The organism is Labrenzia sp. THAF82 (assembly GCF_009363435.1).
GTDB lineage: Bacteria > Pseudomonadota > Alphaproteobacteria > Rhizobiales > Stappiaceae > Roseibium > Roseibium porphyridii.
The window spans coordinates 3,560,738-3,676,080 of record NZ_CP045354.1 but is presented as its reverse complement, the minus strand read 5'-3'; the positions used below and the strand labels follow the sequence as shown (position 1 = coordinate 3,676,080).

Genomic DNA, 115,343 nt, shown 5'->3' with positions numbered 1-115,343 from the left:
AGTCTCCATTCTGTCAGTTAGGCTTGTGGAGAAACAGCGCGCTCAGCGTGAGGCGGAACGAGAAGCGGAAACCGCCTAATCTTCGTTCCCGACATCCAGACCTTTCCGACGGAATGAATGTACAACGACCGTCGTTCGGAAAGTGAAGATGTTTGATATCAAGTGGATCAGGGAAAACGCAGACGCATTCGACAAGGCTTTGGCAAAACGGGGTTACGAGGCCTCCTCCGCCAAGCTGATCGCGCTGGATGATTCCCGCCGTTCCCATATCACGAAGCTTCAGGAAGCCCAGGAACGACGCAACGCCGCGTCGAAGGAGATCGGTAAGGCCAAAGGCTCTGGTGATGAAGCCAGGGCCCAAGAGCTGATCGACGAAGTGGCGCAGATCAAAGCGTTCATTCAGTCTGGTGAAGAAGAAGAGCGGACACTTGTCGGCAATCTGGAAGCTGCCATGGCGGTTATTCCAAATCTGCCGTATGAAGATGTGCCTGTTGGTTCAGACGAGAACGAAAACGTTCTTCTGAAAACCCATGGTGAGCGCCCAACCTTTACCTTCAACGAAGCGCCGAAAGAGCATTACGAACTTGGCGAGGCTCTCGGCGATATGGATTTCGCGAGGGCTGCGAAACTCTCTGGCTCTCGCTTTGTGGTGTTAAAGGGACAGATTGCGCGGCTGGAGCGGGCTCTCGGTCAATTCATGATCGATCTGCACACACAAGAAAACGGCTACATGGAAGTGTCCCCGCCGCTCCTCGTCAATGCAGACCCTCTCTATGGAACCGGCCAGCTTCCGAAGTTTGAAGAAGATCTCTTCAAGTCGACCACGGATCACTATCTGATCCCGACAGCAGAGGTGCCGCTTACGAACCTTGTTGCAGGTGAGATCCTGAGCGATGAACAGCTGCCTTTACGTGTTACCGCGCTCACCTATTGCTTCCGCTCGGAAGCCGGTTCGGCAGGACGCGATACAAGAGGCATGCTCAGGCAGCACCAGTTCCTGAAATGTGAACTGGTATCTGTCACCCGGCCTGAAGAGTCTCTGGATGAGCTGGACAGGATGCTTGGCTGTGCAGAACTGATTTTGCAAAAACTCGGTCTGCACTACCGCGTCATGACCTTGTGTACGGGAGACATGGGCTTCGGTGCCCGGAAAACCTACGATATCGAGGTTTGGCTTCCGGGCCAGGATGCCTATCGTGAAATCTCTTCCTGTTCGGTCTGTGGGGACTTTCAGGCGCGCCGTATGAACGCAAGGTATCGCCCAGCCGATTCCAAACAGCCTCTTCATGTCCATACACTGAACGGGTCAGGAATTGCTGTCGGGCGCGCGCTGATTGCGGTGCTTGAAAACTACCAGAACGGCGACGGTTCCATCACGGTTCCTGAAGTGTTGCGTCCTTATATGGGAGGCCTTGAGAAGCTCGGCTAACGGCGGGCATGCACCGGAGCGCCAGGCCCCGGTGCATGAAGGCTTCATTTCTGGTCGGCATTCGTGAGGTGCCGCCGGAAGAGGTTGGCCGCCGTCAAATCAGACAATAATGGAGTAGGGCGAAAATGCGGATTTTGATCACCAACGATGACGGTATTCTGTCGGAAGGCCTGACGTCGCTTGAACGGATTGCCAGGTCCTTGTCCGACGATGTCTGGGTGATCGCGCCGGAAACAGATCAAAGCGGCGTTGCCCATTCGCTTACGCTCAATGATCCGCTGCGGCTTCGCCAACTTGATGATCGTCGCTTTGCGCTCAAAGGAACGCCGACTGATTGTGTGATAATGGGCGTTCGTCAGGTTCTGCCGGAAGCACCGGACCTTGTGCTTTCCGGTATCAACAGGGGGCAGAACCTTGCCGAGGACGTGACCTACTCAGGAACTGTTGCAGGCGCAATGGAAGCTGCCATCTTGGGCATTCGCTCAATTGCCGTTTCGCAGGCTTATGATTGGGGCTTTGCTTCCCAAATTTCTTATGCACCGGCGGAAGCCCATGCGCCGGCTTTGTTCAGAAGGCTGATCGATTTTGATCTACCGCCATATTCGCTCCTCAACGTCAATTTTCCGTCTTGCGACGCGGAAGCGGTCAAGGGTGTAAAGGTGACCGTACAAGGACATCATGAACAGAGCGGGCTTTCGATAGATGCGCGTACAGATACACGCGGTGCGCCATACTACTGGTTACGGTTTCAGGACAGGGGCAACTCGGTTCTTGATAATTCGGACCTGCAGGCAATTGCAGATGGATATGTTTCCGTTTCACCGTTACGCATAGATCTGACAGCCCACGACTTGGTGAGTCGCCTGGCTGGAGCACTTCAATAATCCCGTATCGGGGAGCAATGCATGGCCGGACATCCGACCGGCGGAGAAGCAACGTCAGGATCCAAAGCACTCCCGGACGAGTCAGAGGCTCGCGCGGCGCTGGTTCTCGCTTTGAGACGGCGTGGGATCGGAGCCACAAACGTACTTGCTGCAATAGAAAGAGTGCCGCGCCGTTTGTTTCTCTCAGCACGGCATCACGGACTTGCCTACGAAGATGCAGCGTTGCCAATAGAATGTGGTCAGACCGTTTCCGCACCTTCATTGGTTGCCTTGACCATGCAGGCTCTCGACCTTTCAAACGAGCATGCGGTCCTGGAAATTGGTACTGGCTCTGGATATCAGGCTGCGATCCTGGCACATCTGGTTGGCCGGGTTGAGACTCTGGATCGCTTTTCAACGCTGACCGACCTTGCAACACGCCGCTTCGCGGCCTTGAAACTTGCAAACGTCAATGCGCGTCAGGAAGACGGTTTTGAAGGGCTTCAGAAACAGGGACCTTTTGATCGCATTGTGGTCAATGCTGCAATCGAAGCCGTGCCGGATCCCTGGATACAGCAGTTAAAACCTGGCGGTCTTTTGATTGCGCCTGTCGGTCAGGCAAAGCAGCCTCAGCCTTTGATCAGGTTCCAGAAGACAGACAATGTCATGACGGCTGAGACACTCACCACAGTTCGCACAGTGATGTTGCAGCGTGGCTTGGCCAAGAAGCTGTAAGAGTATGGAATCAGATGGTCTCCAGGCCATTCCAAGTTGCGATTCTTGGAACAGCTTTTGCCTCAAATTTACTATGGCAAAGCAATCTGAGTTTTTCCGAACTGTTCGAAATACTGAGAAAACAGCGTTTTTCGCGACCTTTCCGCCCGGTCTTTAGCCTTTATAAACCTTACTGCCGTCTACTCTTAACCATAACAGTCATTGTTAGCGGTCAGAGTTTAGGCGATGAAAAAGCGGATGCGTACCCTCCGCGGGGATCTTTTGAGCAAGGTAGCGACGGTATCACTCCTTGCTGCCGTATTGGCGGGATGTTCCGGCGCGGTTGAACGATTTGGTGAACCTCCGTTTTATACCGGAAACACACAAAATCAGCGGAACATTCTGAACGGTGGCCAAAAGCAACCGACCTATCAGGATATCGTCAATGGTCCGGGAGGGACGAGTGCAGGTCTGCCGCAGTCAAATACTGCTCCTGCGACCACCGGTTCCATTCCTCAGAGAACATCGCAGATCAGCTCGGCACCTTTGCCCGCGCCTGCGCAATCTGGATCCCAGCCAATCAAGCCAGCACCCATCGCGGTGAAGCCAGCTCCTGAAATTTCGAGCGCTCCCGTGGTCTCTGCCGCGGCGGGGCAGGCGAAAAGCTGGAAAGGCTGGACATCAACTGGTGGTACCAGGGTCCAGGTCCGTCAGGGTGACAGTGTGCAATCCATGGCACGCCGATTTGGTGTTCCGGAAAAAGCTATAATGTCTGTCAACGGGATCAGCGATCCGAACCAGGTGCGTCCCGGACAAAGCATTATCATTCCGACGTATGTCTATTCTGAGCGTAATGGGTCGAGCAGCGTAAGCGCTGACAAGGTGCGATTGCCTAAGGCTGGCTCAAATGAACGCGTTGTTACCGGGTCCGTACCAACTGCAGTTGCTGGGATGCCCAAGCCGGATCGAAAGCCCTTCAGTCAACCGACATTTGCTGACATCAGCCGGGGTGAGACCGTTGTCGAGGAAGTTGAAATCCTTCGTGTAAGCACTTTGCCCAAAAAGAAACCCTCGGGCTTTGGTCAGTCGCTTACGACAGCTTCGATCAAGAGCAATACTGCCGATGGCGTACCTTCGCCAAGACGTCAACCTGGCTCTGGTGCAGTAACGCCAACGCCCGTTGCGGCAGCGCCTTCCGGTACAGTTGACAAGAACAGCTTGCCGGCGCCAGCATTGACCGACGAGGCGAGGCCGACGGCTCCGATCAAGACACCAACCCAGGTTGCCAGTGTTCGTCCAGACGCAAACGTTTCTTCTGAGAAGTTTCGCTGGCCGGTGCGCGGTCGGATAATTTCCGACTTCGGCAGCAAACCAGGTGGTGGCAAAAACGAGGGCGTAAACCTCGCGGTTCCGGAAGGCACGCCGGTGAAAGCAGCAGATGGCGGTACCGTTATCTATTCAGGCAACGAACTCAAAGGATACGGCAATCTCGTGCTCGTAAGGCACGATGAGGGCTGGGTCTCTGCGTACGCTCACAACAGCGAATTGAAGGTTAAGCGTGGCGATACTGTCCGTCGTGGCGATGTTGTCGGTCTTGCCGGCAAGACCGGTTCGGTCAACCAACCGCAAGTTCATTTTGAATTGCGCAAAGGCAACAAGCCCGTCGACCCGCTCAATCACCTGCCACGCAGATAGTTTTCGACTACGGAAAAAGAAAGCCCGGTCAATTGGCCGGGCTTTTTTGTCAGCTAAGCGGCTTTCCGAGCCGTCCGGCTAGGTCTTGTATGAACTGATATGCGACGCGACCGGAGCGGCTACCACGCGTGGTTGCCCATTCTAGAGCCTCTGAACGCAATCGATCCTCATCGATTTGCAGTCCAAAGTGGGTCGCATAGCCACGCACCATGTCCAAATAGTCGTCCTGGCTGCATTTGTGAAAACCAAGCCAAAGACCGAACCTGTCCGAGAGCGATACTTTTTCTTCGACGGCTTCGGCCGGATTGATAGCTGTAGATCGTTCGTTTTCGATCATGTCACGTGGGAGCAGATGCCGGCGATTGGACGTGGCGTAGAAAATCACGTTGTCTGGCCGGCCTTCAATCCCGCCTTCCAGAACGGCTTTCAGCGATTTGTAGGACGTGTCGTCATTGTCGAAACTCAGATCGTCGCAAAAGACTATGAACCTGAGCGAGGACTTCCGGATCTCAGTCATAAGTTTGGGAAGCGATTCAATATCTTCTCGATGAATTTCTATCAGTTTCAAAGATGACGAACCGTTTTCAGCGTTGACCGACGCATGCGCAGCCTTGACCAGCGAAGATTTTCCCATGCCCCGTGCACCCCAAAGCAATGCATTGTTGGCCGGCAGCCCTTTCGCGAAGCGTTTAGTATTTTCCAGCAGCAGGTCACGGACATGTGAAACGGCGCAAAGAAGTGCGATATCGACTCGATTGACCTTCTTCACAGCTTGCAGCTCGCCTGGTTCGGGAACCCAGACAAACGCATCGGCGGAGTTCCAATCTGGTCGGCTGGCTTTTGCCGGGACTGCTCTGGCAACGAGCTCGATAAGGGAATCGAGTTTGTCATTAAGTGCAGCGATGTCGTTTTGCGTGCTCATTCTTCTTGCAAGCCCTGTCAAAAAGGCCCATGTGAGGCCCTGAAAGTACCTGCGGTTGGAGTAACACGCAGACTGAAACGCGAAAACGCCAGTTATTCCCATACCGGTACGCTGGAAACTGCTTGGAAAGCTTGAAAAGAAGCGCGCCGCCGTTATAGTCCGCGCCACCAGAATGAGAGCGTTTTTGCTTTGGGGTCAGGGTTTTCCCAAGCAATGAATAGCGCCACCTTAGGAGAATTGAATGTTCATCACCCCAGCCTATGCGCAGACCGCCGGAGCAGGTGGAATGGAATCCCTTCTTTACGGTCCGATTCCAATGATGGTCGCGCTGTTTGCGATCATGTATTTTCTGATTATTCGCCCACAACGGCAACGTATGAAACAGCACCAGGAATTGGTTTCGAACCTGCGTCGTGGCGACACGGTCGTTACTTCCGGTGGTTTGATCGGCAAGGTGGCAAAGGTCGTTGATGATGGCGAAATTCAGCTGGAACTGTCTGAAGGTGTGAAAGTGCGCGTTGTTCGCGGCATGGTTCAGGAAGTCCGCTCAAAGACTGAGCCTGTCAAAGACAACGGCTAAGAGCCCGTTCCGCCGTTCAGATATTATTGCCGGGCCGGTCTGATGTCGGCCCGGGCGCTATTAAGGCTTGACTATGCTCTATTTCGCTCGCTGGAAAATCGCGCTGATCGTGATTGTGGTTGCTGCAGGCATCCTGACCACGCTGCCGAATTTCTTTTCCCAAAAACAGCTTGAAAGCTGGCCAGATTTCCTGCCTAAGAGCCAGATGGTTCTGGGGCTTGATCTTCGAGGGGGCGCGTATCTCCTCTATGAAGTCGATCAGCAGGATTACATCCAAAAGCGCATGAAGGCGCTTGTCAGCGATATCCGGGCAACGTTGCGGGAAAATCCCAGAATTGGCTACACCGGACTTGGTGTGCAAGGGGAGACGGCCCAGGTTCGTATTCGCGACCTGACCCGGCTCGGCGAGGCGGAAGAGCGGCTTGAACCGCTGGTCAACCCGCTCGTATCCAACCTGTTCGGCGGTCAACCGGTCAATGAATTTGCGATGGCGGTTTCTGACGACGGCCTTGTTCGGTTCACTTACACCGAACAAGGGCTGGAAGATCGACTGACCAACATTGTTCAACAGTCGATTGAGGTCATTCGACGCCGCGTTGATGAACTGGGAACGACCGAACCCAGCATCCAGAGACAAGGCGCAGACCGAATTCTGGTCGAAGCGCCTGGCGAAGATGATCCGGAACGCCTGAAAGACGTGATCGGAACGACTGCGCAGCTGACGTTCCACATGGTCGACACTTCCATGTCCGGTGATCAGGCGCTTCAGAACCGCCCTCCGGTTGGAACTATTGTGCTGATGTCGGTGGACGATCCGCCGATACCGTATTTGCTGGAAGAAGTGCCACTTCTCGCTGGTGAGGATCTGGTCGATGCGCAGGTCAGCTTTGACCAACGCAACAACGAACCCGTGGTCAACTTCCGGTTCAACCAATCCGGTGCGCGCGAATTTGCCCGTATTTCGACGCAGAATGTGAACAGGGCGTTCGCAATCGTGCTCGACAACGAAGTCATCTCAGCACCGGTCATTCGAGAGCCGATCACCGGAGGTTCTGGACAGATTTCCGGCAACTTTACCGTCGATAGCGCCAACAACCTCGCAGTTCTGCTGCGTGCGGGTGCACTTCCGGCTCAGTTGACAGTCATCGAGGAACGCTCGATTGGTCCAGGACTTGGTGCAGATTCAGTTGAAGCTGGCCGGATCGCCTCGATCATCGCAGGCGCTGCCGTGATCATCTTCATGATCTTGGCGTATGGCCGGTTCGGCGTAATCGCCGACCTCGCTCTGACGGCCAATATATTCCTGATTTTCGGTGCGCTCACATTTCTTCAGGCAACGCTGACCCTTCCGGGTATTGCAGGGATCGTATTGACAATCGGTATGGCGGTGGATGCCAACGTGCTGATTTTTGAGCGAATACGAGAGGAATCAAGAGCTGGGCGATCCGTCATATCAGCCATTGATGCCGGTTACAGTCGGGCTCTGGGCACAATTCTTGACGCCAACATCACCACACTTATCGCAGCTGTCATCCTGTTCCAGCTTGGGTCGGGACCAGTACGCGGTTTCGCGGTGACGCTTGCGATCGGGATTTTCACGACTGTCTTCTCAGCCTTCACCTTCAGTCGGCTATTGGTGGCTCTTTGGATCCGCCAGCGTCGTCCGTCGAAATTGCCGATCTGAGCCGGGAGAAATATCATGTTGCTGAGACTTGTTCCGGACAACACCAACATCAAGTTCATGTGGCTGCGGAAAGCCAGTTTCCCGCTGTCTATTGTCCTCGTCATCGCCTCGCTGGCAGGATTTTTCCTCGTCGGTATGAACTACGGCATCGACTTCAAGGGCGGAACGATCATCGAGATCAAGACCGATGGTCCGGCTGATATCGGTGCCATTCGTTCCGAATTGGGTGAACTCAATCTGGGTGACGTCCAGGTCCAGGAGTTCGGTGCATCCGACGACATCCTGATCCGTGTCGAGGAACAGCCTGGCGGAGAACTGGCGCAGCAATCGGTCGTCCAGCGCATCCGTACCATTTTTGAAGACGACAATGTCGACTTCCGCCGTGTGGAAGTTGTGGGTCCGCGCGTTTCCGGTGAACTGGCGCAGGCGGGCGCGATCGCGGTGATCGCTTCCTTGCTGGCCATCATGTTCTATATCTGGTTCCGCTTCGAATGGCATTTCGCCATAGGTGCAATCCTGACAACTGCCAATGACGTGGTTATTACCATTGGCTTATTCGTGCTGCTTCAGCTGGATTTCTCGTTGTCGAGTATCGCGGCTGTTCTAACCATTATTGGCTATTCGCTCAACGATACCGTTGTGGTCTATGACCGGATTCGTGAAAATCTTCGAAAATACAAGAAGCGTCCGTTGGCCGATATTCTTGATCAGTCCATCAACGAAACATTGTCGAGGACGACCATGACGTCCGTGACGACTCTTTTGGCACTGATTTCACTTTATGTCTTTGGCGGTGAGGTCATCCAATCCTTCACGCTTGCCATGATTTTCGGCATTGTTATCGGCACCTATTCGTCCATCTTCCTGGCAGCACCATTCCTGATCCTGCTGAACCTGCGACCAGACGCAATGTCGTCAAAGGATGATGATGGCAAGAAGGGATCGGATGCCGAGGCGACTGCATAGGGCTGGTTGGTAGTGGAAATCCGGGACGCCCATTTTCCGGGGCGAGCGCCGCTGGATGCCTATGGCGAAGGCGGCTTTCGTTTTGCCGAGATGTCTCATCGCGGATCGCTGCTGTGCGTCCCTAGCGGGATTTACGGCTGGGATGTCAGCGCGCCCGAGAAATTCTCTCAAAATGCGTTTGAGAAGGTTTTCCAGGAACAGGAGGACATTGAGGTCTTGCTGATCGGTACGGGGACAGAGCTGCGCCCCTTGCCGCAAGATCTCAAGACTTTGTTTCGCGAGGCAGGTATTCTGGCGGACCCAATGTCGACCGGTGCAGCCGTACGCACATTCAATGTTCTTTTGTCGGAAGACAGGGCTGTTGCCGCGGCCCTTCTGGCGGTGGACTGACAACCGAACCGGACCATATGTGCAGATATGACCACTGACTTTGATCACGCGGCCGATATTGCACGCCAATTCGACAAGGATCGTTATTTAAGCGCTCTTCTAGCGCCCGAGAAGTTCCGCCCGGGTCTCATGGCGCTTTATGCCTACAGTGCCGAACTTGCTCGAATTCGTGAATTGGTATCTGAACCATTGCCGGGGGAAGTTCGGCTGCAATGGTGGCGCGATCTTCTTGAAGGCACAGAACATGGGGCGGCCGCCTCTAATCCGGTTGCGAATGCTCTACTGGAAACGATTGCTCAGTTTCAATTGCCCAGGCAAAGTCTGATCGCCATGACCGAGGCGCGAATATTCGACCTCTACAACGATCCGATGCCATCTCTGAATGATCTAGAAGGATACGCAGGCGAGACCGCCTCTGGTCTCATTCAATTGGCGTGTTTGGTCCTCAACGACGGCAAGGATCCTGGCACAGCGACGGCAGCGGGTCATGCCGGGGTTGCTTACGCTTTGACCGGCTTGATGCGAGCATTGCCCTGGCACGCGGCCCGACAGCAAATGTATCTGCCGAAGGACTTGCAGGAACGCCACAATCTGGATCCGGCAACTGTTTTCAAAGGTGAGACAACACCTCAACTGCTCGCGGTTTTAACCGAACTTCGTGCCCATGTGCGTCATCATCTCGAGCGGGTGAGGGCAGCATCCGGAAATGTGCCTGGCACCTGCGCTGCGGCTTTCCTTCCACTTGTGTTGGTCGAGCCCTTTTTGCAGAAATTGGAGGCAACCGGTTTTGACCCGCTTAAGCAAAGCGCAGACTTGTCGCAATTGAAGCGTCAATGGGTCATGTGGCGCGCCAGACGAAACGTATTTGGAAGGCTTTAAAAAGCTGGGCTGGTCATTGCAAGAAGCCTATTCGGCTGCAGTTTGTTTCAGATCCAAACTCGATTTCCAGGCAAGAAAGTCGACTTTTGCGCGGTCGGTCAGGGCCCGTTTTTTCGCCCTTGTCTTGTCTTTTCCTTTCAGGCGCTTGCCATCCTCATCCTTTGTGGGCGTTTCGATAGGAGGAAAGAGACCAAAATTGACATTCATTGGCTGAAATGAACCAGGTTTTCCAGCGCCATCCTCTCGGCTTATATGACCACCTGTAATGTGGCCGAGCAGAGCGCCCATTGCTGTGGTGTCAGGCGGGGTGAGAATGTCTTGGCCGCGCGTCTCTCGAACTGCAAACAATCCGGCCATACAGCCGACGCTTGCCGATTCAACATAGCCTTCACAGCCTGTTATCTGGCCGGCAAACCGCATGCGCGGATCAGCTTTGAGGCGTAGGGATTTGTCCAGAACCTTCGGCGAGTTCAAAAAGGTATTGCGATGCAGGCCGCCCAGTCGGGCAAACTGTGCATTTTCAAGGCCGGGTATCATTTTGAAAATATCAGCCTGTGCGCCGTATTTAAGTTTGGTCTGGAATCCGACCATGTTGTAGAGCGTGCCTAGGGCGTTATCCTGCCTCAGCTGAACCACGGCATAAGCTTTGACATCAGGATTGTGGGCGTTGGTCAGCCCCATTGGTTTCATGGGGCCGTGTCGAAGTGTTTCGCGGCCACGCGCAGCCATTACCTCGATTGGAAGGCAGCCGTCGAAATAGGGTGTGTTGGCTTCCCACTCCTTGAAATCGGCCGTATCCCCGGCAATCAGGGCATCAATGAACGCTTCGTACTGGTCCTTGTCCAATGGGCAGTTGAGATAGTCTTTGCCCGTGCCGCCCGGCCCAACCTTATCGTATCGCGATTGGAACCAGGCTTTGGAAAGATCAACGGAATCAAAGTGAACGATAGGTGCAATGGCGTCGAAAAACGCCAGGGCGTCTTCGCCGCTCAGGTCCAGCACTGAATGCGACAGAGCTGGGGAGGTGAGTGGCCCAGTAGCAACAATCACCTTGTCCCAGTCTTGAGGCGGAAGACCTGCAATTTCGGCGCGGTCGATTGTAATTCTTGGGTGATCTTCGAGCGCTTTTGTCACCGCGATTGAAAAACCCTCGCGATCGACTGCCAGTGCGCTGCCTGCAGGCACTTGATTGGCATCCGCCGAGGCCATGATCAGCGAACCGAGTTGACGAAGTTCATGATGTATCAGGCCAACGGCGTTCTGTTCATTGTCGTCGGACCGGAAAGAGTTGGAGCAGACGAGTTCAGCCAAGCCATCCGTCTGGTGCGCGTCTGTTTTTCTGACCGGGCGCATCTCGTGCAGTATGACGTCAATTCCGGCCTGGGCGATCTGCCAAGCGGCTTCCGAGCCGGCAAGGCCACCGCCGATTACATGAATGGGGTTCATTGGTCTTCCCTGGGAGCAATGCCGACAATGAGAGGTTTATTCACGCCACGCGCCGGTTCGAACACTGAGTTAGTGATTATCTACATTCAATGCCAACTGCAATCGTTTCCCAACAACCCCCTGGATCTGTGCAAAGCTGGAATTTGGCGGATATCTGCCAGGTGGATCTTCGATTTGCGACTGGCGAGAGGCTATATACAATCTTATCTTGCCTCGAACTCGTCTATTTTCTCGCCGAACACTTCTGAGAGTGGGCGTGCGAAAGCTGGCAGATCCATGCAGCCAGCACGTACCGTACAAAAAAACAGGAGTTCAATGTCTTCCGGCATTTCAACACCACTTGATTTAAGATGCAGTCCACAAACCACTATTCTATTTGCAACTGAGAGATCTATTGCTTCTGCAATTCCAGGATCAAGGTATTGATCACTCCAAGTGTCCCATCGCAGTTTTCCGTCAAACGCAGTATTGAGATGGTGAAAACATAGAATGCTGATGTCTGTCAGAAACGAGTAGATGATATTGCGCCCGTCAAAGGACGCAACCCAATCTGATTTGCTCACCTTACTGAGATGCCTGGGAGCATGAGCGACGGAAACAGGCACCAGAACCTGCTCGATCAAGACACCTATATCATCCAGTTTTTGGAAAAAGTCGCGCCATCCGAGATTTGATACTTCAATGCCATGGTCATTCAAAAATGCGGTTGCAATTTCTAAGCGCTCATCATGAACTTGGTACAGATGTTTTATGTTGGCCTCGACTTGCTCGATACTCAACTTGCCAGGGTCGCCGGGAAAAGGCCGATTAAATGATGGGTAGGAAGAAAAAGTCTCTGGTGGTTCGTTCCGGCTCCCAAAGACACTGAACATCTGCATCGAACCTTTCAATGGGGACCAGCTAAACCTATGGACCGTAATAGACTTTCTGCCGAAGCCCGCCTTGTCCGCATGGCTGAAACTAGTGCCGAATGCATCAGGCGTGCAAGTGAATAAGTCCGCTGAGGCTGGCTAGCCGTTCTTTGAGATTGGATGGCCCAAGCTCCATCGCAAAGGCTTGAGCTCTTCACTTTTTTCAGGCCATAGGACTCAAATGTCGGGTCTGACGAGAACAGGAGGAAAGGTTGTATAGCGGTTCTTGTCACTGCGGTCGGGTCGCGTTTCTGGTCGATTTAACAATCGATCACGCACGGCAATGCGATTGTACAATATGCAGCAAACGAGGGCTACTGACGTTCAGGGTGTCCAACGATGCGCTTCAACTGAAATGCGACTTGGCGGACCTGTTCCAATATCGTTGGGGAACAAGAACTGCTGTTGACTATTTCTGCCCAATTTGCGGTGTTTTGCCGTTCCGGCGACCCAGCCAGCTGACGCTTGAGGAAAGAGCAGCTGGTCTGGACCCATTCGACGGTTGGTCCATAAATATCAGATGCATCGATGAAATTGATCTCGACGCGTTGCCGAAGCACCGGATCTTTGGCAGCCGTCTGCAAATTTGAGCAAGTTTCGGGAGTTGCAAGCTTCTTGGAACAGTTGACCCATGACCGGTCGTTGAGAATTGAGCAAGAAGGCGTCTGGGACGTTTTTCGAAAGAACGCTCTCTGAAATCCGGACACAAAAAAACGCCTGCCGATGGGAGGAGGATCCGGCAGGCGTTTTTTTTGATCCTACGCGTTTGGCGTAGGTCTGCAGTCAGGAACTTGGGAGGAGGATAGCTCCAGACTGCATATTCTTATTTCGCGGACATACGTGCGTAGTGGCTGATGTCTGCGCGAGCAATACCCAGGTCGTTCAGTTCCCGGTTGCTCAGGTTGGACAGCTCGTCATATGTCTGACGGAAGCGTTTCCAGTTGTTGTATTTGCGAACAACGTTATCGATCATTTTTTAGGCCTTTCGCTATATCTGTGGCCATGGCACCGCGGATCGGCGTCTGGCCCGTTCATCTCTTACGTTTTTGAAGATAGTGATATTGTGCACTGCGAGGTAGAGGGAAAATCGCGTGACTGATATGCATTTTTTGCAGATCAACTCGCTCTTAAACCATTTGAATTCCAAGCGCACACCCTTTTGACGCATAGCTTTGGCTGCGCTCTTTCGCAGTTGCGAAGGAGCAGGATGTGGGAATGTAGACAGGGGAAAGAAACAGACCGCTAGACAAACGAACGCCCGCCAGCGGGAGGAGGTGCTGGCGGGCGTCGTTTCGACGTGACAGGGCTGGGAGGAGGATGCCCTGCGTGTCACACGTCCGTTGGCTGGGAGGAGGATGCCTCGGGACGCGATTCTAAACTGTGTTAGCCGTAGTGACGGCGAGCGACGAATTTAATATCGCTCCGGCTGATGCCGAGGTCGGTGAGTTCGCGATTGGAAAGACGAGACAGCTCATCGACCGCACGGCGGTAGCTCACCCAGTTGCTGTACTTCTGTCGCACAGTATCAAACATCTTCTTGTTCCTTATTCGGCGAGTGGCCTCAACCGCTCGCTCCGTTGTTGATCCATGATATAATTCACCGAGTGAAATAAAAGAAGTGCCATCTCTGCATGACAGGCATGCGTTTGATGCAATGCAAAAAATTTCGCTCAGTGAAATCAGTGTGATTAAAAAAACACACTGCAAATCAACAAATTAATAGATAGGGTGCAGTGCACATATTTCAAGAGTGTGTCACGCCAATCCGCTGTTAAGGCGTTATTCGGCTGCGTCAGAAGTTTGCTGCGGACGTCGTTGCAACAATTCGCGCAAAAACTGACCGGTGTAGCTTTGTTCAGCTTCTGCCACGTCCTCGGGGCGCCCTGTCGCCACAATTGTGCCACCGCCGTCTCCGCCTTCCGGACCAAGATCTATGATCCAGTCCGCCGTCTTGATGACTTCCAGATTGTGTTCGATTACGAGAACCGTGTTCCCCTGGTCGACCAGCTCATGCAAAACGTCCAGCAGTTTGGCTACATCATGGAAATGCAGACCGGTTGTCGGCTCGTCCAAAATATACAGCGTGCGGCCCGTGGAGCGTTTTGAGAGTTCCTTCGCGAGCTTGACCCGCTGCGCTTCGCCTCCCGAGAGCGTTGTTGCCTGCTGACCAACCTTGATATAGCCTAGCCCGACCCTTGCGAGCGTCTCCATCTTGTCCCGAACTGCAGGGACCGCTGCAAAGAACTCTGCCGCCTCTTCAACGGTCATATCAAGCACATCGGCGATGGATTTGCCTTTGAATTCAACTTCCAGCGTCTCGCGGTTGTAACGTCTGCCTTGGCAAACGTCACAGGTGACATAGACATCTGGCAGGAAATGCATCTCAATCTTTATGACGCCATCGCCCTGACAGGCTTCACAGCGACCGCCCTTGACGTTGAACGAAAACCTCCCGGGTTGATAGCCACGTGCTTTTGCTTCGGGCATGCCGGCAAACCATTCCCGTATGGGCGTGAATGCGCCGGTATAGGTGGCCGGATTCGATCTAGGCGTTCGTCCGATTGGGGACTGATCGATATCGATCACCTTGTCCAGCACCTCAAGCCCTTCGATCCGGTCATGCGGAGCAGGGTTGTCGCGAGCACCATTCAGTCGACGTGCCGCAGCCTTATATAAGGTGTCTATCAGGAAGGTCGATTTTCCACCGCCGGAGACACCCGTGACGCAGGTGAACGTACTGAGCGGCACGTCTACATTGACGTCTTTCAGATTGTTTCCGCGCGCGCCTTTGACCGAAAGTTGCCGCTTCTTGTTTATCTTGCGTCGTCCATCCGCCCTGGAAATCATGCGTGCGCCAGACAAATACTCACCGGTGAGGGACTTCGGGTTCGCCATGACTTCGGCAGGGGTGCCTTTCGCAACCACTTGACCACCATGAACACCAGCACCTGGACCGACATCGACAACATAGTCCGCCGTAAGGACAGCGTCTTCATCGTGTTCAACCACGATGACAGTGTTGCCGAGGTCGCGCAGATGCTTCAGCGTTTCCAGCAGTCTTGCATTGTCTCGCTGATGAAGGCCAATTGAGGGTTCGTCCAGTACATAAAGAACACCCGTAAGCCCAGAGCCGATTTGCGAAGCCAGCCGGATACGCTGGCTCTCGCCACCGGAAAGGGTCCCGGAAGCACGTGAAAGTGTCAGATACTCCAACCCGACATCATTCAGAAATTTCAGTCTCTCGCGGATTTCCTTCAAGATCCGACCAGCGATTTCGCTTTGTTTTTCATTCAGTTGCGCAGGAAGCTCTTCAAACCAGTCACTTGCAAGTCGAATAGAATTCTCGGTTATCTCACCGATATGTTTTCCGGCAATCTTGACCGCCAATGCTTCTGGTTTCAGGCGAAAACCACTGCATGCCGGGCATGCATGGTCTGATTGAAACCGGCTGAGCTCTTCGCGTACCCATGTGCTCTCGGTTTCGCGCCAACGTCGTTCGATGTTTCCGATTACGCCTTCGAACGTCTTTTCAGTCCGATAGCTTCTCACACCATCGTCATAGACAAATTCGATCGCGTCTTTTCCTGTCCCATGCAGTATGGCGTCCTGCACCTCAGATGGGAGGTCTTTCCAGGGAGTTGCCATCGAAACTTTGAAGTGTCCGCAAAGAGCCTCAAGCGTCTGGGTGTAATAAGGCGATGTCGATCCCGTCTTTGCCCAGGGCAAGACAGCGCCCTCTCGCAGCGAGAGGGAATGATCAGGGACAACCAGGTCTTCCTCGAACGCCAGTGTGGTGCCAAGCCCGTCACACGTCGGGCAGGCGCCGAACGGATTGTTAAAGGAAAAGAGCCGCGGCTCTATCTCCGGAATAGTGAAACCGGATACCGGGCAGGCAAATTTTTCAGAAAAAATCAGTCTTTTCGGATCGCCGTTTTCTTCAACCTGATCGGCAAATTCCGCGATTGCGATGCCATCGGCGAGTTTCAGTGCGGTCTCCAGAGAGTCGGCAAGTCTGCCCGCGATATCATCGCGTACGACTATACGGTCCACGACAACATCGATGTCATGCTTGAATTTCTTGTCGAGCGCCGGAGCATCCGCAATTTCGTAGAAGGTGCCGTCAATCTTGACGCGCTGGAAGCCCTTTTTCATCAGCTCGGCCAGCTCTTTACGATACTTGCCCTTTCTGCCGCGCACCATCGGTGCAAGCAGATAAAGCCTTGCGCCTTCGTCAAGATCCATGACCCTGTCGACCATCTGGCTCACAGTTTGACTTTCGATGGGCAGTCCGGTCGCCGGCGAATAGGGAACACCAACCCGTGCGAACAACAGGCGCATGTAGTCGTAAATTTCAGTGACCGTGCCTACGGTTGAGCGCGGGTTACGGCTCGTTGTCTTTTGCTCGATTGAAATGGCAGGCGAAAGACCGTCAATTTGATCCACGTCAGGCTTCTGCATCATTTCCAGGAACTGACGTGCGTAAGCGGAGAGACTTTCAACGTAGCGCCGCTGCCCTTCGGCATATATCGTATCGAACGCAAGCGACGACTTGCCCGATCCCGATAGTCCGGTCATGACGATCAGCCGGTCGCGAGGCAAGTCCAGGTCCACGCCTTTGAGGTTGTGCTCACGGGCACCCCTGACACTGATCACCTTGGTCGGATCATTTTTCCAGCTGTTGTCCGACTTGGGTGTCTTGGGCTTGGTCATTCTTGTGTTTCCTGAAGGCCTGCACAGGCAATCGTATCGGCATGAGCAGGGAACTTTGATATCGGTGTGGCAAGTCTTTCCTGCCCGGATATAACAGTTTCCACCGGCGCTTCCAGTGGTCCAAATTCATGTTGCTGGAAGACTGGCATCTTTCCTTGGTGTTCGATTGAATCGGTTTTACAGAAATGATAAGAACAAAACAAGTACACGAGATATGCCACGTCAGTAAGCTTGCTCTGATAGGGTCTAAATGCAGGCGCCTGCAAATGTATCTTCCTGACAGCCTTTGGAGCAATCGTTGGGCTGCAGTGCTCCGTGCGCTCTGGTTGTCTGCTTTGAGATCGCTCCACGGTGCTGAGGCTGGCAAGAAAGATTGCGCTTATGCCTCGTTAGCCAGGGCTGGCCTGTGGAAAATGAGCGCTTGTGCGGGAAAAAGCGGGCGAAGCTGTTGGCAGGCCGTTAGGGTTCTGGTTCAAGCCGCGAAGCCGGTGGCACGGTTGGACATCGACATGTTTGCCGAGGAGTGAACTGTCTTGTGATGTCAAACCGCAGAATGAAAAACAGGAGAGCAGAATGGCGGGCAGCGTCAATAAGGTAATTTTGGTTGGAAATCTGGGGGCAGACCCGGAAATCCGTCGGACTCAGGACGGTCGGCCGATTGCCAATCTGCGGATCGCGACGTCGGAATCCTGGAGAGACCGCAACAGCGGTGAGCGTCGGGAAAAAACCGAATGGCACCGGGTTGTCATCTTCAACGAAGGTCTGTGCAAGGTGGCTGAGCAATATCTGCGCAAAGGATCCAAGATCTATCTTGAAGGTCAATTGCAGACCCGCAAGTGGCAGGATCAGTCAGGTCAGGACCGCTATTCGACCGAAGTTGTGCTGCAAGGTTTCAACTCCAACCTTACTATGCTCGATGGGCGCGGTGAGGGCGGTGGCCAACCAGGTGGATTGCCAGACTACGGAAACGACCAGGGCGGCGGTTTCGGCGGAGGCTCCGGTAGTGGCGGAGGCTATGGCGGTGGCCAGAGCGGCGGCGGTTTCGGAGGTCCTTCGAGCGGTGGCGGTGGTGCCGGCCCGATGGACGATGAGATTCCATTCTAATCAAACGATAAAGGCACGAGAGGCCCTGTTTTAACAGGGGCCTCGTGTGTCATTTGGTCATCCGCCGACATGCGGATCATACGGTGTGCTCGGGTCGTCGACACCGTCATAATATTCCTCCGAAGTACCCAGGCCGCAATGATAGACGGCTTCTTCCGCACGGGTGTCTCCACCTGTGATCGGAGCACCATTATGATGTGCCAGCTCATGAATAATGGTCGCCAAAACCATCCAGCGTCCCATGTTGAATGCACGGTCGCCAATGGCGATTTCACCGGTTGGTACATGGATCTCTCCATGCAGTGGAGAAATGGTCGGGCCATAGTTAACCCAGATCGAACTGTCGTTGATCATAGCTGACAAGCTGCGCCCCTTGGGCAGGGTGCGGAAATAGGCATTGCAGGACGGATTGTTCTTGACCATCCGAAACAACTTGTTCCTTGCCCATTTGCATTTCGAATATTTCGAAGAATCGAAACTTGTATATTTCCAGATTGGCGAGGAATGGTCGCCGACATTGAACTGGAACGGCATTTTGCCTTCTCCTTTTGGCTCACGTTTTCGTGAGCTCTTATAGGAGCGCAGCGTTGTGCATATCGTGATGGCCATCACGCCCTGGCCGAATACTGCGAATGACGCACTCAGAAAGTGAATGCATTTTCAATTGCATCTTCTGGTGGGTGAAATCGAGGCAATAACGTCACACTGAATTGAATTCAAAATCTGTGCACGACGCCCGCTCTTAACCATCTTCAGAAGCTTGATATAGTATCAACGAATTGAATTGGAATGATTTGCCCAGGCAGTGCGGCGATAAAAGCCCTGCTTTCGCCTGGTGAATACACCAAACGCGACACAATTTCCCGGCAGAACGAACCGGGTGGCGTTTTTTCCTTGGCAGGGAATGAGAACATCCGGTCACCGTGGGCGCGCTGCCGGACCAAATTGACTTTAGTTTTCGGGTTGGAACAATGCGAACAGACACATCAGCGAATTGCAAGCAGGTTGGTGCCAAAGGCAAGACCGCCGTCAAGAGCCGCGCAGGAACCTTTTTCGGCACATCCTTGAAAACCGGCCTTATGGCTTCGGTGCTTGCGACAGGCTTTGCCATTGCACCTGTGGAACCGGCATCCGCCCAGAATTTCTTTCAGCGCCTCTTCAATCCGGAGCATCAGCGACGCGAGCAGGAACGGCTTCGCCAGGAAGAGCTCAAAAGGAAGGTTTCGAAGGTGCGGGTCTCCGCTCCGCGCTATTTGAATTATCGACCCGATGATTGGAAGCAGCTGCCGCTCGGAGAATTGTCTGAAAAGAAAACCGCAGAAATTCAGCCTGCGGCCCAGAGTGTCGAAGCCGGTGACCCGGCAACCCTGGACGCAGAACCGGCCGCTGTTGTTCCTGTTGTACTTACCGCCTTTGATGAAGCGCGCCCCGCTTTGAAAGACATGACCCTGATGGGACTTCCAGAGGTTGGGGAAGCTCTTGTCGCATTTTATCGCGAACATCCCGATTTTGCCTGGACTGAGGACGGTCAACCGACAGCCAAGGCAAAGCAGCTCCGTGACGCACTCGAAAAGGCCGGTGACTTCGCCCTCAATCCGGCAGACTATTTTGTACCGCTTCCAGAATCCTCAGGTGCGGAAGAGACCAATCAAGATGCTGCGACAATGCAGTTCGAGATGGCGCTCAGCGCTGCCGCACTGACCTATGTTCTGGATGCCAAGCGTGGCCGCGTCGACCCCAACCGGATTTCGCAATACCACGATCTGCCTCGCCATGATGTTGATCTGGTTGCTGCGCTTGAAAATCTGAAATCTGCAACGAATATTGCTGAAACCCTTCAATCAAACCAGCCGCAGAATTCCCATTTCAAAGAGTTGACTGCTGAACTTGAGCGTTTGAAGGCTGAAGACGAAGCAACCGATCAGATCGTGATAGCGCCCGGGACTTTCCTGAAGGCAGGCAAGTCCAGTCCGGAGATGAAAAACATCGTTGCTGCTATCCAAAAGAATGGATCGGTTGAGTTGAGGACTGCCCACTCCGGAACGCTGGAAGCGTATGAAGGTGACGATCTCTATTCACCTGAACTGGTCGAGTTGGTCAAAGCCTTTCAAAAGGAAAACAAACTGACGCCAGACGGTATTGTCGGCAAGAACTCGATCAAGGCCATGGTCGGAGAAACCAATGCTGCAAAGATTGCCAAGGTTGAACTGGCAATGGAGCGCAGCCGCTGGATGCCGGAAGAACTTGGCGAGCGGAAAGTCTTCATCAACCAGCCGGCATTTACCGCAACATACAGCGCCCCAGGGGAAGATCCCCTGTCGATGCGTGTCGTGGTTGGCAAAAAGTCCAACCAGACCAATTTCTTCTACGACAAGATCGAAATCGTGGAATACAACCCGTACTGGGGTGTGCCGTATTCGATTATCGTCAACGAGATGTTGCCCAAACTGGCAAAGGACCCGAGCTATCTGGATCGTGCGGGATACGAAGTGACAACGGCTGGAGGGCGGAAAGTATCGTCTTCGTCCGTCAATTGGTATGCCGTCGCTTCAAAACAACAGACGATCAATGTCCGCCAATATCCAGGTCGTTCGAATGCGCTTGGAGAGGTGAAGATACTTTTCCCGAACAGGCACCATATCTACATGCACGACACTCCCTCAAAGAGTCTTTTCAACAAAGACGTGAGGGCGTTCAGCCACGGCTGTATTCGTCTCCATGACCCAAAGGCCATGGCGGCGGCGGTGCTGGGGAAATCGAAAGATTATGTCAGCTCACGTATTTCGGCTGGACAGAACGAACAGGAGAAAGTGACCGGAGACCTCCCTGTTTACGTTTCCTACTTTACTGCCTGGCCAGAACTTGACGGTACAATCGCCTATTACACCGATATTTATGACCGCGATCGACACCTATTGAAGGCGCTTGAAAAGACCGAAGCGGTTAGGGCGAAAGCACGCGCGTCCTAAGCACAGACACAATGCAAAAAACAAAGGCCGCCGGATAACAATCCGGCGGCCTTTTTAGTTAACACAGGATCTGCGAGTGTCAGGATTAACCTTTGAGGCAATCCGACAAGGAATTCGCTAGGCTTTGCAGCAGGTTCGGGTAAAGGTCCGGTCCATTTTCAAGGCCGGTGCCGAGAGGGTCAAGCGTGCCTTTTTGAGCACTGCTGCCTTCCATAACAACATCAACGAGCTTGGCATCGAATTGCGGCTCCTGGAAAACGCAAGTCACCTCCAGATCGCGTATTCGACCCTGGATATCAGCGACCCGATCAGCACTGGACAGCGCTTCAGGTGAGATCGTGATCGAACCACTCGCTTCGATGTCAAAATGATGTTCGAAATGATGATAGGCATCGTGGAATACGATGAACTTCTTGCCTTCAACCGGGTGGAGTTGTTCTTCGATTTTGCCTTCAAGTGCTTCGATTTTCGCCTGGAATGCAGTCGCATTCTCACGATACTTTTCAGCGTTTGTCGGGTCTACCTCAGCAAGCTTTTCTGCCATCGCGCCAGCAATTGCGATTCCATTGTCTGGATTTAACCAGATATGCGGGTCGCCAGCATGGTCCGAGTGGTCATGCCCAGCATGTTCTTCATGCTTGTCGTGATCATGGTCGTCATGGTCCGCATGGCCTTCATCGTGGTCATGCTCTTCTTCCGCGTGAGCATGTTCCTCATGATCGCCATGTTTCTCCTTGTCATGATCGTCATGGGCATGTTCGTCATGGCTGTCGCCGTGCTTGTGCTCATCTTCAGCATGCGCGTGTTCTTCATGCTTATCGTGATCATGGTCATCATGAGCATGTTCGTCATGATGTTCTTCTTCATGCTCTTCATGGGAAGCTTCTTCAGCTCCATGATCGTGCCCATGCCCATGGTCATGATCATGTGAATCGAAGTCTTTGCCTTCCCGAATGCCAAGGTGACTAACATCTTTAACATCCATGAAACTCAGAACTTCGGCGTCACTCGCCATCGAACTAATGGGCTTTTCCAATGACGGCGTTAGTTGCGGGCCAACCCAAAAGACGACATCTGCGCCTTCCAGAAGAGAAGCCTGAGATGGTTTCAGCGCAAAACCATGAGGTGAAGCCGCGCCATCGATCAAGATGTGCGGTGTTCCAACACCATCCATAACGGCGGCCGCGATAGAGTGGATCGGCTTGATGGTGGTGACGACGTTCGGGCTTTCAGCAAACGCAGTGGAACTAAGCAACGCACTTGCAGCGACGCTCGCAAGCGCGGTCGCAACGAATGTCTTGCGGCCTCGAGCCGTAGCACCTTTGGTATCGGATTTGTCAATCATGCGGGGAGTACTCGATTTGATGTAACAATGTAACGCGTAATTTTATAACGTTTGTGTATTGGCTTCGCAAGTGATCTAGATCCGAGAGTCTTGCAAGACTACTGGAGAAGACTTGGATTGAATTCGTCAGGCGGTTAAGGTCGAAAAAAACAAACGGATCAAACGTTTCATGCAGGAAAGTTCCGCATTTCGAGCCGAGAGGTTCCTGAAATCCTATCCACCGAAAGCCGCTCAGTTGATCGTCACGATTTATGGCGACATCGTAGAACCTCGTGGTGGCGTATTGTGGATGGGTGACCTGATCAGTTTGTGCAGCGGTTTTGGCGTCAATGAATCTCTTGTCCGCACAGCCGTTTCACGTCTCGTTTCAAAAGGTCAGTTGTCCGGTGAACGCGATGGCCGACGCAGCTTTTATGCGCTCACGGAAGAGGCACGAAACGAATATCATCTGGCAGCTGACTTGTTTTTCGGGCCGAGCGATAAAGACTGTGATTGGATTATCTCCATTTGCTCTGTTCCGGCTGAACAGGAGAAGCTTCTGAGAGGAGGGTTTGTCAGTCTGGGGGGAAGCGTTTTCATCGCGGCCGATCGACGTGACCGCCCGCTTAACGACGTCTCGTTCCGCTCGTCAGCGGTGGATCCGAAAAGCAAGTCTTTTCGAGCGCTGCTGAGATCTTCGTTCAAGCTGGATGAACTGAGCGTTGAGTACAGTGAATTCGCGAAGCGATATCAACCAATGAACACAGTATTGAAGAAGGCGCTGTCCGATCAGGAAGCGTTATTGTGCCGCCTTGCTCTTGTCCATGACTATCGTGCCATACGCTTTCGCGACCCCAGACTGCCACCTAAAGCGCTCCCCAAAGACTGGCCGGGAAACGAAGCTCACAAGCTCTTCGCAATCCTTTATGCGGGTCTTTCGCAGGCAGCTGACAACTTCATTGGGCAGCACCTTATGAATCAGGCAGGCCTGTTGGACGCCGTTCCAGCATCCATCAAATCGAGACTGGAAACGATCTCTGCAAGAATTTGACACCTGGAGTTTGGCGGAAATCCGCGATCAGATCTAAAAGCATCACATTTTTTTCCAGAATGAACTTTTTCTGTGATGCATTGTGCGCTATCCTGACGCATCTTCAACATGACGAGAGGAGGCGTCATGTATGCGCAAATGGTGAAAACCGATACGACCAAGGTCCTTGATCTATCGGAAATGTCGGCAGAAGAACGTGCGTTTCAGGAACGTATCGACCGCGGTGAAAAGATCGAACCAACGGACTGGATGCCGGAAGGGTACCGCAAGACCCTGATACGACAAATCGGTCAGCATGCGCATTCAGAGATTGTTGGTCAGCTTCCAGAAGGCAATTGGATTACGCGCGCTCCGACGCTGGAGCGCAAGGCCATCCTGCTTGCAAAGGTACAGGACGAGGCCGGACACGGTCTTTATCTCTACTGCGCGGCCGAAACCCTCGGTGTCAGCAGGGATGAGCTGATAGAACTCCTCCACGCCGGCAAGATGAAATACTCCTCGATCTTTAATTATCCGACGTTGACATGGGCCGATATCGGAGCTGTCGGTTGGTTGGTGGACGGTGCTGCAATCATGAACCAGGTCCCGCTTCAGCGCACTTCCTTCGGACCTTATTCGCGTGCCATGATCCGTATCTGCAAAGAGGAAAGTTTCCATCAACGCCAAGGCTACGACATCATGATGAAGATGGCCGGCGGGAACGAGGCGCAAAGGCGCATGGCGCAGGATGCACTCGACAGATTTTGGTATCCCTCCTTGATGATGTTCGGCCCCTCGGACAAAGAGTCCGTTCACTCTGCTCAATCCATGGCCTGGAAAATCAAGATCAATACCAATGATGAGCTTCGGCAAAAATTTGTCGATCAGACCGTCCCGCAAGCGCAGTATCTGGGCCTTACGGTTCCCGATGAGCATTTGACGTGGAACGAGGAAAAGGGCGGCTATGACTTTTCCGAACCTGATTGGAGTGAGTTCTTTGAAGTGCTCAAAGGCAACGGGCCGTGCAATCGGGAACGTATGGCAGCGCGGGTAAAGGCATGGGAAGACGGCGCATGGGTACGCGATGCGCTGATGGCTCACGCCGACAAGCATGAAGCTGCAAGAACAGCCGCGGAGTGAACCTAATGACTGATTTTCACATTGCCGAATTGAATGTTGCCCGGCTGAAACATGACATCAACGATCCGCGAATTTCTGATTTCGTGCGAAACCTGAACCGGATCAATTTCGCTGCCGAGCGCAGTGAAGGCTTTGTCTGGCGGCTCAAGGACGATGCAGGCACGTCAGTTGCTATGTCCGCTGAAGATGACCCGATGGTTATTCCGAACCTGTCCGTTTGGACTGACGTCAAGTCGTTGGAAAACTTTGTCTTTAAGACGGTTCACAAACGGTTTTACGAACGACGCGCCGAATGGTTCGGCGTGATGGAAAAAATGCACTTTGTTATGTGGTTCGTGCCAACCGGGCACCACCCTTCGCTCGAAGAAGCCTGGGACCGGCTGAACCATCTCAACACGCATGGCGCTTCCGATCACGCATTCGGTTGGGAGCATATTGAAGATGCAAGTCTGTGGCGAACTGCAAGGTGCACATCGTCAGCGGCCTGAGCGATATTCCAGGGAGACGTAAACATGAAAAAGGAATGGCCGCTCTGGGAAGTGTTCATTCGAGGTCAGCACGGCCTCAATCATCGCCATGTCGGATCGCTCCATGCGCCCGATGCTGAAATGGCGATCAAAAATGCGCGCGATGTTTACACAAGGCGCAAGGAAGGCGTCAGTATTTGGGTTGTCGCATCATCACAAATCACAGCGTCAGATCCCGGATCCAAAGATGCCTTGTTCGAACCGTCCGTCGACAAGATCTACAGGCATCCAAGCTTTTACGACATTCCTGATGACGTCGGAAAAATGTGATGACCGATACAGGCGATAATATCGCAAACGATATATTCTTTGACTGGCTTTTGCGGCGCGGTGACACTGCTCTCGTGCTTGGTCACAGAGTGTCGGAATGGTGCGGCCATTCTCCCGTTCTGGAAGAAGATATCGCGCTCGCGAATATCGCGCTCGATTTAATCGGGCAGGCGAGACTTTGGCTGTCATTGGCAGGAGAAGTGGAAGGCAAAGGGCGCGGCGAGAACGAACTTGCCTATTTGCGAGATGCCTGGGACTTCCGAAATCTGTTGTTGGCCGAAAAACCAAATGGCGATTTCGGTCAGACCGTGATGCGACAGTTTCTTATCGACGCTTATCAGGCGCAATTGTTGAAAGCTCTTGCAAAGTCCGCTGATGAACGTGTCGCTGAAATTGCGGTGAAAGCCGGTAAGGAAGTGGACTATCACCTCGACAGGTCAGCGGATCTGGTCATCAGGCTTGGTGATGGCACCGCAGAGAGCAGACAGCGAATGCAAATGGCCGTAGAAACTCTATGGCCTTATTCGGGAGAAATGTTCATAGGTGACGCCGTCGATCAGGCAGTGGCTGCGGCAAAAGTCGCTCCTTCACCTGAAGATCTCCGGCCCGAGTGGGTATCGACCGTTGATGCTGTCTTCACTGCAGCGACATTGTCAAAGCCAGAAACGGACTTTGCTCACACCGGAGGTCTGACCGGCCGTCATTCAGAGCATCTCGGACACATTCTGGCTGACATGCAGTTTCTGCAAAGAGCCTATCCGGGCGCTACCTGGTAAAGCCCATGCACGTTCCCACGCAAACGGTTTGGAGATGGTTGTCTGAAGTTCCGGACCCTGAAATCCCTGTCCTGTCGCTAACCGATCTTGGCGTAATTCGAGACGTACGATGGGATGAGGGCATGTTGGTCGTTACCGTAACGCCGACATATACGGGTTGTCCCGCAACAGCCGTTATCAATCTCGATATCGAAACCAAACTGCGGTCCAACGGAATTGAGAACCTGCGCCTGGAACAGCGTATCAGTCCGGCCTGGACGACGGCTTGGCTCAGTCCGGAAGGTCGTGAAAAACTCCGAAAATATGGCATTGCGCCACCAGTTGAAGGCACCGCGAATACCGGACGGATCTCAAGATTGTCCGGCAAGGAAGCTTTGATTGTTGCGTGTCCACGCTGCGGTTCTGACAAAACGGAAAAGATCAGCCAATTCGGTTCTACACCTTGCAAAGCTGCCTATCGGTGCCGGTCCTGCCTGGAGCCATTCGACTATTTCAAATGCCACTAGAACGATGGGCGGTCGTTGCACGTCAGCTCAGCCTGCTGTCATCACAACTCCAGGGAGGAACTAGATGTCGAGGTTTCACGCCCTCACGGTAACCGAAGTCGCACCCGAGACACGGGACGCGGTCGTGGTAACCCTGAGACCCCAAACAGGGGATGAGGAGGTTTTTCACTTTTCTCAAGGTCAATATCTGACGTTCCGACGAGACTTTGACGGTCACGAAGTGCGGCGTTGTTATTCAATATGCACCGGTACGGAAGATGGTGATCTGAAGGTCGGCATAAAGCGCGTCGACGGCGGCGCTTTTTCGTGTTGGGCAAATGAAGATCTGAAACCCGGCGATACCATAGAGGCGATGCCCCCTCGTGGCAGTTTCCATTCCGAGATTGATCCTGATGAAGCGAAATTCTATTTCGGCTTTGCCGGCGGTTCGGGAATAACGCCGATACTGTCGATTATCAAAACGGTGCTGGCCCGTGAGCCGGAAGCCCAATTCACGCTCGTCTACGCCAATCGTCAGGTTTCCTCGATCATGTTCCGAGAAGACCTTGAAGACTTGAAAAACCTCTATCTCGGCAGACTTCAAATCATTCACATTCTCAAGAATGACGGTCAGGATACGGAGTTGTTCTCAGGGCGCATTGACAAGGAAAAGCTCGAAGACTTGTTTCAGAACGTGGTTGATCCGCAAGATATCGACCAGGCGTTCCTGTGCGGACCTCACGGAATGATGGAAACCGTAAGTGAGGCCCTGAAAAACCACGGGGTCGAAAACGGCCGGATCAAGCAGGAACTCTTCAAATCCGATCAACCCGGGCGTTTGCCTGCCAAACAAAGACCGGCACTTACCGGAAACGAGGCAAAAGAGGCGGATCTCAAGCTGACGCTCGACGGTACGACCCGTGTACTTCACATGGAGCCTGGAGAAACCATTTTGGAGACCGCTCACAGAAACAGTATCGACGCTCCTTATTCGTGTTGCGCAGGCGTCTGCTCCACGTGCCGTGGCAAGCTTCTGGAAGGCGAAGTGGAAATGGCCGCAAACCACGCTCTTGAAGACGACGAAATCCGGGACGGATACATTTTGACCTGCCAATCCAGGCCCTTGTCAAAACGATTGGTGCTCACTTACGACGCCTGATCCGTGGAAAACATGGGAGCAATGGCCGGGTAGCGGCCAATCTTTCAAAGAACTGGAAGTGATTTCATGACGGTGGTTTCTCACAATGTCCGCGACCTCGAGAGTTTTCTCAGCGGTTCTTGGCGAAGTGGAAAAGGCGAGGGCAAGTTGCTTGTTGATGCAGCGACCAGTCGGCCTGTTGCTCGCATCAACGCAGACGGCCTCGATTTGTCTGAAGCGCTCAACTATGGGCGCAGCAAGGGCGGTACCGCTCTTGGCAAAATGACCTTTCATGAGCGGGCCCTGATGCTCAAAAGTCTGGCGCAGATACTCATGGAGAAGAAAGAAATCTTCTACCAGGAGAGTTTTGCAACTGGCGCAACGCGCAAGGACAGCTGGATTGATATTGAAGGCGGCATCGGAACGTTGTTTGCCTATTCCTCAAAGGCGCGCCGGGAAATGCCGAACACGCGCGTTTTTACGGAGGGAGCAATTGAGCCGCTCTCGCGTGACAGCACATTTTCAGGTCAGCATATCCTTTCGCCGCTGAAGGGAATTGCAGTCCATATCAATGCCTATAACTTTCCTTGCTGGGGTATGTTGGAGAAGATTGCACCTTCACTGATTGCCGGTGTGCCTTGTCTCGTAAAACCGGCCAGCCAAACCGCCTACCTCACGGAACTCATGGTCAGGCACATTCTGGCAGCCGACATTCTTCCAGAAGGAGCTCTTCAGCTGCTCTGTGGCTCTGCGGGCGACCTTGTGGACCATGTGACGGGACAAGATGTTGTGACGTTCACCGGGTCTGCGGCGACTGGTCAGATGTTGCGTCAAAATCCGTCAATGGTTCGTAATTCGACGCGGTTTTCAATGGAAGCCGACAGCCTTAATGCAGCGGTGCTTGGATCGGATGCAAAGGCGGGAGAACCCGAGTTCGATCTTTTCGTCAAGGAAGTGGCTCGGGAGGTGACCGTCAAAGCGGGGCAAAAATGCACCGCGATACGTCGGGTCATTGTCCCTCGTGACGCTGCTGAAGCTGTAAGTGACGCCTTGAAGGCTCGCTTTGAAAAACTGAGAATTGGGGACCCAAGAGATGAAACCGTCACCATGGGGCCCCTCGCATCTGCCGGTCAAAGAGACGAGGTCCAATCGCGCGTCGAAGAATTGAGGATGGAGGCGGAAACTGTCTTCGGCGGTTCGTGCAGTATTCCGGAAAAGGGAGCTTTCGAAGCTCCAGTCCTACTTTATTGCGACAGACCCTTGGCTTCAGAAGCCATCCACGCCGTTGAGGCCTTTGGACCTGTGGCAACGCTCATGCCATATGACACGATTGAAGACGCTGTCGCGCTCACCCACAAAGGCAAGGGGTCTCTTGTCGCTTCGTTGTTTACAAATGACCCAGCGATTGCCGAAGAAATGGTGCTCGGAATGGCACCGTTTCACGGTCGGGTCCTGATTGGAAATCGGCAGAGTGCAAAAACCTCAACCGGTCACGGCTCTCCGTTGCCAATGCTCGTGCATGGCGGTCCGGGCCGGGCAGGCGGCGGGGAAGAACTTGGTGGCTTGAGATCCGTCAAACATTTTATGCAAAGAACTGCCATTCAAGGTGCTCCAAATCTTCTTGGCGCCGTGACTGGACGATGGGTTGCCGGGTCAAACGGCAGAGCCGAAAGCCGCCATCCTTTCAGGAAGTCTCTTGCCGAACTCAAAATCGGCGATCAACTCGTCACCAGGGAGCGGACGGTATCTCTTGAAGATATCGAACACTTTGCGGAATTCACCGGAGATACCTTCTATGCCCACATGAACGAGGCAGCGGCTAAACGCAATCCATTTTTTGAAGGCCGCGTTGCGCATGGTTACCTGATTGTCTCATTTGCAGCCGGGTTGTTTGTTGAGCCGGAAGAAGGGCCCGTTCTCGCGAACTATGGCGTCGACAACCTGCGTTTCCTGACGCCTGTCAATGCCGGGGATGCCTTGAAGGTCCAATTGACGGCCAAGGAAATATCACCGCGTATATCAGCCGACTATGGCGAAGTTCGCTGGGATTGCCTCGTCTCCAATCAGAACGACGAACCTGTTGCGCAATACGATGTCCTCACCCTGGTCGCCAAGGAGTGGCCGCCTTCGTCGTAGCGAATAAACGCAAGGTTTGGATCGCTCGTCATTCTGGCGGGCGATCGTTTGTTTTTAGTCCTTCGGCCTATTGTCGACGACCCGTTTTGCTTTGCCGGCGGACCGTTCAATCTTGCCTGGTTCCGCTACATCGATTTGGGCGGACACACCAATGACGCTCTTGATATGGTGGCCCAGCTCTTTGGCGGCAGCGCTTCTTTGCTCAGATGATGCAGCGCCGGGCAGGGCTTCAACATGCACCGTCATGACATCGAGCCTGTTGTGCTTCGTCAGTTCAATCTGAAAGTGCGGCGACAGACCCTCGCATTTCAGCAACTGTTCTTCGATCTGTGTTGGAAAGACGTTGACACCTCTGAGGATGATCATGTCATCGGAACGGCCCGTGACCTTTTCCATCCTTCGCATCGAGCGTGCGGTCCCTGGAAGTAGACGGGTTAGATCCCGCGTCCGATAACGCACCATCGGCAAACCCTCCTTGGTCAGAGTGGTAAATACCAACTCACCGATTTCACCGTCAGGCAGCACGTCCCCGGTTACGGGATCGATGATCTCTGGGTAGAAGTGGTCCTCCCAGATGTGCAGCCCGTCCTTTGTCTCTACACATTCATTGGCAACGCCAGGCCCGAGGATCTCCGACAAACCGTAGATATCGACCGCATGCATGTCGAAGGCGTCTTGGATTTCCAGTCGCATGGCGTTGGTCCAGGGTTCGGCTCCAAAAATACCAACAGCAAGGGAGCTTTCTCTCGGGTCAATGCCTTCGCGGCGAAATTCATCCAGGATCGACAGAAGGTACGAGGGCGTGACCATGATAATCCGAGGCTTGAAATCCTGGATCAAGGTCACCTGGCGTTCGGTCATGCCCCCTGAAACAGGCACCACCGTGCAACCCATTTTCTCCGCGCCGTAATGCGCGCCGAGCCCACCTGTGAAAAGACCGTATCCGTAGGCAATATGGATGATGTCACCAGGACGCCCCCCGGAAGCTTTGATTGAACGCGCGACAAGCTGCGCCCACATCTCAATGTCATTGGCAGTATATCCGACGACTGTTGGTTTGCCGGTCGTGCCTGAGGAGGCATGAATGCGCGAAATCTTTTCTCGGGGCACTGCAAAGAGACCAAACGGATAATTGTCTCTAAGGTCAGATTTGGTGGTGAAGGGAAACTTCGATAAATCCGCAAGCTGTTTGAGATCAGATGGATGGACACCTTTTGCATCGAACCGTTGTTTGAACAGCGGCACGTTCTCATACGCATGAGCGAGCGACCATTGCAGCCGTTTTAATTGCAGCGCGGATATCTCGTCTCTTGATGCCGTTTCGATAGGCTCAAGATCGCCAGGGCGTGGGGCCAGGTTTTCCATGTTTCTCTCCCTTGGAACGCTGAACAATCTGCGCTCACATTAGTCTGGCAAAATGGTGCCTTTGGTCGTTCGTGAGTTGCCTCGAAATTCCGCAATAACATCATCGTGCTGGTTTCGAACCGTCACGTCGTAAAGCCCTGATCGACCGGAACGGGATTTTTCGACCGCGCTTGCGGTCAAACGGTCGCCGAGGCGCGCTGGCGCCAGAAATGTAACGTCACAGTGCTGAGCAACCGTCACTTGATTGTATGTATTGCAGGCAAAGGCAAATGCGCTGTCGGCAAGCGTGAAGATGTAGCCGCCGTGGCAAATGCCGTGCCCATTGGTCATGGTTTCAGAGACTGACATCGACAGCTCGGACTTTCCCGGACCTACACTATCGAGGTCCATACCGAGACTTTGAGAAGCCGTATCTTGCGACCACATGCGATCGGCGCATGCTCGTGCGAGTTCTTCGGGGGACATACGCATCTCCGGCTGCTAGCTCATGATCCTGAAAAACGGGCAGGGCGCTTTTCAAGAAAAGCAGAAACGCCTTCTCGATAATCTGCAGTCCTGCCGGCTTGTCTTTGCGCATCCCGCTCGGCATCCAGCTGCTGGTCAAGAGACTGATCCGCAGCGTCCTGGATGAGTTGCTTCGTCAGCGCCAATCCGGTGGTCGCGCCTGCCGCGAAATGCGCGGCAAGTTTTTCAGCTTCCGGGTGTAGTTCTGCATCCGGATAAGTTTTCCAAATGAGACCCCATTCCGCAGCTGTGTCTGCATTGAGCGGTTCACCGGTCATTGCAAGGGCCTTAGCTCTTGCCTCGCCGATCAATTTCGGCAGCAACCAGGTGCCACCTGAATCGGGCACGAGACCTATTTTCGAAAATGCCTGAATGAAACGCGCCGACCGTGCCGCAAGCACGATATCGCAGGCCAGCGCAATGTTGGCACCGGCACCTGCCGCGACCCCGTTTACCGCACACACGATCGGCTTCGGCATTGACCGGATTTCGCGGATGAGTGGGTTATACAGGTTTTCGAGGGTCAGACCGAGATCAGGAGCTGCGCTTCCATCACGCATGTCTCGGTCGGAAAGATCCTGACCAGCGCAGAAGCCTCGACCGGCTCCCGTCAAAAGGATGCACCTTATCCCGTCGTTTTGACGTGCTGACTTCATATGCTGAAGCAGCGATTTGTGCATTCCTTCATTGAAGGCGTTCAAACGGTCGGGCCGATTGAGGGTGAGCAAAAGTGCGCCGTCCCGCTCTTCCGCGATCACCGTTTCTGTTTCCGACATGCGCCCTCCCAAAGCGTCACATGTTTTTGCAAAATGAACAGATACTTGTGACATTAATGCACGGAGTAACGTTTCGGTCAAAGCCTGAATCGGTGTTTTTTACCTCCCTCCGACGAACCAAGGCACCAAATCAACGTGCGATTTGCCGAGACTTCCCGAACGAAAGGAACTCAATCTAAGAATTTGATTCAGTGGATGTTTACTTTAGTCGCCAATAGTTGGATCCAAAGTACGGGGCAGCGTCAGGACCTCATGTTTAATCGTAAAACCACCGCTGAAGAAATTGCTCTCGACATCCCGTTGGAGCTCGAGGAAGGGCCGCCGCCTGTTGCCTACAAACGCGTTCTTCAGATCCTTTCTATCAGTGCTGCAGCATTTTTAGGCTGGGCTGCGATAGGTCAGGTGCGTGAAGTCGCCAAGGCGAGTGGTGAAATTGCGCCTGCCGGCAAAGTCCAGACCGTCGGGCATCTCGAAGGTGGTATCGTTGCCGAAGTTTTGGTTCAGGAGGGACAGCTGGTTGACCAGGGAACACCTTTGGTGCGCCTCACGGAAACCGCTACTTCCAGCGATCTTGAACGGGTGCAGACAAGACTACGATTCTTGGCAACTGAAGAACAACGCCTTGCTACCAACACGTCGCGAGAGCAATCCTCAGGACTGCGTTTGGGGGGTGGGGTATCTTTTTCCGAGGCCCAGCAAGCGGCTTTGATCGCACAACAAAGAGCATTCGAGCAGGAGCAACAGGCTCTGATGGCCCGCGTCAGCGAGAAGGAAGCTGAACTTTCAAGCGTGGTGGAGCGGATCGGGTTGCAAGAGACCCAAATTGAGATCGAACAGGAGAAGTTCGAGATCCAGCAATCACTCTTCGATCAGGGCTACACGTCCAAGCGACGTTTTCTTGATGCCAAGTCGTCACTTCAAAATGCGCAGAGTTCGCTCAGTGAATTGAACGGTATGAAAGGCCGCGTCGAAGCGCAATTGAGAGAAGCAAAGGCGGGGTTGCAAAGGTCAGTCGCTGTCGCCGAAGAAGAACTGGCAGAGGAAAGAAGCCGCGTTGTCCAGGAGCGCAATGAGCTGTCCTTCGAGGCAGAAAAACAGAAAGATCGGTTCGATCGTTTGTTCGTTCGTGCTCCTGCTTCCGGTCACATCAAAGCGCTCTATCTGAAGGGACCGGGCAGTGTTTTGGCGCCGGGCGATGTTGTTGCAGAAATCGTTCCGAGCGACAGCGAGCTTGTAGCCGATGTGCGGATATCGCCGCGTGATATCGGCCATGTTGAGGTTGGCGACGAGGCGGAGATTGCAGTCACGACCTTTGATCCAAACATTCAAGGGACATTGAAAGGAGAAGTGTCTGTCATCTCTGCTTCCAGCTTCCGGGATGAATATGGAAACTACTATTTCAAGGCAACGATACCTCTGACGTCCAACCAGATTGGAGCGGGCTCGCGTGCGGAAACGATTTCTCCGGGAATGGTGGTCGACGCAAAAATCGTCACAGGGTCCAAATCCGTACTTCAATACATGCTGAAGCCCGTCACACGCGCAATCGGTGACCCACTCAGTGAACGGTAAAATACTCTAACTTGGAAAGCGTCTTTGCTCGATTATGTCGGCAGCGAGAGCATTCATCTTGATTGCAGGTAGTTTTATGCCATCAAGGATTTCGAAGTATTCATTGGACACTTCGTGGAAACCTAAATATTTATAGAATTGTTTGGCCGAATGACTACTGTTCAGTACTGTTAGTTCGACCATATTTTTCGGGTCATGCTCTTTGATTGCTCCAAGGAGTAGTTTCGCGCCAATCCCCCTTCTTTGAAAGTCAGGCAACACATAGAAACCCCAAAGGTAAGTGGTTGCATGCCGGGCTGCTGATATTACGCTTCCACACAACAAGTTCTGTTGTTTGGCAAATAGAACTCTTTCGTCTTTGCTCGGAACCAAGCCCGCTAAGTCGTGTTCCATCAAGAGACTCAACAGCTGGGAAGTTACCGTTGCGCCGAGCTCTTTTTCGTAGGTTTCAAGCCAGCAGGTCTTGATCAACGCTCGCAAGTCTTTCCGGTCCTTGGGACACATCTGACTGACTATCAAAGAAATATCGGTTGTCATTGTTTGAATTGTTCTTCGCCAGGAATTTCTGGAGCAATGGCCGATGCGATAACAGGAATTCTTGGTGACGGCGGACCACCAAAAAAGATCACCTGAAATGAATTGACGAGTTGGCACCAGATTAATTCTAAGGTCTTTCTCATGGCCAGATACTGCGCTCGTTTCACAGCATAACTGCATTCCGGAACAGGGCACATGTGTGGCCACCTGGGACAATCTTAAATACGAAGAAGCCCCGCCATTTCTGGAGGGGCTTCTGTTAGTTTCCGCTGTCCGGTGACATCAGCTACCACCGGATCTCTTCAACGTCGTTAAAGGTAACGCGGCTTCCGTCAGAGAAATCGATATAGCCGTCCGCATCCTGGGAAAGATCAATTTTCCCGGCATCTGTATCCGTGCTTTCTATAGAACCGCTGGTAACCGTGACCGTCCAGTCGGTGCCGTAGTCGCCCGCCGATACCACTCCTGGTCCTCCGCCCAGGTCGATTACATCGGTCCAGGCTGCACCTTGGCCTGCAGAGATAGTGTCGCTTCCATCGCCAAGACCATGCATGAAAAGGTCGGAGCCGTCTTGACCAAGGATGTTGTCATCACCAGTGCCTCCGATGATGACATCGTCTCCTGCACCGGCGTAAATATTGTCCGCGCCGCCGTCACCAAAGATCAAATCACGCCCGCCGCCGGCAGACAGGATGTCGTTCCCGTCTACGGAGCCACCTTCGAGGCGATCATTATAATCACCTGTATAGATTTGATCATCGCCACCGATGCCGTCAATGGACACCGACTGCGTTGTCTCACTGAAATAGCCGTTTGCCAGCCCCCCAGTTGCCTCATAGTCGTAATCTCCAGCGACAGAGATGCTGAAAGTTTCGCTGGATTGCGAGCCATCTGTCGACGTCGCCGTCACAGTAAGGTCGATTGAGCTTTCGGTTTGGCTGTCAAAAAATGCATGGTTCGCAACGGTAATTATACCATCATCACTGACCTCGAAGCGATCGTCATTGAGCGAATAGCTTACGCTGTCGCCGTCAGGATCGGTTGCGGCGGCTGTGACACCAACAAGAGTGCCGCCACCATCTGTTTCGTGGATGGTGTTCGAAGAACTGTCACTGTCCGTCACGGCACCGACATTTGAATTGGTCAAATCACCTGCCAGAACGTCACCATCGGCAAAACGGAAGTTTTCGACGTTCGAGACCGTGTCTGTGCCATCGGGACCACCTGTGCGAAGGTCCGTGATTGTGTAACTGCCGTCCACATTTTCTGAAATGTCATAGTCGGCGAAGTTTCCGGAATAGATGGCAGTGTCGGTGCCTTCACCACCGTCGAGTTCGTCATCTCCCGTTCCACCGGTTACAGTATCGCTTCCGGCATCCAGTGAGATTTTATCATCGCTTGACGAGCCGACGATGGTGTCATCGTTTGTCGTTCCGATGATCTCGTCAACGCCCGTCAAGGTAACATTCGAGAAGTCAAAATTCGCCTGAGCGTCTCTCGTACCCAGTTGATCGCCGGTTGCACCCGAACCATCGATCGCCTCTATGCCCGATGCCGCTGAGAAGTTGCCCTGAACACGGTACGTGCCGCTTCCTGAATTCAGGACAATCGTGTCGGTGCCGGACGTTCCGGTGTCAACGATCGTGTTGGTGCGTCCACCGTCGCTGTCATCCAGATAAATGGTGTCGGAACCATCACCGCCGTCCACCGTGTCAGCGCCGGATCCGGTATAAATCGCGTCGGCGCCATCGCCACCTGTCAGGGTATCCGCACCGGCACCGCCGAAAATTGTTCCGCCATCATCATGGGCAGTAATCGTGTCATTGCCGGCACCGCCCGTGATGCTCGTTTCAGCAACACCCGTATCTGTGAATGTGACACCGACATCTGACAGCTGCTGGTTTTCCGCGACGTCCGTAACATCCAGCATAAAACTCTGATCGGACGTCGACCCATCGGTCGAAGTTGCCGTCACCGTTATTGTGATTTGCGGTTCGCTTTCGTAGTCAAAGCTTGCGCCAGACGCCACCTTGACTGTTCCATCGGAATCGACGGTGAAACGACTATCGTCAACAGCGTAGGACACGGTGTCTGATGTGTTTCCGTCTTCGGCGAAAGCAGTCACGCCAACTGTTGTGCCCATACCAGCATTTTCAGAAAAGGTATTGGAAGTCGTATCGGCATCCCTGACGGTCCCGATATCCTCCGCAACAAGGTCGCCGGCAAGAACATCTCCGTCTGCAAACCTGAAGGTTTCAACGTTGTGAACTGTGTCTGTCCCGTCCGGTGTGCCTGACCGATTGTCAGAAACCGTATAGGACCCGTCATCGTTCTTGCTGATGGTATAATCAGCAAAGGAACCCGAGAAAACGGCCGTGTCGTTGTCGCTTCCACCGTCCAGATAGTCGTTGCCTGAACCGCCTTCCAGAACATCGTCGCCGGCTCCACCATAAAGGTTGTCATTGCCGGCATCGCCTGTCAGCGTATCGTTGTCATTTTCGCCGGATAGAATATCCGCTCCTTCACCGCCTATCAGGGTGTCATCGCCGCCGCCGCCATAAATTGTGTCGTTGCCACCTTGGCCGTCGAGATAGTTGGCGTCTGTGTTGGGCTGCGTTCCCACTTCATCATCAATGAAGTCATTGCCATCGCCACCGTAGACGGTGTCGGCACCTTCGCCGAACATGATGTGATCGGCGCTGTCGCCACCATAAATCGTGTCGTCACCGCCACCACTGTAAATGGTTGCTCCGTCGTCGTGAACGGTAATTGTTTCGGCCGCATCTGTGCCGGTAATCGATGTTTCAGCGACACCGTCATCGGTGAACGTCGTTTGACCATCCTGAAGTTGATAGGCTTCTGCGACATCCGCAACTGAAACCTCAAAGGTTTCCTGAGAAGTGGTGCCATCGTCCGACGTCGCGGTAACCGTCAGATAAACCGTCGGCTCATTCTCGTAGTCAAAACTGGCGTTTGCAGCAACTGTGACGAGCCCGTCAGCATCAACGGTAAAACGGTTGTCTGACACCGTGTAGATGACATCATCGGTAATGTCTGAATCACTTGCTTGTGCCGACACACCGACTTGGGTTCCTGCCACAACATCTTCAGAAACTGCATCGGCAGAAGCATCGGCATCCGTGACCGCGGAAATGTCAAATTCATCGATGTCTGACACTGAGACTGTGAAGGTTTCCTGGGAGGACGACCCATCGGTTGAGGTGGCCGTTACGGTGATATCGACGGAACCTTCGGTCTCTGCATCGAAATCAGCTCCGGTGGCAACCGTGACAACACCATTTCCGTCAACGGAGAACCGACTGTCATCCACCGAATAGGAGACCGTGTCGGTGGCATCGGCATCCGAGGCCAGTGCCGTGATGCCGACTTGTGTACCCGCACTTGCGTTTTCAGCGATAGTGTTGGCAGTCCCGTCACTATCGGAAACGGACGCTACATCCGTCTCGTCTACATCGGATACGGCGATCGTGACTTCTTCGGTGTGTGAGGCACCGTTTTCATCAGTAGATGTTACGTTGACCGTGACAGAGGCTTCACTCTCGCGGTCTAAGCTCACACCGTCTTTAAGCTTGAGTTGGCCTGCGACGACTTCAAATCGACTGTCATCAACGCTGTAGGTGTGGCTGTCACCGGTATCGGCATCAATAGTGGTGAGCGAGGCGATTACGCCACCTGCGTCATTTTCGGTTAAAGTAGGTGTTGTCGCGTCAGCAGCAGCTCCATCAAGCAAGACCGCAGTTGGTGCGTTGTTGTACCCTTCGACGCTGATTTTCAACGTTGCGGTATCCGTCAATCCACCACTATCCGTAACCGTGTAAGTGAATAATTCTTCTGCGGTTTCACCCTCTGCCAAACCCTTGGTTTCGGTTTTCGTCTCGTCGAGGCTGTAGGTGTAGCTCCCGTCCGAATTGATCGTGATAGTTCCGTAGGTTCCCTGAATTTCAGTGCCTGGAACATGATCGGCACCTTCGAAGCGAATATTGCTGACCGACATGCTGTCTTCAGGGTCCAGATCGTTCGACAGCACATTGCCTTCAACCTGGCTTGAGACATCTTCAGATGAGGAACTGGTCGCGGCTGCGCCCCAACCTGAATCGTTCATCGAGTAATTGTCAGGTGTAGAGATTGCCCCGGTTTCCGGATCAATCTGATAAACCATCTTGTCATCGGTTAGGGCATAGAGATTGCCTGCCGCATCCCCAACAAGACCAAATGCACTCGTTGAGGGAAGCGTCGTCACAACACCGACTGTATCGCCGGTCGCCGGATCAACTTCGACGACGTCACCGGTAGAGGTCGCAAGATAGAGAGAGCCGCCGGCAAAGGCCAAATCTCCAGCGGAGCTGTAATCCATATCGCCAACCAGCGTCGCAACACCTGTGTCAGCGTCAATCGTGAAGAGTTCACCTGACCCACCAGCTGCGTAGAGTGTCCCGTCAGGTCCAAACTCAAGTGCATTTACGGAACTTGGAAAGGAACTCGTTGAAATCTGCGTTGCGGCACCAGTTTGCGGATCAACGCTGTAGAGATGACTGAAGCTGACACCATAAAGATTGCCATCCGGGTCCAGGGCAATGTCAGTAAGAGGCCCCACACCGGTTGAACCAATAACAGCATCACTGCCATCAGCTCCTATCAGGTGAAGTTCGCCGTCATCGTCACTGTAGTAGAAAGTCGTTGCCGTCCCGCCAACCGATGCACCGTCGTCATTTGCAACGACTTGCTCATTAACGTCGGTAACAGAAACGGCGAAGGTCTCTTGAGACGTTGAACCGTCCGTGGACGTCGCAGTCACTGTGACGTCGATGGAACCCTCGGTCTCCGCATCGAATGACGCGCCGGACGCGACAGTCACAACTCCGTTGCCGTCGACGGAGAACCGGCTATCATCAACGGCGTAAGAGACTGTGTCGGTGGCGTCGGCGTCTGTCGCCAGGGCAGTGATACCGACCTGGGTGCCTTCACCGGCATCTTCAGCAATGGTGTTGGCAGAAGCATCTGTGTCCGAAACGGCGGACACATCAGCTTCATCGACATCCGACACAGAGACCGTGAACGTCTCTTGAGACGTTGACCCATCCGTCGAGGTCGCCGTTACTGTGATATCGATGGAACCCTCGGTCTCTGCGTCAAAGGAAGCGCCGGACGCGACAGTCACAACGCCGTTGCCGTCAATGGAGAACCGGCTGTCTTCAACAGCGTAAGAGACTGTGTCGGTGGCGTCGATGTCTGTCGCCAGGGCGGTGATACCGACCTGCGTTCCTTCACCGGCATCTTCGGCAATGGTGTTGGCAGAAGCATTTGTGTCCGAAACTGCCGACACATCAGCTTCATCGACATCGGACACAGAGATCGTGAACGTCTCTTGAGACGTTGACCCATCCGTTGAGGTTGCCGTCACTGTGACGTCGATGGAACCCTCGGTCTCCGCGTCAAAGGACGCACCGGACACGACAGTCACAACGCCGTTGCCGTCAACAGCGAAACGCGCATCATCGACCGAGTAGGAGACTGTATCAGTGGCGTCGGCATCTGTTGCCTGGGCAGTGATACCTACCTGCGTTCCTTCACCGGCGTTCTCTGCAATCGTGTTGGCGGAGGTGTCAGTGTCCGAAACGGCGGACACATCTGCTTCATCAACATCGGACACAGAGATCGTGAATGTCTCTTGAGACGTCGAACCATCCGTGGACGTCGCCGTCACTGTGACGTCGACAGAGCCCTCAGTCTCCGCATCGAAAGACGCACCGGAAGCAACGGTCACAACGCCGTTGCCATCAACAGAGAACCGGCTGTCATCGACGGAATAACTCACGGAATCAGACACATCCGTATCAGTGGCGAGGGCGGTGATACCGACCTGGGTGCCTTCACCAGCGTTTTCTGCAATCGTGTTGGCAGAAGCATTTGTGTCCGAAACTGCCGACACATCAGCTTCATCGACATCGGACACAGAGATCGTGAAGGTTTCTTGAGACGTTGACCCATCCGTCGATGTCGCAGTCACTGTGACGTCGACAGAGCCCTCGGTTTCCGCGTCAAAGGACGCGCCGGACGCGACAGTGACAACGCCGTTGCCGTCAACAGCGAAGCGTGCATCATCGACGGAGTAAGAAACCGTGTCAGTGGCGTCGGCATCCGTTGCCAGGGCAGTAATGCCAACTTGTGCACCTTCACCGGCGTTCTCGGCAATCGTGTTGGCAGAAGCATCTGTGTCCGAGACGGCGGACACACCTGCCTCATCGACATCGGACACAGAGATCGTGAAGGTTTCTTGAGACGTCGAACCGTCCGAGGACGTCGCCGTTACGGTGACGTCGACAGAGCCCTCGGTCTCTGCGTCAAAGGACGCGCCGGGCGCAACGGTCACAACGCCGTTGCCATCAACAGAGAACCTGTTGTCATCGACGGAATAACTCACGGAATCAGACACATCCGCATCAGTGGCGAGGGCGGTGATACCAACTTGCGTGCCTTCACCGGCGTTCTCGGCAATAGTGTTGGCGTTGGTATCAGTGTCTGCGACCGCGGACACATCAGCTTCATCGATATCCGACACAGAGATCGTGAAGGTCTCTTGAGACGTTGACCCATCCGTCGATGTCGCAGTCACTGTGACGTCGACAGAGCCCTCGGTTTCCGCGTCAAAGGACGCGCCTGACGCGACAGTGACAACGCCGTTGCCGTCAACAGCGAAGCGTGCATCATCGACGGAGTAAGAAACCGTGTCAGTGGCGTCGGCATCCGTTGCCAGGGCAGTAATGCCAACTTGTGCACCTTCACCGGCGTTCTCGGCAATCGTGTTGGCAGAAGCATCTGTGTCCGAGACGGCGGACACAGATGCTTCATCAACATCGGACACAGAGATCGTGAATGTCTTTTGAGACGTCGAACCATCCGTGGACGTCGCCGTCACTGTGACGTCGACAGAGCCCTCAGTCTCCGCATCGAAAGACGCACCGGAAGCAACGGTCACAACGCCGTTGCCATCAACAGAGAACCGGCTGTCATCGACGGAATAACTCACGGAATCAGACACATCCGCATCAGTGGCGAGGGCGGTGATACCAACTTGCGTGCCTTCACCGGCGTTCTCGGCAATAGTGTCGGCGGTGGTGTCAGTGTCTGCGACCGCGGACACATCAACTTCATCGACATCGGACACAGAGATCGTGAACGTCTCTTGAGACGTTGACCCATCCGTCGATGTCGCAGTCACTGTGACGTCGACAGAGCCCTCGGTTTCCGCATCAAAGGACGCGCCGGACGCGACAGTCACAACGCCGTTGCCGTCAACGGAGAACCGGTTGTCATCAACGGAATAACTCACGGAATCAGACACATCCGCATCAGTGGCGAGGGCGGTGATACCGACCTGCGTTCCTTCACCGGCATCTTCGGCAATCGTGTTGGCGGCGGTATCAGTGTCCGAGACGGCGGACACACCTGCCTCATCGACATCGGCTACAGAAATCGTGAAAGATTCTTGAGATGTCGAACCGTCCGTAGACGTTGCCGTCACTGTGACGTCGATGGAACCCTCGGTTTCCGCGTCAAAGGATGCGCCGGACGCGACAGTGACAACACCGCTGCCGTCAACGGAGAACCGGCTGTCGTCAACGGAATAACTCACGGAATCAGACACATCCGCATCGTTGGCGAGGGCGGTGATACCGACTTGCGCACCTTCACCGGCGTTCTCGGCGATCGTGTTGGCAGCGGTATCAGTATCCGAGACGGCGGACACATCTGCTTCATCGACATCCGACACAGAGATCGTGAAGGTCTCTCGAGACGTCGAACCGTCTGTAGACGTCGCCGTCACTGTGACATCGATGGAGCCTTCAGTCTCCGCGTCAAAGGACACGCCGGGCGCAACGGTCACAACACCATTGCCATCCACAAGGAAACGGTCGTCATCCAATGAATAGGAGACGGTGTCGGACCCATCAGCGTCGGTGGCGAGGGCGGTGATGCCGACCTTCGTTCCTTCGCCAGCGTCTTCGGCTATTGTGTTTGCAGATGTGTCGGCGTCCGAGACATCGGACACATCGGCCTCATTCACATCGGATACCGACAGGTTGAAAGTTTCCGTAGATGAAGAGCCATCTGTGGATGTCGCCGTGATTGCTATCGAGACGCTGCCTTCGTTTTCCGCATCGAAAACCGCATCTTCAGCGATCGTTACTATGCCGTTTTCGTCAATTTCAAACCTTGGATCATCAACCGAGTAGGAAACTTTGTCTGTGGAATCACCATCTGTTGCTGATGCCGTGATGCCAACTTTTGAACCTTCTTTGGCATCCTCGGCGAATGTGTTTGCCGACTGGTCCGTATCTGAAACTGAAGTGACGCCGTCCTCGTTCACGTCACGAATAGAAATTGTGAACACTTCAGATTGCGTTGCACCGTCCGGCGCGGTGGCGACAACAGTAATCTGGTGACTGGCCGCTGTTTCAGCGTCCAACTGGCCGGCAACCGCGACGATCCCGGTTTCTGGGTCTATCGAAAACAGACCATTGGCATCATCTAGCAAACTGTAGGTAACAACGGCATCTTGGCCGGCCGTCGCCGAAGCCTGAATTCCAGTTGACACTCCAATTGTTGAGTTTTCGTCCACGGTATTTTCAGACGCATCCACATCAACGACCGCAGACAAGGGTAGGGCTTGCGCAGTTTCACCCTGTTCAGTCGCTTCGGCCCTTACCTCATTTGACTGCACATCAACAGATGACCGACTTTCAGTTTGCTCATTCTCCTCGGTGCGCTCTGTTACCGGAATATCGAATTGAAGCGGTTCACGTGACAATATGGCCGCCGGGTCGGTTGCGCCGGAGCCAACGACATCAGCTTCACGACCGAGCCTTTCGTCGGCGATCTCGGCAGGGAGAGCTGCAGCTAATGAAGCGCCGCTTTCAGTGGGCCCGATGTCCAATTGGGCAATCTTCGGAAGCTCGGCGGCCGGATCTGCCGTTTCATCGCTTGTCGAGGTATGTGCACCTTGCTCGCTGCTAAGCGGCTCTGGCGTTCGACTTCCAAGATGCAGATTTGCGTTTACCTGCTCCACGGATTCGCCCATGTCCTGGTCGAGATGGTAGTCGTGTGCCTTGTCCAGATGTTGGTCGCGAGTGTCGAGCATGCCCGAATGCAGCATGCTGTCAGAATTTACTGTTGTTCTGCTTTCACCTGACCCAGCTTCTGAAGAGTCGCTGTTTTTCGGGTCCCGGTTTTCAGTGTCGCTTGCCATAACGGTCGCACATCCGCACAATTTCCGATTATGGCAATCAACCTGATGCGTCTTAAAAAACAGCAAAAATCGCCGTTGATTCCTGAAGTTAGCGCCAATCTGAATTGTTAAAAACAGCCGTAAGGTAAACGCTTTTTAAACCTGATCGGCACAGTTTGAGCAGGTAGCTACTCGACACGCGTCAAACCAATGCTGAAATCTGTGTTCTCATCATTCTTTTTGCCCAGGCTTAGGGTGAAGCATTCCCCAACCGGCAAATGGATTTCCTCGCCAGGATTGCCGAGGGAAGTTGTTGTTGCGTCGATTTTTGCGAATGTGTTTGGACTGGCCATGCCGCTGGCGATTCTGCAGGTATATGACCGCGTGTTGCCAAACGCCTCCACCGATACGCTTCTGGTGCTTATGCTCGGCGTTTCTGGCGTCCTGATCGTCGATGCCTTTTTCAAGATCGCGCGGGCAGCAGTCGTTGGCCGTCTGGGAGCAGGGTTCAACCATCAGGCACACACAGAGCTTTTCCGCCGGGTCCTGGATGCAGATCCTGCAGACTTCTCAAAGACGCCCGTATCGGTACAAGTTCATAAGCTAAGGTCACTTCAATCGATCGCAGACCACTATGGCGATCAGGGGCGACTGCTGGCTATTGATTTGCCCGCAGGTGGGATTTTCCTTGCCGTGCTCGTGTTTATTGGAGGACCGCTGGCACTCGTGCCCGTTGTATTGCTTGGATTGTTTTTGCTCTTTGCGTTGAAGCGAAATAAATATCTGCAGCAAGTTGTTGCCGACAGGGCAGAACAGGACGATCGCAAGTCAGACTTCATTCTGGAAGTCCTTTCCGGTGCCAAAACCGTGAAATCGCAGGCAATGGAAGCGTTGATCATGCGTCGGTTTGAACGGCTTCAGCGCACAACCGCCAATCTCAGCGCCAAGTATATGCGAATGTCTGGGCAGGCCAGGGACGCTTCAGCTCTCTTTGGCACCATGACGACGGTTTTGGTCGTCATTTTCGGAGCCTTGATGGTTATCCAAGGAACTTTCAGCATTGGTGGTGTCGCAGCCAGCACCCTGCTATCTGGCCAGTTCATTCAGCCATTCCTGAGGGCAATCAATCAACTCACCGACATGCAGCGTCTCAAACATGATTATTCGCAGGTCCATGAGTTGTTTTCGTTGCCCGAAGTCAAAATTCAACATGCAATCAAGGGTGAGACCGACGGATCGATCAATCTGGTCAATGTTGACGTCGATAAGGGAGATACTGGACGTCAAGTTTTCTCCAAATTGAATCTGACTGTCGAAACTGGCCAGTTTGTCGGTTTTCGCGGGGCGGACGGAAGCGGAAAATCGACCTTGATGAAGGTCCTGACAGGCGAGTTGAAGCCGAATTCAGGCCACGTACTCATTGGTGGTCTTGACTATGACGGTCCTTATGAACACGCGCTTCGACGCACCGTGGCATATGTTGACAATCAATCCGCGATCTTCAACGGATCCATACTTGAAAACATAACCATGTTCGGGGCTGTCGCAGATATCGCGCATGCGCGCATGGCGGCGAAGCTGATCGGTCTGGAAAAGGAAATCCATCTTCTGCCGAAGGGCTATGAAACGCAGCTGGGGTCAGACCTTGGCGGAAAAGTTCCAACATCGACGCTGCAACGCATCTGTATTGCACGCGCATTGGCGAGCGAACCAAAAATACTAATCCTGGACGAAGCCAATGCCCAATTGGATCAAATAGCCGAAAAAAGCCTTATCCAGGCCCTCGTGCGTCTGAAAGGGTATCTGACCGTTGTCATCATCAGCCACCGTCCGTCCATGCTGGCGGTTGCCGACCATCAGTTTGAATTGAGAGGCGGGCAAATTCATGCCCTGGAAGCTTCTTACGACACTGATCGTCAGCAAACGGGGGGACGGTCGGCATGAGCAGAAACCTTTTTGACCTCGACGACATCGAATACACGGATAACGCGGTTCATCGGCAATGGCAGGACTTGTCTGCAGAATTGTCTTCAACCACACAGTCGGAAAACCGACCGGCTGCATCTGAAAAAAGTGCGCATGCAGCTGAAAATTGCCTGGTCCCATTGCTTCGCGAAATGCACTGGCAAGGTAATGATCGATTGCTTTTCGAGGCATTGCCTCATTTTGACAAGATTGAAACCTTTCAGGACTTGCGAGTGGTTCTGAACCGGTTGAACGTCAAAACAATTCCTTACAAAGGCAGTGCCAAAGACCTTTCACAATCCCAGTTTCCCTGTCTGCTGGTTACTTCAAGCGATGTTCTGGTGATTGTCAGCCGGGCAGAAACAGGGGCGTTTCGCGCATATTCCGGCAAGAATGCCTCCGCCACCGAAATTACTCCAAGTGCAATTCAGAAAGACAAAGTCTATCTGACGAGCGAAGAAGATGACACGGCGGAGCAAACTCCCGGAAACAGAACGTGGTTTTCCGGGGTCTCGAAAAAGTTCCGAACGAGTATTGTTGCCATCTTGGCTCTCGGCTTTGTCCTGAACCTGCTCGCACTCGGGCCGCCCTTGTTCATCATGGCGATTTACGACAAGGCCATGGGCGCCAAGTCGGTCAATGTGCTTTTGACCATGGCCGTCGGTATTGCAATCATTTTGCTGAGTGAAGTCGCGCTCAGAAAAACAAAGACCTGGCTGCAATCCTATCTGGGCGGACGCATCGATGCGATCGTTGGCAACAAGACCTTCGAACGCATCCTACATCTGCCGTATTCGATGTTGTCGGAAGCGCCGATCGGGACGCAGGTTATGCGTCTCCGCTACTTCGACAGTGTGCGTGATATCTTTCAAAGCTCGCTCTTTAACGCGATGGTGGATATTCCATTCAGTCTGATATTCATCACCGCGATCTTCCTGATTGGCGGTCCGGTGGCACTGCCACCGCTGGCACTGTTTGCGGTCTATGCTCTCCTGGCCGTTTATGTTCTCCCAAAGGTCCAGCGTGAAGTTGCAGCAGTAGGCGAACAAAAGTCCAAGCTGAACAGTTTCATGATCGAAACTTTCCGCAATCAGAGAGCACTGCGCAACCTGTCCGTGGAAGACATCTGGCTCGACAGGTTTTCCACCATGTCTACGACGTTCAACAAGTTGAACGTTCATGCCCGAACTCTGACGCTGGTGCTTCAAACCGTTTCTCAAACCTTGATGACCATCTGCGGGGTGCTTGTGCTTGGGATTGGTGCCATTCAGGTCATGAACGGGGATATGAGCATGGGGGCTCTGATCGCCACAATGGCATTAGCGTGGCGTGTGCTGAACCCCATGAACCAGGCCTTCCTGAGCATCACGCAACTTGCCCAAAGTCGCACGGTCATTGAACAGATCAACAACTTGATGCAGGTGCCGCTCGAGCGTGAACCCGGACATCTCCCCAAGATCACCCGTGACATACGCGGTGACTTGAAAATCACCTCCCTTGTTCTGAGATATCCAGGCGCAACAGAAGCTGCGCTGAAGGGAATGGAGCTAACGATAAAACACGGCGAGATGATCGCCATCACAGGACCCAGCGGTTCCGGCAAAACAGCGCTCTTTCAATCCATTACTGGCTTGTTCCAGCCCCAGGTCGGCTCAATACTGTTTGATGGTCTGGATGTTCGCCAGCTCGACACAGCCGAGTGGCGTTCTGCCATTGGTTATGCTCCGGACGATCTTGACTTCTTTTATGGCACGGTAAAGCAGAATTTGCTCCTTTCCGATCCAGGTGCAAGCGATCAAAGGCTGTTCGAAATTACGGATGATTTGGGATTGTTGTCTTACCTGGAGGAGAATTTCGAAGGTCTGGAAACCAGGTTGAACAACGAAAGTCTGGCTCAGATCCCGGACAACATGAAACAGAGGATTGTCCTGGCAAGGGCCTTTGTTAAATCGGTGCCGCTTTATCTCTTCGACAATCCGGGAACGCATCTCGATTTCGAAGGCGACAAGAAGTTCATGGCAATGATTGCAGACCTCAAGGGCAAGGCAACGATCCTCCTCAACACTCAACGTCCAAGCCACATGAAAATGGCGGATCGAGTTGTGGTCATGAAATCGGGACAAATTGCCATGATGGGAACACCTGACAAAGTCGTGCCTGTGCTAATGGGGCAAACAGCCAAGGCCAGTTAAGCCGGCACATCAGGTCGGGTTTAGGCTCTTGAGTGAAGACCTACGCCTTTGCCTTTGTTCAACGTCCGCTTGTCGCCTGAGTTTTGAAACGGAATTCAATACCGAGTTCCAGGCAGCAATTTCCTGCTTTGAGCTTCGGTTCGTGGTATTCTCGAACTGTGACTTACCCAGTGCAAAGAGCGTATCGTCGACGCTGGTCATATCGAGCGATGCACAGTGCCGACCAATCCGGTCTTTCCAGTTGGAAACAGCCACTAGTGTGCCTGAATAATCACGCTTGCGAACCGAGTGTTTGAGCGTTTGATAGGCATGAAACTCAGACAGTTTATAGACCTTTAGACGGTACTTGATCCACTTCAAAACAGGTTGTCCGTAGGCCTTGATGAAGAACACAAATAGGACTGCGACAACCATGACCACCAACATTCCCGCTAGAAGCGATCTGGCACTGAAACTCTCCGAAACCGCTTCATTGACAGGCACGACACCCGCCACGTCAAACTCAATCGCAGGAACTGTACTCGTCTCAACTTTGCCGCTTTCAAGATTGTACCAGGATACCGACAATTCACTGATTCGATAGCTGCCTGCATTTTCCACCATCACGGTCACTTCTTCTGACCTTTTGCCCTCGATGACGCCGCGATTTTCACCTTCTTCCAGAACAGGTTCTTTGGGATAGAAGACCAACCCGGAAATGCCTTCATCTGGAGTAACCGGGGGAACGAACATGGGCAAAACACCGGTAACGCCGACTGAGGTGCTGATAGAAAGCGAATCTCCGGCCTTGAGGTCGTCTGTGACCCCGTCAAAAGTTCGATCCAGTGTCAGGGTACGTGCTGCCAAAAATGGGCTCAGTGTATCAGCGCCAGCGGGTAACTGGCCGATGATTTCAAATGCGTCCGTTTGAACGTCGACGACAACTGGTTGGCTGGTTTGCGGGTCGGCATATGTAACTTTTACAAGTCCAGCCGGTATTTCAAATCGGCCCGCTGCCATGGGATACAGTCGATAGGACCGCGACACGCCTGACCAGGTCTCTCCATCAATCGTTTCGCTGATCGGTCCGCTGGCTCTTGAGGGCAAACGGACGGCGACATTTGGCACTTCAAAACTCGGAAACACTGGTGGTGAGGGTAACCAGGTTGGTACAAGAACACTGATGCGATAGATCAGCGGTTGCCCGGGTATGGCCGTGTTTTGTTCAAGGGATGATCGCACTATCGGCGACGTGTCGCCTTGTGCGAGCACAGGACCTGCAAGGGTCAAAAGGAGCAGCACGAGCCAGTGTCTCATTGTGAGCTCCCGGCAGCTTCCAATGCAAAACGGGTCTTCAGAAAATCTCCTGTTCGCGTATCCACGGTCCGCATCCATTGCTCGGCTGTTTCAGGCAGAGCTTCGCCGGTTGGCTGTTGCGTTTGGGTTCCGCGCCCCGCCTCGTTGTCAAAGGCAACATCGTCTGCGCCGATCCCGCTTTCACCTGTATCGGATTGTTCGCGTGTCGTTTCGATATAGTCGAGTATGTACCTGGCAAGCTCCAGATTGTGCTGCGCAGCCTTGTTGTTGGGATCGCGAGCAACAGCCTTTTCAAACGCTGCAATTGCTGGTCTGTAAGCTCGTGATCGGAGCAAAGACATGCCTTCACCCATGGCAGCGTCCGTGCTTTCCTGCCAAGAATAAAGTTCAGCAGCATCTTCGTATTTTCCGAGCCGGTAGAGTGAAAAGGCCTTCCACATGGGGTCTTGAAACAAATCCGCGGCCTTTTCATATTGCTTGTCTTCAAACGCCATACGCCCTTGTTGATCGGGTGTGAAGAACCAGTCCTTCCAGCCATCTGCGCGCACCTCGGAAGGCTGCAGAATAACACCAGCTGATAGCAGAATAGCGGCCCACTGCATTGTCCAGCCTCTGCGAAACCAGAAGAGCATGATCAGCGCTGCCGGGAATACCAGGAAGCGCCCCTGGTCCTTCCATTTTTGACGTTCATCATTCGCAAGAGCTGCCTGATAAACCGCGTTGATATTTCGAGAGATTTGCTCAACGTCTTTGCTGTCCGGCGTCATTTCGACCACCGGATACCCCGGTAAAGCGCTCAGTTTCGACTTAGATTGTTGGTCGCGGGACGCAAACCAGAACAAAGCAGGCGAATTTCCACTTTGAACATGTTGTGACAAAACCGCCGTATCTGCATCTGCTATCTCATCAACCATGAATAGAATCGCGCCAGGAACATCCTGAGAAGACAATATGTCCTGAGCCAGATTGAGAGCGGCCTTCAAACTGGTGCCGGCCTTCGGCATGACCGACGGGTCCAATCCTTCCAGAAACGGTTTCAAGACGGCTGGGTCTTCGGTAAGTGGCACAACCTGGTGCGCAGTTCCTGCATAGGCGACAAGTGCGGTCTTTGCCCCGGTTCTTTCGTCTAGAAGATCAAGGACCTTTTGTTTCGAGCGCTCAAGTCTGTTTGGAGCGACGTCGACCTGCATCATCGACTTTGTGACTTTCAGTGCCACGACAAGGGGCGCAGTGTCCGAAACAAGCGGGTTTGGAATTCGAGACCAGGTTGGTCCAGCCGCTGCCAACACGAGAAGTGAAAGAACAAGAACTGCACTGTCAACCGGTTGAATGCGCTGCCTGCTTTCTGAACCCACTTGAAGTGCCTTAGCCAGGTGCGGCGCAATAGAAGACGGAATAGATGCAGACCGACCGGCAGACCCACGAACCGACCACCAGAGTATTCCGACTGGAAACAAAAACAGGAGCCACAATGGACGGATAAAATGAAACGCGGAAAAGCTGTCGACAAATCCGTCCGGTATCATGCGAGCCTCCGGCGTTCTTTGAGTACATGCAGGAAAAGCAAGGTCAAAAAACCTGTAAACGCTGCAAGCGCCAGCAGGACATATCCGAGACTTTCTCTCGGCCGGTACGTTGACGTCTCGACAGTGCGAGGTTCTTGAGCGTCAATCCGTGTGTAGATGTCGGAAAGCGCCGCCTCGTCTCCAGCAAAATAGTAGGACCCGTTTGCCTGTTCAGCGATTTTTTTCAGACTTGTCTCGTCGAGCCTTTGTTCACCGCTTCCCGCCGGATCTCCGACGCCAATCGTAATGATGTCAATTCCGTCTTTTGCAGCGATGGCCGCTGCATTGATTGGTGTCATTCGGCTGCCGGTATCTGCGCCGTCGCTCAACACTATCAATAACTTGTCGGCAATCTCGCTTCCCTGGAACGTCTTGATTGCCAGTCCGATAGCATCGCCGAGCACAGTGTGCGGCCCTGCCATGCCAACCTCGGTCTGTTCAAGTAGCGCCCGCACACTCTCCAGGTCTTCGGTGAAAGGTGCTTGCACAAACGCTTTTGCGCCAAACACGATCAACGCAATGCGATCGCCATCCCGCTCAGAAACAAACTTACCGACCACCCTTTGGACAGCCTCCAATCTTTGCGTTCTTTCCCCGTTGGTTGCCACAAAATCTCTCTGATCCATCGATCCGGAAATGTCGATCGCGAGCATGACATCTCGCGCAGCCTTTTCGAGCACGACGGGTTCTCCGACTTTTTCAGGGCCGGCAAGGGCACAAATTGTAAGCGTCCAGACCAGCACGGCAGCAACCAGTTGAACGACTGACCGGGAAAAAATGACCGATCCGGGTTTTGGATCTTTCCCCACAGCAGTTGCCAGTCGCCTGAAAAACGGCAAGCGCAGGGCCGAGACTCTTTCACGGTGTGCGGGAACCAGGAAATAGACGGCCAATGGTAGCGGCAGCAGCAAAAGCATAAGGGGCGCGCTGAACTCAATCATGACAATTTGGCCTGATGCGTAGAAATCCAGGTCCGTGCAATTGCATAAAGATCAGGGGATGCAATTTGCCGTTTGTAAGGTGCGTCCGCGATTTGCCGCCCAGGGCCTTCAGAGAACCCGGTACCATTGTAGCTTCGATCCAGAAACGCGAGCCAGTCGGCACCATGGAGAGACGCTACTTCGGTGCGCGGATAGGCGGTGAGGGCTGTCCGTCTAACGATTTCCGCAATCCGTGCCGCGTCTTTCGAAGCAATCTTAAGCTCTGCAAGTGCCTGTTTGCGATAGGCGTTTTTGCGACGCTTTCTGATAGCTGCCCAAACAGATGCAATCACAATTGCCAGAAGGAGCAACCCGATCCAAATCCAGCCGGCAGTCTGAGGTGCCATTGAAACTGGTTGAGGAAGCGGCACAGGCTCCAGCAACTCGAAGAGCTCGGGCAGCGTAGGGCCTTTCCATTCTTCTTTCAAAGATCAGGTCTCCGCTTTTGAGGTGCTCCACCGGTCAGCAATCGCAACTGAGAAAGCGTCTCTTCTCCTGCACTCAGCGGAAGGACGATCAATCCGAAACGTTTTTGCCAATGAAGAAGATCAGCTAGGCGGCCTTTGGAGAATGTTTCGAGCCGCTTTCGCACGTCGCCGTGCGTTGTGTCGAGCTCTACCTGTAACTCGCCATCGGAAACGACGATTTTCAAATCATTCGGAATCTCTTGAGAGATGGGGTCCGTTATCGGGCACAAAATTACGTCGTTTCGACGCGCAATTCCGGCGACCAATTTCTCGGTACGGTCGTCAATTCCGTCAAAATCGCTCAAGATGACAACCAGATGATCGCGCTTCGCAATACGCGCAACCATAGAAAGCGGTTGGTTGAGGCCCATTGGTCCGTGGCCGGATGGGGCATCCGCTTTTAACATTCGGTTGGCGCGTTCCAGAGCGCAAAGGAGACGATGGCAAGCATTTCTGCTGTTTCTCGGTCGCACTTCACTCAGCAATTCATCACCGAAGACGATACCTCCGATGCGATCACCCTGATCCAGTACTCTGAACACAATGAGTGCTGCAGCTTCTGCGGCGGTCACGGATTTCATCGCATGTCGGGTTCCGAAAAACATGGACATGCGTTGATCGACAACAACTAGGGTAGGGCGGTCGCGTTCTTCGCTATACACCCGAACATGAGGTTCTCCCGTTCTCGCGGTCACTTTCCAATCGATCGTGCGCGGATCATCACCCGGAAGATATCCACGCAACTCTTCAAAATTCAGCCCCCTGCCACGAAGGCGCGATGCATGTCGACCGTTCAAGACACTCGAGGACGGTTGTTTTGAGGGAAGCAGCCTGAATGACCTGACATGTCCTTCCATGGATTTCAGGTGATCTAAGGTGACATGAATGCGCAGGTCGGCCTGGTTCGATCTGGTCGAACTTGAGCTGACCAGTCCCGTTCGAGTTCTTGCGGCGTGATCCCTCATGTTGAATGGTCCTGCCTTGCTGCGGCTCGTCTATGACAAGGCAACGTTCTTGATGATCTCTTTCACGACATCATCTGGAGTTACCCCATCTCCCTCGGCTTCAAAGCTGATGGTCAATCGATGTCGCAGTACATCGCAAGCGATAGCTTGAACATCCAGAGGATCTACATAGTCGCGACCGGCAAGCCAGGCATGTGTACGCCCGCACTTGTCCAGCGCTATCGAGGCACGCGGACTGGCTCCAAGTTCGATCCATTTTGCCAGGTCGTCGGAGAATTTGTCCGGATAGCGCGTTGCGTGGACGAGATCTGCCATGTAACGCTCAATTGCCGGCGATACAGCGATGGCTCCTATCTCCGTCCGCGCAGAAAAGACGGTATCCTGAGAGATTTGGGGACTTTGTTCCTTGCGCCGCGTCTTTGTCTTGTCGTTTTGACTTTCTGCGATGGCCTCTTTTTCTTCGTCTCGCACCAATTGGACGACTTTCACCTCATCTTCGACAGGAGGGTAATTGATCAGCACATGCATCAAGAACCTGTCCATCTGGGCTTCCGGCAGCGGGTAGGTGCCTTCCTGCTCAACTGGGTTCTGAGTGGCCATAACCATGAAGAGAGGCGACATTTCGTGAGTTTTGCCTGAAACGGTCACTTGCCGTTCTTCCATAGCTTCCAACAATGCGGCCTGTACCTTGGCTGGGGCGCGATTGATCTCGTCAGCCAGGACGATGTTTGCGAAAATAGGTCCCTTTTCGAAGCGAAATGTTCCCGCACCGCCCGACTGATGATAAACCTCTGTCCCGGTCACATCCGAAGGAAGTAGATCGGGTGTAAACTGGATCCGACTGAAGTCTGCTTGCAGGTTTTTCGCGAGTGCCTTGATCGCCCGTGTTTTCGCCAGACCAGGCAGACCTTCGATCAGCAGGTTCCCATTCGCAAGCAGTCCGATAATCAGGCGATCAATGACATCGACCTGGCCGATTATCGACTGCTGCATTCGTTCTTTCAGCTCATTGATCTGATCTCGGGTGCCGGGCATGAAGGTTTCCAGTTGAACAAATAGGCAATGACATTCGGCCCTTGGGCCTCAATTGGGAGAGCCGCTCCAGACACGGTTCCAGTCTTTCGCCATATCGACTAGCAACCAACCGCGATCGGGTCCTTCATCCAGTCCCCTGACAAGCTTGCCAACATGACTGTTCCGGTCATAAGCCCATTCGCGTTCCGCATCCGTGTGATGAACGATGAGCCCGAACCTGGGACCGTCTCCTGACGTCGCCCATTCCAGCATCTCAAAATCACCGTCCGAGTTGCCGCCCACGAAAATCGGTTTTTTCCCGATCTTGTTGTCTATTCCCACCGGTTTGCCCGCCTTGTCGTCGATAAAGGCAATTCCGGGATCCTTTAAAATCGTCGGTACGCCTTCAACCACGGCGTATCGTGTCACACCCGCACTGCCGATTACTTTTTCTGGAGGAATTCCATAAGCTTCTTCGACGAAAGCCCGCATGAAATGGATACCGCCGCCGGACACAATATACGTGTCAAAACCCTCGTCTCTGAGGAAACGCAGCAGTTCCAGCATGGGCTGATAAGTCATGTCCGTATAAGGCACATTTCTTGTTGGGTGTTTTGCGCTCTTTATCCAGTTGGCAACGTCTTGTGTGAACGCATCGACTGAAAGCCCGGCATGAGACGCCATGACTATTTCCAATAAGCCTTCTTCACCTGACTTTGCCACTGCATCCATATCGCCGGCCGCTGCAGCTTCCAACGTTGCGCTGGTCAGTATTTCTGGGTTGGCGGCAGCCTTTTGCTTCAGTTTGTCGAGGGCATAAAGCAATTGGAAATAAACGGGTTTCTCAGCCCAGAGTGTCCCGTCATTGTCGAAAACAGCAACCCTTTGGCTTGGGGTTACGTATTCAGGAGAGGCTGGATCGGTGACCGAACCAATAAAGTCAATAATCTGTGCCTTCGCGGCATTATCGTTCCAGGAGGGCAGGGGATCAGCGATTGCACTCCCCGTTACCATCAGAACAACAGCAATCGAACAGAACAGGCGCATGCGGGCCTCCTGACAGTCTCTAAAGTGAAATGAAAAACCGCGATGGATATTTGAAGTCCACCGCGGTTGTGCAATCAGCTTTTATTGAGCACCGCCTGGTGTGCTGAGTTTGTCCATGACCTGATCGAGAGAGAAACTCGCAGCTTTTTGGCGCGGAGGAAATTCCTGGAAAGTGGCAAGGAAATTTCCGACATACTGCTGTGCAGGCACAAGCATATATGCCCGGTCGATCAACCAATCATAATAGGTATTGGAAGTTTGATAGGACCGCTCGTAAGGATCACGTCGCAGATTGAAAATGAGAGGCAGACGCAAAACCGTGAATGGCTCAATCCATGCCCGCAAGGTCTTGTACTGTTTCTGCTCCATGAAGATCAGTTTCCAGTCGTTCCAGCGCAGAGCCGTCAGATCTCCGTCATCGGAAAAATAGAATATCTCTGCTCTTGGACCGGCGTCTTCTTCACCCAAAAGCACAGGCAAGAAGTTGTAACCGTCGAGATGGACCTTGTATTCGCGACCGATCGCTTGAACGCCACCTTCTTTCAGCTGCTCTTTGATCTCCGGAGCACCTGCAGCCGCCAGGTAAGTCGGCAACCAGTCCATGTGGTGCATGATCTCGTTGGAGACAGCTCCTGCCTCAATCTTGCCGGGCCAGCGTACCATGGACGGAACGCGCCATCCGCCTTCATAGTTGGTGTTCTTCTCACCAAAGAACGGTGTTGAAGCGGCATCTGGCCAGGTGTTGTAATGCGGGCCGTTATCCGTTGAGTAGTGGACGATGGTATTGTCAGCAATGCCGAGTTCATCGATCAAATCAAGAAGCTGACCGACATGCAAATCATGCTCGATCATGCCCGCTGAATACTCATCGAGATTTCTGCCTGCAAGCTCATTCGCTCTTTCACGCATTTCCGGCTTAACGTGTGTGCGGAAATGCATCCTGGTCCCATTCCACCAGACATAGAAGGGCTGTCCCTGATCATTCGCTCGTTTGATGAAGTCGATAGCGGCGGTTACCGTTTCATCATCAACGGTTTTCATACGTTTTTTGGTTAGAGGGCCCGTGTCTTCAATCGTACCGTCCGCAGATGACTTGATAACGCCACGAGGACCAAAGGCTTCGCGGAAGGTCCTTCCGTCAGCCAGCGTCATGTTACCGGGGTAATCCTCGTTTTCGGGCTCTTCCTCGGCATTCAAGTGATAAAGATTGCCAAAAAACTCATCGAAACCGTGATTGGTCGGCAGGTGTTCATCCTTGTCGCCGAGATGGTTCTTACCAAACTGACCGGTCACATAGCCTTGTGCTTTCAGGAGGCCGGCAATTGTTGGGTCTTCTTCCTGCATGCCAAGATCGGCACCCGGCAATCCAACCTTCGACAGTCCCGTTCTGAAAACACTTTGTCCAGTGATGTAGGAAGATCGACCCGCCGTGCATGACTGCTCACCATAATAGTCGGTAAACATCATGCCTTCTTTCGCAATTCTGTCGATATTGGGAGTGTTGTATCCCATCAAACCGAATGTATAGGCAGATATGTTGGATTGTCCGACATCGTCACCCCAGATGACGAGAATGTTGGGCTTACCTTCTGATTGTGCCAGCGCAGGCAGTCCTCCGGCGAGGCCGCAGGCCCCAAAGGCACAGGCTGCGAACAATGCGGCCCTGAAATTATACTGAAATGGCATGTTCGATTATCCTCCCATGTACACTGGCACTGTGTAAAATTGTTATTAGTACCAATGCGTTGGACGTCGGTTCATCAATCAGATGTCGAATTTGCCCCAGCGTCAATACAGAAAGCGAAATTTAATTTTCTAAAGGTCATCAGCCTCGTAAAGAATGCCAAGGCCTTGTCATTTTTCGAAGCAAAAATACAGCTAAAAGTGGAAATCTAGCGACTGTTTTCCAGTCAACGGCTTTGCAATAGACGTTCAAAGTCGGCGAGCCGAGCGTCTTCCGGGATCAGTTTTTTCGCTCGTTGAAGCGTGATCTGCGCGTTGGTGTAGTCCTGAAGCGCCATAAAAAGACGGATCTGCATAATCCAGGCATCTGCCAATTGCGGATCGAGTTGCGTGGCTTCCTGAAACGCCCTGATAGCAGCTTTTGGGTTTCGCAAGGTCAGAGCTGTGCCTGCGATAACCATATGAGTTTCTGGATAATCCAGTTTGGAAGAAAGAGCGGTACGCCACTCGTCATTTGCATTCTGGACAGCGTCCTGAATTCCTTGTTCTTCTCCCCTTAATGAAACGCCCAGAAGCTGCCTGGCTGTGGCAATACGTACAGACCTCAGAGGGTCTTCCAACAATTTGGACAGCAGCTGGACTTGAGTGCTGGCCGGCAGAGTAGCCGTCAACGAGACGGCGGCGGCCCGCACAAGAGGATCGGAGTCGCTCAAGAGCGAAAATGCATCACTTGGTGCCTCGGATCCTGAGTGTTGTGCGTACAAATTTATTGCCGAAGCGCGCACGATTCCAGGCAGCGTCTCTTGAAGCGCAATGTTGAGCAATTGTTCTCCAAGTCCCGTCACCCCTCTGCGTGCCGGGGCAAAAACCGAAGCAAAATGGGAAGAACGATGGGCACTATCAGGAAAACGCATCTTCAACTTTTCCGCAGCCCAGGTCGCAGGCTTGTCGATGTGACAATCCGTGCAGGCGTTCGGCGTTCCGAGAGACGCGCTGAGATCCGGCCGCGGCACCCTGAAGGAATGGTCGCGACGTCCATCTATTCCCATGTAAGTGCGCTCGATCATGTGACAGGAAACGCATTGTGCACCTGCGGTTCCGGCTTCGTGGAAGTGATGGTCCGGGCTGTCATATCTTTTCAACGTCAAGGAGGGAAACGTGTCGTTACCCACTTGAGAGTGACATTGGGTGCAAACCCCGTTTCCCTCTGCCTTCAATTGGCCGGAGTGGGGTTCATGACAGTCCGTGCATCGGACGCCTTCAGCATACATTTTTGATTGAAGAAAAGACCCGTAGACATAGACTTCGTCATGGATCTGACCGTCAGCGTGATAAAGTCCATCCCGCAGCAGCGCCAATCGATAACTGTCGTGAAAGGGCGTGCCGGGAAGCGGATTGCCGTCTTGGTTCGGCTCGCGCCTTGAATGGCAAGCCGCACACTGTTCGATTTCCGTATGCGGAAATGCGTCTTTGAAATCAACGATAAGGCCTTGATCGCCTGTTCCTTCAAAGACGGATAGTTCTGACGAAGAAGCACCATTCGCCCAGGCAAGGTGTGCTTCCCCCGGTCCATGACAAGCTTCACATCCTACACCGATCTCAGACTGAGTGCTGGAGTAATGTCGCGTTCTTGGGTCATAGTTCTTTTGAAACCCTGTTGCGTGGCATTCTGCGCAGCGCGAATTCCAGTTCTTGTATGGTCCGGACCAATGATAACCATCATTGGGTGCCAACGCCTGATCCGGGTAAAGGTGATACCAGCGGTCGTTTTCCTGGTCCCACGCAATATCTAGTGACTGCAAGCGCCCTGGTTCAGTCTCAATCAGGTATTGCTGCAAGGGTGTGATGCCGGCAACCCCTTTGACTTCAAGGACCCTGCTGCCTCCATCTATGTCGGATGTCTCGACGAAGTAGCGGTCACCATCTTTGAAAAAACGTGTCTTGCGACCTCGATGCTCAAATGTGGAATTGTTGAAGTCGCCATCAACGTGCTCATCATCAACGGGGAGCCAGGCCATGGCATGGTGACTGGATTTCCAGTCTTGAAAAGCCCCATTGTGGCACGACTGACAAATGGCGCTGTCTTGATAGCCAGGAGTTCTTTCGTTTGCACTCGCATGCACTTGTAAAAGCATGAAAGAAATCATGGACCAGCATAGAAAAGACCCAATCTGCATCTGGCCCCACAGGTTCAACAGCTTGCCAGAGAAAATTCGAAACAAGCAACAGCTTCAGAGCTTAACGAGGCTCTGGCGACCCAACAAGTGATGGAACTGACGATAATATCCTTTTGGTCGCAGTTCGAAAGGCTCTTTGCTTTGGGAAGGTTTAGGAAGGGCAACGAGCGTTTCAGCTAGAATATGTAGGTCTCTGATATGTGGTGAGTTGCCCCTTTGGAAGTATGGTTCGTGGCCAAGTTTCGGGTGGCAGTCAGGTTGGTTCAGGACACACCTATTGTGAGCAGGCCGAACTGCTTCGACCGACATATTTTGGGCGACGCGGAAGCCATTCCCAATGGCTCGATGAGGTCTATCTAGGACACAGTGCCAATTTGCTGTGATGATTTCGCGTCATGTTTCGACAATTCGATAGAGAGTTGTGACTACCTATTTTGGAGTGGGGCCGAGGGCGGAGACTCGCGTCCCGTGCCGTTCTTTCTCCGGCTGCGTGCCCCCCAAAGCATTCCGGAGCTTCGTAGAAAGGACCGTGAGTGTCTCGGCCTGGTTTTCACCGAGTGCCGAGGTGATCAGGCCCGTTGCCTCCTGCCAGACAACCCATACTTTCTTTAGAACTTCCCGGCCGTCAGGTGTCAGGTCAAGAATATCACTGCGGCGATTTTCGGGGTTCGTGATTTGGGTGATGAACCCGAGCGTTACCAGCCGTTCTGTCATAGAACTCATGCTGCCCGCCGAAACGTCGAACTGTTTCGCCAGATGCCTCTGTGAGGTCGGCCCGATCTGCGACAAGGCATCCAGGATGAGAGCCTGTCGGTGGCGGATCCCAGTTGGTCTAAGCAGGATTTCAATCCGCTTTTCCAACAAGGTGGCTGAATGCAAAACGGGGTGGATGGTTATCAGTGTCTGTTTCATGACCTGACTGCGCTAATAAATAAACTCATGATCTTGGCACATTACGGTCACAAAGTTCTGATGTAAACTGTTTGAATTAGAACAATCAATCGACGGCGAATTGCGCTGTCAGTGGCACTCAAGGGGTATCATCATGAAACCGGTCACCGGGATAGCGCTCGCATTTGTTGGCTTGGCCTCGCTGGTCGCACCAGCTCAATCAGCCGAAAACCTGGTTGAAGTCCAGTTGACCGACAGGTTGGACGACGCACGCGGCTACTGCCTGGATATCGCTGGTGGGCAGGGCAAGAATGCACCGCTGGACAAGGGGCTGCAGGCTCACACTTGCTATAACTACACGGGTGGCATCCTGGAAGATCAGGGCTTTGATGAGGAACTCATCGGCAAAGGAGAGTTTCGAATTCCCTATTTCGATGTCTGTATGACAGTCCCATCCGTCGAGGCCGGAGCGCCGATTGTGCTCAACCAATGTGCCGGCACCGCCACTCAGAAGTTCACGTTGAACGAAAATGGTCAGTTGGTCGCCCAGGCCGATCCGCAGTTGTGCGTGACAGTTAGCAGTACGGAGAAGCGGGAAGGGCGTGGCGGCTCCCCTGTTCATGTGATGCGGCCGCTGTCTCTCCAGCCATGCGAAGAAACCAGCAAGTCCTACCAAACCTGGAATTTGTTCGAGTTGTAGGAGCATTCGATGAGCCCCAACCTGTCGAAAACCACGACGTATGACGGTATTTCACGGTTCAATCACTGGATCATTGCCGTTGCAATTATCGGGATGATAGGCTTCGGTTTTTACCTATCGGAATTCCTTGAAAGCGGTCCGGGCAAAGGACAACTGATTGGTATTCACAAGGCAGTTGGAGTGCTTGTGCTCATTTTTGGGCTGTGGCGCGTGGGGTACCGGTTGAAACAGGGCTTTCTGGAGGATGCTACCGTGATGCCCACCTGGCAGCGCCTCACATCCAAGCTGGTTCACATCGTCTTGCTTGCCGGTATCATAGTCATGCCGCTCTCAGGAATAATCGGGTCCTATTTTGGCGGCAGAACTACCAGCGTATTTGGCCTTTTCATGATCCCTGCGGGAGACAAAATAGAAGCGTTCTCCGCAATGGGGCACTGGCTCCATGGTGCCTGTGGCTGGCTGATGGTTGGCGCACTGGTGCTGCATGTTGCTGGCGCGCTGAAACACCATTTCGTCGACCATGACTCAACTCTGACCCGCATGATACGCCAGCAATAAGTGACCGTTGCGCCGAGTCTGGGATGTTAACAACCGAAAAGAAAAACTGAATTGTCAGGAATGCCGAGATGAGCCGATCGAGAACAGAATCGAACCGCTTAATATCAATGGCTAGTTGAATAGTTGGCTGGGGAACCTGGAATCTCAGCCAATTTAATTAAGCTATTGAGATAGCGTCGAATAATGCCGTTCGTGAACGCCCTGAGGGCCACATTTGTGGCCTGGGATTGGGCTGCAGTCAAGCGCGGAAATTATTTCCGGATAGCCGCGCGTTTTGTCGCCGGTCGGGTCCGAACGACCGTAGAAAACGAGCAACAAAGGCGTATAATAAATTTCGGGCTATTCAATGACCGAAAATGGTCAGGGCTGTTTCGGTGTAGCGACCACCCAAACCGTCACTTTCGAAGCGGCGGTGATGTGCATACCGTGATCTCATAATGAGCGTCGATGCGCCTTCTGTCCATTTGATCTGGCGGTTCAGGACCTGTGAGACGATCGCCCGTATTCTTCGAGCATTATATATAGGCCTTCGAAAATTTCTTTGGCGACGTCTCACGATGGTGGCTGCTGTTGGACAAATGGGTTAACCTGCGCTGATGAAGGTAAGCCTCTATTTGTGTCCAGTCAGCCCTGCCGATGAAGCGCTACTGCCGCTGATTTCGACGCAGCTAGCTGTCGAAGAACGAGCCCGCGCAGATCGTTTCGTCGCGCATGATGCGCGACGGGTCTTCATCGTGGCGCATGCTTTACTTCATCACGCACTTGGCCAGCTTGGGTTCATGGCGATCAAATTCGCCTTAAGTGACTACGGCAAGCCATTTCTTTCTGGGACATCTATCCGGTTCAGTATCAGCCATACTGAAGGCCTGGTCGCAGTTGCAATAGCGAGGGAGATCGAGATTGGTGTCGATGTCGAATTTTCGCGCGACCTGTCCGACCGCGAAAGAGTGGCGCAAGCTGTCTTTTGCCAAGAGGAGATCTGGGAGATGGACGCATCTGCCGAACCGCTTGAACGTTTCTTTCAACTTTGGACCGCGAAGGAGGCAGTGATGAAAGCAACCGGTCTGGGGTTCTCTCTGCCCCCGAAGCAGATCAGTTTCGCGGGACACCAACCCCGCCTTGTCTCACTACCGCCGAGTCTTGGAGTGCCATGGGAATGGTGGCTGGAAAGCGCGCGCATCGGAAACCACTGGTTTGCGCTTGCTGCTCCATCTAGGGTGAATGGCGTGAACCGTATAGACCTTTGCCCAAGCGACCTTATTCCCCGCTGATCCTCCTCCGCACCGGCTACGGCCCGTCACTCTGATCTAACCTCAATTGCCCAACTTAATCATCCAGGCGCCTTTGCAGGCCAAGGCAGATGCAGGCACTCAACCGAGCTGGGCTTGCCGTAGGTATTTTGGTTTATATTGTGCGGACGCGACTGTACACTCAACTCCAAAAATTGAGCTCTCGTTCAACAGCCGAATGGAAAGAATATGTAATACGGGTATCTTCGCGATACGCCTCTCCAAAACGCTGGGATCCGTTGTCGTCGACTGAGTTTGCCAAACGATTCTGGTATGCTTTGAAATTATCAAATTTGCGGCTGTAGAAATCTGTCCGCAATCTCAGACAAGCATGACGCACCAAGTCCCGATAACGTCTTTTCAGTTCACTCGGACATTCCAGGTTTCGAAACAGGAACTTCTATAGAAGTCCCGAAAAGCCGAAAACCAGAAGGGGCGCGGTTATGGTCGATCGGATAATCAATGATTTCAAGGAGCCGTTTGAGCCGACAGATATGACGGCTTATGAAAAGTACAAGGTTCTGCAACCCATTCTGGGTGAAGCAACGAACACCTATTTCAAATATCTTGATGAACCGCGCACTGAAAGCGGCGACCGGGAAATCCGGCAAACCCTCACGAGGTTGTTCACGCAGGCGGCCAAGGAAAACGGTCTGACAACGGAACAAGTACGCCGCATGTTCATGGCTTATAATAGTCTCGGAATGCCCGGGCTTCTGGCGCCTATTCCGCTCAGCGCCTCACGGGTTGCCAAAAGTTTTAACGGAACTTGGGAGATGCGTCACCGCTTCACGAACGGCGGTCGTACTCCGTTCGCGCGTAATAGCCACAATACGACTGCCCGGTCGCAGATCTACTACGATTTGATTGACCCGAAGGAAAACCGGCTGCGTCAGCTCACCACGATGTGGACCGAAGAAAACCACTACGAACGGGAAAAACTGATCGCCCGTGACATGCCGGGACGGTCCGCAGAGGAACAGAGTTTTCTATTGTCGGCACTGGTTGATATTCAACTCACCCAGCTTGACGAATGGACCGTGCGCTATGACGACCGCGGGATGGTGTTCGGAAATTACGGGCCGTATATCAACGGTATCGAATGCGTGAGTACCGCCTTCATGATGCGGTTCGGCGCTTCGGAAACGCTCATAGGCATCCCGGATACAAGGATGATTTTGCCTGACGGTTCGGAACAGCCTGTGGTGGGCATGTTCGTTCTACTCAATGTCATGGGAGGCGCACCGACAGCCTTGAGCTTCCCGATGGCCGGATTGCCTGAACTCGCCGATGACCTGCCAACATTCGACACGGTTGACAGTTACAACAAGATGAACTCGGACAAACCGCTGGTCGGGGGCTTCGAACCGATCGATGTTTACTTCAACCGGCTCCGAGATCCGGTGGCTCATTTGCGCTCGGTCGAAGAAACAACAAGCCGGTTCGGCGCCGGGATGACACATGCCTTCTATCCGCCAAGTGTCTCACGGTTGCGGGATTATCAACGTGATTATTGATAGCAGCGCGTCCGATTCGCCGTTTCCATTTTAGCGGTAGAATTAGACGCTGTCTTCGGCAGACTTCCCTTAACAGGACGTGTCTTCGCCGGTCTCCCACATCTGATAGGCCTTGGCCACGAAGTCCTTGGTCCCGGTCTTTTCGATGGATTTAGTTTTCGTGAAGCGTATGCAGCCTTTGCCCACGCTCAAGCCGGAGAGCAGTTCTCCATCCGGGTCCACTTTGGATGCGTTGCCGACATAGAGGCTGACATAGCCTCGTTGGGCGTTCAGATGAAACAGATAGTCTTCGTCCTTACCATAACCTAGCATCTTGTAGTGGATCGACTCTTCAAGGTTCTTGCCTTCGGAGAGTATCAACTCACGGATTTCAAGCAGCTTGTCTCGCCGCCAGTCCGGATCGAGCTGGTCCAGGTAGTCTTTGGGGGTATTGGCATCGTAAAGCATGGAATTCCCTCCTGTCGGTTGCCCTTTCCCAGGCGGTCCGGAAAATCAACAAGAAAACTAGGTAGGCAGCCGGTCCTGTTCAAGTGAGGAATCGTTTGAAGACGGAGAGGGCGACGGATGACGCCGGAGCCTGATGCATGGGCTACAAATGCACTTTATAGATGCATTTGTCGCAGTCACGTATTTCAAATTTGAGAAACAGATGAGGGACATGTGTTTGCTCGACCCTCGCTTGAAACCAGATTTCTTTCAGCGTCTGCGGTGGTGTTCAAGTGCCGGCCGTTGCGAGCGGCAGCCTGTCGAACAGATGCGCGTCCGGTCCAGATTGTCTAAGGCGTTCTAGATTTTGAAGGCCGTCTTCGAGCGTTGGATAGACGCCGGCCGGCTGCCACCAGAACACGCAATGCGCTTCTTCCGGTGGCAAAAACCAGTCTGATTTCCTGGCATAGAAATGGCGATGTACGGTGTGTCTGAAAAAGCCGTCCAGAGCCTCGGCGGATTGCCAGACAGACAGGTTGACGATATCGCGTGGATGAGCTCCACGGTTCATGCCACCTGTCTGATCGTCGAGGCGCCAGACGAAGCCTGGAAACCGGTCAGCGGCGCCGCTGACGAGGTCAACGGCGGCCAAGAAATCCGCCATTTCCGGCGCGTCATAATCGAAGCGCGCCCTGGCAATGTTGAGCTGCGCCAAATGGCAATCCGAATCCGGCATCGTGGCGGCTCCACTCTATCGGTTCATTCGGCCGCCATCGGCACTTTGACGCGCGCGAGTGTGAACGTGTCGATCCCTTCGCCGCTGTCGGGAATGTCGTCGTAATCGTCAGAACGGTTTTCCGGCAAGATGTGTTTCTTCTCGCCGTCCCAGCTCCAGGTCTGCGTGATATTGTCGTTATCGATGAAATGGAACGCGACCCCGGTCATGCGCAGCGCGTTCGGGTGAGGCAGGTTGCTTGCCCCGATGAACTCGAAAATGACGTCCTCATCGATGGAAAGGTTGGCGCGCATGCGTGGCTGGTTGCCAAGCGTGCAATAGTGGGTCAGCACCAGATCGTCTCCTGAAAGATGGTACATGGTGACCATCTCGTCTTCCATCAGCTCGCCTTTCCAATAATGCCGATAGCGCTCGATCACGGCGCTGTCCTTTCCGGTGACCTCATAGGTCAGGCGTATATCCTTGCCATAGGGCGACGAGCCGCGCCACTCACCGGCCAGGGACTTGAGCTTTGAAAATGCTTCTCTTGCGGTCTGCATGGCAACCTGCCTTTCGTGCTGTGGGTCACGCCAATTTTAGACCTGCCTTGGTGGCGCGGGCTTATCGTGAACTGCGCAATTTGCGACAAGTGAGCAGGATCGGGTTCGGATATCGTGAGCTGGATGCCTTGTTGCAGGACATGTCACGCTGGAAGCTCCGAAAGGGCGAGGAACCGTGAACCGCCATGCCACTCACAAGCCGGCACAACCCGTAGCAGGCTGCAATTTGCGGGATATCGCGGTGATCGGGCTGGCCTGCCGGTTTCCAGGGGCTCCGGACCGGGACGCGTTCTGGCAGATGCTGCACGACCGCCGGACGGCGGTCAGCGAAGTGCCGCGTGACCGTTGGGACGCTCAAGCCCATTATGACCCGTCCGGATCGGATCCGGCGGGGGCCTGTTCGCTCTGGGGCGCTTTTCTTGACGATTTGGCCCATTTCGATCCCGGATTTTTCAACATCAGCCCGCGCGAGGCCAAGAGCCTTGACCCGCAGCACAGGCTGCTCCTGGAAACTTCAGTCGAGGCTCTTGAACACGCCGGTCAGCCCCTGACGGAGCTCAAGGGCAGCCGGACCGGTGTTTTTGTCGGGATCTGCAACACGGAATATGCCGGTCTTACGGGGGCGGGCGATGACTATTCCATGATCGACAAGTACTTCGGCACCGGCAACGCGATTAGCGTGGCATCGGGGCGTATTTCCTATGCCTTGAATCTCAACGGTCCCGCGGTCTCGATCGACACGGCCTGTTCCTCCTCGCTGGTGGCGGTGCACATGGCGGTTGCCAGTCTGCGGGCCGGGGAGAGCGACCTGTGTCTGGCGGCCGGCGTCAATGTGGCGCTCAGCCCCTCCGTCGGCATCTATTTCAGTCAGCTGGGCGCCGTGTCGAGGGCGCCCGAATGCCGTCCCTTCGACAATGGGGCCGATGGTTATGTGCGCGGAGAAGGCTGCGCCACCGTCGTTCTGAAACCGTTGTGGGCGGCACAAAGGGACGGCGATCGGGTGATGGCGGTCATCCGGGGATCGGCCATCAATCAGGATGGCCGCAGTGCCGGTCTGACGGCGCCGAATGTGGATGCGCAGGAGGCCGTTCTGCGCGCGGCGCTTGCCGATGCCGGTGTCACCGGCAGCGAGGTGGTCTTTGCCGAAGCGCATGGTACGGGCACGCGCCTCGGAGATCCGATCGAGGCGCAGGCGCTGGGCCGGGTCTATGGCTGCGCGCCTGAACGAAGCGGGCCGCTCCATCTCGGAGCGGTCAAGGCCAATATCGGGCATCTGGAATCGGCGGCAGGCATCGCCGGTCTGGTCAAGGCCATTGAAGCGGTGCACCGGCGGGTGATCCCGCCACAGGCGAATTTCGCGCGCTGCAACGAAATGATTGATCTTGAGGCCCTCGGGTTGTCCATCCCGGCGGAGCCTCTGGCGTGGCCCGAGAACCAAGGTTTTGCTGCCGTGAGTTCTTTCGGCTTCAGCGGCACCAACGCGCACGTCGTCCTGGGCTGTGCACCGGGCCAGGACGAGGCGGCGGCAAAGACCGAAGATGCACCGTACCATTCGGCTCCGGTTGTCCTGCCGCTGTCCGCGCGAAGCGGAGCGTCGCTGACATCTTTCGCGCAGGCCCTGCACGCGCGCCTCAGCGCCGGTGAAGATCCGCGCGCCCTGAGCAGGGGCATGGCGCTCCGCCGCAGCCACTTCAAGATGCGCGACTGCGTTGTCGGCAGCGACAGGGAAACGCTTCTGGCCGCTCTGGACAATGTCTCAGCACCGTCCAGACCTTCCAGCAAGAGGAATGGCAAGGGACCGGTGTTTCTGTTCTCCGGGCAGGGGGGGCAGTGGCCAGGTATGGGCGCGGCCGTCAGCCAATATGAGCCGGCCAGAGAACGCATTAACGACATTGACGCGGTGGTGCGAAGCCAGGTCGGCTGGTCCGTCTGGCAGGCGATGAACCAACCGCAAGACCTTGCGGTTCCGCGTATCGTCACCAGCCAGGTTGCGATTTTCGCCTTGCAGGCGGGCCTTGATGCTCTTTTCAGGGACTGGGGTTTGGAGCCGGCGGCGGTGCTGGGGCATTCCATGGGCGAGATTGCTGCAGCGCTGAGCGCGGAGATCTTGCCGCTTGAGGCCGCGACACATCTGAGCCTTGAGCGCAGTCATTGTCTGGCACAGGTGGCGGGCACCGGATTGATGGCCCTGGTCGATACCGGCGCGGAGGAGGTCTCGGAGCGCATTGGCGCACGCGCGGGCTCCGTCGTTATTGCCGCACGCAATGGCCCCCAGAACGCGGTAATTTCCGGTCCAGCGAAAGCGGTGGAGGAGGTGGTTGCCGATCTGGGTGATCATGGAATTTTCGCGCGTGTGGTGAATACCGACGGCGTGCCGGGGCATTCGCCGTTGATTGCGCATTTGGGTGAGGACCTGGCAAAACGTCTTGATGGCATCAGTCCCACTGGTGAGACCGTTCCGTTTTATTCGGCCGTCGATGGCGGACGGTGCGGCGGGGACAAACTCACCACCGATTTCTGGTGCCGGAACCTGCTGCACGAAGTGCGGTTCGACACTGCCGTCGAAGTGCTCATCAATGAAGGATATCGCGATTTTCTGGAGATCGGCCCCCGGCCGGTGCTGCTGCCCGCTGTCCGCGGCCGCATGTTGGTTTCGTCAGAAGAAGGCCTGTTGACGGCCGGGCTCGCGCCACCGGACTCGCGTGTTGCTTATTCGCCCGAACGGGCCGTGGCGGCGCTCTATCGCGCAGGCTATGACCCGAACTGGCGGACTATGCTGAAGACCGACATCGGTTGGCTGCCGCCGCCTTCCTATCCCTGGCAGAAGAGCTATCACTGGATCACGGAACTGCGCGACGAGGCGGCTGCGAGCCGGTCTTTGAAGACGGGGCGAAGGGAAGAGGACAAACCGGTTGTCGCGCTGGAGCGTCTTTTGAGACGCCACGACCGGTTTGGCCTGCAGTCGCTCAACATGAGACACCTGGCACCAAGGGTCTGGGTGACACAGGCGGACCAGGTCGCGGTCTTTGCCAGCGTGAGTTCGACTGCCTGCCTGGTCTGGGCCGCAATCGGCGAAGAGGACGCGACTGAGCGCGCGCTCGCGGAGTTGCAGACGGCAGCAGACGAGAGCGGATTGGTTCTTGCCGTTTGCCGGACAGTTCCAGGATCGACGGCCGGCTCTCCAGAAGACGGTTTCTTGGTGCCCTTCGGGCTCACGCAGACTTTGCCGCTGTGCTCGTTCGATCCTTCCGCGAATGGTTACAAGCGCCTGCGGTCGCGGTTGAACCGGTACCAAGAAGCGAACGGCCACGAGACCAAACTGTTCAAGCCGGGCATGGACCCTCAGCTTGATGCCTCGGTGACCGGTTTGATCCGGACCTGGATGAGCGCCCGATCCGCGCCTGTTCCCGCGGCGGACAGACTGATCGATGAAATCGCCTCAGGCAGATTGCCAGTCTATCGCAGGCTTTATGTCGCCGGCGAAGGCGACCGGGTCCATGGAGCGATCGTGCTCAGCCAGTTCGGTACCGGAACCGGCTGGCTGATGGATATGGAGTTCTATGATCGTGAGACGCCGCCTGGATGTACTGAGCGGCTGATCGTGGACCTGGCGGCGGAACTGAAACAAGAGGGCGCAGAGGTGCTGTCTCTTGGGGGCAGTTATGGCATGCCCCGGTTCTCAGAGAACGCCGACGCTGCGTCCCGTGGCCTGAGGCGGCAGGTTCAGTTCAAGTCGAAGTTCAGGCCCGAGGAAGAAGAGATCTTTCTTCACTTCGCAAAGCGGCCCGGTGGCGACGAACAGGACCGGCTGCTGTCTCTGCTTGGCGGCCAGCACTTTCAGGAGGAAGTGACAAGCCGAACGCTGTCCCGTGTTCTGGAGCCCTCGACCGGGAGCGCCGCCAGCCAGACGCATCCGTTTGCATTGCGCCGCCTCGACATTGCGGGGCCAACGCTTGTTTACCAGGCGCGCATCGATGCTCAGGACCCGGTCCTCATCGAACATCAGGTGGCCGGCAGGCCGATGTGGCCGGCAGCCGGTAGCCTGGAATGTGTTGCGTCGCTCGCGAAAATGCTGAGGCCGGATGCCGCTGAGATTTGCCTGACCGATGTCACATTTGAAGGCGCCCTGGGGGCCGCTGAAGGTGAAAATATCGACCTTGAGATCCATATCGGCAGCCGCGACGACCTCCCCGTCGAGGCTGTGGTTTATGCGCGGATCTCGGGCGAGGCAGAAGGCAGGTGGACGCGGTTGATGCACTGCGCGTTCGACTGGATGGACTTAAGAACCGATCCCTTGGCCCCAATGTCCGTAGACGAAGCCGACATTGATATTGAGGAATTTTACCGCGGATTATCCGACCGTGGCATCGACTACGGTCCGTGTTATCGCAACCTGGAACGTCTGCGGTCAGGCCAAGACGGCAAAATCACCGCCCGGCTTGGGGGAGAGACAAGGGACGGATTTGTGATCGGGCCGGCCCTTCTGGACACTGCCTTGCACACGCTTTCTGCCGGTGGGGACGAAACCACGGCGGTCATGATGCACAGCATTCAGCGCCTTCAGGTCAAGAGAGCAATTTCGCCCCAGGCGGACCTCAATGCCGTCACCCGGTCCGAACCGGGCGGCAGTGCATCGGCGGATCTTGATCTCTACGGACCTGACGGAAAGGCCGATCTTCTTGCAAGGGGTATCTTGGCGCGGCCGGCCAGGATGCCGATGCAAGAGCCAAAAGTTGCGGTGATGACCCACAAGGCCTGGGAGGAGCGCAAGCCGGGCGGGCGTCCGGCCGGAGAGCTGTTCGTGTTTGGTCCGTCCGATCTGATGACAGCCCTTGCCGCAGAGCCAGGCGATACAAACACGCGGCTTCACCATCTGAGCTCTGTCGAAGAGCTCGTCTGTCATGCGGATCGCGTTGCAGGCGGAACTATCTTGTTCGCGGTCGAGCCTCTGGCGACGGCCGAATTGGCCGCAAGATTTCAAGACCTTTGCCGCCTGGTCGGCTTCCTGGACGAGCACTCCCGTAAGGCGAGACTGTTTCTGGTTGCAAGCAACGAAGGCGCATCCGCTGCAGCAGGGCAAATGTCCACCGCAGCATTGCGTGCGCTCTCGAATGTGATTTCATCGGAACACCCCGAATTGCAGGCCGGTTTTGTCGAGCTTGCCGGTGTCCCGGCGGGTGAGGCCGCTACGGCCATGCTGTCAATCATGTCGTCCCCGGCGAACGAAACGGAATGGCGGGTCTCGGAAAAGGGGATCGAAGCCGCCAGACTGGCTCTGCAAAAACCGGCTGAGACACCCGCGTTCCGACCGCGACAAGATCGCAGCTACCTTGTGACGGGATGGACCGGCGGCATTGGCCAGGCGCTGCTCGCGGATCTGATCGGTGCCGGGGCCGGAGGCGTGGTCGGTCTTGCGAGAACGCCGGGCGGACCGGAAGAGCGGGCCGCGCTCGAGCAGTTGGCTGGCGAGGCGGGGTGCAATCTGGAATTTGTCGCGGGTGACGTGACACAAAAAGAGGACGTCCTCCGCGCTGTTGCAAGTGCCAGATCCGTCGCGCCGCTGGGCGGCGTGTTTCACGCGGCCGGTCTTCTGAACGACGGGCTTCTGATCTCACAAAACAGCAAGAGTTTTGCAGACGCACTCGCGGTGAAGTTCGATGCAGGCGTGGTGCTTCACGAGGCGACACTTGAAGATAAGCTGGAGGCATTCGTGCTCTTTTCCTCCGCTGCCTCGTTGTTCGGACCGCCCGGGCAGGGACCGCATGCCGCAGCTTCGGCCGCCCTGGACGCGCTCGCCGTCACCCGCCGCGCAGCCGGGCTTCCCGCAACCAGCATCGGCTGGGGCGCCTGGCGTGGCATAGGGCAAGCCGCTGCCCTCGGTCATGACAAGGCGCTGTCGGAACTTGGTATGGCGACCATTGGCCAGGAAGAGGCTCTGACCGTGATGAAGAGGCTGATCGGCACCGCGGCGCCGCCCGCCTGGTACGCGCCGGTCAACTGGTCCCGGCTCGCAAGGGCCGTTCCGGATCTTGCAGGCCGGCCGGTCTTTCAGGATCTTGTTCCGGCCGTCTCCCAAGACAGGGAGGCGATAGACCGCGTCAGCCCGGAGACAACTTCGCCGGACGAGACGGGCGAAGACATGCGGGATGTTTTGCGGGGGACAATCGCCGAAACGCTGCTCATTGAGCCGGACGCCGTTGACCCCGGACTTTCGCTGGAAGCGAACGGTCTGGATTCGATCATGATCGTCGAATTGCGGGAGACGCTTGGCCGGCGTTATGGCACAACCTATTCTCTTATCGAGTTTTTCCGCGCACCGGACCTCAACGCGCTGGCGCAGATCTTGCGGCCGGCCCAATGAGCGAAAACAGCCTGGCGGTGCCACTCGAACCGGTGTTTGACCTTGCTGCGATCCGGACTGACTTTCCCGCGCTTTCAGAGGGCGTTTACGCCAATTTCGGGGCGCGGGGGGTCATGTCAAACGCGGCGATCGACGCTGTCAGTTCGTTTTTGACCAGCCTACAGGATGTGGGCCCGGCGTCGAGAATTGCCTCGGCCTTGATCGCGCGGGAGCAGGCCGCGTTGAGCCGCACTCTCGCCCGGCTGACTGGAGCAGAACCGGAAGACATCGTCTATCTCGGCAGTATCTCCCAGGCGATGGCGCTGGCATTTGCCGGCATTGTCTGGAGAGCGGGTGATGTCCTTGTCATAGGCGAGGCGGAGCCCCCGGGAAGCTGGTTATGGGCGAGGGAAATCGAACGCCGTTATGACGTCAAAGTCAGAACGGTGCCGCGTCCCTATGGCGGTCCAACGTTTGCACAGCACTTGGCAGACCGTCTTTGCGAACGGACAAGGCTGGTTGTCCTCAGCCACGTCGATTGGGTTACCGGCGATGTTGTTTGCCTTCGACAGAGTGTTGAAGCCGTGCACAGCGGCCCGGCGGCGAGGGCCATCCTCGCTGTTGACGGCGCACAGGCCGCAGGCATCTCGCATGTTGATCTGAAGGACCTGGATATCGATCTCTACGCGCTGACAGCGCAAAAGTGGCTCGGAGGCCCGGACGGGTTGGCGGCGGCCGTTGTGCGGTCGGCCCGGCTTTTGCCCAGCCAGATCGGCTGGAGAGGGTGCGATCTGACATCGGAGGACCAGCTTGTCCTGACACAGACCGCGCAACGGTTCGGATCCGGCTCGCTTCCTGTGGCGCTTCTGCCGGCCTGGACCCAGGCACTTGAGGTGGCGGACCGGCACATGCCTTTGCCGCAGCGCTGTGAAAGGGCCACACAAATGGCTAAGACTCTGCATGGCAACCTTAAGACGCTGGCGTCGCGGTATGGGGGCATGGTTGTGCCGGATACGATCCCAAGCAACGGGATCACCGCCTGCCGCTTTGAACGGATCACGCCCGGCGCCGTTGTCAACGCCCTGGCAGCACGCGGGATCCAGGTGCGCAGCCACCATTGGCCGGAATGTGTGCGGTTCTGCCTGCACTACATGTCAAGCCCTCAGGACATTGCCGAGATTTCCAACGCCGTTGAGACCGTGCTCGCAAGCTAAGGTGAATGAGCCCTTGTGCCTTGAGCCTCAATGGGCTTCAAGGGCAGGTTCGGTTGCGTTGAAATTCAGTGTCCAGGTGATCGACCAGCCGTTCGAGGGTCGGGCAGTCGAACAGAAGTGTGTGTTGCAGTGGCAGGCCGAAGATGTCGCACAGGTCGCCGCGCAGTTCGAGGGCCAAAAGGGAATCAAGTCCGAGATCGGCCAGGGGCAAATCCGGCTCAATGTCGAAATGCTCCGCGAGTTCGAGAACAACCAAGCTCCGTTCGCGGACAATCTCCATGATTTTTTCACGGCGGTCTTCAGAAGACGCACCGGGTTCAAGCAGCGGACCGGCGGTTTTCGGTGTGTCTGATTGGGTCGTGCCAGCCAATGAGACGGATTTCGGGTTGGAAGCCGGCGTGCGAGCGACGAGGTTCGACACAAGATTTCTGCGCCAGTCCGGCTGGCCCTCAGCATAGAGGTCCCAATCCACATCCATGACCCATGTCTCGGCGTGAGCGGTGCCCGCGGCAGCCAGGTCCAGCGTTTCGAAGAGGTCCTGAGGGGCAAGGCTTTTGACGCCAAGTTGCTGCCAGCGTTCAAACCAGCGGTCGCTCTGGCGTGTGGCCATGCCGAGATCCGACCATCCACCCCAATTGAGGCTGGTGGCTTTCAAACCGGCTGCCCGCGCATGCGCCGCCAGTGACCCCAGAAAGGCGTTCGCGGCCGAGTAATTGCCGAGCCCTGAAGGATTGAGCAACCCTGCCGATGATCCGCAAAAAATCAGAAACGCGTCGGGACAGGCGGACAGCACGCGGTAGGCCTCCCAGCCGCCGACGATTTTCGCGCCAAGGGCGGCTTCAAATCCACGCCAGTCCTGCGACATCAAAAGCCGGTCTGAAAAGATACCGGCCGCATGAACGATACCGGCGGGTTTTCGTGAAATCAGGTCATCGGCGAAACGCGCGGCGGCATCCGGATCTGCAAAGTCTACGGATTCCATCGTAACGGTGAGACCGTGGTCCTGAAGTTTCCGGCATCGTTGCGCTGCGGCTTCGGAACCGCGTCCTCTCTGGGCCAGAAGCAATCGCCTGGCCCCCCGGTTCGCAAGCCATTCCGCGGTGAGCAGGCCAATGGCTCCCGTGCCGCCCGTGACGACAAAAAGGGCCTCCGGGTCCAGGTCCGGTTTCGGGGTGGTTCCAGCGGGTTCTAGGCGGATGCGGGCGCCATGGCGTTTCGCGCCGGTGACAGCCGTGCGCGCCTCTTGCCTGGGCGAGCGAAGTTCACGAAGCACCACATTGGCAACCGAGGGCACTGTTGCAGGGTGGATATCGGGACAGCGCACATCCCAATCCTGGTGTTCCGCGGCGATGGTTTCGGCAAGTCCGGCGAGGCCCGCCTGGAGCGGGTCCGCGGGGGCGGCAGACATTATAGGCCGCGTTGCACCAGCGGTCGGTATGACCAGCAAAGGCGCGGGGCCGGGACGTCCGGCGAGAACTTGAATGGTCTTGAGCAAACCCGGAACGGCCTTTCGGAACTGGTCGACAAGGTGCTGGGCTCCAGCGCCCTCTTGCACACGCGGCGCCAGGAACCGCAGATCCACAATCCCGAGAGGGAGATCGTCTCGCAGATTGTTCAATGTTGCGGTCTCAAGTGACGTAACTTGGGTGACATTAGGGCTGATGGCGGTCAAGGCTTTGGCGGTATGATGCCGCAAGGCGCCGTCTTTCCCGATGACCAGCCAATGCCGTTTCAGGAGGAGGGCAGCCTGCTCAGGCGGTGTATTTGCGCAAATGACGGCATTTTGAAGCGTGTCCGACAGGCTCTTCTCCGTTGGCAGAAGCCGGATGTCCTCAAACCCTTGCGTTTGCAACACCCCCGTCCAGCTTTCTCCGGAGAGCAGCGGATGGTCCTTGCGCAGTGCGATGTCGGCATAGTTCCACCAATCGCGTGTCAGACCGAAGGTCAGATCCACCAGTGGATTGGCAGCGACGGCCTCGCAAAGAAGCAACAGTCCGCCAGGGGCAAGAAGGTTGCGCACATGGGTGAGGCTCTGGGCGATGTCCGGTGTGGCGTGCAGAACATTGGCGCAAATGATCACGTCATAAGCCGCGCCGGAGAACCCTTGTGTGTCCGGAGACGCGCTGATGTCCAGCCGTTGGAAGACAGGCGATGAATGATCTGAAAATCTTTTATCAGCGAATCGTAGCAAGGTCTGTGAGATATCGGTGATGGTGTAGCTGCCACCTGTGGCCTCGATGAGCGGCAGGATCTCCGCCGTGGTTCCGCCCGTTCCAGCGCCGATTTCCAGGACCTTGAGCGGGGCTGCGCCGATACGTTCGCGCAACAGTCCCTTGATCACACCGGCTGCGATGCCGTTCATCACCTTGGCAATGCCGGACGCGGAGAAAACGTCGGCGACGTCATTGGCAGTCCCGTCCGGAAACAGCAGGTCCAACGCCTGCCGCTTGCCCAGCAGCACGTCGGCGATAAAGGGACCCGTCCGCTCGATCATGTCGAGTTCCGGGGCGATGGCGGGAACGTCTCGGCGCACGATTTCAAGCGCCTTGATCAAATCAAAATCCAGTGTGGCGGGACTGTTGTTCGGGCCGTCTTGCCGGAGACAACCGCTGCGCCGGGCAATTGTGAAAAGGCAATGCAGCAGCCGGCGTTCGTGGCGTTCGAACTGATGCCTGTCGGCGAGAAACGATGGTTCCGGGATCGTCTGGCCCTGCGACAGCTTCTGCAGGGTCACCAGCGAGTAATGGCCGCAAATCTTTTCAATCAGATCCGCGTGATGATCATAGTCGCTGAGCCGCTGCGTTTCCGCTTCTTCCGCGGCGGCCATATTAGTGCGGCGAACCGTATCACCTGACACTTTGCAAGGCGCAGCTGTCTCGACCCAGTCGAGATAGTAAAGCTTGCGGTTCTCCGTTGAGATGCTCGGTGCGCTGTTGTTCGCGGCTTTCTCCGGTGTGTCCTTGCGAAGGGGCGGCCACCAATGACTTGCGCGTTGCCAGGCATAACTGGGCAAATCGACCCATTGGCCGCCTTCCGGATTGAAGGGCACGACCGATGACAAGGCACCGGCATTGAAGAGTTCCGAACCGGCAATCGCAAGTGCTCTCCGGTCCGGCACACCGCGCCTGAGCGTCGCGACCGCAACCGCCTTGCGGCCGGATAGGCGCATGCAATCGCGCAGATCACCGGTGAGAACGGCGGTTGGCGACACTTCCAGAAAGGTTTTGAAACCGTCGCTCAGCGCCGCTTCGGCTGCCATGTCGAAGCGCAAGGTGGCACAGGCGCTCCTCTGCCAGTAATCCCTGGTCAGATCGTCCGGGGTAAGACGGGCTCCCGTCACGCAGGAATAGACAGGAACTCTGGGAGCGGACCATCTGGTTTCTGTCGTGCCAAATAACTGCTCAAGATTTCGCGAAGCTTCGGTCATTGCCGGATGGTGAAAGCAGTAGGCAATACCGGTGTCGATGCACAAGTGGCCCTTGCTCTCAAGTGTCTGAGCCAGGCTGGTGAGGCTTTCCGCTGGACCGGACAAGATGGTGGTTTCCGGCCCGTTGACAGCAGCGACGGCGATGTCCGGTGTTTTACCGGCGATCAATCGGCGCAAGTCGTCGACCGGCATGCGGACCGCCACCATTTTGCCCGGCGGGGCCGTGGACAGGCGCTGCGCCCGCTGTGAGCAGAGACGGACGGCGGTTTCCTCCTCCAGCATTCCGGACAGGACCATGGCCGACAGTTCGCCTGCGCTGTAGCCGATCAGGCCCGACAGCTCGATGCCGCGTGCCATCAGGCATTCCGCCATTGCAATCTGCACCGTGAAGAGGGCGGGCTGCGCATAGCGCGCGTCCTGAAGCTTGGCGCCATTGCCGGAACTGGCAAGGAGTTTGGCGACCGACCAATCGCAATAAGTGGCGAATTCTGCGTCCAGCCTTGTGACAGCGCGGTCAAAGACAGGGTCCTTGCCGAGGAGCCCTTGCGCCATTCCAGCACATTGCGCCCCGTGACCCGGCAAAACAAAAACAACATCGCGATCTGCGGCGGTGACCCTTTTAGGGGTTTGTCCATTTGCCAGCGCTTGCCTGGCACGGTTTAGACCGGCCCGAAGTTGGGCTTTTGTTTCGGCAACCACGGAGGTTCTGTAGGCATGGGCCATTCGGCCCCCGGCAGCTGTCCCTGCAAGACTTTCCAGGGGGACGGTGTCGTGCGCGTGGCTGTCACAGAACCGGATATGGCTCTCCAATTGATTGGCAAGCGCGTTCGCAGTTTTTCCAGAGATCGGGAAAATGATGCATTGAGAATTGGTTGCGCCGGAAAGTTCACTTTTTGATTCTGCCGGTGCTGCCCCAACGACAATATGCGCATTGGTGCCGCCGAGACTGAAGGCACTGACACCGATCAGATGGTCACGATCAAGCCTGACAGGCTCCGTGGCGGGTATGACCGTCGTTTGCCGGGAAAAAAGATCGTTCGCTTCCCCTTCAAGCGGATGCGCCGTGACCTTGCCCCGATCGAGCGACAGACACGCGCGCAGCAACCCTGCCGCGCCGGCTGCGGCTTCCAGATGTCCGAGCTGAGCCTTGACCGATCCGATGGGGACCGGGATTTCGGAACTGCGCAGAGATTTATAGGCGTGGCATGCTCCCTCGATTTCGAAGGCGTCGCCGAGTTCCGTGGCGGTGCCATGAGCCTCGAGATAGGCGATCTTGTTCGCGTCGATACCGTTTTGTCCGGCCGCGCGCATAATGACATCTTTTTGCGCGTCCGGATTGGGCGTCGTCAGCGAACTGGCCTGTCCGTCATGGTTGACCGCCGTTGCCTGGATCCGGGCAATTTCCCGGCCTCCCGGCAATGGATTGTCTGTGCTTCTGCGCAAGACCAAAACCACACCACCTTCCGCCATCACGGTTCCGTTTGCGTGTTTGGAAAATGTCTCGCAGCGTCCGGTTTTTGCGGCCGGGATCGAGCTTGCCGAAGAGGCGGCGACCTCCGCCGACAGGATCAGGTTGACACCGCCGACTAGCGCAAGGTCGCATTCTTTCGAGCGCAAGGCGTTGACTGCCAGATGAACCGCCACAAGCGAGGAAGAACAGGTCGTATCTATGGCCAGGGACGGGCCGCGAAGATCGAGAAAATGAGACAGGCGGTTGGCGGCGAAGACAGGGCCGCCGCCGGACGCGGAATGCACGTCGGGCGGGCAAGAGGCAGCTTCGGGAAGCCAGGCGTAGTCCGACCCATAAAGACCTAAAAAGACGCCGACGGACTGGCCGGCCAGGCTGTCGGTGGGCACGGCGGCGTCTTCAAGCGCGGATATGGCCAATTCGAGAAACAGTCTGTGCTGCGGGTCCATCCGCATGGCTTCGCGGGGGGAAATGCCGAAATACTCTGCATCGAACAGATCAACGCCGGACAGGTAATTGGCGGGCGGCGCCCCTGATGGGCTGGCAAGCGCAGAAGAGGAAAACCGGTCGGGCCCGGGGGGAGAAGCGGTGAGCCGCCGGCCACTCTCAAGAAACTGCCAGTAGTCCTGCGGTGTTGAAATTCCGCCCGGCAGCCTGCAGGCGGCACCGACAACGGAAACGGGCGAATTGCCGGCGTCAAGCGAGATATGTTTCATAGCGTTGCTCCACCTCTTGCCGGGCTTTGTCCTGTCGTGATGTGTCTGGTTCCGCAAGGTCCACCAGCGCCTGTGTCAGGCGCGACACGGTCGGAAAACTCCAGATCAGGGAGGTCGGGATCAGCAGTGCCAGGGTGGACTCCAGGCGTGACCTCAATTCCAGCGCCATCAGCGAGTTCAGGTTCATTTCGCTGAACGGTTGGTCTTCCGCGATATCCGGCACCTCAAAGCCGATGACTGCCGCCAGTTCTGTCTGTAGCCGGGAACGCACGGCGCGGCGGGCATCAACAGGGTTGGTCCAGTCGATTGGATCCGGCGTTCCGACAACCGGCAGTTTTCGATGCGAAGTGGCATCAACAAGGATCGGCGGCACCGAGAGGGATGGAAACCGCTTGAGCCAGCGGCCCGCTTCGAACCGGAAAGCCTGGTAAGTGCCCGGTCCGGTCGTCAGGACCTCGTTCAGGGCCGCGCTGCCCTCGTCGACTGAAATAGGTTGAAATCCCATCGTCTCGTGGGTCCGGTTGCGGTCCCGGGCCTCAGGATGTTCCCAGGGACCCCACTCCACGACGCTTGCAGGAATGCCCTCGGCACGAAGCCATGCCGCCAATTCGGTCAAGGCGGCAGAGGCAGCGCCATGGGCGCCCAGGCCGGGCGCTCCGAGCCGTCCGGCCATGGAGGAATACAACACGAAATGCTTCAACTGATGACCCGATACCGCCTGTGCAATGTGCCAGGCCGTCAACGGTTTGATCGCCATGACAGAACGGAGCGCTTCGTGGTCAAAGGGATTGACCGGCCCTTCAACAACACGGCCGGCAAGATGAAACACGCCGCTGAGCGGCGCCTGGCTGGAAGAGGCAAAGGCCCTGAGTGGTTCAAGCGTATCGCCGCAATCCAGATCGAGAAGCATCAAGGAGACACGCAGGCCCAAATTGCGCAGGCTGGCCAGTTTCTCCTGGAAGTGGCCGGTTGGCTCTGTGTGCGCCACAATCAGCAATTCACTCACGCCTGATCCGGCAAGCCAATCCAGCAGGCCGGTGCCAATCTGTCCGCTGACACCCGTCAGCAGATATGCTCCCTGAAGCTGCGACAGACCCGTGGTTCCTGGCGGCATCGGCTTGAGACGCGGAACCTGCCAGCGGCCGTCCCGCCAGCGCGCTTCAGGCTCCGGAGGCAACCCTTTGCTGAGATCAGGCTGCGACTGGACGCGCTTTTCCGGAACAAGCAGGGTGGCGGGCGTGAGTTCGGACAATTCGACCTCAAGTGTTCGCATGAAACCCAGCAAGACCCCGCGCATCATGGCATTGCCCGCCGTGTCCTGGTCCGGCTCACTCAGCACCAGGGTGAGCCGCGGTTTTTCGGCGCCAGTCCTTTTCGACAGGTTGGCCGCGAAGCTGGAAAGCGCCGCGCAATATGCCGCCGCCGTTTCCGGGACATCTTCGGCCGGCAGCTTCGTCCAACTCGGCGTAATGACGAGATAATGGCCTGTGGCTTGTAAGGGCTCATCATGTGGCGTCTGAAGAGATGGGGAAACCATCTCCAAGCCTTCCGACCAGCCCGGCAGGTCCGACGAGGTCCCCAAATGAACCCATTGCGTTTGCCGGACCGGGGAAGGCGCGTCCTGCCTGGATCCGTCACGCCAGCCGACCTGGTAGAGCCACCCCTTTTCTGTTTCAGCCTCTGCAACGGTTTTCGTTGTTACGCCCTTCAGGGTGCAGATCACCTGACGGCTGCCGCCGATCACGGCAATGTCGGCCTCCGAGCCGCCGCGTGTTGCTTCAAGGTCGTAGAGGCAATGGCCGGCGTCGAGGGCGGCATGGAAGTCCAGTCGATTGATACCCGCAGGCACCGTTAGGCCTTCGCCGCGGCACCGGGGCTCAGCGGCCAGTGTTTGAAAGGCCATGTCGATCAGTGCATAGGGCAGGCGGCCTTGCTGGCGCGGGCAGCTCGCCTGGACGGCAATCACGTCCTCGTAAATGGCCGCACGTTCAATCCGTTTGAGGTCGGGGCCAAGGAAAAGCCCTTGCCGTTCGAGGCCGTAATAGATCGCCTCGGCTTCCAGAATGTCCTCAAACTGACCGTTTGGCCACGGCGCTGGCGGCAGGGCGGGCAGGTCATCAAATGAGAGCTTGCCGGAAGCCGCCACGCTCCAGCTCTTTTGAACCGCGGACGAAGATCCGGCTCCACGGTAAAGGCAAAAGGTCCATTGGCCGTCCGTTCTTAGGAGCTGCATCTGCAGGGGGACCGCCTCCTCGACAGTCGCGAGGATGGAGTCGATAAAGGCAATATCTTCAAGAGCGGTGCAGGACGCCCCTTCGGCGAGGTCAGCGCATGTGATCGCCATTTCCAGGATGGCGGCCGCGGGCAAGACGGCTTGACCGTTGACCCTGTGGTTCCGCGCTATATCGCAGTTGGCAGAAAACGCACCTTCAAAAACAACACAGCTTGTGTCTCCGGCGAGGAAGGTTGGCGGCCCGAGCAAGAGCGCAGCGGCGGGATGCTGCACCTTCGCGGGCAGGGTCTCGGGCTGACGGCCGGTTGGATCAATCCAATGCCGTTTCCTGAGAAACGGCGTTTTCGGGATATCGATATGGCGTGTTCTGGTTGCGTTTTCCATGTTGGAAACGGGATTTGCGAGCTTGTTGGGAATGAAGGTCGCAAGGGTGGCAAGGCGGGTGAGGTGCGGTGTGTCCGCGCTTGCGCTCTGGCGCAGGGTGAGGGAGGCGCCTTCGGCTCTGGCGATGGCATCGAGCGTGTGCACGGATTGAGATCTCGACGCGATTTCCAGAAAGTCGGTGTGCCCGGACTTGATCAGACGGGTGAGGGCGGCACCAAGGTCGACAGGCTTTGCCAGATTGCCGGCCCAATAGGCGGCGCTGAAGTCGGGGATACGATCCGTGCCGGTCCATCCGCTGGTCGTGGCCTGGAAGGGAATGTCCGGCGGGCTTGCGGCCGCAGCGGGCTGGGCGGCAATTATCCGGGCGGCGTCTTCGACGGCCTTGCCATGGCTGGCGATGCCGCCGCAGGCGATCGGGCGAAGCTGAAGTCCAGTTTCCGCCAGTGAGGCCTCGAGCTGTTGCATGGCAGGGCTCTGACCGGCAATGACCGTGCTTTCGGGGCCGGCCCTGACGGCGATCCAGAGGGCCTGGCTGTCCAGTGCGCCGGGCTGAGTGCGGTTGATCAGGTCTTCGGTTCCGGCAGCGTCTCTTGCGATCACGGCCATGGCCCCATGGGACGGGGTTTGTTCCAGAGCCCTGGCCCGGTTGGCGGCGGTCTGCGCGGCGCCTTCCAGGCCGAACACACCGGCCGCCTCGGCGGCGGCAATCTCGCCGACACTGACGCCGAGCACGGCAGCGGGTTTAAGACCATGCGCGCGCCAGAAGGCAGTCTGCGCGCATTGCCAGGCGACATGGGCGAGCAGCGCGGGCGCGGGCCGGGCAAGGGCCGCGTGCATCTCCTCCGGATCGCCGGTGCCGAAGAGAAGCTCGGCGATCAGGCCGGGCTGCAGGTCGTCAGGCAGGGCCGCCAGGAAAGTCTCCAGGGCGGGTCCGGAACCGGCAGCGTGCCGCAGGCTGGCCGCCATGCCCGCGCTCTGGCCGCCCTGGCCGGAAAAGATCCAGACCGGCGCTTTGCCCTCCTGGCCGAAGGCAACGCTTCTCGGTGTGCGGGGCAGCGGCTGCACCCCGGGCAGGGAAGCCGGGCCTGACCCACTTGCGGATTTGGCACCCGCATCAGTGTCGGCAAATGCGGCCAGCGCACCAGCCCAGTCTTGAGGGCTCTGACCAGCAAGGGCAAGGCGGTAGGGGCCTTCGGAGCGCCGGTTGAGGGCGGCGGCGGCGATCTCCTGCGGCTTGTGATCCCGGCCCGGTCCGGCAAGCCAGCGGCTCCAGCGCTGTGCCAGAGGCTTCAGGCCGTCCTGGGTGCGGCTGGAGAGAACCAGCAGAGCCGGACCGGTCTCATGATCCGGTCTCCGATCCTGTGTGTCCTCAGATGCGGTCTTATCTGGTGCGGGGCCGATGATGACATGGGCGTTGGTGCCGCCGATGCCGAGGGAATTGATACCGCCGAAGGGCTGACGCGCGGGCCAGGGGCGGGCGCGTGTGTTGACGTGGAAGGGGCTTGCTGCGAAATCGATCTCCGGATTCGGGGTCTGGAAATTGAGGCTCGCCGGGACAATGCCGTTGGCGCGGGCCAGCACCAGTTTGATCAGCCCGGCAATGCCCGCGGCCGCGTCCAGATGGCCGATATTGCCCTTGACCGAGCCGAGGGCAATGTTGCGGGCGCCGCCTGCATTGTGGAAGGCCTCGCTCAAGGCGGCAATCTCGATCGGATCGCCAAGCGGGGTGCCGGTGCCATGGGCCTCCAGCGCGCCGATCTTATCGGCGGGCACACCGGAGACCGACAGGGCGGCGGCGACGGTGCGGGCCTGACCGGCGACGGAGGGCGCGGTGAAGCCGGGTTTGGCGGCGCCGTCATTGCCGACCGCCGAGCCCTTGATGACGGCATAGATGCGGTCTCCGTCCGCAAGAGCGGCATCCAGCGGGCGCAGCACGACCAGGCCGCCGCCGGAGCCAAAGAGCGTGCCGTCGGCGCGCGCATCGAAGGGCCGGCAGACACCGGAGCGCGAGGAATAGCCGCCCGCCTGCCACAGATACCCCGTGCGGTGGGGGACCTGCAGCGCGACACCACCGGCGAGCGCCGCATCGCATTCGCCCAGAAGCAAGGACTGGACTGCAAGGTGAACCGCAACCAGCGAGGACGAGCACGCCGTTTGAACCGTCAGCGACGGGCCCTCAAGTCCCAGAACATAACTCAACCGCGTCGAGATATAATCACGGTCCGTGGCCAGCAGTCCTTCGACATAAGACGGGCTGCCGAACCAATCCGGTGATCTTTGTGCGACGTGGAACAACCAGTAATTGGGCGTTCCCGCGCAGGCGAAGATTCCCGTCTCGCGGAACCGGTCCGGCGGGCAGCCGGCGTCCTCGAGCGCTTCCCAGGCAAGTTCAAGCAACAGCCGATGCTGCGGGTCCGTCGTGGCGGCTTCCCTGGGTGTAATGCGAAAGAACTCGGCATCGAACTCCTCAATGCCGGAGATCGGCCCGCCGCGCCGCACATAGGCTCTATCCTCGAGCAGACTCGGCGAAACGCCCTCTGCAAGCAACTCGTCTTCCGACAAGTCGCGCAGCCCCGTTCGTCCCTCCAGCAGGAGCTGTTTGTAACCGTCAATATTTTCGGCGCCGGGAAAACGGCCCGCCAGACCAACAACGGCAATATCGGTGGAGGTGCTCATTGCCGCGCCCTGGTCTGTTGCAGGCGCCGCCGCCGTGCCGTGCCACGTGCCGTTCCGGCCGGACTGCTTCCAGGACCCAGCAAACGATCCGCGAGGGCCGCAATCGTTGGTGTGGAGAACAACTCGGTGATCGGAATATCGAAGCCGGCATCCAGCAGGCGGACATGCAGGCGCACGAGATCGGCGGAAAACACCCCAAGCTCGGCAAAACTCGTGCTCGCCGGCCAATCGCCCGGTCCGATGATATCCGTCAACGCGGCTTGCAGGTCTTCGGGCACCGGCAGCGGGTCCATCGGCCCCGTGTCCAGAGAGGACGCGCTTTCGGCCTCCTCCAGGCAATATCTGGCGAGCGCGTCGATATCCGGTTTTCCGTTCGCCGTCAGCGGAAACTGGTCCAGGAACAGGAGCGGAGCTGGACGCATGTGGGGCGGCAAGAGCCGTTCTATTTCCGTTTGCGCAGTTTTTTTCTGCTCGGGTGACCAGCAGGTTGAACGCTGCCAGGTCTGCCGCCGGCTGTCTCCTGGGCGCGCGCCGATCAACAGGGCGTGAACCAGCGGCTGATCTTTTGTGTGCAGGTCGTCCGGCAACGTCAGACCACCGAGCGGGCAGGAGGAAAGGTCAAGAGCTGCGCAGGCGGATTGCGCTAGTTGTCCGATATATCCGGCTTCAAGCAGTGCAAGATCGCGCGAGGCGCCTGCATAGTCCGGATAAAGGCGTGAAAGATCCGCCCTGATCAGGACGACGATCGCCGCGTCTTTGAAAAGAGCGTTGTTGCGCGGCGCGACCGCGTCCTTATCGAAGGGGAAGGCCGGGCCGACGCGTTTGAGCTGCCGCGTGCCGGCCTCTATTTGGTAAAGGCCTTCATCGAGCGTTTCGACACGCCCGCTGCGCACCAAGATCTCCAGGTTCAAGGCGTATTTCGCCCCTGCGGAGGGATGCAGCCGGTGCCATGTTCCATCGGCCTTCGATACATCGCAGAAGGCCGAACAGAAGGCGGCGATTTTTTCCCTTGAAACCGGGGCCGGGGAGAAAGCAAGAGCGCTTTCCCGATCGTGGAACGGGGCCGGGGGAAGGGCCGCCGGGTCGGGCAGGTCTATTCGATCCGATGGCAGATCTGGTGTCCCGGAGCGCGCTGTCAGGGCTGCAGCCAGACGTGTTTGACCTGAGGAAGAGGGCAGAAGAAAGGCGACCGCGCGCGCGGCATGATCGAGGCGGCGCAGTCTGGCTTCGACATCTCCCAGTTCCACTCTTTGACCGCGCAATTTCACCATACGGTCGGCGCGTCCCATTATTTCGATCAACCCGTCTGGCCGAAACCGTCCGAGGTCACTCGACTTGAATAGGGCTGGCGGGCCGATGCTACCACTCTGGAAACGGCGGCGGTCCTCTTCGCTGCCGCCGAAATAACCGGATGACAGACCCGCCCCCCCGATCCAGATCGTCCCTGTCACCCAGTCGGGACAGTCCGAGCCGTCGGTGTGGCGCACATGATATTGCGCGTTTGTCATCGGCCGTCCGTAGGGAAGAACGTCCCAGCCTTCCGGGCATGCCGCATCGGGGAAGGCGATGTCCCAGACGGTCGTTTCCGTTGGTCCGCCGAGCGAGTGAACGCGTGTGTTCGGGGCCAATCCTCGCAGCTTGTCCGGAAGAGTTGAGGGCACGAGATCGCCGGAGAGAAACACGTGCCGCAGTCTGTCGAGGCAGCTTCCGAGGCGGTGGCCGGGAAGGGCGGTGAGCATTTCCATGAAGGCGGGGACGGAATTCCAGAGGGTCACTTTTTCGGAACCCATCAGGTCGGCCCAGACCGCCGGGTCGCAGCGGCCGCCGCGCGCTTCCGGCGGCAGCACCAGGCCGCCTCCAGCAGCCACAAGACAGCCGAAGATGTCGAAAACAGACAGGTCGTGATGCAGCGCGCTGATGGCAATGGCACGGTCATTCCGGTTGAGGCCAAAGCGCTGCCTGACGTCCTCCATCCGGTTGACGACCGATCGGTGGCTGATGGGAACACCCTTCGGCTCGCCGGTCGAACCGGACGTGAACAATATGTATGCGGTTTCGCTTTTGGGCGCGTTGGCGGCGAGCGGAGCGGTTGAGCGTTCGCCGCAGTCCACTTCGATCAGACCGTTGTCACCAAGGAGTAGCGGCTGGTGTTTTTCAGGTCCTGTGATAACGGCGACCGTGCCTGTCAAATCAAGGATTTCGCTCAGGCGGTCTTGGGGTGTTGCCGGATCGACGGCCAGATAGGGCCGGCCGCTCAAAAGGATTGCGAGGACAGAAAGAACCTGCTCGCGTGATTTGGGAAGCCAGACAAGCACCGGTCCATCCGGGGGCTGACTGAGCCGGTCGGACAGGGCGCTGGCGAGCGCCCGGGCACCGGTGGCCAATTCCTCAAAGGTCACGGTGCCGGCATTGTCAATGAGGGCGGCCGCGCCTGGCCGGGCCGCGGCGGTCTGGAGGAACAGGTCTTCAAGACGAATGTCAGGTATCGCGGATGTATGAGCGTTCAATCGCTCGCGCATGTTCTTTTGATCGGCCGGGAGCGGTACAGCCTGGGTTGAGAGCCAGCTGTCCGGAGTTTCGGCGAGATCTTCAAGCTGTTCCGCCAGAGTTGAAAACATGGCGTCCGTGACGCCGGGGGCAAAAGCAGCGTCCACGCTGTCCCAGCTCAGGTGCAAGGTTTGGTCTTTTGCCAAGACCTGCTGATCGATCAGCACTTGCGGGGTTTGCGTCACTTCGTGCACCACCCGGCCAAGGCCCTCAAGCGCGCGGTAACCGGATGTGCCGAGCGCACTTGTATAGACGAAGGGAGCGAGAAAAGGCGAGCCGGCTTGCGCGGTGGCTCGGGCCTGAAGCGCGCTGATGCCCCGGCTGGACGGGTCTTCAAGCGCCAACCAGAGGGCATCCCGGTGCCGCCGGGCACGGTCGGCAAAAGAACACGGCTCACGAAGATCGATATCGACCAGAACGAAATCTGTGAAATCGCCCGCTATGTGTGCGATTTCCGGAGGGTGTTCCGGCCTGTTTTGAATGGTCACGTTCAGGAGAAAGCGGGGCTCGCTGTTCCAGGCGCGCAGAATATCGGCGTAGACGGCCAGCAGGGCATCGCTTGCGGTGAGGCCGTGATGGCTGGCTTGCGCGCGAAATTTTTGCCATTGCGCCGGTGCCAGCCGATGGTTTCGCCGATGAAACCGCATGTCCAGTGCCTGGTGGCCTGGCGCTGGCGGCAAGTGCGGCGGGTCCGGCAATGGGGTTGTGGCGCTGGTGTCCGTTGGCAGAGACTGGCGGTTGCCAAAACCTGACAGGGCGCAATCCCGGAAGGACAGGTCCGGCATTGGCTCAAGGTTTTCGCCCTTGTAAAGCGCCAGCCAATCTTGCGCGATGATTTCGCTGCTTGCCAGATCCGTGTGGGTGGCGTCTTCGCTGAGCACCAGCCGGGTGATGTCCTCGCTCAGCCGCAACGCCCGGATGTCGAACGGAGGCCATTGGCTGAGGTTGAAGACCTGATGTGACAGCTCTTTTCGAATGGCAAGAAGATGCACTTCGCGTTCCACGGCCGATAGGCCACGCAAATCCTCGTACCGGATGCGGTAAACCGGGACGTCCGCCAGAATGTGGGCGGTCCCGTCGGCATTGACAACACAGCGCAGCATGTCATGGCGGCGGACGACGTCATTCCAGGCCCGTTCAAGCCGGGGCAGGTCAAGACCGGTGCAGTCGAGCTCGAAATAGCCGTGAATTCCGACGCCGCCGAGCGGAAAGCCCGGGTCGCGTCCAAGCCAGTAGGCGCGCTGGATATCGGTCAGCGGAAACGGCTCGTGCCGGGTGGCGGTGTCTGCGCGTATCTCCACCCCGTCCAGCAATCGGTTCCGGCGCCGCAAGAGGTCTTTCAACAGCTTCCGGCGGCTGTCGGGGCTGTCACTCATCATTTTTGACATCGGAAGCGGAGAATTCACCTGGCGGCTCCTTCCGTTGTCAGCAGGCGGGCGAGCATCGCCTCGACTTCGGCGTCGTCCATCGTGTCGATGTCCAGCTCGTCGATGCCTGTTTCAATCTGTTTCACCGGTGGTTCGTTGTGTTCAAGAAGCGCGGCGATGGCGGCCAGGTTCGGCGCGGCGATCAAGTCCCTGGGCGGCAAGACGATGCCAAGCTCCTGGGCAATCTCGTTTCTGAACTCCAGGACGGCGAGAGAATCCAGTCCCATTCCCGCGAGGCTCCGGTCCGCCGGCAGCGTGTCTGCCGAAACACGCAGGCGCCGGGCCAGCATGTGAGCGAGTTCCTTGCAAGGATCATCGACCTCTCGTCTGACGCTCCGGCCTGACGGGGAAATAGGAGCCCAGGCCGGGAATTTATCAATGGCGACATCAGCCGCCAGGATGTGACCTGCGGCGCCGCTGCCTAGAACCTGCCCGATCCGCTTAAGGCCCGTTTCGGTCGTCAGGGTCTCGTAGAGCCCATGATTTTCCCACTTTTCGGACGGAGACCCAGCATAGATCCAAGGGCCAAAAGCGATACTGATGCCGGGCAAACCATCCCGGCGGCGGTTTTCCGCCAATGCGTCGACGGCGGCACAGGCAGCGGCATAATTGGCCTGACCGCGTGCGCCGAGCGTGCCGGTCACAGAGGAAAACAGCAGAAAATGATCGAGCGGGAGATCCCGGCTCAAGGCATCCAGAACGCGCGCGCCGTCAATTTTGGGACCAAGGGCGGTCTGGAAGGCATCCTTCGTCATGCCGGCCGCCACCCCGTCTTTCAGGGAAAGAGCCCCGTGAACAATGCCGGCAAGGTCCGGAAGACCAGAAAGCACAGCCTGCATCCCGGTCTGGTCCCTTACGTCTGCCACGACGGTCTCGACCGTGCCGTCCCGAGGACAGAGCTCGGCAATGCGCGCCTGCGCATCGGCATGCAGTCTCGGACCGCAGAGCACGATCCGCTCAGCGCCGGCCTTAAGCAGAAACCGCGCGAGATGCGGGCCAAGACCGCCAAAGCCACCCGTCACCAGATAACTTCCGCGGGCCTTGAAGGGACTGCTGCCATTAGCGAACCGTCGCTCCAGCCTGGGAAGATAGAGGACCCCGTCACGCAAAGCGGATTGGGCCGGCAATGAAGGCCCGAGGCGCGCCAGAAGGCCGGCGGCGGAGCCTTCCATATCCTTCGCGTCAAGATCGATGAGACTTGGAGCGAGTTCCGGGTGCTCTGCCATAATGCTTCGGACCGCGCCCCAAAGGGCCGCCTGATCCGGGTCGGATCTTTCCGTGTCTTTGATCGCGACCGCGCCCAAAGTGGCCACGACAAGTTTGGGCGGGTCGCTCCGGCTGGTCAGCGCTTCAAGGTGTGCGGTGAAGCGGGCGCAAATATCAGCTGCCGAACCTCCCTCGAGGGCGGAGACGTCAATTAGGATCTGTGCATCTGGTGTCCCGCGTTCTGGCGGCTGCGGCGATTGTCTCAAAACAGCTGCTGCGTGCGAACGTCCGGTTACCTCGAAAGCCGGGCGCGGCGCGTTGTCTGGTGTTTCTGGCTCGGCATGCCAATGGAGTGTCCGGAAGGGCGAGCCGTTCGATGTGAGTCTGATCGGTTCAAAGGTCAGTCCGAGCAGTTGTCCGATGAGCCGGCCGGATGGGTTGAACAGGGAGACATTCCGGCTGACCGGCGCACCGGCCTCGGATTTTGCCGCCGCGTCGACGCGGCAAGTGGCGACCTCGGCGTTGCTTTGGCACCAGAAAGTTTCGGCACCTACCGGGTATCCGGAACACAAATTTATGGGGTCATCGCCGGATTGGAAGGCGGCGGCAACGATTGCGGCATCGATCTCGGAAGGCCAGGGCGCTTTGCCGGCCGGATATTTGGAGCGCAGCCGACCAACAAGCGTTCCACCGGGACGCCGCTCAAGCCGCGTCAGCCGCTGATAGTCGCCGCCGAAGGTCAGGCCCACCTTGTCCAGCGCGTTCTGGATCCATCCGTTGTCAAAGACCGCTTGTGTTCCGCCTGCCAACGGATCGGATAAGACGCTGTGAACATGTGCCGGTACCGGCCCGGTTCTGGCGGAGGCGATGCGCTGCCAGGGAGCGCCGTCTTTTGATGGGCGGGCAAAGATTTCAATACGGCCGTCTTTTTGAAGGACGGTCTGGAGCGTTGTCTCCTGGTCTGTCAGGCTAAGCGGGGCCTCCTGATGGACATCGTGCAGAGCCTTGCCGGGCACAGCGCTTTGCAAAATGGACAGGATGGCGCTGAAGGGCAACAGGGGTTCGCCGTCCACAATATGATCGCGCAGCCAGGCCGTGTTCCGGCTGACACGGGTTTCGAACACCCGGGCGGTGAGCGCGGGGCTGTCCAGTTGCCGGCCTGCCAGCGTGTCATTTAAGGGCCGTGGCTCTTCCTTGAATGCCGGGGTGTCATCGAGCCAGAAGCGCCGGTTTTGCCGCGGCGTTTTCGGGATATCGATATGGCGTGTTCTGGTTGCGTTTTCCATGTTGGAAACGGGATTTGCGAGCTTGTTGGGAATGAAGGTCGCAAGGGTGGCAAGGCGGGTGAGGTGCGGTGTGTCCGCGCTTGCGCTCTGGCGCAGGGTGAGGGAGGCGCCTTCGGCTCTGGCGATGGCATCGAGCGTGTGCACGGATTGAGATCTCGACGCGATTTCCAGAAAGTCGGTGTGCCCGGACTTGATCAGACGGGTGAGGGCGGCACCAAGGTCGACAGGCTTTGCCAGATTGCCGGCCCAATAGGCGGCGCTGAAGTCGGGGATACGATCCGTGCCGGTCCATCCGCTGGTCGTGGCCTGGAAGGGAATGTCCGGCGGGCTTGCGGCCGCAGCGGGCTGGGCGGCAATTATCCGGGCGGCGTCTTCGACGGCCTTGCCATGGCTGGCGATGCCGCCGCAGGCGATCGGGCGAAGCTGAAGTCCAGTTTCCGCCAGTGAGGCCTCGAGCTGTTGCATGGCAGGGCTCTGACCGGCAATGACCGTGCTTTCGGGGCCGGCCCTGACGGCGATCCAGAGGGCCTGGCTGTCCAGTGCGCCGGGCTGAGTGCGGTTGATCAGGTCTTCGGTTCCGGCAGCGTCTCTTGCGATCACGGCCATGGCCCCATGGGACGGGGTTTGTTCCAGAGCCCTGGCCCGGTTGGCGGCGGTCTGCGCGGCGCCTTCCAGGCCGAACACACCGGCCGCCTCGGCGGCGGCAATCTCGCCGACACTGACGCCGAGCACGGCAGCGGGTTTAAGACCATGCGCGCGCCAGAAGGCAGTCTGCGCGCATTGCCAGGCGACATGGGCGAGCAGCGCGGGCGCGGGCCGGGCAAGGGCCGCGTGCATCTCCTCCGGATCGCCGGTGCCGAAGAGAAGCTCGGCGATCAGGCCGGGCTGCAGGTCGTCAGGCAGGGCCGCCAGGAAAGTCTCCAGGGCGGGTCCGGAACCGGCAGCGTGCCGCAGGCTGGCCGCCATGCCCGCGCTCTGGCCGCCCTGGCCGGAAAAGATCCAGACCGGCGCTTTGCCCTCCTGGCCGAAGGCAACGCTTCTCGGTGTGCGGGGCAGCGGCTGCACCCCGGGCAGGGAAGCCGGGCCTGACCCACTTGCGGATTTGGCACCCGCATCAGTGTCGGCAAATGCGGCCAGCGCACCAGCCCAGTCTTGAGGGCTCTGACCAGCAAGGGCAAGGCGGTAGGGGCCTTCGGAGCGCCGGTTGAGGGCGGCGGCGGCGATCTCCTGCGGCTTGTGATCCCGGCCCGGTCCGGCAAGCCAGCGGCTCCAGCGCTGTGCCAGAGGCTTCAGGCCGTCCTGGGTGCGGCTGGAGAGAACCAGCAGAGCCGGACCGGTCTCATGATCCGGTCTCCGATCCTGTGTGTCCTCAGATGCGGTCTTATCTGGTGCGGGGCCGATGATGACATGGGCGTTGGTGCCGCCGATGCCGAGGGAATTGATACCGCCGAAGGGCTGACGCGCGGGCCAGGGGCGGGCGCGTGTGTTGACGTGGAAGGGGCTTGCTGCGAAATCGATCTCCGGATTCGGGGTCTGGAAATTGAGGCTCGCCGGGACAATGCCGTTGGCGCGGGCCAGCACCAGTTTGATCAGCCCGGCAATGCCCGCGGCCGCGTCCAGATGGCCGATATTGCCCTTGACCGAGCCGAGGGCAATGTTGCGGGCGCCGCCTGCATTGTGGAAGGCCTCGCTCAAGGCGGCAATCTCGATCGGATCGCCAAGCGGGGTGCCGGTGCCATGGGCCTCCAGCGCGCCGATCTTATCGGCGGGCACACCGGAGACCGACAGGGCGGCGGCGACGGTGCGGGCCTGACCGGCGACGGAGGGCGCGGTGAAGCCGGGTTTGGCGGCGCCGTCATTGCCGACCGCCGAGCCCTTGATGACGGCATAGATGCGGTCTCCGTCCGCAAGAGCGGCATCCAGCGGGCGCAGCACGACCAGGCCGCCGCCGGAGCCAAAGAGCGTGCCGTCGGCGCGCGCATCGAAGGGCCGGCAGACACCGGAGCGCGAGGAATAGCCGCCCGCCTGCCACAGATACCCCGTGCGGTGGGGGACCTGCAGCGCGACACCACCGGCGAGCGCCGCATCGCATTCGCCCAGAAGCAAGGACTGGACTGCAAGGTGAACCGCAACCAGCGAGGACGAGCACGCCGTTTGAACCGTCAGCGACGGGCCCTCAAGTCCCAGAACATAACTCAACCGCGTCGAGACATAATCACGGTCCGTGGCTACTCTCAGCGCCATGCCTTCCGCGACTTCGCTGGCGGTCTCGATGCGCCGGCGGGCCAGATAAGCGCTTTCGTTGCACCCGGCAAAGACACCGGTATTCGGCAGCTGTCGGGGAGGCAGACCAGCGTCTTCGAGAGCTTCCCAGGCGAGATCCAGCAAGATCCTATGCTGTGGGTCCATCCGCTCGGCCTCAAAAGCCGGTACGCCGAAAAACTCGGGATCAAAGTCCTCCAGACCCGGCGCGATCGGGCGGGCGGGGACATAGTCGGGGTGATCCGGATCGGTTCTCTCTTGCTCGGCCGCGTGCAGCCCGCCGGTATCAAACCGTGTGACACCGTCCTTCCCATGCGCCAACAGCGACCAGAAGTCTTCCGCCGCACCTGCGCCTGGCATGCGGCAAGCCAATCCGACAATTGCGATGTCGCGCCCTCGCGGACTGGGGTGGTGTGATCGGAAGGGAACAGAAGGCCGAGGCAAATCCTGGCGCGCCATGCGCTCCGCCAATGCCGCTGGCGATGGATGGGCAAAGAATTCGGAAATAGGCACGGTTATCCGGCAGGCGGTGCGCAGATGGTCCCGCAGCCGCAAAAGGTCGAGCGATGTCAGACCGAGTTCGAAGAAACTTGTCGTTGAGGTGAGGCCCGCCGTCGCACCCAGGTGCCTGCATTCGGCCAGAATGACAGACAGCAGGTCCTGATCGCTTTTGCGGACGCCGGTTTCCGAAGGTGGCTTTCCAGATGTCAAAAGCGCCGTCAGGTCTCTCTTTCCGTTTTCCGTCAACGGGATCTCGTCGATCAGATGCACGTTCACCCGTGCCATATTGGCGGGCAGCCATGCGTTGAGACGGTCTTCGACGTCCCTTTCGAGAGTGACAGCCGGTTGCCCACGTGGTTTGACCGCAACATCCAACCCGGTTGTCTGGCCGCCTTCCTTTTGAGGGCTCACGATTGCCGCGGCCACGTCCGGGTGGCTTGCCGCAACCGCTTCGATTTCTGCGGGTTCGAGGCGGTGGCCCAGCAACTTGATCTGCCGGTCCTCCCGCCCAAGCAGTTCGAGCGTGCCGTCTGGATGGCGCCGGGCTATGTCGCCGGTCCGGTAGAGCCGCTCACCGGTTTTCGGGTGACGGATAAAGGCGCGGTCCGTCAGAGCGGGCTGCTTCCAATAACCCTCGGCAAGGGCGGCTCCGCCGATGAACAAAGGACCGGCGACAAGGTCAGGGCGGGGGCAAAGGGCCTGGTCGAGGACCAAGGCAGACTGATGTTCCAGAGCCTTTCCATAGGGGATACTGTTCCAGCCCGGTCCTGGGTCGTCCGCCTCAATATCATGCCAAACGGACCAGATGCCGGCTTCGGTGGCCCCGCCGAGACTGATGACACGCAGCGGTCCGGCGCTTAACGCGCGCAAGCGGCCCGGCAGGGCTCTCGGGATCCAGTCGCCGCTCAAGAGCACGGCCCGCAGCGAAGTGGGCAATGTCATACGGTTCGCTTCGAGATAGCTTGCCAGCGCCTCCATCGCGAGCGGAGCCGAATTCCAGATCGTGACCTTGTGATCGGTCAGAAACGCGGCCAGATTCGATGGGCTCTTTAGTGTGGCATCGTCTGGCAGCGCAAGGCAGGTGCCGGTTTTCTGGCAGGCAAAGATATCGAAAACGGAGAGGTCAAAGGCCAAGTTTGAAATCGCCGCGATTGTGTCGTCTGCCGTTAAATCAAGGCGGTTGATGACGGCCTCAATCGTTGTCGCCGCAGCGCCGTGCGACATGGCGACACCCTTCGGGGTTCCGGTGGAGCCGGACGTGTAAATCACATAGGCAAGGTCTGACGGTGTGATCTGGTCGGTTGCCTGCGGAGCCAGGTCGGCGGCCTTGCCGGACGTCCTCAAAGCATCCACTTCGATCCGGCCGCTGCTCACCTTGACGAGAAGTCTGGCGCCGGCATCGTTCAGCACAGCCTGGCGGCGCTGGTCCGGCCAGTTTGTATCCATGGGAAGATAAGCCGCGCCAGTCGCCACAACGGCCAGAACCGCGATGATCTGCTCCGCGCCTTTGGGGGCAAGGATTGCAACCAGGTCGCCCTTGCCGGCACCGAGTGTCTTCAGGCAAAGGGTGAGTTCTTGAATGGAATCCCCTAGTTTTGCTGAAGAAAAGGAGGCTGCTGGGGTGACAAGGTCCGCCTGACCATCCGTCCTGAGAACACCTGGCTGAACGGCCTTGCCGTCGCTCGTGCTTGTCAACTCCTTGATTGAAGGTGCGAAGTTTTCCGGGGAAAGAGGGGCGGTCCAATCGCTGTCTTCATCGGAAATCAGCTCAAGCGCCTTGGAATAGGCTGTAAACATCTTCCCGATCAATCCGTCGGGAAACGCGCCGTCCACCACATCCCAATTGTAATGCAGGGCTCCGAGGAGTTCGCCGGTGTGATGGTCGATCAGAACCTGAGGCGTCTGAACGTGGCCGTTCGCGGCGAACGGTCCCCAACCAAGCAACGCTGCCTCAGCAACATCAAGTTCGTATCCCAAAAGGCTGGTGAAAATGACGGGCAGCAATCCGGTTTCACCAAAACGCGCCCGCGAGGCGTCCGGCCGGCGCGCCTGGGTTAGGGCCCGCCACACCTGTGTTTGTGTGTCCCGGATCCGCTCGTGGAAGGCTTTCGGTTTCCTCAGGTCGAAGGGAACCACGGCTGCAAAACTCCTGTCGCCGACAGAAGGGGCACCCGTCATCGGCGTGGAACCGGGCATGTTGAGCGAAAAGTGCGGCGTTTCGCTCCAATGGGCGAGGACCAGAGCGTAGAGAGACGAAAGGACGGCGGTTGGCGTCACGTTGTAGCGCGCCGCCCTGGTTTTAATTGTCAGCCAGCGTGAACGAGACAGAAATCCTTGCCGGCGGCAAAAGGAACCGGGCACAATGGAAGGGGTACCAGAACGCCTAGGCAGGGCCGGTGCCGGTGGAAGGGGTATGATTTCCGCAATAGTCTTTTGGTCAGTCAGAATTGGCGAGGGTGCATCTGCACTGACCGGCGCTGCCGTGTCTCTCGAAGCGCTGTCGCCATTATAGAGACCGAGCAACTCACGGGAGAGCGCCTGCAGCGTTGCAAAATCGCCAAGCAGCAGATCGAAGAAGCCGAACAGACGTGTTTTGCCTTTGGGCAGACGCGCCAGCGCGAAGCGGAAAAGAGGCGCGGAGGTTGGCGCCGTTTCCAGGCTTGCCACTTGCAGGCGGAGCTTCTCCTCCTGGTGAGCAAGCGTGGCGTCGCGCAAGCCGCTCAAATCCTCTATGGTCAACACCGGAGAGGGCCCCTGCCGGGTTCGCCGGCCGTCCCTGTCTACGCCACAGAGCAACCAGTCGTGGCGTGCCAGCAGCCGGTCGACGGCCGCCTGCGCGCGGGGTAAATCGAATGCGGGCAGAACGGCTTCGAAACAGATACCCGCGGCAAATCCACCGAGTTCAACTTCCGGATCCCGCGCAAACAGATAGGCCAATTGAAGACCCGAAAGAGTGGACGCTTCGGTGCTTTGAAGATCGGCTTCGGGCAAGCGCGGCAATTCGGGGATGATGGCCGCGATGTCTCTGGCCGTTCGTTTGTCAACCAGTAGGTCGAAGCCAAACGCGCGGCCGAAACTGGCAGTAAGGCGGTCAAGCAGCAGTCCCGCCCTCAGGCTGTCACCGCCCAGCTCGATGAAATCGGCGGTGACCGGAACGTGATCCAGTTGCAGCACATCTGCGATAATGTTCGCAACCGCTTGCTCCTCCGCCGAAACCTTCGAACACTCCGCGTCACCAAGGTCAGGATCTGGCAGTGCCGCACGGTCCAGCTTGCCGGAGGAGGTGCGGGGAAGTTCTGTCAGAATAACCCATCGTTGCGGCCGCAGTCCGGCCGGCAGATGGGCGGCTGTGAAGCTGTTCAGTTGGTCGTAAGACAAATGCGTGGCAGGTGTTTCTCCGCAGACATAGGCAGTCAGGAAAGGTGGTCCCTGCGGCGGCTGGAAGTGACGAACCGCGGCGGCGCCGACCCCTTCACAAGCCAAGAGCGCGGTCTCGATCTCCCCCGGTTCGACGCGCCGTCCGCGCACCAGCATCTGGTCGTCCATTCGGCCAAGAAAGTGGAGCGTGCCCGTCTCGTCGCGCCTGACCCGGTCTCCTGTCCGGTAGATCGCACCTGCTTCGCCTTGAGGGAATGGCGCCAACCGGCCGTCTGTCAGATAGCCGTCGGCAACACATGGCGCCGAGACGATCAGCTCTCCTGTGCCCGCGCCTTCGATCGTGCCGCCGTCCTTGTCGCGCAGTTCAACCGTTGAAGGATCAATCGGCCTGCCGATCGGCACGCGCTCCCCGGCTTGGGAAACAGGCGGAGACAGACTGAATTCGGTGACCACATGGGTTTCGCAAGGACCGTATTGATTGACCAGATGGGTGTCGGGAAGGCGGTCAAACAGGCGCCGGATGGCCGGTGTTAGAGTCAAGGCTTCACCCGCCGAAGTGATTTCCTTCAAGTTCAGGGGCAGATGACCTTCCCGATCAGCGGCCAAGGCGAGGGTCTGGAGTTGCGATGGCGTCATAAACAGTCGTGTGGCATCGCAAGCCGCGGCCGCCCGAAGCATGAGGGCCGGCCGACGCCTCGTGTCCTCAGCGCACAAAACCAGGCGCCCGCCGGCATTGAGCGTGACGAACACTTCCTGGAAAAAGACATCAAAGCCAGGCGCCGCGCATTGCAGGACCACAGGAGGTGGTGCGTCAACATACCGGTCTTGCTCGTGGCGCAGCAGCGGAGCAAGCGCCCGATGGGGCATGCGTACGCATTTCGGCCTGCCGGTCGATCCGGATGTGGCAACAAGATAGGCCGCATCCGATGGATCGGGCACAGGAAGGCTGCAAGATGTATTCGAGGTAAGTGAAAAGGGGTCGAGCTGGAGCCGTCTTTCGGTGCTTGAACTCGTTGAGAGCTGATCGCAGAGGATCGCCGTCACGCCGGCCTGCAGGCAAATGTCTCTGTGGCGCTCTCCGGGATCGGCCGGGTCAAGAACAATTGATGGGATACCGGCGCGGACCAGCGCCACGAGCGTCACCACCAGCGCTTTCCTGTCCTCAAAATGCAGGGCCACAGGCGATCCGGGTGCAATTTCCTTTTGCCCAGTCCAGTCCCATAGGGCGCGGCAACGGTCTTCGAGGTCGGCGTAAGTAAGCCTTTCCTCCCGGTCGACCAGAGCGACCCTGGACGCGTCGGTTTGCGCCAAACGGCGTAGTCCGGAGTCGATCAGATCGGTCAAAACGCCGCTCCTGCAACTGAGCGTTCGCCCCGCCCAACAGGCGCAGCTGCGAACAAGTATCTGGCCATGGGAAAAGCGTAGTCAGCGGCCCGCAGGCGGGCTTATTCGAGATTGCAGTCACATTGGTGTGTGCGCGCAATCCTGAAGAAGACTACTGCAATGGTGCGGCTTCAGACTGTAAAACAGACTAAAACTGGTTATCGAGCCTGCGTCATGACGACTGCCGAACGGATAATAAAATCCGGGTCCTCCGACAAAGACCGCGGATTTGATCCCTTTTCTTCGGATTTTCGAGCGGACCCCTATGCCGCCTATCAAGACTGGCGCCGGAAAGGGGCCGTGAACTGGGGAGCGGCGCCGGACCAGATGGGGCCGGGGTGCTGGTATGTCTTTGGTCACGCGGAGGCTAAGACCGTTCTCGCCGATCCGAATTTTGCCGCTGATCCGCTTTCTGCTGCGCCGGAAGGATTACCGGCGCCACCTCCGGAGTATTTGCCGCTCTATGACATGCTCGGCCGGTGGTTCATTTTCAGGGACGCTCCGTTCCACACCCGCATGCGCCAGTGTGTGGCCGGCGCCTTTTCAAGCAATGCCATTCAGGACTTTAAACCTCTCATCGAACGGACGGCACAAGACCTGGCGATCGCCATCGCAGCGAAACCTCGGGCAGACCTGATGCAGGATCTCGCGCTGGCTTTGCCCCGCAAAATCATCGGCCATATCCTCGGCTTGCCTGACAAGGACATGCCGCGGCTGGTTCGCTGGTCCGCGGCCTTGCTTGAAGGTTTGGATTTCTGCACGGCCGAAACGTTTGACGCCACGCGCAGAAACGGCGCACTGACCGCACGGGAAATGTCCGAGTATCTCGATGGTGTACTTGAGGGAAAGCACGGCGGAACCCCTGATGGGCTGATCGCACAGCTTTCCAAGGGGGCCTTGAACAATCCAGTCCCGCGGGACGATCTGCTTGCAACCCTCGCGCTGCTGGTCTTCGCCGGCCACGAAACCACCGTCAACCTGATTGGCAACGGCCTTCAGGCTTTGCTCACCCATCGGGATCAATTTGCCCGTCTGAAGGACACTCCCGGGTTGATCGGGCCGGCGATTGAAGAATTCGCCAGGTTCAATTCGCCCTCGCAGATCACCTTCCGGTTTACCAGGGAAACAACATTGCTCGGCGGCAAGGTGATCGAGCAAGGCAGCCCGGTGGGTGTGGTGATCGGTTCGGCAAACCATGACGAAGCCGTCTTCGACAACCCCGGGCGCTTCGACATTGCCCGCGCGCCCAATCCTCACATTTCTTTCGGTCATGGTGTTCACGCCTGCCTTGGGGTTACGCTGGCACGGGCCGAAGTGCGGTCCGCGGTCGAAGCGCTTTTGAGGCATTGCCCAGATCTTGTTCTGGCCTCTGACCAGCCGGTCTGGTCGGGCAGCATTGGTCTCAGAGGATTGAAGTGTTTGCCTGTTGAAACGGGCAGTGCTCCAGACTCGCGAAGGAGATGACTGACATGAACCAGATCAGCAAGATTGACGAGCTTTACCGGCTTGAGGACCAGCTCGGACAATTGGAAGCGAAAATTCAGTCGCTGCGGGCAGAAGTGAAGGCCACCGCCGTTCCAGATCATGAATTTCAGGGTTGGGACGGTCCCGTACGGCTAAGCCAGCTTTTCGGCGATCATAAGAAACTCATCGTGATCCACAATATGGGGACCGGGTGCCGGTATTGCAGCATGTGGGCGGACGGTCTCAATGGCCTGCTTGGCCAGCTTGAACAGGTCACGGCCGTTGCCATGATCAATCATGACCCGGTCGAGCGCCAGAAAGCTGCCAGCAAGGAACGCGAATGGCGGTTCAAAATGGCAGATGCTGGGCAGACCTCGTTCACCGAGGATATGGGCTTTTTCCGGCGCGAGGGAGAGGATGCCGGGATGCTTCCGGGCACATCGACTTTCACTCTGGATGGCGAGGGAACCATCAGGCGCTTCGCGATGGCCTATTTCGGCCCGCATGACAAGTTCAACCCTGTCTACAGTTTCCTGGAGCTGCTGCCGCGGGACGCCGAAGACGGCTTCGAACCTCTCTGATCACCAGGCCTTGGTCCGGGTGTAAACGAGCTCGCGGTTCTTGAACGCAGCGAGGTAAAAGTCGGTCAGTTCCGACCAGGCCGCGAGAACATCCGGATCGATCGTTGAAGCGGGCGTGGCCGAAAGACGGCCGAGCGCGGCTTGCATGGTGCTGAAAGCCGCAATGGCATCGGCGTTGGCGTCGCGTTGTTCAACGGATCCAAATCTTTGATTTTTCAAGACTTCCCGCAGATGGGCCGCCGGGCGGAGTGCGAGGAAGCCGTCGAGTTGATACGCTCGTTGCAAGGTGTCGGCCTGGATGTTTTCGCCCGCGCACTGGTCCGCGATATAGAGAGCCTGTCCCTCCGGCAAGGCGGAACGGGCCGCAGATAACATGCCGTCCCAATCATCGACCAGCGACAACGTATCCAGAAGGTAGGCGCAGGTGAAGTTCGGCGAAGACGCGCGCCATTTGCTTGCGTCCGCGCAAACAAATGTCAGGCTGCCGGGGCGAACGTCGGATCTGCGCGCGCGGGCGCGCTCGCATTGTGCAGCGTTGCGTTCGATCCCGACAATGGCGGCATTGCTGCTGCTAGCGAGATAGTCACAGGCCGCACCTGCGCCCGAGCCGAGTTCCAAAACGCTGGACTGAGGGCCTAACGCGCTGTCGCTGATGATAAAATTCAAAAACGGGCGTCCAGCGATACAGGCCAGGTCCCAGCCTCCGTGAAGCGGCTCGTAAACCGCCTGCCGCCAGATCTCGCTGTCGGCAGCGGCATAGATCTCCTGCTGACGCGCTTCGGCTTCTGAGACATTAAACCCGGACAGATTGGACAAGACTTGCTCCTTCTCCGGCAGTTTCATGGCCCGCCGGTCCGATCTGGCTGCACCGTCCGTAAGCGATGATCGGCAGCACCGGCGGATCGAATTCATGCGAGGACCGGAGGTCGAGTTGCGACACATGCGTGCATTTGCTGGCGTTCAGACCTTCGATCGGATCTGTGCGCAAGACCTGCTCGGGGAGAAGAAGGGCGTTGATGTCGCTGCTCCACGGCACGGCAAACGCAACCATGATCCGTCCGGATGCCGGCGGCTGTATCGTCGGGCTGAGGCGGAAGTCCTCAAGTTTGGCGTAGTAATCCCGGGCCTTGAATTGCACCGTCGCGCAAATTTGAAAGTTTTCCGCGTTGTCGCGCCTGCATTTGGGCAGCAGGTCGACCGGATCCAGCGTGTCGCGGATGGCGCGCAGACCCGTCGGCGTAACGCCCGTCAAGGCTTTGAAACGATTATTGAAACTGCCGAGGCTCTCGTACCCCACTTCATAGCAGATGCGGATGACGCTGAAATCCGACTGCAACAGCATCTTCTTGGCTTCGTAAAGCCTCAGGATCGAGAGATAGCGCATCGGTGTGACGCCGGTGAGCCGGCGGAACGCGCGGATGACACCGAAGGTCGAACAGCCTGTTTCCTCCGCCAGGTCCTGAAGCGTCATGGGCTCTCCCATCTGGGTCCGGAACCTTTCGATGAAGGCGCGGACCACCCGGCGGGCCAGGGCGAGTTCCAATGGTTTGTCCGCCTGCGGGAGAATGTCCCGCAGGCCTGACGTCCGGGCCCCGCCAACGGGGCCCGTCGCAATGAAGTCGAGCATGTTCAGCTTCCGGAACCACCTTGGGCCCAATCGTCGGGACGGATCGGGTCCGGCGCCATGCTGCCATCGCCGTTATAGTCCAGTCGGCCTTTGGCATCGCAATGCACGCTGCGTGCGTTCAAGGCGATTTCTCCGGTTTCTTTCAAACCCTGCAACTTGCCGAAGAAGGTTCCAAAGAAGATGGTGTTGGCTTCTTCATTGGTGTGCGGGTTGATGCGCGGGGAGATCTGGAAATCGCCCACGCCCAGGTTGCCGGCCTTCTTGATCAGATTCAGCGGATCCGTGTGGCCGAAACCAAAGAAGATGCCGCGCACGGATTCCGGCATGGGCTGGCCTGCCACCGCGTAACGCTCATGCGTGAACGTATGGGCGAGGCGGAAGAAGGTCATCGGCATGCCGGCATAGACCGGCTGGTTGTTGGAAACGTCTTCCACCTTGCCGGAGGCATAGAACGGCCTGCGCACGGACGCCCAGTAATTGTGGCGGTGAACCGACGGGCTGATCTCGGACGTCTCGCCGGCGAACGGGAAATGCTCGTAATGCATGGAACCGTCCGGATGGAGGCCCTCAACCTGCTTTTCCAGTACCAGTTCGTTCTGGAACGTTGCCGCGTTCACCATGGCCATGGCATCGCCGAAGATTTCGGTGAACCAGAGCGGAGAAATCTGGGTCTCGATTTCCACCTGGCCGATCTTGGTGATGGCGCGGCATTCGAAATACAGCGGCATCGTGACATCGAAGACCTGTCCCGGCGTGTAGTGCACCGGCCGGTCCGAAGCCGAATTCGCCAGGACTTCGGCGGAGTTTCCGCCACGCTGAAGGGCGATTTCCTGAAGGGAGATCCGTGCCCATTCGGTCAGGTCCGTGTCCGCAAGTTGCGTGTCGGTTGCAAGCGAATTCAGTGCGCGTTCGACCTTGTCCGGTTCCCGGTCGATCAGCTTGCGAAGGGCAAGCAGGGCCGAAACTCGTCCGCGGCCCGGTTTCATGTCGCGGATACGGTTCACAACCCAGTCGACATCCGGATTTGCCTTGCGCACCTTGGCCCAGATTTCCTGGTCCGCCCGGATGGTGGCATCGCGTTCTCCCAGGATCGGATTGTCGTTGATGAGAATGCGGCGCAGGCGCTTGGTGTTGTAGCGTCCAGACGCGTCCTTGAAGGCTTTGACCGAGGCCTCGATTTCCGCCCAGATTTCAGGGGCGTAGAGTGCCCTGATTTCGTTCGGAAAGACGTAATTGTTCAACTCCTCGAGAATGAGTTCCGCGTAGTCTGTCGGTGCTGCTTTCGGGGTTGTTTTCAGTTGTTCCATTAAGCTCATTTTACCCTCCATGGGAGACTTCACTGGGTTCCAGGGAATGCGTTGCGATCGGAGGAGACGAGGGTCCAAAGGCAACAAGTGCCGAGGCCATGCCTTGCGGGATAGAGCAGGGCACAAGAGCCCCCTCTCGCTGACGCATGCTCCGGATCTCCTGTTGGCCGCGCGCACATTGCAGCCAGCCATCCCCTCTGGAGACCCGGTAGTCGAAATTCAGTTCGATGCGGTTGCCGGCCTGGTTGGCGAGGCTCATCCTCAGTTCGATTTCGTCGAAGGCTTGAAGTTCCTGGTAGTAGTCGCAGGCAACCCGGACGGTTACGAGACGCAGGTCGCGCGCAATCTCATCCAGCGTTGACGGTGCATGGGCCCGCAGGAACATTTCCCGGCAGGCACCTTGCCAGGCGACATGGCGGGCAAAATAGACATTGCCGACGACATTGGTCTCTTCGAACGAGATCACGTGCCGGTAGACAAAGTAATTCTGAGGGCTGTGGACGTTCATTGGACGGCCTCCAAGGTTCGGCGGGTGCCGGGAGACAAAAGAATGGCTGCGCAGCCGCTGTCCTTGCGTCGCTGGCACAAGATCCTGGCCGGTCCGCACCGGAACACCGTCAGTCCAGGGGCGGGGGATTTGAGCGGGATCAGCGGCTGTCCGGGGGGGAGGCCGCCCTTGCGGGCGCATTCCCGTGCGCTCCAGGTGACGACGGACGCGAACTGGCTGTCCAAGCCTTCAAGCATGTCCAGAACACGGCCGTCGCCCGGCGACAGCGCGGGCGGCACGCCATTGGTGGTAACAACCAGATCGCAGGCCAGGACACCCGATCCGCGCAGACCGAATGTCAGGGAGCCGTTGTGGGACAGCGAAAGGGTGTCGGAGCCTTCAATCAGCTGCATGCCGTCGCCGCGCTTCCCGGCCGCTGTCGCGTGAAGCGTGTCGAGGACCCTTTCGCGCCGGCGCTTGCGATCCATCGAATTACAAATGGCGACGTGGATGTCCTTGCGATTGCAGAACAGGTCCGCAGCGCGCTGCATGGCGGCCGGCAGCAGCTGATAGGGCAGATCGTCGATCTTGCGGTCACCGACGGACTGGAAACAGACCGCATGCCATTGTTCGACCGGCCGGCCGGTTCTGTCGCGCCACAGAATGTCGAAAACAAACCTCTGCCCGTCAGACCAGACTTCGCGGGCTTCAACGCTGTGCCGTTCCGCTTTGGCATCGGCAAGTGTCACACGCTCGACGGAAACAGGCAGGACACGCCGTTGAGGCACGCACGCTTGAAGGACATGCAGGCCCGCGTCGCGCGTGGCTGGATCACCAAGGCACATGTCCTGGGCTTCATAGGGACCGAACCAGGGACGGGGATCGCGTTCGCTGAAGCTGGCGCGAAGTTCATAGGCGGTCAGGTGCTGAAGACGTGCAATTCTCTTGAACCGGCCGGTGTTGAAACACAGGCCGTCATAGATATGCGCGCCGTCGATATCCATGTCCGGGCTGATTTCGAAGGCGGTGTTAATCTCTGGCTGCGGCGTGCAGTCGATGGTCGCGCTGGCGCGGTCGACCCGGTAGCCGTCATCCGAAGCCCGCACCGCGGCTGTCACCGTGCCCCGCGTCTGCTGCAGAACGGCGATCCGCAAGGTCAGGCCGGCGTCTGGCGGTAGAATCGCGGAATGGAAGGCAAGCTCGCGAAATCCGGTCACGTCCTGGCCGGTGAGCGCTTTGGCTGCTTGCGCCATGGCTTCCAGCAACATGACGCCGGGCACGACGGCTGTGCCGTCGACTTTGTGGTCGGAAAGCCAGGGGTCGGCACCCGGCGCAATCGCCGTGTCGAGCACCAGCTCAACCTCCGACGTGTGCTGTCTGACGGTGCCGGCAAAGCGCGCCAGCGGCAGAGGCGGCCCGATGATCGACACATCATCCGGCGGACCGAAACGGCCGGTGACGATCCTGCGGCCCGAAGCTGTGCGGGCAGAGGCAACGAGCGTGGACAAGTGCTCCAACGCGGTGGTCAGCGGAATGGCCTCAACGCCGCTTGCCGCCAATCGTTCGACCGCGCCAAGACGTTCGCCCATGCCAGCACCCGCCCAGACGGACCAGTCAAGCGCAAGCACCAGCACGCTACTTGCTTTGCCCCAGGCTTCCAGGCGGGCCGACATGAGCCCGTTTGCGAGCGCATAATGGGCTTCGCCCGCCAGGCCGATCTCACCGATGATGGAGCCAAAGCCGACAACAAGCCGGATCGGGTGTTTCCGGAAGGCGGTCAGCAGGTTTTCCAGGCCGGTCACCTTGGCGGCCATGGCCTGGTCCAGATCAGCCGGATCCAATTTGTCAAACTGCTTGGGTTCGTTGACGCCGGCCGCGTGCAATATCGCCGACACCCGCTCCGCCAACGGGCAAGTGCGAAGGGCTGCCCTCAGAGCGTTCAGGTCGGACAGGTCGACACTCAGATACTCCGCGATCAGGCCAAGTTCCCGTGCGCGTGTGAGTGTTTCCTGAACTTCGGGATCCGATGGTGGACTGCGCCCCAGCAGAAGAAGCGATGTATTGGCCTGCCGGGCGAGATGGAGCGCGGATTCCGCGCCTATTCCCTTGGCGCCGCCGCTCACACACAACACATCTGTTGCGTTAAGCCCCGTGTCCGGTGCGCCCGGTTCTGCGTCAACCCGTTGAAGGCAAGACCGCTCAACCTTTCCATCTTCGATCCGAAGGTCGCTGTAACCCTCGGGGATCGTATCAAGCAGAGCTGCCAAGGTTCTTTCCGGACCAAGACCTTGGAGATCGACACAGGCGACGCTCTTGAAAACGCCGTCTTTTATAAGTGAGCGTGCAAAGCCGGACAGAGCAAGCCCCTTGTGCAGGAGCGCAATGCGCTGGACCCCATCCGCGCGGGCCGACTTGACCCGATCGAAGAGCGCCTTTGCCGCCTCGCGTGATCCGGTTAAGTCCAGAACAGAGACAAGACCACTGTCCGCGTCGGTCTTCAGATTGAGCCCGACCGGTTCTGGTCCGTAGCACCGCCAGGACCGTTGAGCTGACGCATCAGCTTCGATCCCGAGCACCGGTTCCCAGACACGTGCAAAGTCGGCAATCCAGGGCGCGACACCTTCGACCACGTCCCGGTCAGTGGATAGGGCCGGGCCATGTTCCGCGATTTCATCGAGAAAACTGGCCAGGCCTTCAACTGTCTCGCCGCTCAGATCGGTCGCGATGGCCGGGGTGCTGAGCCCAAGGGCGGCGGCGCTTTGCTGAACTATGCGCCCGACCGACAAGGAATTAAGATGAAGGTCATCCAGAAGCCGCGCGTCCGCCGGGACACACTCGGCGGGCAAGCTCAAGGCCTCGCAGACGGCGGCGCGTACCGTTTCAAGCGTTGAAACAGCGTTGCCGGAGACCTGACCAGCGGCGCCGGACGGCGCGGAATACATCTCGAGATCGATCCGCTGTGACAGCTTTTGGGCCGGGGAGGACAGGTGGTCGGACCCCGGTTTGGCGCCGCAGGGATTTGCCAGAAGGCGCGGCGCCTCGCCGAGCGGCCGCAAGGGCCTGTCGGAGAACAGCAGGTCAAGATTGAGACCGGCGCCAGCTTCCCAGCAAAGGGCAAGGGCCATTAACAGCGGGTCGAGTTTGCTGGACCCGACATCCAAGGAGGCAGCCGGCGTGCCAGCCGCATCAGCCAGCCGCGCCAGCCCTTGGCCTGGACCGATTTCAATCAGAAGGTCGCAGTTTTGGGAGAGTTCTGCCAGGGCTTCTGAAAACTTCACCGGTGCGGTTAGTTGACTGGTCAAGAGGGCCGGAAGATCTGGTGTGGGATCGAGTGCCGAGCCGGTGACCGTGGAGAGGACTGTGCGTTTGAGCGGTGCAAAGTCAGCTCTTTTGAGAACCTTTTCAAATGGCGCCTTGGCGCCAGACATCGCCGAAGTATGAAAGGCGTGCGACACTTTGAGCGCCGTCGCCGATACGCCGTCTGCGCGTAGCCGCGCGGACCATCTCTCAATTGCAGTGGCCGGACCTGCGACAACGGTTTCGCGCTCACCGTTGAGACAGGCAATTTCAAGCTTCTCCGGCAAACCAATTTGCTTGATTTCGCCGACCGACAGCGGCAGGCGCATCATTGCCCCGCCCGGCCGGCCATGCTCCACCATGAGCATTCCGCGCTCCATGACAAGGTTGAGCGCGTCGCCTGGCGACAAGGCGCCCGCCCAAGAAAGTGCCGCGAACTCACCGAGAGAATGCCCTGCTGCCAGTGTGGCCGAAACGCCTACACGGGCCATCAGGTCAAGTCCGATCAGGCTGGAGGACAGGATCAAGGGCTGCGCCCATTGCGTTTCCTGCGCGCCTTCGGCTGGCCTTTCCACCTGGTCGGCTTGTTCGATGCCGAAGCGCCGGGTCCAACTCCCGAGGTCCCCCCGGGCCGGTGCGGCCTGGCCCGGAAACAGAAAGCCGATCCGGGGCGTCTCCGGCACGGGTGCGTGGACGCGCTCCAGCTCCCGTTTCAGGGCTAAATGGAGGCCGCTCGGTGTCGACGCGACAAAGCCTGCACGGAACCGGCCGCCCGCACGCGTTGCGGCCGCACAATCTGCGGCAGCTTCGGAAATCTCGGCGAGACTGAATGCCGGGGTCCGGTCGGCGAGCGTTTTCAGCTTGGTTTGGAGCGCCTCGAGACTGTCTGCTGCAAACACAAACAATTCGCTCGACTGGGCGCAGGGCTGCGAGGGGATCGCGGCGGTGGCAGGCGTTTGATCCGCGCAAACGACCACATGCGCATTGATGCCGCCAAACCCGAATGCCGAGACACCCGCCAGTCGTTTGCCTTCAGGGAAAAGATCCGCGCGCGCAGGCTTCAGACGGTGGCCGGTGCCGGCGAAAATTTCGTTGGGCTCGTCACAGCTGACATGCGGCGGCACAATCCCGCTCTCAAGCGCTTTCACGGTCTTGATCAGGCCGGCAATGCCGGCAGCCGCCTTGCAATGGCCGATATTCGCCTTGATCGAACCGACGGGAACCGACAGCCCGTCCGTGCCTATGGCATCGGCCAACGCGCGTATTTCGGTCGCGTCGCCGACCACCGTGCCCGTGCCATGCGCCTCGAAATAACCCGCGCTCCGGGGAGCGGCACCCGCCATTGTCCAGGCGCGTTCGATGGCCCGGATCTGGCCTTCGGCTCCCGGCCGGGTCAGCCCGCCAGCACCATCGGTGGAAACGCCCCACCCGGCAATCCAGGCAAGCGGATCAGCCTTTAGGAGGGCTGCAGCGCTTTCACTTGCAATCACGGCGATGCCGCAGCCTTCACCGGGCCAAAAACCCGCAGCGCGTTTGTCGAAAACGCGCATTTCGGTTTTAGCCAAGGCGCCTGTCCGGGAAAATCCGACAAGCTCAAACGGATCGAGGCTCAGGTCGACACCGCCGACAATCGCCAGATCGGTTGACCCGTCGGCGATGCGACCGCAACCATCGGCAATCGCGAGCAGGGAGGAGGCGCAGGCGCCGTCGACCGTCCATGCACCGCCGTCAAGATCGAGATAGTTCGCGATCCTTCCTGCGATCGTGTTCGCCAAGGCACCGGCAAGGGTTTCTTCGTTCGGGTCCGGAAAGTCCTGCCGGACCCGAGAGCTGAAAGCGTCCTGAACCGTGCTGACCTGAGAAGACGAAAGGCCAGCTGCAGACAGCGCGTTTTGCAAATGGCGCTGCAGATAAGGCAGCCGCAGGCGCAACTGGGCCGACCGGGAGAATTCTCCGGTGAGCGTGTTGCCCAGAATGACAGCCGTGCGCAGCCCGCTTAAGGCGCCGGCGCCTCCAACGGTGTTAACGGCCTCGACCGCCGTCTCTAGCGCCAGCCAATGCGCGAGATCGGCGGCTTCAAAGGTAGATTTGGGGACACGGAACCGGTCGCGCCTGAACTCCCAATCGGAAATGAGTCCGGCGGGAACCTTGTCGATGGCATCGAACGGTCCGATCCTGTCTGGAACATACTCCACAAGTGCCAGGCGCTCGGGTGGGATCTGACGGAAGGATCTTCGGCCCTCCAGGACGTTGCGCCACAGAGCATCGGGCTGCGTCGCCTCCGCGAAACGGCAAGCCAGAGAGACTATGGCGACCCGCTTGTTCATTCCGCGGGCTCCAGACTTTCATCGGGCTGGCGCCGCGCCTTGATGAGCGGACAAATGACACCGAACCAGAGACCGCGGCTCATGGTCACCAGGGTCAGGGCGTAGAACATGCCAAAGACGATGTGGAACTGAAGCAGCACAGCGTAAAGCGCCGCAACCGCAAGCCCGAAAATCACCTGGTTGTGTGTGTTGTTGGGCGTCGTCGCGGGATCCGTCACCATGTAGAAGGTGAACAGGATGAAGGCGAAGCCGGTCATGGGGGCGAGGCCGGCGAGAATGGGCGCGTCCGTAAAAAGACCGCGCAGCACGGCCTGGACCGCGAAACCGGCAACCCATGCCGCAATCAGGGGCATGCGTCCTGTCAGCTTGGTGTTCAACAGGGTTCCCGTACAGATGATGATGAGCGGCAAAAGCACGTCGAGCGCGCCATAGGTGCCTTCCGAAAACTGATAGGGCGGGGCGATGCCGACCGCGGGGAAAAGCAGCAGCACTGCCGTGATGCCGAAATTTGACGGATTGAGAAAATGCCGGTTTGCCTTGCCGATCCTGACGCGGAACAGCCGCTTTGAGGCAATCGCCAGTGATGCCGCGAAAGCGATGACCCAGAGCTGCTCATGGGGCATGAGCAGCATGGCAACCGCCAGGGCCGTGACATGTGCAGACAGGAGAAACTTGACCGGTGCCAGACGTTCGCCGACGAAGGCCGGCCTGCGTTTTTCATCGCGTGCGGAAAGCCACTCCAGGAACAGTTCGGTGCCATAGGCGGCCCCGAGCGCGACGAAGGGCGTGGCCCAGGACTGCTCGAAACCAAGCCAGAAATGGCCGAGAATATTGAGCACGGTAATGGCCACCGCAAACCGGCTGAGCCCCGCCAGTCTTTTGTCGTTCCAGGACACGGGGGCGGGTGCAGGAAGAGGCGATGCATGTGCTTTGAGGGTCATCTATTTCACCTGCGACTGGACGGTTGAAGAGACAGCCGGTCGGAGCACCAGCCGGTTTCTGCCGGAATTGACGGTGACGGATTGACGGTGATGGCCACGCCGGTCGCGCCACGAGATTTCAGCAAACAAACCAGCGCTTTCAGACCATTTCCCAAGGCCGAAATGGACTTCCGGAGCGCTTTTTCCCGAATGGCCTTCGCCTCCGGACACGGTCTCGATGCCCATTGGCGTGCCATCTCGCGAATAGAGACGAACGACGGCCCCGATCGCCGGTCGGGTGCTGCCATCCGGGTTTTCCTGCCGCAGATCGAACGTGACGCCGTCCGCCGCCGTGGGCGTTTTGTTCAACAACAGGACCGACGGCATCCACTGGCGTGCGATCAAGGCGTCCGGATCGCCGTCTCCGTCGACATCGCCAATGGCGATGCCCCGTGAAACCGTAGCGGGTAGAAAATCGAGATGATTGGCGACGTCCACGTAACGTCCGCCCGTACCGGCCACGAAAAACGCGTCGGCGCGGTCTCCGGACAGATCGTCTCCCAACTTGACTTTCGGCCAGACCGCCGGGAACTGCAGCAATTCGTCGTTTGCCATTGCGATTTCATGCAATTCGGGCCAGCGGTCGATCGTGCCTTTGACGAAGCCAGTCGCCTGGAGCAGCTCGGGAACACCGTCATTGTTGAAATCTGCTATTCTCGCGTCCCAGCTCCATGCGCTGCGGGCAAGGCCCAACGGACCGCTGACTTCCTTGAAGGGTGCATAACCCTTGGCAAACGCGGCCGCATCACCTGTGCCTTTGAACAGGAGATGGCTTTCCATGAGGGCGTAATCTTCCGCAATGTTGCTGACATAAAAATCCAGGTTGCCGTCCCGGTCGAGGTCGGCGAAATCAACGCCCATGCCCTTGAAGCTGTCCCGGCCGACAACGCGCGAGCGGCTGTCCGTCAGGCCTCTGCGGCCCGTGACCGGCAGGAAGCTGAGCGTTCCTGAGCCGGTCCGGTTGTGCAGCAACTGATCCGGGCCGAAATCATTGGAGATGAAGAGTTCCGGGTAGCCGTCGTCGTCGATATCGGCGGCGCCGATCCCCAAGGTCCAGCCATTTGGAACCGCGTCATACAAGGCGGAACTGGCATCGTCGAACAAGGGCTCCGCCGGGTCTGCCGTCACGCGCCCAAGAAACAGCCTGTTGCGCCCGGCATTGCGGGCGCGGCTCATGGAGCGCTGCATGTGGACGGCGCCGGTTCGGCCAAGGATATGCATGCCGTCCGGAAAATAGTTTCCGAACAGCAGGTCGTTCTGGCCATCGCCATTCACGTCGGCAACCGTGGCCGCGTTGGTGTTCCAGATTTCGGGTTCGGCCAGAAGCTGCCGGGGCTCGAAGCCTCCGGACGCCAGATGGAGCGAGGGGCCGCGCCCCCAATAATAAACGACGAGGTCCATCCGGCCATCCTGGTCAGCATCTATCGGAAGACAGCCCATGGGCGCGACACTGTTGGCGGCAATTGTTCTGTCCGACCACCGGATCGCGAAGGGGGAAAAGCGGTCACCGGTCGTCGGGACGGGGCCAACAGTTACGCTGTCATACCGGGGATCCACGAGGCAGTAGTCATTGTGCAGGCCGTCGCCGTCATGATCGAACAGGGCGACCGCCGCGCCGACCGAGGAAATCCAGGCGCTGATGCTTTCAAACCCGGGGTTTACGTACCGGATAGACCTCTCGTTCTGTCCAAGAGACGGAAGCTCGTGCCGCTCGAAGGCAAAGTCCTCTATGTCCGGAAAAGGAGCATGCGCGGACAAAACAGCCATGCCCAGAAAGGAGGCGGGAATGATCGCCGCGGCAAAAAGGGTACGGTTCATGATGGTGCTCGCAGAAGTTCATGTTGCGGCTGGGAGATGAGCGTCTGCTGGACGGATCGCCGCCAAGCCTCGTAGAGATGGAGCCCGTTGGCCTTTGTTGCCGGCGAGGCCGCCGGGCGCTGGCGTGTGACAATCTCGGCGCAGGCTTGTGCCGGAAGGCCGGCGAGGGCGGCGCAGACACGTTCGCTGTCCTCGTTGCCGGTTGCCGCCTCGACATGCGCTGTGGCGGCAAAGGCCGCGCCCTGCGCGATCGCGCCCCGATGCTCGGGAAAGCGGTCAAGCAGCCGGGAGCAGTCCGCAGGCGAGGCGACGCCGGTATATGTCAGGGCCAGTCCCAGACCGGAGAGGAGGTCGTTATGGCGGTCTCCGGAAAATCCGGACACGATGTCTGACACCTGGTCGACGCGGCACAGGGACACAAACCAGAGTGCGCGCCCGATCCCCTGGTCATATGCTTTCAAGGCCTTGCCGCGGGTCTCGCGCAAATCTCCATCGGTCAGGCGTTCAGGGTGAAAGAAAGTGTCGTGGAATCCCTGTCCGTCAAGAGTGAGCGAAAAGTGAAACAAGGGCAGCCGCCGCTTGATGTGGCCTCCCAGCCAGGGCATGCGTGCAAGAGCCCAGCCGGTGCCAACCTGAATGAGATATTGAAATTCGCCGCCATATTCCCGGTACAAGCTGTCGAGATGGCTGCGCCTTAAGGACAATCCGTCCCGGATGCAGGCCCCCATTGCAGCGCCTTCCACCAGAAACCCGCGCCGCTCCGCGGGGGTGTCGCGGAAAGCAGTGGTGAGGTTGACCACGGCGCCCCGGTCGAACATCAGGTTGTAGCCACGGACGAAGGTCGATGTGATCGCTTCAAGCTGTTTGAACCGGTTCTGATCAAAAGATCCCGACTTTAACCTGTCCAGGGACGCCATTTCCGGCGGCAGTTTGAGAACGCGCCACAAGGAAGACCGCCAGCTCTTAGCCGAGCCGGACATAGGAGAGGAAAGCGAGCCGATCCTCATGACGGCTGCTCCGGCCCAAGCAATTGCCGCAGCAAGGCGCTAAGACGCGTGAAAAGCTGGGACAGCCCGACAAACTGCGCTTCGTTGTCTCCGTTCAGCGTGGTAATTGACCCGCTGATCGTTTCGTCCTTGAGCTTATCTTCATCGCACCAGGCGCGTATGATCAACTCGGTTCTCAGCACGGTGTTACGATCACCCATCTTACGAACAACTCCACTCAACTGAGTTTTCGAAAGGGTAATCGGCGTCTCCGGACGCACTCATGAATTGCGCTGGCGGAAGCATACTATCCAAAAGAAAGAAGAGCGTACGGAAGACACCCGTTTGAAGCGGGCTTTGCTCACAAAGCCGTTGCCCCGCACTGACATCAGGCTATCAGTTTGCTGTCATTTTACTCACAGTCGGCGGCCGCAAGGACCTGGCTGAACCCATAGAGACGCTCGGACGGGGCAGGTGCCGGGTTTATCTGAAGATTATACGCTGATTCCACAATGCCGGATCAGACACCGCTTCGTCATGCACAAGCCAAACTGTGGTCAATTGCGCTGGAAATGAAGCGTGGGGCGGGGCCCCGGATTGGTATCCTGTCAGTCAGTGAGGCCGGAAGAGGGCATGCCTTTGCACCGGCTGGTTGTTTGCAGAGGCTCAGTCGACCGAGATCTCGCCGTTCACAATGCTTTCAAGCTGAGACCGGCTGGGTTCCTTGCTCAGCACCGCGAACAGCGATTGGGTCCGCCAGGTCGGGGCGGCGCAGCATTCCGCGCGCAAGGTGTTTTTGAAGTTCGAATAATGCTGGCACATCTTGCCGCCTTCACCGCGCAGGACCTGCAGGAGCATCAGTCTGCGATGAACGGATTCCCTTAAGGGATCATGTGCGAGAATGGCCCGGCAACAATCTGTCGCCTCATTGTACGCTTTTTCCCGGAACAGCCGTTCCGTGACGAGCAGCATGGCGCGCACATAGATGGACAACATGCGTTCGCGTTCGATCATCGTCCAGCAGTTGCTGTGTCCGGGCAGGAATTCGCCGCGGTAAAGGTCTTGGATCCGCCTGTACAATTCCTGGGGATCGCCTTCGCCCAGTTGAAGCTGGCGCAACGCGAGCGACAGGGCACGCGTGTCCGTCAGCTCTTCGTCTTCCAAATAGATGCCGATGCTCCATTTGTCCGCGCGCAGAACGACCGACTTGATCTTTGATTTTTCGAGCGCTCTGCGCAGGCGCGAGGCAACATTATTCAATGCGGGTTTTGAATTTTCGCGATCCTCATCCGACCAGAAGCGTTGTGTAATGACCTCGCGGTCGAACATATGGTTCGGATTTTGAAATAAATAGGCAATGGTTTCTCGGCCGGCAACACCGCTTCCCGCACATCGCGCGTTAGAGCCTGTCCCGACGCGAAATGTCCCAAGAAAACTCACATCGTTCATGAAAATACTCCGACAGGCAGAAACTCCAAAACTACGTATGCGATCAAAAAGAAATCACATCAGGACGTGTGCGTGAAGCACGAGCGGCCAGTTTAAGACTTGCGAATATAAGCTAGAGATTTACGCAATTAAAGGTTGCCATTCTATTTCTTGGATTGATATGGTAGTATGAAATTAATGCTACGACAACACAAAAAGGATTCGCCGATGCTCAGCGAGCGTAATCGGCGAATCAGAGTCTGCTTGGAGTGAATAGCCCCTTTGTTCATACGCGCCTTCTTCCCTAATTTAGAAGCAAGGAGGCCATGATGGGCAAATCCAACTTCAGCGACGAAATCAAACGGGATGGGGTGGCGTAGATCACCGAGCGGGGGTATCCGGTGGAGGAGGTGTCGAAGCGGCAGACTGATCCGATCGTTCTCTCCAAAGCCCGGGCTGCTAAAGAGTGGGTAAAGCACGCCAATGAATTTGCCCCT

General features: G+C 57.1%; 74 protein-coding genes (2 of these 74 running past the window's edge). 32 read left to right on the top strand and 42 right to left on the bottom strand.

The annotated features are described in order from the left end of the window. The 5 genes from tatC to FIV00_RS16960 all read left to right on the top strand — a co-directional run. Positions 1 to 79, top strand: partial view of a twin-arginine translocase subunit TatC gene (gene tatC, locus FIV00_RS16980; RefSeq protein WP_152501856.1) — the 3' end only. Its footprint begins 716 nt before the window's first position; only the last 79 of its 795 coding nucleotides appear in the window; its start codon lies off the left edge, out of view; its stop codon occupies positions 77 to 79. Between the two features lie 69 nt (positions 80 to 148). Next, positions 149 to 1,429, top strand: coding sequence for a serine--tRNA ligase (gene serS / locus FIV00_RS16975; protein ID WP_152501855.1), 1,281 nt, complete (start codon positions 149 to 151; stop codon positions 1,427 to 1,429). Between the two features lie 125 nt (positions 1,430 to 1,554). Continuing rightward, complete coding sequence (gene surE / locus FIV00_RS16970) at positions 1,555 to 2,313, top strand: 5'/3'-nucleotidase SurE (RefSeq protein WP_152501854.1); 759 nt, start codon at positions 1,555 to 1,557, stop codon at positions 2,311 to 2,313. 21 nt (positions 2,314 to 2,334) lie between these two features. Next, on the top strand, positions 2,335 to 3,027 hold the full coding sequence (locus FIV00_RS16965; RefSeq protein ID WP_152501853.1) for a protein-L-isoaspartate(D-aspartate) O-methyltransferase: 693 nt from the start codon (positions 2,335 to 2,337) through the stop codon (positions 3,025 to 3,027). Between the two features lie 237 nt (positions 3,028 to 3,264). After that, the gene (locus FIV00_RS16960; RefSeq protein WP_209006589.1) at positions 3,265 to 4,701 is read left to right on the top strand and encodes a peptidoglycan DD-metalloendopeptidase family protein; all 1,437 of its coding nucleotides are present in this window, start codon (positions 3,265 to 3,267) and stop codon (positions 4,699 to 4,701) included. Positions 4,702 to 4,750: 49 nt separating this feature from the next. Here the strand turns inward: FIV00_RS16960 and FIV00_RS16955 are convergent, their stop codons facing one another. Beyond that, positions 4,751 to 5,623, bottom strand: coding sequence for an ATP-binding protein (locus FIV00_RS16955; protein WP_152501851.1), 873 nt, complete (start codon positions 5,621 to 5,623; stop codon positions 4,751 to 4,753). 241 nt (positions 5,624 to 5,864) lie between these two features. On the opposite strand from FIV00_RS16955, the gene yajC reads away from it, so the two are divergent. From yajC to FIV00_RS16935, 5 genes are all read left to right on the top strand, one after another. Further along, positions 5,865 to 6,203: a preprotein translocase subunit YajC gene (gene yajC / locus FIV00_RS16950; RefSeq protein WP_152501850.1), complete on the top strand. Its 339-nt coding sequence runs from the start codon at positions 5,865 to 5,867 to the stop codon at positions 6,201 to 6,203. A 73-nt stretch (positions 6,204 to 6,276) separates the two neighbouring features. Continuing rightward, a complete protein-coding gene (gene secD, locus FIV00_RS30315) occupies positions 6,277 to 7,887 on the top strand; it encodes a protein translocase subunit SecD (RefSeq protein ID WP_247649426.1) in 1,611 nt (536 codons plus the stop codon). A gap of 15 nt (positions 7,888 to 7,902) precedes the next feature. Beyond that, positions 7,903 to 8,853 (top strand): protein translocase subunit SecF, encoded by a 951-nt coding sequence (secF, locus tag FIV00_RS30310; protein WP_247649248.1) that lies wholly within the window; start codon positions 7,903 to 7,905, stop codon positions 8,851 to 8,853. 12 nt (positions 8,854 to 8,865) lie between these two features. Continuing rightward, a complete protein-coding gene (locus FIV00_RS16940) occupies positions 8,866 to 9,243 on the top strand; it encodes an Mth938-like domain-containing protein (RefSeq protein ID WP_152501849.1) in 378 nt (125 codons plus the stop codon). 27 nt (positions 9,244 to 9,270) lie between these two features. Next, on the top strand, positions 9,271 to 10,122 hold the full coding sequence (locus FIV00_RS16935; RefSeq protein ID WP_152501848.1) for a phytoene/squalene synthase family protein: 852 nt from the start codon (positions 9,271 to 9,273) through the stop codon (positions 10,120 to 10,122). 27 nt (positions 10,123 to 10,149) lie between these two features. Here FIV00_RS16935 and trmFO read toward each other — a convergent pair whose 3' ends face one another. From trmFO to FIV00_RS16900, 6 genes are all read right to left on the bottom strand, one after another. Next, the gene (gene trmFO / locus FIV00_RS16930; RefSeq protein ID WP_152501847.1) at positions 10,150 to 11,568 is read right to left on the bottom strand and encodes a methylenetetrahydrofolate--tRNA-(uracil(54)-C(5))-methyltransferase (FADH(2)-oxidizing) TrmFO; all 1,419 of its coding nucleotides are present in this window, start codon (positions 11,566 to 11,568) and stop codon (positions 10,150 to 10,152) included. 203 nt (positions 11,569 to 11,771) lie between these two features. Then, positions 11,772 to 12,446 carry a hypothetical protein gene (locus FIV00_RS16925; protein ID WP_152501846.1) on the bottom strand — a complete coding sequence of 225 codons (675 nt, stop codon included), beginning with the start codon at positions 12,444 to 12,446 and terminating at the stop codon, positions 11,772 to 11,774. 856 nt (positions 12,447 to 13,302) lie between these two features. Further along, positions 13,303 to 13,452 carry a DUF1127 domain-containing protein gene (locus FIV00_RS16915; protein WP_152501844.1) on the bottom strand — a complete coding sequence of 50 codons (150 nt, stop codon included), beginning with the start codon at positions 13,450 to 13,452 and terminating at the stop codon, positions 13,303 to 13,305. Between the two features lie 410 nt (positions 13,453 to 13,862). After that, complete coding sequence (locus tag FIV00_RS16910) at positions 13,863 to 14,012, bottom strand: DUF1127 domain-containing protein (protein WP_152501843.1); 150 nt, start codon at positions 14,010 to 14,012, stop codon at positions 13,863 to 13,865. A 246-nt stretch (positions 14,013 to 14,258) separates the two neighbouring features. Further along, complete coding sequence (gene uvrA / locus FIV00_RS16905; RefSeq protein ID WP_152501842.1) at positions 14,259 to 17,189, bottom strand: excinuclease ABC subunit UvrA; 2,931 nt, start codon at positions 17,187 to 17,189, stop codon at positions 14,259 to 14,261. Then, the gene (locus FIV00_RS16900; RefSeq protein ID WP_152501841.1) at positions 17,186 to 17,455 is read right to left on the bottom strand and encodes a hypothetical protein; all 270 of its coding nucleotides are present in this window, start codon (positions 17,453 to 17,455) and stop codon (positions 17,186 to 17,188) included. The genes uvrA and FIV00_RS16900 overlap by 4 nt, the downstream gene beginning before the upstream one ends. A 307-nt stretch (positions 17,456 to 17,762) precedes the next feature. Here FIV00_RS16900 and FIV00_RS16895 point away from each other — a divergent pair, with 307 nt between their 5' ends. Further along, the gene (locus FIV00_RS16895) at positions 17,763 to 18,293 is read left to right on the top strand and encodes a single-stranded DNA-binding protein (RefSeq protein WP_152501840.1); all 531 of its coding nucleotides are present in this window, start codon (positions 17,763 to 17,765) and stop codon (positions 18,291 to 18,293) included. Between the two features lie 57 nt (positions 18,294 to 18,350). Here FIV00_RS16895 and FIV00_RS16890 read toward each other — a convergent pair whose 3' ends face one another. After that, a complete protein-coding gene (locus FIV00_RS16890; RefSeq protein WP_152501839.1) occupies positions 18,351 to 18,827 on the bottom strand; it encodes a hypothetical protein in 477 nt (158 codons plus the stop codon). Between the two features lie 437 nt (positions 18,828 to 19,264). Between FIV00_RS16890 and FIV00_RS16885 the strand changes: the two genes are divergently transcribed. Further along, complete coding sequence (locus FIV00_RS16885) at positions 19,265 to 21,262, top strand: murein L,D-transpeptidase (RefSeq protein WP_152501838.1); 1,998 nt, start codon at positions 19,265 to 19,267, stop codon at positions 21,260 to 21,262. 85 nt (positions 21,263 to 21,347) lie between these two features. Here the strand turns inward: FIV00_RS16885 and FIV00_RS16880 are convergent, their stop codons facing one another. Next, positions 21,348 to 22,607 carry a zinc ABC transporter substrate-binding protein gene (locus FIV00_RS16880; RefSeq protein WP_152501837.1) on the bottom strand — a complete coding sequence of 420 codons (1,260 nt, stop codon included), beginning with the start codon at positions 22,605 to 22,607 and terminating at the stop codon, positions 21,348 to 21,350. Between the two features lie 169 nt (positions 22,608 to 22,776). Here FIV00_RS16880 and FIV00_RS16875 point away from each other — a divergent pair, with 169 nt between their 5' ends. The 8 genes from FIV00_RS16875 (at position 22,777) to paaZ (ending at position 30,088) form a co-directional block, all read left to right on the top strand. Further along, the gene (locus FIV00_RS16875) at positions 22,777 to 23,637 is read left to right on the top strand and encodes a PaaX family transcriptional regulator C-terminal domain-containing protein (RefSeq protein WP_152501836.1); all 861 of its coding nucleotides are present in this window, start codon (positions 22,777 to 22,779) and stop codon (positions 23,635 to 23,637) included. 126 nt (positions 23,638 to 23,763) lie between these two features. After that, the gene (paaA, locus tag FIV00_RS16870) at positions 23,764 to 24,756 is read left to right on the top strand and encodes a 1,2-phenylacetyl-CoA epoxidase subunit PaaA (protein ID WP_152501835.1); all 993 of its coding nucleotides are present in this window, start codon (positions 23,764 to 23,766) and stop codon (positions 24,754 to 24,756) included. Between the two features lie 5 nt (positions 24,757 to 24,761). Next, positions 24,762 to 25,244 (top strand): DUF3291 domain-containing protein, encoded by a 483-nt coding sequence (locus FIV00_RS16865; RefSeq protein WP_152501834.1) that lies wholly within the window; start codon positions 24,762 to 24,764, stop codon positions 25,242 to 25,244. 24 nt (positions 25,245 to 25,268) lie between these two features. Beyond that, complete coding sequence (paaB, locus tag FIV00_RS16860) at positions 25,269 to 25,553, top strand: 1,2-phenylacetyl-CoA epoxidase subunit PaaB (RefSeq protein WP_152501833.1); 285 nt, start codon at positions 25,269 to 25,271, stop codon at positions 25,551 to 25,553. Next, the gene (paaC, locus tag FIV00_RS16855; protein ID WP_152501832.1) at positions 25,553 to 26,329 is read left to right on the top strand and encodes a 1,2-phenylacetyl-CoA epoxidase subunit PaaC; all 777 of its coding nucleotides are present in this window, start codon (positions 25,553 to 25,555) and stop codon (positions 26,327 to 26,329) included. Before paaB ends, paaC begins: the two co-directional genes overlap by 1 nt. Before the next feature lie 5 nt (positions 26,330 to 26,334). Continuing rightward, the gene (gene paaD / locus FIV00_RS16850; RefSeq protein WP_152501831.1) at positions 26,335 to 26,835 is read left to right on the top strand and encodes a 1,2-phenylacetyl-CoA epoxidase subunit PaaD; all 501 of its coding nucleotides are present in this window, start codon (positions 26,335 to 26,337) and stop codon (positions 26,833 to 26,835) included. Between the two features lie 64 nt (positions 26,836 to 26,899). Beyond that, positions 26,900 to 27,973 carry a 1,2-phenylacetyl-CoA epoxidase subunit PaaE gene (paaE, locus tag FIV00_RS16845; protein WP_152501830.1) on the top strand — a complete coding sequence of 358 codons (1,074 nt, stop codon included), beginning with the start codon at positions 26,900 to 26,902 and terminating at the stop codon, positions 27,971 to 27,973. Between the two features lie 66 nt (positions 27,974 to 28,039). After that, complete coding sequence (paaZ, locus tag FIV00_RS16840; protein ID WP_152501829.1) at positions 28,040 to 30,088, top strand: phenylacetic acid degradation bifunctional protein PaaZ; 2,049 nt, start codon at positions 28,040 to 28,042, stop codon at positions 30,086 to 30,088. Positions 30,089 to 30,142: 54 nt separating this feature from the next. Here paaZ and paaK read toward each other — a convergent pair whose 3' ends face one another. From paaK to paaG, 3 genes are read right to left on the bottom strand one after another with little or no spacing between them, the layout of a single operon-like run. Beyond that, positions 30,143 to 31,453 (bottom strand): phenylacetate--CoA ligase PaaK, encoded by a 1,311-nt coding sequence (gene paaK, locus FIV00_RS16835; RefSeq protein ID WP_152501828.1) that lies wholly within the window; start codon positions 31,451 to 31,453, stop codon positions 30,143 to 30,145. A 39-nt stretch (positions 31,454 to 31,492) separates the two neighbouring features. Beyond that, positions 31,493 to 31,918 carry a hydroxyphenylacetyl-CoA thioesterase PaaI gene (gene paaI / locus FIV00_RS16830; RefSeq protein ID WP_152501827.1) on the bottom strand — a complete coding sequence of 142 codons (426 nt, stop codon included), beginning with the start codon at positions 31,916 to 31,918 and terminating at the stop codon, positions 31,493 to 31,495. Positions 31,919 to 31,938: 20 nt separating this feature from the next. Continuing rightward, positions 31,939 to 32,733 (bottom strand): 2-(1,2-epoxy-1,2-dihydrophenyl)acetyl-CoA isomerase PaaG, encoded by a 795-nt coding sequence (paaG, locus tag FIV00_RS16825; RefSeq protein WP_152501826.1) that lies wholly within the window; start codon positions 32,731 to 32,733, stop codon positions 31,939 to 31,941. Between the two features lie 252 nt (positions 32,734 to 32,985). On the opposite strand from paaG, the gene FIV00_RS16820 reads away from it, so the two are divergent. Continuing rightward, on the top strand, positions 32,986 to 34,305 hold the full coding sequence (locus FIV00_RS16820) for an HlyD family type I secretion periplasmic adaptor subunit (RefSeq protein WP_152501825.1): 1,320 nt from the start codon (positions 32,986 to 32,988) through the stop codon (positions 34,303 to 34,305). Positions 34,306 to 34,311: 6 nt separating this feature from the next. Here the strand turns inward: FIV00_RS16820 and FIV00_RS16815 are convergent, their stop codons facing one another. The 3 genes from FIV00_RS16815 to FIV00_RS16810 all read right to left on the bottom strand — a co-directional run bounded on the left by FIV00_RS16815 (position 34,312) and on the right by FIV00_RS16810 (position 44,110). Further along, entirely contained in the window at positions 34,312 to 34,842 is a 531-nt protein-coding gene (locus FIV00_RS16815) for a GNAT family N-acetyltransferase (protein ID WP_173006028.1), read from the bottom strand. Then, the gene (locus FIV00_RS29845; protein WP_173006027.1) at positions 34,839 to 35,039 is read right to left on the bottom strand and encodes a hypothetical protein; all 201 of its coding nucleotides are present in this window, start codon (positions 35,037 to 35,039) and stop codon (positions 34,839 to 34,841) included. Before FIV00_RS29845 ends, FIV00_RS16815 begins: the two co-directional genes overlap by 4 nt. Before the next feature lie 89 nt (positions 35,040 to 35,128). Further along, a complete protein-coding gene (locus FIV00_RS16810) occupies positions 35,129 to 44,110 on the bottom strand; it encodes a cadherin domain-containing protein (protein ID WP_152501823.1) in 8,982 nt (2,993 codons plus the stop codon). Positions 44,111 to 44,440: 330 nt separating this feature from the next. Between FIV00_RS16810 and FIV00_RS16805 the strand changes: the two genes are divergently transcribed. Next, the gene (locus FIV00_RS16805; RefSeq protein ID WP_209006587.1) at positions 44,441 to 46,033 is read left to right on the top strand and encodes a peptidase domain-containing ABC transporter; all 1,593 of its coding nucleotides are present in this window, start codon (positions 44,441 to 44,443) and stop codon (positions 46,031 to 46,033) included. Then, complete coding sequence (locus tag FIV00_RS16800; protein ID WP_152501821.1) at positions 46,030 to 48,246, top strand: peptidase domain-containing ABC transporter; 2,217 nt, start codon at positions 46,030 to 46,032, stop codon at positions 48,244 to 48,246. Before FIV00_RS16805 ends, FIV00_RS16800 begins: the two co-directional genes overlap by 4 nt. 9 nt (positions 48,247 to 48,255) lie before the next feature. Here FIV00_RS16800 and FIV00_RS16795 read toward each other — a convergent pair whose 3' ends face one another. The 10 genes from FIV00_RS16795 to FIV00_RS16750 all read right to left on the bottom strand — a co-directional run bounded on the left by FIV00_RS16795 (position 48,256) and on the right by FIV00_RS16750 (position 60,352). Beyond that, positions 48,256 to 49,542: a BatD family protein gene (locus FIV00_RS16795; protein ID WP_173006025.1), complete on the bottom strand. Its 1,287-nt coding sequence runs from the start codon at positions 49,540 to 49,542 to the stop codon at positions 48,256 to 48,258. Beyond that, entirely contained in the window at positions 49,539 to 51,068 is a 1,530-nt protein-coding gene (locus FIV00_RS16790) for a VWA domain-containing protein (protein ID WP_152501819.1), read from the bottom strand. The genes FIV00_RS16795 and FIV00_RS16790 overlap by 4 nt, the downstream gene beginning before the upstream one ends. Beyond that, the gene (locus FIV00_RS16785; protein WP_152501818.1) at positions 51,065 to 52,048 is read right to left on the bottom strand and encodes a VWA domain-containing protein; all 984 of its coding nucleotides are present in this window, start codon (positions 52,046 to 52,048) and stop codon (positions 51,065 to 51,067) included. The genes FIV00_RS16790 and FIV00_RS16785 overlap by 4 nt, the downstream gene beginning before the upstream one ends. Further along, on the bottom strand, positions 52,045 to 52,515 hold the full coding sequence (locus tag FIV00_RS16780) for a DUF4381 domain-containing protein (protein WP_152501817.1): 471 nt from the start codon (positions 52,513 to 52,515) through the stop codon (positions 52,045 to 52,047). Before FIV00_RS16780 ends, FIV00_RS16785 begins: the two co-directional genes overlap by 4 nt. Next, entirely contained in the window at positions 52,512 to 53,519 is a 1,008-nt protein-coding gene (locus FIV00_RS16775) for a DUF58 domain-containing protein (RefSeq protein ID WP_152501816.1), read from the bottom strand. Before FIV00_RS16775 ends, FIV00_RS16780 begins: the two co-directional genes overlap by 4 nt. Positions 53,520 to 53,549: 30 nt before the next feature. Beyond that, positions 53,550 to 54,554, bottom strand: coding sequence for a MoxR family ATPase (locus FIV00_RS16770; RefSeq protein WP_152501815.1), 1,005 nt, complete (start codon positions 54,552 to 54,554; stop codon positions 53,550 to 53,552). Positions 54,555 to 54,602: 48 nt separating this feature from the next. Further along, positions 54,603 to 55,580, bottom strand: coding sequence for an HAD family phosphatase (locus tag FIV00_RS16765; protein ID WP_152501814.1), 978 nt, complete (start codon positions 55,578 to 55,580; stop codon positions 54,603 to 54,605). Between the two features lie 81 nt (positions 55,581 to 55,661). After that, positions 55,662 to 57,266, bottom strand: coding sequence for an arylsulfatase (locus FIV00_RS16760; RefSeq protein WP_152501813.1), 1,605 nt, complete (start codon positions 57,264 to 57,266; stop codon positions 55,662 to 55,664). Between the two features lie 224 nt (positions 57,267 to 57,490). Further along, positions 57,491 to 59,281 carry a cytochrome c3 family protein gene (locus tag FIV00_RS16755; RefSeq protein WP_247649425.1) on the bottom strand — a complete coding sequence of 597 codons (1,791 nt, stop codon included), beginning with the start codon at positions 59,279 to 59,281 and terminating at the stop codon, positions 57,491 to 57,493. A gap of 588 nt (positions 59,282 to 59,869) precedes the next feature. Continuing rightward, on the bottom strand, positions 59,870 to 60,352 hold the full coding sequence (locus tag FIV00_RS16750; RefSeq protein ID WP_152501812.1) for a MarR family winged helix-turn-helix transcriptional regulator: 483 nt from the start codon (positions 60,350 to 60,352) through the stop codon (positions 59,870 to 59,872). A gap of 133 nt (positions 60,353 to 60,485) precedes the next feature. Here FIV00_RS16750 and FIV00_RS16745 point away from each other — a divergent pair, with 133 nt between their 5' ends. The 4 genes from FIV00_RS16745 to FIV00_RS16730 all read left to right on the top strand — a co-directional run bounded on the left by FIV00_RS16745 (position 60,486) and on the right by FIV00_RS16730 (position 64,395). Beyond that, the gene (locus FIV00_RS16745; RefSeq protein WP_152501811.1) at positions 60,486 to 61,031 is read left to right on the top strand and encodes a ricin-type beta-trefoil lectin domain protein; all 546 of its coding nucleotides are present in this window, start codon (positions 60,486 to 60,488) and stop codon (positions 61,029 to 61,031) included. 9 nt (positions 61,032 to 61,040) lie between these two features. Beyond that, positions 61,041 to 61,589: a cytochrome b gene (locus FIV00_RS16740; RefSeq protein ID WP_152501810.1), complete on the top strand. Its 549-nt coding sequence runs from the start codon at positions 61,041 to 61,043 to the stop codon at positions 61,587 to 61,589. Positions 61,590 to 62,185: 596 nt separating this feature from the next. Continuing rightward, positions 62,186 to 62,860, top strand: a complete 675-nt coding sequence (locus FIV00_RS16735) for a 4'-phosphopantetheinyl transferase superfamily protein (RefSeq protein ID WP_152501809.1) — start codon at positions 62,186 to 62,188, stop codon at positions 62,858 to 62,860. A gap of 461 nt (positions 62,861 to 63,321) precedes the next feature. After that, on the top strand, positions 63,322 to 64,395 hold the full coding sequence (locus FIV00_RS16730; protein WP_152501808.1) for a hypothetical protein: 1,074 nt from the start codon (positions 63,322 to 63,324) through the stop codon (positions 64,393 to 64,395). 69 nt (positions 64,396 to 64,464) lie between these two features. Here FIV00_RS16730 and FIV00_RS16725 read toward each other — a convergent pair whose 3' ends face one another. The 3 genes from FIV00_RS16725 to FIV00_RS16715 all read right to left on the bottom strand — a co-directional run bounded on the left by FIV00_RS16725 (position 64,465) and on the right by FIV00_RS16715 (position 66,096). After that, entirely contained in the window at positions 64,465 to 64,842 is a 378-nt protein-coding gene (locus FIV00_RS16725; RefSeq protein ID WP_152501807.1) for an iron chaperone, read from the bottom strand. A 268-nt stretch (positions 64,843 to 65,110) separates the two neighbouring features. After that, entirely contained in the window at positions 65,111 to 65,557 is a 447-nt protein-coding gene (locus FIV00_RS16720) for a DUF3291 domain-containing protein (protein WP_152501806.1), read from the bottom strand. A gap of 23 nt (positions 65,558 to 65,580) precedes the next feature. Continuing rightward, complete coding sequence (locus tag FIV00_RS16715) at positions 65,581 to 66,096, bottom strand: hypothetical protein (RefSeq protein WP_152501805.1); 516 nt, start codon at positions 66,094 to 66,096, stop codon at positions 65,581 to 65,583. A 175-nt stretch (positions 66,097 to 66,271) separates the two neighbouring features. Between FIV00_RS16715 and FIV00_RS16710 the strand changes: the two genes are divergently transcribed. Both FIV00_RS16710 and FIV00_RS16705 read left to right on the top strand, forming a co-directional pair. After that, the gene (locus tag FIV00_RS16710) at positions 66,272 to 72,457 is read left to right on the top strand and encodes a type I polyketide synthase (RefSeq protein WP_152501804.1); all 6,186 of its coding nucleotides are present in this window, start codon (positions 66,272 to 66,274) and stop codon (positions 72,455 to 72,457) included. After that, complete coding sequence (locus tag FIV00_RS16705) at positions 72,454 to 73,650, top strand: aminotransferase class V-fold PLP-dependent enzyme (RefSeq protein WP_152501803.1); 1,197 nt, start codon at positions 72,454 to 72,456, stop codon at positions 73,648 to 73,650. Before FIV00_RS16710 ends, FIV00_RS16705 begins: the two co-directional genes overlap by 4 nt. Positions 73,651 to 73,687: 37 nt before the next feature. On the opposite strand, the gene FIV00_RS16700 is transcribed toward FIV00_RS16705, so the two are convergent. The 4 genes from FIV00_RS16700 to FIV00_RS16685 are packed head-to-tail and all read right to left on the bottom strand — an operon-like array spanning position 73,688 to position 98,505. Beyond that, entirely contained in the window at positions 73,688 to 79,261 is a 5,574-nt protein-coding gene (locus tag FIV00_RS16700) for a type I polyketide synthase (protein WP_152501802.1), read from the bottom strand. Continuing rightward, complete coding sequence (locus FIV00_RS16695; RefSeq protein WP_152501801.1) at positions 79,242 to 84,554, bottom strand: type I polyketide synthase; 5,313 nt, start codon at positions 84,552 to 84,554, stop codon at positions 79,242 to 79,244. The genes FIV00_RS16700 and FIV00_RS16695 overlap by 20 nt, the downstream gene beginning before the upstream one ends. Then, positions 84,551 to 88,507, bottom strand: a complete 3,957-nt coding sequence (locus FIV00_RS16690) for a non-ribosomal peptide synthetase (protein ID WP_152501800.1) — start codon at positions 88,505 to 88,507, stop codon at positions 84,551 to 84,553. Before FIV00_RS16690 ends, FIV00_RS16695 begins: the two co-directional genes overlap by 4 nt. Next, the gene (locus tag FIV00_RS16685; protein WP_152501799.1) at positions 88,504 to 98,505 is read right to left on the bottom strand and encodes a polyketide synthase; all 10,002 of its coding nucleotides are present in this window, start codon (positions 98,503 to 98,505) and stop codon (positions 88,504 to 88,506) included. Before FIV00_RS16685 ends, FIV00_RS16690 begins: the two co-directional genes overlap by 4 nt. A gap of 213 nt (positions 98,506 to 98,718) precedes the next feature. Between FIV00_RS16685 and FIV00_RS16680 the strand changes: the two genes are divergently transcribed. Together FIV00_RS16680 and FIV00_RS16675 are read left to right on the top strand one after the other, a co-directional pair. After that, complete coding sequence (locus FIV00_RS16680) at positions 98,719 to 100,008, top strand: cytochrome P450 (RefSeq protein WP_173006024.1); 1,290 nt, start codon at positions 98,719 to 98,721, stop codon at positions 100,006 to 100,008. A gap of 5 nt (positions 100,009 to 100,013) precedes the next feature. Next, positions 100,014 to 100,589 carry a DUF899 family protein gene (locus tag FIV00_RS16675; RefSeq protein ID WP_173006023.1) on the top strand — a complete coding sequence of 192 codons (576 nt, stop codon included), beginning with the start codon at positions 100,014 to 100,016 and terminating at the stop codon, positions 100,587 to 100,589. Here FIV00_RS16675 and FIV00_RS16670 read toward each other — a convergent pair whose 3' ends face one another. From FIV00_RS16670 to FIV00_RS16625, 10 genes are all read right to left on the bottom strand, one after another. Next, positions 100,590 to 101,432, bottom strand: coding sequence for a trans-aconitate 2-methyltransferase (locus FIV00_RS16670; RefSeq protein ID WP_173006022.1), 843 nt, complete (start codon positions 101,430 to 101,432; stop codon positions 100,590 to 100,592). Further along, on the bottom strand, positions 101,383 to 102,216 hold the full coding sequence (locus tag FIV00_RS16665; RefSeq protein WP_152501795.1) for an AraC family transcriptional regulator: 834 nt from the start codon (positions 102,214 to 102,216) through the stop codon (positions 101,383 to 101,385). The genes FIV00_RS16670 and FIV00_RS16665 overlap by 50 nt, the downstream gene beginning before the upstream one ends. A gap of 2 nt (positions 102,217 to 102,218) precedes the next feature. Further along, positions 102,219 to 103,532 carry a hypothetical protein gene (locus tag FIV00_RS16660; protein ID WP_152501794.1) on the bottom strand — a complete coding sequence of 438 codons (1,314 nt, stop codon included), beginning with the start codon at positions 103,530 to 103,532 and terminating at the stop codon, positions 102,219 to 102,221. Between the two features lies 1 nt (position 103,533). Continuing rightward, positions 103,534 to 104,031 carry an acyl-CoA thioesterase gene (locus FIV00_RS16655; protein WP_209006585.1) on the bottom strand — a complete coding sequence of 166 codons (498 nt, stop codon included), beginning with the start codon at positions 104,029 to 104,031 and terminating at the stop codon, positions 103,534 to 103,536. Further along, positions 104,028 to 109,634: a type I polyketide synthase gene (locus tag FIV00_RS16650; RefSeq protein WP_152501793.1), complete on the bottom strand. Its 5,607-nt coding sequence runs from the start codon at positions 109,632 to 109,634 to the stop codon at positions 104,028 to 104,030. Before FIV00_RS16650 ends, FIV00_RS16655 begins: the two co-directional genes overlap by 4 nt. Continuing rightward, the gene (locus tag FIV00_RS16645; RefSeq protein WP_152501792.1) at positions 109,631 to 110,575 is read right to left on the bottom strand and encodes an RnfABCDGE type electron transport complex subunit D; all 945 of its coding nucleotides are present in this window, start codon (positions 110,573 to 110,575) and stop codon (positions 109,631 to 109,633) included. The genes FIV00_RS16650 and FIV00_RS16645 overlap by 4 nt, the downstream gene beginning before the upstream one ends. After that, positions 110,576 to 112,432 carry a CRTAC1 family protein gene (locus FIV00_RS16640; RefSeq protein WP_152501791.1) on the bottom strand — a complete coding sequence of 619 codons (1,857 nt, stop codon included), beginning with the start codon at positions 112,430 to 112,432 and terminating at the stop codon, positions 110,576 to 110,578. Then, entirely contained in the window at positions 112,429 to 113,439 is a 1,011-nt protein-coding gene (locus tag FIV00_RS16635; protein ID WP_152501790.1) for a DUF1702 family protein, read from the bottom strand. The genes FIV00_RS16640 and FIV00_RS16635 overlap by 4 nt, the downstream gene beginning before the upstream one ends. Further along, positions 113,436 to 113,639, bottom strand: coding sequence for a hypothetical protein (locus FIV00_RS16630; RefSeq protein WP_152501789.1), 204 nt, complete (start codon positions 113,637 to 113,639; stop codon positions 113,436 to 113,438). Before FIV00_RS16630 ends, FIV00_RS16635 begins: the two co-directional genes overlap by 4 nt. Before the next feature lie 445 nt (positions 113,640 to 114,084). Next, a complete protein-coding gene (locus FIV00_RS16625; protein WP_152501788.1) occupies positions 114,085 to 114,867 on the bottom strand; it encodes a BTAD domain-containing putative transcriptional regulator in 783 nt (260 codons plus the stop codon). 389 nt (positions 114,868 to 115,256) lie between these two features. Between FIV00_RS16625 and FIV00_RS16620 the strand changes: the two genes are divergently transcribed. Continuing rightward, positions 115,257 to 115,343: the start of a hypothetical protein gene (locus FIV00_RS16620; protein ID WP_152501787.1), read on the top strand. The gene runs 99 nt beyond the window's last position; the window shows 87 of its 186 coding nt (coding positions 1-87); the start codon lies at positions 115,257 to 115,259; its stop codon lies beyond the right edge, outside the window.

Excerpts from the sequence above, each read along its gene's own strand:
- serS (WP_152501855.1), top strand. The coding sequence starts at position 149 with ATGTTTGATATCAAGTGGATCAGGGAAAACGCAGACGCATTCGACAAG.
- surE (WP_152501854.1), top strand. The coding sequence starts at position 1,555 with ATGCGGATTTTGATCACCAACGATGACGGTATTCTGTCGGAAGGCCTG.
- FIV00_RS16965 (WP_152501853.1), top strand. The coding sequence starts at position 2,335 with ATGGCCGGACATCCGACCGGCGGAGAAGCAACGTCAGGATCCAAAGCA.
- FIV00_RS16960 (WP_209006589.1), top strand. The coding sequence starts at position 3,265 with ATGCGTACCCTCCGCGGGGATCTTTTGAGCAAGGTAGCGACGGTATCA.
- FIV00_RS16955 (WP_152501851.1), bottom strand. The coding sequence starts at position 5,623 with ATGAGCACGCAAAACGACATCGCTGCACTTAATGACAAACTCGATTCC.
- yajC (WP_152501850.1), top strand. The coding sequence starts at position 5,865 with ATGTTCATCACCCCAGCCTATGCGCAGACCGCCGGAGCAGGTGGAATG.
- secD (WP_247649426.1), top strand. The coding sequence starts at position 6,277 with ATGCTCTATTTCGCTCGCTGGAAAATCGCGCTGATCGTGATTGTGGTT.
- secF (WP_247649248.1), top strand. The coding sequence starts at position 7,903 with ATGTTGCTGAGACTTGTTCCGGACAACACCAACATCAAGTTCATGTGG.
- FIV00_RS16935 (WP_152501848.1), top strand. The coding sequence starts at position 9,271 with ATGACCACTGACTTTGATCACGCGGCCGATATTGCACGCCAATTCGAC.
- trmFO (WP_152501847.1), bottom strand. The coding sequence starts at position 11,568 with ATGAACCCCATTCATGTAATCGGCGGTGGCCTTGCCGGCTCGGAAGCC.
- FIV00_RS16925 (WP_152501846.1), bottom strand. The coding sequence starts at position 12,446 with ATGCAGATGTTCAGTGTCTTTGGGAGCCGGAACGAACCACCAGAGACT.
- FIV00_RS16915 (WP_152501844.1), bottom strand. The coding sequence starts at position 13,452 with ATGATCGATAACGTTGTTCGCAAATACAACAACTGGAAACGCTTCCGT.
- FIV00_RS16910 (WP_152501843.1), bottom strand. The coding sequence starts at position 14,012 with ATGTTTGATACTGTGCGACAGAAGTACAGCAACTGGGTGAGCTACCGC.
- uvrA (WP_152501842.1), bottom strand. The coding sequence starts at position 17,189 with ATGACCAAGCCCAAGACACCCAAGTCGGACAACAGCTGGAAAAATGAT.
- FIV00_RS16895 (WP_152501840.1), top strand. The coding sequence starts at position 17,763 with ATGGCGGGCAGCGTCAATAAGGTAATTTTGGTTGGAAATCTGGGGGCA.
- FIV00_RS16890 (WP_152501839.1), bottom strand. The coding sequence starts at position 18,827 with ATGCCGTTCCAGTTCAATGTCGGCGACCATTCCTCGCCAATCTGGAAA.
- FIV00_RS16885 (WP_152501838.1), top strand. The coding sequence starts at position 19,265 with ATGCGAACAGACACATCAGCGAATTGCAAGCAGGTTGGTGCCAAAGGC.
- FIV00_RS16880 (WP_152501837.1), bottom strand. The coding sequence starts at position 22,607 with ATGATTGACAAATCCGATACCAAAGGTGCTACGGCTCGAGGCCGCAAG.
- FIV00_RS16875 (WP_152501836.1), top strand. The coding sequence starts at position 22,777 with ATGCAGGAAAGTTCCGCATTTCGAGCCGAGAGGTTCCTGAAATCCTAT.
- paaA (WP_152501835.1), top strand. The coding sequence starts at position 23,764 with ATGTATGCGCAAATGGTGAAAACCGATACGACCAAGGTCCTTGATCTA.
- FIV00_RS16865 (WP_152501834.1), top strand. The coding sequence starts at position 24,762 with ATGACTGATTTTCACATTGCCGAATTGAATGTTGCCCGGCTGAAACAT.
- paaB (WP_152501833.1), top strand. The coding sequence starts at position 25,269 with ATGAAAAAGGAATGGCCGCTCTGGGAAGTGTTCATTCGAGGTCAGCAC.
- paaC (WP_152501832.1), top strand. The coding sequence starts at position 25,553 with ATGACCGATACAGGCGATAATATCGCAAACGATATATTCTTTGACTGG.
- paaD (WP_152501831.1), top strand. The coding sequence starts at position 26,335 with ATGCACGTTCCCACGCAAACGGTTTGGAGATGGTTGTCTGAAGTTCCG.
- paaE (WP_152501830.1), top strand. The coding sequence starts at position 26,900 with ATGTCGAGGTTTCACGCCCTCACGGTAACCGAAGTCGCACCCGAGACA.
- paaZ (WP_152501829.1), top strand. The coding sequence starts at position 28,040 with ATGACGGTGGTTTCTCACAATGTCCGCGACCTCGAGAGTTTTCTCAGC.
- paaK (WP_152501828.1), bottom strand. The coding sequence starts at position 31,453 with ATGGAAAACCTGGCCCCACGCCCTGGCGATCTTGAGCCTATCGAAACG.
- paaI (WP_152501827.1), bottom strand. The coding sequence starts at position 31,918 with ATGTCCCCCGAAGAACTCGCACGAGCATGCGCCGATCGCATGTGGTCG.
- paaG (WP_152501826.1), bottom strand. The coding sequence starts at position 32,733 with ATGTCGGAAACAGAAACGGTGATCGCGGAAGAGCGGGACGGCGCACTT.
- FIV00_RS16820 (WP_152501825.1), top strand. The coding sequence starts at position 32,986 with ATGTTTAATCGTAAAACCACCGCTGAAGAAATTGCTCTCGACATCCCG.
- FIV00_RS16815 (WP_173006028.1), bottom strand. The coding sequence starts at position 34,842 with ATGACAACCGATATTTCTTTGATAGTCAGTCAGATGTGTCCCAAGGAC.
- FIV00_RS29845 (WP_173006027.1), bottom strand. The coding sequence starts at position 35,039 with ATGTGCCCTGTTCCGGAATGCAGTTATGCTGTGAAACGAGCGCAGTAT.
- FIV00_RS16810 (WP_152501823.1), bottom strand. The coding sequence starts at position 44,110 with ATGGCAAGCGACACTGAAAACCGGGACCCGAAAAACAGCGACTCTTCA.
- FIV00_RS16805 (WP_209006587.1), top strand. The coding sequence starts at position 44,441 with ATGCCGCTGGCGATTCTGCAGGTATATGACCGCGTGTTGCCAAACGCC.
- FIV00_RS16800 (WP_152501821.1), top strand. The coding sequence starts at position 46,030 with ATGAGCAGAAACCTTTTTGACCTCGACGACATCGAATACACGGATAAC.
- FIV00_RS16795 (WP_173006025.1), bottom strand. The coding sequence starts at position 49,542 with ATGAGACACTGGCTCGTGCTGCTCCTTTTGACCCTTGCAGGTCCTGTG.
- FIV00_RS16790 (WP_152501819.1), bottom strand. The coding sequence starts at position 51,068 with ATGATACCGGACGGATTTGTCGACAGCTTTTCCGCGTTTCATTTTATC.
- FIV00_RS16785 (WP_152501818.1), bottom strand. The coding sequence starts at position 52,048 with ATGATTGAGTTCAGCGCGCCCCTTATGCTTTTGCTGCTGCCGCTACCA.
- FIV00_RS16775 (WP_152501816.1), bottom strand. The coding sequence starts at position 53,519 with ATGAGGGATCACGCCGCAAGAACTCGAACGGGACTGGTCAGCTCAAGT.
- FIV00_RS16770 (WP_152501815.1), bottom strand. The coding sequence starts at position 54,554 with ATGCCCGGCACCCGAGATCAGATCAATGAGCTGAAAGAACGAATGCAG.
- FIV00_RS16765 (WP_152501814.1), bottom strand. The coding sequence starts at position 55,580 with ATGCGCCTGTTCTGTTCGATTGCTGTTGTTCTGATGGTAACGGGGAGT.
- FIV00_RS16760 (WP_152501813.1), bottom strand. The coding sequence starts at position 57,266 with ATGCCATTTCAGTATAATTTCAGGGCCGCATTGTTCGCAGCCTGTGCC.
- FIV00_RS16755 (WP_247649425.1), bottom strand. The coding sequence starts at position 59,281 with ATGGCCTGGCTCCCCGTTGATGATGAGCACGTTGATGGCGACTTCAAC.
- FIV00_RS16750 (WP_152501812.1), bottom strand. The coding sequence starts at position 60,352 with ATGAAACAGACACTGATAACCATCCACCCCGTTTTGCATTCAGCCACC.
- FIV00_RS16745 (WP_152501811.1), top strand. The coding sequence starts at position 60,486 with ATGAAACCGGTCACCGGGATAGCGCTCGCATTTGTTGGCTTGGCCTCG.
- FIV00_RS16740 (WP_152501810.1), top strand. The coding sequence starts at position 61,041 with ATGAGCCCCAACCTGTCGAAAACCACGACGTATGACGGTATTTCACGG.
- FIV00_RS16735 (WP_152501809.1), top strand. The coding sequence starts at position 62,186 with ATGAAGGTAAGCCTCTATTTGTGTCCAGTCAGCCCTGCCGATGAAGCG.
- FIV00_RS16730 (WP_152501808.1), top strand. The coding sequence starts at position 63,322 with ATGGTCGATCGGATAATCAATGATTTCAAGGAGCCGTTTGAGCCGACA.
- FIV00_RS16725 (WP_152501807.1), bottom strand. The coding sequence starts at position 64,842 with ATGCTTTACGATGCCAATACCCCCAAAGACTACCTGGACCAGCTCGAT.
- FIV00_RS16720 (WP_152501806.1), bottom strand. The coding sequence starts at position 65,557 with ATGCCGGATTCGGATTGCCATTTGGCGCAGCTCAACATTGCCAGGGCG.
- FIV00_RS16715 (WP_152501805.1), bottom strand. The coding sequence starts at position 66,096 with ATGCAGACCGCAAGAGAAGCATTTTCAAAGCTCAAGTCCCTGGCCGGT.
- FIV00_RS16705 (WP_152501803.1), top strand. The coding sequence starts at position 72,454 with ATGAGCGAAAACAGCCTGGCGGTGCCACTCGAACCGGTGTTTGACCTT.
- FIV00_RS16700 (WP_152501802.1), bottom strand. The coding sequence starts at position 79,261 with ATGAAACATATCTCGCTTGACGCCGGCAATTCGCCCGTTTCCGTTGTC.
- FIV00_RS16695 (WP_152501801.1), bottom strand. The coding sequence starts at position 84,554 with ATGAGCACCTCCACCGATATTGCCGTTGTTGGTCTGGCGGGCCGTTTT.
- FIV00_RS16680 (WP_173006024.1), top strand. The coding sequence starts at position 98,719 with ATGACGACTGCCGAACGGATAATAAAATCCGGGTCCTCCGACAAAGAC.
- FIV00_RS16675 (WP_173006023.1), top strand. The coding sequence starts at position 100,014 with ATGAACCAGATCAGCAAGATTGACGAGCTTTACCGGCTTGAGGACCAG.
- FIV00_RS16670 (WP_173006022.1), bottom strand. The coding sequence starts at position 101,432 with ATGAAACTGCCGGAGAAGGAGCAAGTCTTGTCCAATCTGTCCGGGTTT.
- FIV00_RS16665 (WP_152501795.1), bottom strand. The coding sequence starts at position 102,216 with ATGCTCGACTTCATTGCGACGGGCCCCGTTGGCGGGGCCCGGACGTCA.
- FIV00_RS16660 (WP_152501794.1), bottom strand. The coding sequence starts at position 103,532 with ATGAGCTTAATGGAACAACTGAAAACAACCCCGAAAGCAGCACCGACA.
- FIV00_RS16655 (WP_209006585.1), bottom strand. The coding sequence starts at position 104,031 with ATGAACGTCCACAGCCCTCAGAATTACTTTGTCTACCGGCACGTGATC.
- FIV00_RS16650 (WP_152501793.1), bottom strand. The coding sequence starts at position 109,634 with ATGAACAAGCGGGTCGCCATAGTCTCTCTGGCTTGCCGTTTCGCGGAG.
- FIV00_RS16645 (WP_152501792.1), bottom strand. The coding sequence starts at position 110,575 with ATGACCCTCAAAGCACATGCATCGCCTCTTCCTGCACCCGCCCCCGTG.
- FIV00_RS16640 (WP_152501791.1), bottom strand. The coding sequence starts at position 112,432 with ATGAACCGTACCCTTTTTGCCGCGGCGATCATTCCCGCCTCCTTTCTG.
- FIV00_RS16635 (WP_152501790.1), bottom strand. The coding sequence starts at position 113,439 with ATGAGGATCGGCTCGCTTTCCTCTCCTATGTCCGGCTCGGCTAAGAGC.
- FIV00_RS16630 (WP_152501789.1), bottom strand. The coding sequence starts at position 113,639 with ATGGGTGATCGTAACACCGTGCTGAGAACCGAGTTGATCATACGCGCC.
- FIV00_RS16625 (WP_152501788.1), bottom strand. The coding sequence starts at position 114,867 with ATGAACGATGTGAGTTTTCTTGGGACATTTCGCGTCGGGACAGGCTCT.